We start from the raw sequence: 115,343 nt of genomic DNA, 5'->3' as shown, positions 1-115,343 counted from the left end.
ATTAGGGTACTGATCATAAAGGCTGTCTACAAATGGCGTATTGCCCTGGGCAATCGCGCTGACTTTCGGGTCCGGGCCATGGCCCCAACCATCAAGGATTACGAGTAATGCACGAGTTTTCTTCATGCTAACAAATGTAGCAAACCGAAAGCATTATGGCAAGCTTCGTGTGGATTAAACACTAATACAGCAGCGTATTTTTTGTAAATCTAAATTTACTTTTTGTAAAACAAACTTGACATTAAGTAAATCTTAGATTACATTTGAATAAAAAACTATGTGGACCAACAATTTTTTATTGCCCCACCGATTCAAGCGCATGGGTTGGGCGCTCCTAGTCCCTTCCCTTGCTTTGGGCATAGCGTATCTGATCTGGGAGCCGACTCCTGCATTTCTAGATTGGAATGTATTTTGCATTGCAACTGAAGAAGGGATCGGACTTTTTGACGATGAAAGGAAGTTTTTCTTCTGGATGGAGAACAACGTATATGATGAGCTGGTAAGCCTGTTAATCATTTTCAGTGCTGGTATAGTTGCTTTTTCCGGGTCTGCGCAGGAAGATGAGTTTGTGCAGCGGATCCGTTTAGAATCCCTGGTATGGGCGACGTATGCCAATTATGGTGTTCTTATTTTCGCAATTATTTTCATTTACGGCTTCCCGTTTTTCTGGGTCATCGTGGTCAACATGTTTACGTTGCTATTATTCTTTATAGTCCGTTTTCATTGGATGATGCACCGTGCCGAAAAAGAGATGAACTATGAAGAATAAGCTAAAAATAGAACGGGCCCGGCATAATCTCACACAGGCAGCCCTGGCTGAGAAGGCAAAAGTTAGCCGGCAAACGATCAATGCCATTGAATCCGGAAAGTATGTCCCTTCTACCGTTCTGGCACTGCGCCTGTCTGCAATCTTTGAATTACCGGTCAATGCCCTTTTCGAGCTGGAAGAGGAGGATTGGGAGTGAAGGAGGCACATTCAAAAAAAATGGTGGCACCTTGATCCATTTCAGGGCGCCACCATACTCTAGCTAAGTTTTAGAATAAACTAACTTAGGCCTTCTCCACCTGAATCTGCACTTTCACTTCTCCGGGAAGCTCAATTTCCTGCCCATTGGCCACATCAGCTGACAGTTGCAGGTCTGCCGTCAGGGTTTCGGCTTTGATGTAGTCGCCAAATTGCGCTACGGCGGAGGCTACGGCATCGGCTTGCTCCATGACGACCTTAATTTTATCGGTCACCTCGAAGCCGCTGTCTTTGCGGATATTCTGGATCCGGTTGACGATATCACGTGCCATGCCTTCTGCTTCCAGTTCAGGCGTCAGGGTGATGTCCAGGGCTACCGTGAGCGGACCGTCGTTGGCGACGAGGAGCCCGGGGATATCCTCGGCGGTGATTTCGAAATCCTCCAGCGTTAGCTCATAGGTATTGCCGTTCGCAGCCAGCGTGTACTTGCCGGTTTGCTCGATGTTGGCGATATCCTCCTGTGACATACTGTTGATCTCCTGCGCAGCCACTTTCATGTCTTTGCCCAGGCGACGGCCGAGGGTTTTGAAGTTCGGCTTGATGCGCTTTTTCAGGACACCCGACGTATCGTCCAGGTACTCGATATCTTTCACGTTGACCTCTCCGGCGATGAGCGGCTTGACTTTGTCCACTTGTTCCTGGAAAGACTTATCCAGCACCGGCAGCATGATTTTTTGCAGGGGCTGCCGTACCCGGAGGTCTTCTTTTTTACGCAAAGCGAAAGTCAGGGAGGAAATCCGCTGGGCGTAGTCCATGCGCTGCTCCAGGGGTTTGTCGATTTTGGACGTATCGGCAGTTGGGAAATCCGCCAAATGGACCGACTCATGGTTTTCCAGCTGAGTGGCCTGATTGAGGTTCCGGTAGAGCCAGTCGCCGAAGAAAGGGGAGATGGGCGATAGCAGTTTCGAGACGGTTACCAGACATTCGTAGAGGGTCTGATAAGCCGCGAGTTTATCAGCATCCATCTCTGCGGTTTTGCCGTTCTGCTGCTGAGACGGCTTCCAGAACCGGCGGCGGCACAGGCGGACGTACCAGTTGCTCAGATTGTCTACCACAAAGGTCTGAATCTTGCGGGCAGCCTGAGTTGGCTCGTAATTACTGTAGTCCTCATCCACCTCTTTCACCAGGCTGTTAAGCAGGCTGATGATCCAACGATCGATTTCCTGACGGTCAGCTAGTGGCAGCTGTGGCTTACTATTGTCAAACTGATCGATATTCGCGTAAAGCGAAAAGAAGGAATAGGTGTTGTATAGGGTGCCGAAGAACTTCCGCTGCACCTCCCCTACTCCATCGAGGGAAAACTTGAGGTTGTCCCAGGGGTTGGCATTCGCCATCATGTACCAGCGTACGGCATCCGCGCCGTACTCTTCAATCGCGCCGAAGGGGTCAACCACATTGCCCTTACTTTTGGACATTTTATTACCATCCGCATCGAGCACCAGACCATTAGATACGACATTCTGATATGCCACACTGTCAAAGACCATCGTGGCGATCGCGTGCAGGGTATAGAACCAGCCGCGGGTTTGGTCAACGCCCTCTGCAATGAAGTTAGCCGGGAACTTGCGCTCAAATACGTCTTTGTTCTCAAACGGATAGTGCCACTGCGCGTAGGGCATGGAGCCGGAGTCGAACCACACATCGATAAGGTCTGGCTCGCGGCGCATTTCCTGCCCGCTTTCGGATACCAGGACAACATCGTCGATGTAGGGACGGTGCAGGTCCTCCGGCACTTCCTGGCTTAGGCCGAGTGCCTGATTGGCTTTCTCAATTTCCCTGCGCAACTCTTCCACAGAACCGATGCACTTCTCCTCTTTCGCATCTTCAGTACGCCAGATGGGGAGCGGAATGCCCCAATAGCGGGAGCGGGAGAGGTTCCAGTCCTGCAGGTTCTCCAGCCATTTGCCAAAGCGGTTTTCACCGGTAGAGGCCGGCTTCCAGTTGATCGTTTTATTGAGTTCGTACATACGCTCCTTGGCTGCGGTGGCTTTCACAAACCAGCTGTCGAGTGGGTAGTAAAGCACAGGGCGGTCGGTACGCCAGCAGTGTGGGTAGGAGTGCAGGTATTTTTCAGAGTGGAACAATTTGTTCTCTTCCTTGAGCTTGATAACGATATCGGCATCGACCGGGCGTTCTTCCTTCTGCCCGTAGTCTTTGACGTAGCGGCCAGCGAAATCGGCCACTTCCTGTACAAAGCGCCCCTGCCGGTCCACGAGAGGCATATTATTGCCACCTTCGTCTTTGACCATCAGTGGTGGAATGCCGTACTTGGCCGCCACCTGAAAGTCATCCGCACCAAAAGTAGGCGCGATGTGGACGATACCGGTACCATCCTCTGTTGAGACGAAGTCGCCCAGCAGCACTTTAAAAGCCGGCTTGTCAGGCTGCACATAGGGCATCAGTTGCTCATACTCCATGCCTTCCAGCTCGCTGCCTTTAACCTCTCCAAGGATTTCCAGGTACGGGATGGGCTTATTGCCTGCCTTTACCTCCTCTGATTTCAGGCCAGGATTGGCTTCCGTGAAGTAGTTATTCAGGCGGTCTTTGGCGAGGATAACCGTACCCGGCTGACCGGTGTAGCGGTTGTAGGCGCGCACCTTGACATAGGTGATGTTTTTACCTACCGCCAGAGCGGTGTTTGAAGGCAGCGTCCAGGGCGTGGTGGTCCAGGCCAGGAAATATTCGTCTTCCGTGCCCTTGATTTTGAATTGGGCGATGGCGGAGATATCCTTGATATCCTGATAGGTGCCGGGCATATTCAGCTCATGGGAGCTCAGACCAGTACCGGCAGCAGGTGAGAAAGGCTGAATGGTAAAGCCTTTGTAAAGCAGGCCTTTGTTGTACAGCTGCTGCAGCAACCACCAAACCGTTTCGATATAGTCATTTTCGAAGGTGATGTAGGGATCATCAAGGTCTACCCAATAGCCCATTTTGCGGGTGATGTTGTCCCACATATCTTTGTAGCGCATCACCGTTTCCCGGCACTTGGCGTTGTACTCCTCGACTGTGATTTTGGTGCCGATGTCCTCTTTGGTGATGCCGAGCTCTTTCTCCACATTCAGTTCGATAGGCAGGCCGTGGGTGTCCCATCCGCCTTTACGCTCCACGCGCTGCCCCTTCATGCTATGGTAGCGGCAGAAGAGGTCCTTAACGGTACGGGCCATCACGTGGTGGATACCGGGCTTCCCGTTGGCTGAAGGAGGCCCCTCGTAGAAAACGAAGTTGTTTTCAGCCGGGCGCTGTTCCACACTTTTATTAAAGATATCATGGTCCTCCCAGAATTTGAGGATATCCTGATCGATTTCCGGGAGGTTGAGCTTTTTGTATTCTTTATACATGTTTCCTGTTTATCCGATTTTGTGTCTGCTAACTCGTTCGACTTATAAACCTGCTTTTGATGCCAAATCAAGTCTGATAATGCCTAGCACTTCTTTACCTTACAGCAGTTGAAGCCCCAGTTTTTCGAGAGGTATAAAATCCTTGTCTTTCTGCAACAGCCTGAAGCCGCTTTCGATACAAAACGTACCGATTATCATATCGGTGGTTTTCCTCACCGTTATCCCTTGTTTTCTAAGCCTTCTAAAGTTAACAGCAGACTGAAGTGCTATCGGTTTAGTCGACATATTGAAAATGACTAGCTTATCCAGGGCATCTTTTGCCTTTAAAAAATCATCATCTGATCTGAACCCCTGCAGGACTTCAGCATAAATGATATTCCCGATCCCAACAGGTTCTGCCCCAAGCAGATCGTGTAGTTTATCCGTTTGAGTATTGCTTTGACCATTAAAGTAATCGACCCAAACAGAACTGTCCACTATAATCATGGGTCAGTCCTCATTGCATCCAAGTCTCCCTCCCAATTGAGCTTACCCCGAAGTGATTTAATACTTTTTTGTTGCAGGAGTTGGACAAATGCTTTCAAAGCTTCTTCCACCACTTCTTTTTGTGTCCCTAAGCCACTTAATTGCAGGGCAGACTGCACAAGCTGATCATCAACCTTAACCTTGACTTCCATAATTTTGAGTTTATATGTTCCGGTTAAGATAAACCGGCGCAAAAATAAAAAAAAAGCGCTGCCGAACCTTATCCGACAGCGCTTTCCTGATGTATCAGGCGTTACAAAAACATCAGCAGCCTGGCGGATGAGCCGGAGCGGTAATAATGCTGATAATTATGGTAGCGGCTTGATACATACGTCGTAAACGATTATTTTACAATTTTAAGATTTTTCACTCACAAAAGCAAGCAGATTTTGTACCGGCTTGACCGAACCGCATTCAAACAGCAAACTGCAGCGGAGGCTGATGACCAACTTGCCTATTGGCTTGCTAAAGCCCCTAAGGAGCGGTTGCGCGCCTTGCTGTACCTAAATGCACAGGTATATGGCCTTGCACAAAGTGGCCCACCGAAAATGGATAAATCTGCCTTTAAAGCCCGGCGTCGGATGAAGAGCAATTACCTCTATCAGGATTTTCTGGAATTTATTCAAGCCCTGAACCAAAATAAAGTTGAATACATACTTGCCGGGGGCTATGCAGTGGTACTGCATGGTTATCAAAGGAGCACTGGCGATTTAGATATTTGGGTAAACCCAACACTAGAAAATTACAATCACCTGCTTGGTGCTTTCGATGATTTCCGGATGCCCATTTTTGATATGAGTGAAGAGAATTTCCTGCAAACCGGAGAAATGGATGTCTTTACCTTCGGGGTTCCACCCATAGCTATCGATATTATGACTCAAGTGAAAGGACTGGAGTTCAGCAAAGCTTTTGCTCAGGCAGACGTCTTCAACCTGGGGGATGACCTTTCTGTCAAAATGCTCTGCCTGGAGGATTTAATTGCTGCTAAAAAAGCAGCCGGCAGGGCTAAAGACTTTAATGACATCCGGCACTTAACTTCTAATCCGGACGTTTAGCGCAAAACCCCAGCCATCGGAACCGGGTACTTCCTTACTCCACTACTGTCGCAATGGTAACACAGCTGCAACTGCCTGCTTAAGCGTATACCGTTCTTCTGCTTCCAGAGTCATATGCCCTAAGAGCTCTTTTTCCAGATATTGCATTACAGCTTCCGGATTACCGGATGATAGTTGTTGTTGAAACCCCTGAATCGCAGTTAGCGGCAAATCAGTAAACTCCGCCAGCTCCGGGGCTTCCATTTGCGGGAATTTAGCCGCCGTTTTTAATAAGTGAAGAACGCGCTCCCACTGACGACCCTCCTGACGGCCTTCCTGACGAACTTCTTCCTTTAGCATTTCTAAGGTACTCATTGCTTCTGGTTTTGTTGTAAAGGTTAAGTTTTCCAAGGCTTCCATGAACTGCGCAGGAGAACGCTCCATAACAGCAAGGGTGAACGTCATCACTGCTTCCATACGCTCTCCTTTTATTCCTTCTAAGATAGCAGTAATGTATTGTAAAATCAACTGTGGGCGGTGCCGCAACCCCATGGAAAGCATCGCACTTCGAAAGTAGCTTAGCTCAAGCTTCAATAATTCTTCGGGGGCTATCTTCGAAATATCAGTGAATAAGAAACGAAAATCAGGAAGATAGGGTTCTACTTGATCGAAATAGGGACTTTCAGCAAATATTTCTTTCCCATTGCTTGCTTAAAGAAACGGTCGTCAGGCTGGAAAACTTCCTTTTTCCGGTTCATAATTGAGGAGCTATCATTAGTGATTTTTAAAATTAGCTTTTATTGTTTTATTATCCAAAAATAAAACACAAAAAAACACAAAACCTGCGAAGGCAATGCTAAGTCCCGGCAGACACGCTGGCATTTCACAACATATCCCGAAAAATCCTGTCTCCCTTCCATCCTAATCCCCTTATCTTTGTTCCCTGTTTATAAACAATACCTCTATGCTCAAAACCGAAAACCTGGGCTACGCCTATGCCGGCAGCCCGCCGCTCCGATTTCCAAACATTGACTGCGCCAAAGGCGAGCACTGGCTGGTGCTGGGGGAGTCCGGCAGTGGGAAAACGACCCTGCTCCACCTTTTGGGCGGGCTGCTCTCTCCAAAGGAAGGCCGCATCGTACTGGGCGATACAGAGATGAACCAACTTTCCCGCAGTGCCCTCGATCAGTTCCGCGGACAGCATATCGGCATTATTTTCCAAACGGCGCACTTTGTGCAGAGCCTCAGCGTGGGCGACAACCTGGCACTCGCCCAGAGCCTGGCGGGCATGAAGGTAAACAGGGAGCGCATTCGCGAACTGCTTAGCCGGCTGGGGCTGGAGCACAAACTGCGGTCCAAGCCTTCCCAGTTGAGCGTAGGTGAAAAACAGCGGGCATCCATAGCCAGGGCCATCATCAATCAGCCGGCGGTCATCCTTGCCGATGAGCCAACCTCAGCCCTGGACGACAGCAACTGCAAACAGGTCATTGAGCTGCTGGAAGAACAGGCACAAGCCGTAGACGCCACCCTACTGGTCGTCACCCACGACGCCCGCCTCAAAGACCACATTTCCCACCAAATCTCAATCGACTAGCGCATGAACCTCTTAAAACTGAGCTGGAAAAACCTGACCAATAAACCGCTAAATATGCTCCTCAGCCTCGTCCTCTTCGGGCTGGGCGTGGGCCTTATCTCCCTTCTACTCGTGCTGAATGACCAACTGCAGGAAAAGTTTGAAAAAAATCTGGCCGGCGTCGACCTGGTCATCGGCGCCAAAGGCAGCCCCCTGCAGCTCATCCTCAGCAGCATGTACCATATTGATGCGCCTACCGGGAATATCCCTATTAAAGCGGCGACTCCTTTCCTGCGGGAAGGACATCCCATTATCGAAACCAGCATCCCTTTGTCATTGGGCGACAGCCACCGTGGCTTCCGGGTGGTGGGTACGGAACCGGAAATACTGGATCTGTACAATGCCCGGATAGCCGAAGGGCAAATGTGGAGCAAGACCCTGGAGGTGGTTGCCGGCGCTGCTGTAGCCGATGAACTGGGGCTTAAGATCGGGGATACTTTTAAGAGTTCCCATGGATTTGATCAAAATGAGGACCTCATTCACGAGGACGCAGAGTCGTTTATTATTGTGGGCATTCTTGCACCTACAGGTTCCGTGATTGACCAACTGCTGCTCACCCGATTCTCCAGCCCCTGGGCCGTGCACGAACATGGACACGAGGATGAAGAAGCGCTTAACCAAGAGGAAGACGATCCCGATCATGAAGGGCACAGCCACGAAGATCATGACCACGAGGGGCACGATCACGGCGATAGCGAACACCGTCACGACCACAGTTCCGGCAACGCCGAACCCTACCCTGAAGACCTGCTGGCCTACAAAGACAAGCAAATCACCTCCATCCTGGTGAAGTTTAAAGGGCACAACATACAGGCGCTCAATATGCAGCGCGCCATCAACGAAAACACCGAGATGCAGGCCGCCACACCTGCCATTGAAATCAACCGCCTCTATGCCCTAATGGGCACTGGTACGAAAGCCTTACGCTGGCTGGCTATAGTGATCATCATTGTCTCCGGGCTGAGTATTTTCATTTCGCTATACAGTTCCCTCAAGGAACGGCGCTACGAGCTGGCGCTGATGCGGGTAATGGGGGCTTCCCGGGGCAGGCTGCTGGCGCTGATCATACTGGAAGGGCTGCTGCTGGCGGTGCTGGGATACCTGCTGGGCATGGCGCTCAGTCATGGCGCTATGTACCTGCTGGCAGATCAGATGAAGGAAACATACCAATACACCTTCTCCTGGACCAACTTTTTGGTGGAGGAAGCCTACCTGCTGGGCGGCGCACTGCTAATCGGTTTGGTAGCCGCATTGATACCCGCTTTGCAGGTGCAGGGGATGGACATCTCGGATACGCTGGCGGATGGGTAAGCCTTGTTAAAAAGCACGCTGTTTGGGTTTGCTGAACCCAACTGTTCTGCTATCTTTATCCGCTCAACTTAAAAACCGCCTATGTCTGACGAAAAAATTATTTTTTCGATGGAAGGGGTCTCCAAGACCTTCCCTCCATCCAAAAAGGTTCTAAATAATATCTGGCTGAGCTTCTTCTACGGCGCCAAAATTGGCGTGCTTGGCCTCAACGGCTCCGGTAAGTCTACCCTGCTCAAGATCATTGCAGGCAAGGATGAGAACTACGAAGGCAAAATCAGCTTTGACGGCAGCTACAAGATCGGCATGCTGGAGCAGGAACCGGAGCTCGATCCGGATAAGACGGTGCGCGAAGTGGTGGAAGAAGGCGTGCAGGATATTGTCGACCTGCTCAAAGCCTACGAAGCCATCAACCTGAAATTCTCGGAGCCCATGAGCGACGATGAGATGAATAAACTCATTGAGCAGCAGGGCGATATGATGGAACAGCTCGAACACCAAAATGCCTGGGAGCTGGACAACCGCATCAACACCGCAATGGAAGCCCTGCGCTGCCCGCCCGATGATGCGCCCGTCAGCGTGCTCTCAGGTGGAGAACGCCGCCGGGTGGCCCTGGCGCGCCTGCTACTGAGCAACCCGGATATCCTGCTCCTCGATGAGCCCACCAACCACCTCGATGCTGAATCGGTGGACTGGCTGGAACAATACCTGCAAAACTTCCCCGGTACGGTCATCGCTGTGACCCACGACCGCTACTTCCTGGATAATGTGGCGGGCTGGATTCTGGAGCTCGACCGGGGTGAAGGCATTCCATGGAAAGGGAACTACTCTTCCTGGCTGGAGCAGAAAGCCAAGCGCCTGGAGCAGGAAGAAAAAGCCGAAAGCAAACGCCGCAAAACCCTCCAACGCGAACTGGACTGGATCAAAATGGCACCCAAGGCACGGCAAGCCAAAGGCAAAGCCCGTCTGAACGCTTATGAAAAACTCGCCAGTGAGAGCGGCAAAGAGCAGGAAGCTAAGCTTGAGCTCTACATCCCACCCGGACAACGACTGGGCGATAAAGTCATTGAGCTGAAAGGCGTAACTAAAAAATACGGTGACCGCACCATTTTCGAAAATTTAGACTTGGAAATTCCGCGCAATGCCGTAGTGGGCATCATTGGCCCCAATGGTGCCGGTAAGTCGACGCTCTTCCGGACCATCATGGGCAAGGAAGCACCGGATGCCGGCGAGGTCATTATCGGAGATACTGTGGATCTCTCCTATGTAGATCAAAGCCACGAAGATTTACAGGACGGAGACAAAACCGTTCATCAGGCCATCTCGGATGGGAATGAAATCCTGGAAATTGGCAACCACACCATGAATGCCCGGGCTTACATCAGCCGCTTCAACTTCACGGGCCAGGATCAGCAGAAAAAGCTGGGCGTGCTTTCCGGTGGAGAACGCAACCGGGTACACCTGGCCATGACTCTCAAGGAGGGTGGGAACGTCCTCCTGCTGGATGAGCCGACCAACGATATTGATGTAAACACACTCCGGGCGCTGGAGGATGCGCTGGATAATTTTGCCGGCTGTGTCCTGGTGATTTCACACGACCGCTGGTTTATCGACCGCCTGGCCACGCATATCCTTTCCTTTGACTACGACGAAGAGCCGGTCTTCTTTGAAGGCAATTATTCTCAATATGAAGCCAGGAAAAAAGAAGAGCAGGGCGATAACAAGCCTAAGCGCCCCCGGTTTAAGAATGTAATCAACCGGTAGATTTACCATTGTAAAGGTGCAAAGAAGACGCTTCGGAAAGATGACCGGAGCGTCTTTTGCTTTTTTAGGCTCCTTTGTAAAACTGAGCAGGGTCTACTTCTCCCTTGTCAGGCAGTATAATCTCGAAGTGCAGGTGCGGAGTGGTATACCGCGCATTGCCTGTATTTCCAACACTACCGATCGCCTGCCCTGCATTGACTTCTTCACCGGCTTCCACCCACTGCTCATCGAGGTGGGCGTAAAAAACCATCGTACTGTCCCGAAGCCGCAGCCACACCTGCCTGCCGCCATTGCCGCCATCCTTGACCCGCTCAACTGTTCCTTTTGCAATAGCTAATACCGGCGTGCCCCGGTCTGCCTTGATATCAATGCCTTGATGCTTACGGCCGCCACGGGCATCACCAAACCTGGAAATGATGTGGCGCGGGCTCTTACTGGCCACGGGGAAGAGAAAGGGGTGGTTGCCTGCAAGCACATTTTCAGGCTGATGGCTACTACCCTGAGCTACCTGCACTACGTACTCATGCACAGCTGTTTCAACCTGATGCTCATAACGGCTCCCGCTGCCCATGTAAATGAGTGGGCCAAAAGCCAGGAGCAACAGCAGGAAATAAGTCAGAAGCTTAAAGTTTTCCCAATTCATAGACCGACATAACTGTTTTCGGAGCTGGATTATTGCCAAAAAGGTGAACATGGTCTACTGCTTTAATCCTGAGTCACCTGGTATTTCAAAATGGAGACAAAAAACACCCCGCCGATAATATTACCAATCGTAGACCATAGCTGGGTCACAAAATAATCTGACAGGCTAATTTCATCGGAAGACAGCATACCGGCAAATACCTCTGTGGAGCCAACAATACTATGGTGCAGCCCTCCCAGCCCGATTACAGCAGTTACGATCACGACTACAAAGATGCGGGCGATGGTTTCCTTGGAAGATGTGGCCAGCCAGGACACCAGCCCCATAAGCCAGCCCGCGAGAATGGCGCTTACAAGTATTAAAGGTGCTGAAAAATCAATGAGATGCTTAGCAATATCTTCGAGCGCATCGTAGGTGACTAGCCCCAGCCTTGGCCCAATGTAAGCGATCGCCGCCCCAATAATGTAACCTCCTATGAGATTGCCCAGATAAATAATCCCCCAAATCCTGCTTAGGTCTTTGAGGGACTCCCGCCCGTTTAGAACGGGCAACACAGCTAAAGTGGTATGCTCCGTAAACAGAGCGGAGCGCCCAAGAATGACGAAGATGAAACCAATTGGGTATGCAAGGGCCAGCACAACCTGCATGACCTCCATGGACAACTGGTCATTGAACATGGTGTACAATACACCGATCACCAGCAAGCTAAACCCCAGGTCCAGCCCGGCAGTCAAAGCAGAGAGAAACAGCGCCTTGTTGCTTCGGCGGTACTCCTCCATGCTCTCCTCAATCTGTTCTTTGACGATCCGCTCCATCGACTTTGGCCGGGTCACTGTTTCCTGCGATTCCTTTTTGATTTTTTCTTTCCTTTTGTCCCTACGCAATAGTTTCCTGTTCACATTATTAGTGTTGGTGTACTACAATAGAGCGCAGAAAGCACAATTGATGTTCGAACTCAAAAATTAGCAGTAAACATAGCCCGGCACTTATCGTTGAAGAGTAAATTTTGAACCATGAACAACCGGAAACTAAACGACAACAAAGTTGCTATTCTGGCAACCGATGGATTTGAACAATCTGAGTTGCAGGAGCCCATGAAAGCTTTAATCTCGGAAGGGGCAACGGTACACATCATCAGCCTTTCAGAGGGACAAATCAGAGGCTGGGAAAAAGGCAACTGGGCGATCACCCCCGTTCATGTGGATATTGCTGTGGACCGCGCCAATCCGGCAGAATACACTGGTCTGGTTTTACCCGGTGGCGTGATAAATCCGGACAAGCTCCGCCGGTACCCGCACGTTACAGACTTCATTAGAGGCTTTGTGGAGCTAAACAAACCGATTGCAGCAATCTGCCATGCACCATGGCTGCTTATTGAAGCCGAATTGGTAAACGGCCGCACGGTGACTTCTTTCGAGTCCATACGCACCGACCTGGAAAACGCCGGGGCAAACTGGGTTAATGAAGAGGTTGTGACAGACGGTCTCATCACCACCAGCCGCAATCCAGGCGATCTTGACGCATTCAGCCATAGATTTATCGAGCAATTGCTTACCGAAACGCCGAGCAGTTCTTCCGTTTAGGGACTGACTTTTTGAAAAACAACCTAAATTTATCAGAAAGGGGCACTCCATGCGCATGGAGTGCCCCTTTCCTCTTTCAAGCCCAAATAGGCCTTCCTGACTCCGGGAAGGGAGCAATCCCATCAATACTGATAATGTATCCCCAGGCCAGGTTCGCCCGCACTAATGATCACTCTTCTTCCTCCGATGCCCGGTATTCCTCCACCCAAAAGTTATTGTAGCCCAGCCCTACCGTGATTCGGATTTCCTGTAAGTTAAGCAATTCCAGCAGCGCCAGAAAGGTGACAATAGCATGAATCCGATTGCGGCAGGCGCTGAAAACCTCAGTAAAAGTGGCACGACGCCCACCCTGAATCCGGGAGAAGATGTGTTCCTGCTGCCCTTCTATGGTGTAACTAAACTGCACAATCTGATGTACCGTTTTGGGGTTGGCATACTCAAAACGCTCCACGATACGCTCAAAGGCACGAAGCAGCTTGAAAAGGGTAACGGATTCCAGCTCCGCATCTACCAGTGCTTTAGTGGCGATACTGTGTAGTTCTTTGGTGACATTGCCACGGTAGGACTGCTTGGCGCGGCGGGCTTCCATCTGCCGCATTTCCTCCAGTACGCTTTTGACGCGTTTGTATTCGATCAGGCGCTGTACGAGCTCCTCCCGGGGGTCTATTTCGTTGCCTTCCTCGTCCACCGGCTTGCGGGGGATGAGCATTTTTGCTTTGATGCGGCAAAGCGTAGCTGCCACCAGGATAAATTCACTGGCCAGATCGATATTCATCTCCTCCATCTGCCGGATGTAAGCCAGGAAGTCGTCGGTGATTTTGGCGATCGGAATATCATTGATATCCAGCTCGTCCCGCTCAATGAAGAAGAGCAGCAGGTCAAAAGGGCCTTCGAACTGAGGCAGTTTTATGGTGTAAGATGCGTCGCTCATAAGTCGAATGGGATTTGAGGCTCCATTAAGCTATTTAGGCTGCGGCATTATCGCTACTTTTGAATTTCTACAAAAGTAACAACTTTAGCGTTGCCATGCCGAACAAAGGAAAACTCTATCTCATCCCCGCCCCGCTCGGAGAAGGCGCAGAACACACACTGCCGCAGCACGTCATTGACATCTTGCACCGGTTGGATATCTTCATTGCCGAGCGCGCCAAGACCGCCCGCCGCTTTATCAAGGCGACCGACCCCGTTAAGCCCTTCAGTGAGCTGACCTTTTACGAAATTACCAAGCATACGCCCCCGGAGGACCGGCAGCGCTTCCTGGCCGATGCCGAACAGGGCAAAGACATAGGTCTCCTCTCCGAAGCCGGCTGCCCGGGCGTCGCTGACCCCGGCGCTATTGTCGTACAAACGGCACATCAGCGGGGTATTGAGGTAGTGCCCCTCGTTGGGCCGTCGTCTATTTTGCTGGGGCTGATGGCCTCCGGCATGAACGGGCAAAACTTTTGCTTCCACGGCTACCTGCCGCCCAAAAAGCCAGAGCTGCAAAAAGAACTCAAATTTCTGGAGCAGCGGGTGTTCAAGCATACCCAGACGCAGATTTTCATAGAAACGCCCTACCGGAATATGAGCCTGATTGAAACGGCCATCAACACCCTTTCCCCCGATATGCTGTTTTGCATCGCGGCGGACCTTACCTTGCCCACCGAGTACGTGCGCACGCTCACCATCGCACAGTGGCGCAAGACAAAGATGCCGGATTTGCACAAGCGGCCGGCCATTTTTTTGGTAGGGAAGTAGGGAACTATGACTTTTCTGATTTTGTATTATTTTAGAGATCTTGCGAACCTGTTCAACATTAATACAATGAAAGTACTACTGGACATTGACGATGATAAAGCCATACACCTTTTAGAAGTGCTAAAGGGACTTAACTATGTGCGTACCGAGCCCCTCAGCGAAGAGAAAGCATCACTTATCAGTGAGCTGAAAGCGGCTGTTTCAGAATTGAAAGATATTAGAGCCGGGAAAAAATCTGCTAACGTCGCCCAATCTTCTATAAATGAGCTCCGATAAAGATTCGAGGATTTCTTGAGCTACCTCGAAGACTAGTCCTCCATCAATCCACCAGCAACCGCTGCTTTTTCGGGTAGCGTACCGCGTACTTCAGCGTGCGCTCAGCGGTAGCACCTGCCGGAAGGTTGAAAGACCAGGTGACCGTCCCGGTTGCCTCATTAAGCTTACCGCCTTCATGCCCCAATTGGACCACCTTAATATCGTCATCTTTGGGTAGGGGATACTGATCTTCTACCCGCAGTGACACCGGATAGCTATTGGTATTGCGGATGGTGGTTTTCCAGCTGCGCTCTACGGTTTTATTGCTGCCCAGAAAGCTGGTACGCGATTGATCCCGCACCCGCTCGCGTTTGACGATGATGTCTTCGTCGCGCCCGACAGACAGGGACAGGGTATCCTCGAAAGCGGCCATATCCAGATAAGTATCGCCCTGATAAGTACCTTTGAAAAACAGGTTGGCATCTCCATTGAGCAGGCTGTACTGCGACCAATCAGTGATTTCGGCAATCAGGTAGGCCTCTTTGGATAGTTTAGGTACAAGGGCATAATGGTAGTTGGCCGGCACTTCGTAAGTCGCCATGTGCACATCGTAGGGCTGATGGTCTGCCGGGATAGTATAAGGAAGTTCGATTTCGAATTCGGTGCTTGTCGCCCGTTGTTCGATAGCGATAGGGACGGGCGCAGGCTTTTCCGGTTTTGGGCGGGCTTTCTTACTCCTAACACCCGAAGCCATGCCCATAACCATCACCTCATCCAGCATCATGCCCTTCGAGCTTAGGCGCACGTTAACGGTGCTTCCCATTACCACCACCTGCTGATTAGCGTATCCGACATAGGAGACCAGCAGTGCCGGCTGTCCGGCGGGTATTTCCAGCTCAAAACGCCCTTCCATATCCGTCACTGCTCCGATAGTAGTCCCTTCAACCAGAACTGACGCCCCAATCAGGGGTTCCCCGGTTTCCTGGTCCAGAACTGTCCCGCTCACCCGCTGACTGCGGCCACGGTTCGCCACAGGCTGACGGGCAGGGGGTGCGTAGTAGTTGTTGAAGGTAAGGTAATAAGGGCTTAGCCCGGGTTTCACATTGCTCACCGTAGGATTGCCAGTGGACAGGGTCAGGCGGGTATTCAGCCAGTCCTCCCCGGCATCCTGATACACTTTGGCTTTGTAGTCCAGTGTCAGCGGTTGCTCCGTACCCTCCACCCGGATATTGTAAAAAGGGTCCCAGCCAGCCTTGGGCACCACATACTGAAGCTCCACTTCTGCCGGTATGGCTTTGGGGGTGTTCACCACGACTTTGACAATGACTTCGGGATCCGCCTCTGATTTGGCGTTTAGCTCCAGGAGTTGATTGCCCAGCCGGACCATCTGCTTTTTATACACGACCGATTGCTGCCGGATACGCTGCAGGTGCCCCTCAATATCCATTAACCGGGTACGGTACAATACGGCGGCCCGCTCCAGTTCATCCACCGCTACGCCATTATTGCCGCCCAGCGATTGGTTCGCCAGGAGCAGGTCACGCTCGCGTACATAAACCTGTGACCGGTTGGATAAAGCCTGTAAGCTGTCTCTTAATGTCAGTTGCTGCTCCTGCAGGACTGCGGTCAGGCTATCTGAATCCGCTTCATTCAGGTAGTTGACTTCCTGCGCAATTGAGACTACGGTGACGGACTGATCGATCTTCAGCTGCAAACTTTCTTCCTGCAATTGGAAGGGCAGTTTTTTGAACAGCAACTGCGTCTCCCCTGCCGTCAATTCGACCGTAGCAGTGCGGGTAACCTGCGCTCCCTGCCGGTAGACGGTAACATGCCCAATTTTGGAATCAACGGTGAGCCCGGACTGAGCGTAGAGGGTGCTCAGTGCACAAAGCAGGATCAGGGAGAGAAAAAGCGTTTTCATAGCGGTTAAAGTTTTAGGGGGTGAGTAAGCCTTTCACCCCCTAAAACTACGCTAATTATTTGGCGGTATCAACCTCATTCACGAAGTCAATCACGCCTTTGAAGTAGTTATCAGCATCATCGTACATGGCCCAGTGGGCGCCTTCCGGACAATAGTGGTAGGAGCCATTGGGCAACTTACCTGCCATCATCTCCATAAATTCAGGGTCCATGGTATCGTACTCCGCGCCTATAGAAAGTGTCGGCACGGTGATTTTAGCGAGGTCCTCTGTCCGATCCCATTCCTTCAGGGTGGCATCGCCCACTACGCCAAACTCACTTGGCCCCTGCATCATGAGGTAAATACCGTAGTTGATGTTGGTCAGGGCGCGGATGACCGGGTCCGGCCATTCCGCCAGGGGCATGCGCAGTACGTGCTTTGGGTAGTAATGCGTTTCCACCAATTCCAGATAGCGCTCATCGGTGTACTGACCAGCAGCCTCCAGCTCACGGATTTCTGCCAGGGCATCCGCAGGCAGGCCAGGTGCCAGTTCTTCCTCCGCGTACTTCACATATGCCGGGATCGAGGACATCATATTGGAAATGATCAGCCCCTTGAGGTTTTCCTGGTACTTCAGGGCATACTCAATGCCCAGGATACCGCCCCAGCTGTGCCCGAGGATGTAAAAGTTGTCTTTATTCAGCCCCAGCGCCTTGCGCACCTGCTCTACTTCCTCCACAAAGCGGGGGATATTCCAGAGCGAGGTGTCTTCCGGCTGATCGCTGAAATGAGAGCCCAGCTGATCATAATAATAATATTCGATGCCTTCTTTTGGGAAGTAGCTGTCAAAAACCTCAAAGTACTCGTGAGTAGCACCTGGCCCACCGTGCAGCAGGAGTACTTTCTTGGTGGGGTTATTACCTACCCGCTTGGTCCACACCTGGAAATCACCGGAGGGCGTATTGATGGTGATGCGCCTTACCCCACCGCTGTTTTTGTCTTCCATGCCTGAGTAGTCCAGGTATTCCTCATAGTTGATACCATCGGTTTCGGTGGATGCTTCAGCGGTTTCATTAGTGCTTGCCGGAGAGCAGCCAAATAGTAGGGCCAGCCCCAATAGCAGTGTTAAGTTTTTCATTTTGTCGTTTGTTTTGATTCGCAAATGATATAGGGAGTAAACAGGGAATAAAAGCGGATGTTTTACACCCCTTCGAATGGAAGGAACAAAAAAAACAACTCCACAGGGTATCCTTTTCCCATGCGCCTAAATAAAAGAGCTGTACACTTTAACCTAACAATCTTAAATTCTTTAGTCATGATGAATCACTTGATCACCTTCGCCCGTTTGTTTCCAGTCCTTGTTTTTTGCCTGGCTATTAGCCTTATGACCTCCTGCGAAAAGGAGTCTTTCGCTCCCGCACCAACTTCTAATCTTGTTGAATACTCCGATCTTGCTGAAGCGGAATATGCCCCGAAGGACAAGGCCTATATACAAGCTCCTGCCTTCACCTTTGAAATACAAAAGAACTACTGCACCCTTGAGGGCGTGAACCTCAATGTGATCATTGACCGGCCGGAAAATTACACGTTCAAGTGGGCTATCGACGGCAACCATGGTGGGCACAACAGTTATACTCCGGGCTGCGTATGCGGAAACACTGCCACCGTTTTTATCACCCGTTTATCAGACGGCATGTCCCTGCGCCAAGCCATTGACCTGCCTGCATGTGGACTTGACTTCGAATAGTACACTTCGCAACCCCAACAAAAATGCCCGAAAGCAGTGTCAACCACTACTTCCGGGCATTTTGTCTTTCAAGGTAGCAACCTACCGTCTTATTTGGCAGGCGTAGCCGGCAAGTCATTTTCAGCTACACGCTCTTCCTTGTGCACACTACCAAAACCATGAATGTTTTGGTGGATAAAGTCTTCAGGGAATTCCTCCACTCCAGGAAAGCCCAGGCGAATATCCCGCCCATTGAACGGGATGTAAGCAGTGCCAAAGATGTAATCCCAGCACGCCAGTGAAATACCAAAGTTCACACCATACCGGTGTTCTTCAGGAAGATCATAGGAGTGGTGCCAGATATGCATTTCCGGACTATTGAAGACTTTCTTCATAAATGGCCCAAGCGCAAATGCTCCCACGGCTATACTTGCAGCCACTGTACCCAACTGAGCAGCCAGGGATGGGTCCTGCAAGAGGTTGATATCAAATCCGCCGGTAGCAATAAGCAGTCCAATCAAAGCGCCCAATACACCACCAGTCACATAACCAGGAACCGTAATATTGGAGTGGTTATAGTGGCCAATAGCCAGCGTAAAAATGTGGATGATAAAGAAATCATACAGACCAATTCCAAGCAGAGCCAGCGGGATGTACTCCAGTGACCGGTAGACCACATTTTCTACCCAGTGGTAACGCAGGTGTGCAGCAAAGCCCATCTGCTGAACCGAGTGGTGCACTTTGTGGAACTCCCACAGGAAATCACTGCGATGCAACAGCCGGTGTACCCACCACTGAACGAAATCACGGACCAGAAAGCCAACCAGTAAGATAAGCCACATGGGCGAAGCATTCAGTGGATTGGAGGCCTGCAGGTCGAAACCACCGGTAATGGCTTTGATGCCATCGTTAAACAGGTTGACCACCACGTCCGAAGCCGCATTATAGATAATGAGGGAAAACAGGAAGAAGTTGAAGAACATGTAAAAGAAGTCCAACCAGAAGTCTTTCCTGAATTTTGGCTGATCTTTGCGCCAGGGCGTCACCACTTCCAACAAGAAGAAGAAGCCTGAAACAATAAGCAGCCAGTAAAAATAATTCTGCCACCCCGGGTGGGTGATCTCATACCACAGATAGCTTGCATAGCCATTGTAGCCATCAACAAATATATCCCAATACTTCATGACGAATAGTTAAGTTTTTAGTTTACAGATTACATTACAATTCAAGGAGGTACCACTCGATCGCCTCCATGTCCAAGTTGGCACGGCGGCTGGATTCCTCGGGAGCATAATTGGCGGCCAGGTAATCAAGGATAGCATTTTCCTGGTCGCCCAGGTCCCAGAGTCCCTGCGTCTCCTGCATCCAGACAATCATATTCTTCCAGCCATCACGGGTAGCTTTATTCTGAGTGACCAACTTGGCAGAATGACAGGCCGTACAGGTAGCCCGAACGGTTTCCCAGCCTTCCGCAGCGATCAGCCCGGTCTCCATGTGTATACCATCTTCCACCCGGTCCATATCAGCCGCCTTTTCAGCCATACGCTGTTGCGAGATTTCTACAGGGACTGTTTGAGGGTCGTCAAACCACCCATTCAAAGCGGGCTGGAAGAGGGCAAACAGGAACAAACCGACGACCGCAAAGAAAATAGCGGACACCGTTTGGACAATAAGACCGATGGTACCCAGCCACCGCTTTCGGTAGGCTTGTTTTTGCTTTTCGGTCAAATGATCAGGTAGGTGTAACATAATATCAGATTACTTTTACAGCGATTCTATGACAAGCATTATTGAGGTAGCCTTTAGGGTTCCAGCCAGGCAGGATCATCGGCTGTGCCGTGCCCCGGCTGTCGGTAGCACGGGCCCATACCTCGTAATAGCCTTTTTCAGGAAAGCTGACTTCAGCATTGAAGTGCTGCCAGGCCAGACGGTTAGCGGCAGCCTCCAGTTTTGCAGGCTTCCAGGTGGCACCAAAGTCAATGGAGTATTCCATTTTTTCCACACTCAGCTCACCCGCCCAGGCATGCCCGCGGATCGGCAGCTTCTGTCCTGATTTGAGGGAAGCGCCAGTCTTTGGATAAGTGATGACGGATTTGACCGGCATGCTCTCAATGATGCACATGTCTTCGTCTTTCACTTTGGTACCCGGTGCTACCGGCTTACAGGGGACCCGGTAGGAAGGGGCTTCCATCTTTGGCCCATCGTGCACTTTATTGCGTACCAAGAGCTTGGTCAGCCATTTGCCGGAAGTAGAGGCTGGCCAGCCACCTGTGACCAGGCGAAGCGGGTGCCCGTTTTGGTAAGGAATATCCTGCCCGTTCATTGCCCAGGCGATAATGGTCTCATCCTGCATCGCTTTTTCCATGGGTACACCACGGGAGATCGGCTTCTTCTCCGGGTTGCCGCTTACGTGGCGGTCCATACCTTCATAGCCTACATAAACGGCATCTCCCTTAAGCCCAACATCATTGAGCACATCTTTCAGGCGCACACCCGTCCAGGAAGCACAGGCTACTGCGCCTATCCCCCACTGATTACCCTTGGCAGGCGGGTTGAATTCGGCCCGGCCGTTGCCGCCACACTCCAGCGTGAGGGCATAGGTGTGGTGTTGGAATTTATCTTTAAGTTCCTGAATCGTGTAGGATTTCTTTTGGCGCACAGACTCGCCCTCTATGGAAAGCGTCCAGGTATTCACATTGATTTCATCCTCCTCTGGCGGGATGCCGTTGTTGCGGATGAAGAACTTATCTGCCGGTGTGAGTTTGTCGTCCAGCAAATGAGCCGGCGTCTCCACATTGAGCGGCCGGTCATTCAGTACAATCAGGTCCGGGTGCTTACCCGGTATCTGAAACGGGGCGTCTTCCTGTGCCAGTCCGGCAGGGATCATTCCGGCCGGGAAGTGCTTGCCGTAAACCATAGGTGCTCCCAGTGCAGCTCCGATGGCAAGCAGGGCTCCTTTACGCAGGAAACCACGCCGTGTTTCCGGGTCAGATTCACGCCCCCAGAGCAGGCGGTCCGCTTCGATAGGGTCTTTGGCATAAAGCTCGTGCAAGCCTACTTTTTTCTTGCGATTCTTCATTGTAAAACTGTATTAGTAATGCAGATTTTTTGGCTTTTGTACCTGGGAAAACCTCTGGTACAACACGTTTTGAAAGTGATATACCGGAGGTTTTAATTTTATTCCGCAGCCTTGCTGAGCTCAGCTTCAAGCTCGGCAAACCGCTTTTTGTGTTCCGCATCGTCAATATCCCGCTCAATAGCCACGCCACCTTTGTTAATATAATTGTGGCTCCACTCTATCCAGGATCCGTCGTAGTTTTTCACATCCTCAAACCCCAGTATTTCAGTGAGCACATAAGTGGTGTGAGCGGAACGCACACCAGACTGACAATACGCAATAACTTTCTTGTCAGGCGTAATGCCTGCTTTCTCAAAGTTGTATTTCAGGTCTTTTAGTGATTTGAACCTGTGGTCTCCGTTGAGGTCCACCGCATCTGACCAGTTCAGGTGTATGGAACCAGGAATACGTCCGTAAGTGAAAGCCCCCTTTTTGTATGGGTAGCAAACTCCTTTGCTAACGTAAGGCACGCCCTGATACTCTTCAGGTTCGCGGGTATCCAGCAGAATATAGTTCGTATCGGCCATAGCAGCCAGTACATCTTCCATACTGGCCAGCCGGGTATAATCCGGGGCATTGCTGAAGGTGTACAGTACTGGATCAGCTTTGGTCACTTCGGTAGTCAGTTCAAAACCATCAGCTTTCCATGCAGCTTTGCCACCATTCATCACAGCCATGTTTTCATGGCCATACATATCGAGCATCCACATGAAGCGGATGGCATCTACGCTGCCTTTGGTATCATAGATAACCAGGAAGTCATCTGCACTGATACCATTGCTGCCCAGGAGCGCAGCCATTTCTTCAGGTGATGCCCGCATGCCTCCGTAATCGTAACTTCCGCCTTCGTAATCCGGGCGCCAGAAATTAACCGCGCCGGGCAGGTGCCCCTTTTCGAAGGCGTCCTTTTTGCTGATTTCGATGACTTTGAAGGCTTTTCCTTCATCGTACATCGCCTTTACATCGGCGGTTTCAACTAGGTGATTGGCTTTGACAGAAGACTTAAGCGATTCATCTACCTTCTCTTCGACCTTGGTAGTTTCTGCTTCTTTCTCAGAATTAACTTCTGACTGGCAGGAAAATACGAAAAAACTTAGGAAAAAGCCTAGCAGTAGCAGGCTCGAATGGTGTAAACGTGACAATTTCATGATAATCATTGGTTAAGGTTTAGAATATGGCGTGCAAGCCAAGGCCCAGCCAGTTGCCACGGCGGATTGCGCCGACACCACTCTGACTGAAGAATTGATTGACGCGGGCACCATCACCTGCAGCGCCGGGGTCACCATCGCGCCAGGTGTAGTGTAGCATCAGCTTAAGATTGCGGCGGTCCAGGTACAGGTTTACACCGGCATCGTAGGTCTGCTCTGAACCGGAGAAGGAGCCAACTGCAGAAGCATCTGCCTGTTCTTCCGCTGTTTCGCCACCATTGAACTGCATCACCATGAATACCGGCTCCAGCATGTACTTGCCTACCGTAATGTTGTAGCCTACGCGTACGTGGCCGGTATTAGAGGTGTAGTCAAAAGCACGGGAGGTCCCATCACTGCTTGTACGGGTGCTGGAGCGGGTCATAAATATCCACTCTCCATCAAGGTTGAGCGGCCCCCAGTTAAGCAGCATGCCAGGGCCAAAAGCCAGGGATTCTTCGAACAAGTCCGTCTGCCCCTGATAGGAAGCGTTGAAGTCAAGGGAAACCCCTTTGCGCTTGTTGTAAAAGTTGGTTTCGTACCCAATTTTGTACTTCGTCAGTTCCGGGTCGCCGAGGTAAAGTACCGCCCGCCCTGCAATCAATGGAGCAAACTCCCGCCCCACAGTTTGCCCCAGCGGGCTTGTCGTCAAAGGGTTGAAAACACCAAGGTTGTAATTGAGCCCGACCTTCTCTCCCTGAAACAACCCGCCAATATTGAGGCCTGCAGCCCGGCCAGGCCCAGTGCCTACCAGATGACGGCGTACATAATTCTGAGACATAGACTTTTCGAAGGAGTTGACCGACCAGCCGGAAGTAATGCTTTCCCGCTGCATTTGCGGACGGAACCAGCCGCCCGTCAGCCACGCAGCCTGACTGCCCTTGGTGAGCTGATACTGGAAAAAGCCATCCCATACTCCAAAGTTTGGTTGTGCAGGGTTAGTACCACCAATGCTTGAGCTGAGCAGGTCTCGTCCGGCAAGATCGTAAAACATCGCCAGAGAGTACTTCAGTCGTGGATAAGGCTCGCCTCCGATGAGCAGGCGCGCCCGGCGGAGATTGGTATTCAGGCGGTTGTCTACGCCTTCATATTCGCCAGTTTCTGCATTATATACTTCCTGATCCATAGAGTACAGCGACCATAGCTGTACCATCATCCGGATATTGAATTTGAAGTCTTCCTTTTTTTTGAGCCACATTTCCTGAACAGGAACCTTCTCATCTGTAGCTGTCTTTTCCTGTGCCTGCAAAGATATAGCCGCCATAAGTACAAGCACTAATGCTAACCCAAAAGTTAAGCCTTTCATTTACTGAATTTGGTTTTGGTTAATGTTTTGATTTACAAATATCTGCGCATTGCAACGAATAGTTTGTGCGTTTGCGCACACAAGGAAGCAACACGGGCAAAATGTAATAGGCTTACGAGTTAGTGCAGTAGGCGGAACAGAGCATGAATTGCGATTGCATCAGATCAATACACAAGGGCTCTATTCCATGACCGGTCAGAATTTAATGCCAAACTTACAGCATTTCACCCAAACATGTTCAATACAAAACGCAAATTTTCAATTTTTATATTAAAAAAAACACGCTTTACCAAAAAACCTACCAAACCAATATGAAAAACCGGAATAATCTACTTTAGACAGCGAAGCCCCGCCAAGTTAGACCTCGACGGGGCTTCGCCCGTTAACCCTATTTCCCTATAGGATTTACGCTTTATGCAATGTCGCTAGTCTTTAATTTGTAGTCTGACGTAATAATCCCGCTGCACTTTTAGGTCATCCGTTCGCTTAAGGTTGATTCGTTGCCATTCCGTATCTGGTTTTAGTACGACCGGCTCTCCTTTGTGCAATAAAGTTACGGGCATATCAAATCCGGATATGGTTTGCTCCCAGCGGTAGGACAGCTTGCCCTTTTCCCATTTACACGCCAGTACAGGTATACGCGTATCGCGCAGGTACTGATCAAAAACAGGCTGCAAGTCCAGTCCTGATTTTTCAATGAGGTACTCCTCAATTTGTTTCGTGGTCACCGTTTGGTGGTAAAAGTCTTTGTTCAGCCCCCGGAGTATGCTGCGCCATTTTTCATCATCGCCCAGAAGGGTGCGAATAGTATGAAGCATATTCGCTCCCTTGTAGTACATATCCGAAGAGCCTGCATGATTGACATCGTAATCGCCGATTACAGGCCGGTCATTCATAATCGCCTTGCGGGTACCAATTACATAATCTGCACTGGCTTCGCTGCCATAATGATAATCGAGGTAGAGGTTTTCAGAGTAAGCGGTAAACCCTTCGTGTACCCACATGTCGGCAATATCTTTGTAGGTGATGTTGTTGGCAAACCATTCGTGTCCGGCTTCGTGTATGATAATAAAGTCGAACTTTTGGCCCCAGCCCGTACCACTCAGGTCCATGCCCAGGTAGCCATTCTGATATTTATTGCCGTAAGTCACAGAGCTTTGGTGCTCCATGCCCAAATAGGGTACCTCCACCAGTTTAAAGCCATCCTCGTAGAAAGGGTAAGGTCCAAACCAGTGCTCGAAGGCCTCCAGCATCATCGGCACCTGCCTGAACTGTGATTTGGCTTTGTCCAGGTTGCCGCGCAGCACATAATAATTGCAGTCCAATGCCCCTTTTTCCCCCGCGTACGTTTCTGACCAGTGTACGTAATCTCCGATATTGACGTTCACGCCGTAGTTATTGATGGGGTTGTCAACATACCAGTGGAAAGTGTGGGTCCCGTCCTCATTTTTTTCTACACTGAGGAGTTTGCCGTTAGACACCTCCACCAGCGTATCCGGCACCCGGACGCTGATCAGCATACTGTCTGGCTCATCGTACATATGGTCTTTGCAGGGCCACCACAGGCTCGCCCCTTCTCCCTGACAGGAGGTCGCTACGAAAGGATTGCCGTTTTCGTCTTCGTCCCAGCTCAGCCCGCCGTCCCATGGCGCACGGACTGCCACCCGGGGCTTTCCACCGTACTCCAGTACCAGTTCGTATACCTGCCCCGCCTTAAGGCTTTGGGGCATTTGTATGTAGTAAACATTGCCATCACGGCTGTATTCCAATGGCTGCCCATTTTGCACCGCGCCCCGAAGTGCCATTGGCGGCTGCAGGTCAACTTGCATGCGCTTGCCAGGCTCCAGCACTCTATACTGGACTGTGTTCCGCCCTTCGATAGTCCGCTTGGCCGGGTCAACTTCTATATCCAGGTGATAATACGTCAGGTCCCACCATGCACGTTCGGGCGTTACGGACCCACGGAGGGTATCCTGACGGTCAAACTGGGCTGCCAGGAACACAGGTAGCAGCAGAAAAAGAAAAATCAGGGCCGTAGAAGCGGAAAGTTTTAAGCAGTTCATAAATCACTAAAATTGTTGAGGATCAGCAATAAAACGTTGCTAACAAAACAAAAATTGGGGTTACAGGAAGGGATTATGTTGCTTTTCGTACCCGATATTGGTTTCGGGCCCATGCCCGGGGTAGACGGTCACATCGTCCCCGAGTGGGAACAGCTCGTTCTGAATGCTCCGGATTAAGGTATCAAAATCGCCCCCCGGCAGGTCGGTACGGCCTATACTGCCCATGAAGAGTACATCCCCGGCAATCAGAAAACGATCGTTTTCGCAAAAGAACGAGAGGCTTGCCGGAGAGTGGCCAGGCGTGAACAACGCTTTAAGGGAAGTATTGCCAAAGGTGATTACCGCCCCTGCATCAATGAACCGGCCGGGTTCCCCTGCAAAGTTACCGGAAGGCAAAGGAAGACCAAACATGGAAGCAGACTGAGGCGCTGCTTTCAAAACGGGCACCTCACCTTCGTGCATTTCCAGCTCCAGCCCGTAGGTATCCATAACAAACTGGTTGCCAAAGACATGATCAATATGACAGTGGGTATTGATCAGGCGAACCGGCGTCAGCTCCTGTTTTTCGATGGTGGCTTTAAAGGCAGCCCTTTCCTCAGCTGAATAACAACCGGGGTCAAAAATGATGCATTCCCCCGTCTCATCATAGACGATGTAGGTATTTTCCTGGAAAGGGTTAAAAGTCTGTTTGAGTACTTGCGCCATTTTTCGGGGCAAGTTAAATAAAAAAGCCCGGCTGTGGCACAAACGCCTGCATTACCAACAATTCTCTAATCCGGCGGCTCAATCGCAAAAGAAAGTTCGCTGTTTTCCGTTCAAGTTAAATGATAAAGTAGCCTGCGCGGCAAAATTACCCCCCCTTAAAATAAACCGATGGCCCCGTGCGACTGTCTTTATAATGCGTACTATAACATGAAACTACTGCTCCGGCACTGCCCGATGCGCCCAAATCGAATTTTCCATATGCGTACATACCTACTTTCACTGCTTTGTCTCCTGCTATCAGCCACTGTTGTTAACGCTCAGGGCATACAGGTGGAGTTCGGGAAAAACCGCGTGCAGTACCACGATGATTTTGCAGAATGGTCACAGTACGAAAGTGACAACTTTGTAACCTACTGGTACGGTGAAGGGCGCTATATCGGACAGGCTGTAGTACAACTGGCGGAATACGACTTCCAGGAAATCCAAAATGTCCTGGAGCACCGGATCAACGAAAAAATCCAGATTATCGTTTATACAGACCTGACCGATGTCAAGCAGAGCAATATTGGCAGTGAGGATACTTTCGTTAATAATGCAGGGCAGACGAAAATTGTGGGCAACAAAGTTTTTGTCTATTTTGATGGCAACCACCGCAATTTACGCAAACAGGTCCGTGAGGGCATCGCAAGCGTATACCTGAATGCGATGCTGTTTGGTTCCAACATACAAGAGATTGTTCAGAATGCGGTAATGATGAACCTGCCGGTCTGGTTTAAGGAAGGATTGGTGGGTTATGTAGGCGAGCGCTGGAATACAGACCTGGACAACCAACTGCGCGACTATATCCTCTCGGATGAATTCGAGGGCTTTGAGCTGCTTGCTGAGCGGGACCCGAAGCTTGCCGGGCATTCTCTCTGGCACTTTATCGGCCAGCAATACGGAAAATCCCAGGTTTCCAACCTCCTGTACCTTACCCGGATCAACCGGAGCATTGAGAATGGCTTTCTTTATGTCCTGGGTATGCCGTACGAGCGTGTAGGGCTGGACTGGGCTGTTTTCTATAAAGACCGGTACTCGGTGGAAGAACAGCGCCGCGATACGCTTTCCTCCGCCCCTTTGGCTATTAAAAATAAGCGCAACTTACCCGTTACGCGGGCTAAAATAAGCCCGGACGGCAGACAGGTGGCCTACATCATTAATGAGATTGGGAAGCATCAGATATACCTGTATGATATAGCCAAAGGGACTTCAGACCGCATTTTCAAAGGCGGGTTCCGCAATGCCTTTCAGGCTACTGACTACAACTACCCTATCATTGACTGGAACCCCAACGGGCAGGAAATCGCCATTCTCTATGAGAAAAGGGATGTAGCTTACCTCCGCATCCATAATGTTCGTACCGGTAAGCATACCGAAGAGCCATTGTCTTCCGAATATCAGCGGGTATACAGCATGTCCTACGTTAATCCCATCACTATGGTCTTCTCGGCTACCGTCAGAGGGCATTCTGATATCTTCCTTTACTACACCAATACCCGGCAGACTCAACGCATCACGAATGACTTTTGGGATGATCTCGACGCCACTTACGTAGAAATCGACAACCGCCGCGGCATTCTTTTCGCGTCCAATCGTCAGGACACCTTGCTGAAGCAGGAAAAACTGGACAGTATACTGCCCATTGATGATTTTGACCTGTTCTACTACGATTTGGAAGACCGCTCGGAAGAACTGGTCCGGATTACCAATACGCCCTACGCCAATGAGCGGGAGCCGATGGCAGTGGACACCTCCTGGTTTTCCTACCTTAGCGACGCATCAGGTATCTACAACCGGGCTTCAGGTTATCTTGAGGAATACATCCACCACTATGATCAGTTGATTCAACTGGAGGATGGCTCTGAAATAAGGCTGCATGTCGATTCTGCCATGACTAGCCTGGACAGCACGCTAATCGATACCATCATCATAGAGCCTGTGATCAAAAAGCGGGCCGTGACGCAGCCTAATACCAACTACCACCGTAATATCCTTCGGCAGGATAATGCCCGCAGAACCAATCGGGCCGTTCAGCTGGTTTTGGAAAACGGGCAACACCAGCTGCACCTCTTTCAGCCTGCCCCCTCAGATGCCATAAGCAGCGCTGCGGAAACCGGATTCCAGCAACAGCGGTCTGCTGAAGTCAAAAAAGCAACGGTCATTGAACCGAAGAAAAAGCAACAGGCGCCACCTTCCTCAAGGCAGAAACCTGTCATGTCCATTCTGACGGAGTCGGATAGGGTCAGTGTAGACACAGTTCGGGTGGACCAAAGCCGGAGAGATACAGGCAAGGTAGATATTGACAACTACCTCTTCCAAAGCGAGTTTGATGACGAAGAGAGTGAGCCCACCGTCATTATTGTTCAGGAGCCCGAAAACGAAAATGAGCCCGAGCAGGTCAGAATTATTACCAGCGACCGTCAGCTTTCTGATGTCATGAACCGCCCGGGGCTGCGCACTAAAAAGCCTTACGAGTTCCGGTCTTCAAAAATCATTCCTTACCGTTTGGAATTCAGGACCGATTTTGTGACCACACAGCTTGACAACAGCCTGCTTTTCGACGGGCTAAACAGTTTCGCTGCCAACCCCGATGGCTTCAACCTGCCCAATCCCGGCATTTTGCTCAAAGCCAACTTCAAGGACCTGTTCGAAGATTATGAATTTGAGGGGGGCGTGCGGGTACCGACTACCTTCAATGGTACTGAATACTTTGTCACCTTTAAAGACAAAAAACGCCGCCTTGACCGGCAGTACGCCATCTACCGGCGCAATCAGCAATTTTCATCGGAGAGCCTTTCCTTTGTGCCCAGCCGCCGGGAAGTCAACATCCTGCTTGGCCAGTATGGGGTACGCTATCCACTTGATATTTTCCGCAGCCTTCGGGCTACCGGGACCTTACGCCGCGACCGGGTCACTCAGCTTGCTACGGAGCGTAGTTCCCTCCAGGTGCCTACCACCAGTGAACAGCGGGCAGGGCTAAGGCTGGAGTATGTGTTTGACAATACGCTGGATGTGGCGCTCAATATCAAGAATGGCTCCCGTTATAAGATTTTCGTAGAGGGGGTTAAGAAATTCGACCTGGGCTTTACCGATGGAGTTTCTTTTGACTTAGCACGCGGAGCCATGGGTATTGTCGGCTTTGATGCCCGCCACTATCAACGCTTCCTGAAGCACTCTGTGATTGCCCTCCGGGCTGCAGGTGCCACTTCTTTCGGTTCAGAGCGCATGGTGTATTTCCTGGGTGGGGTGGACAACTGGCTGTTCAACAGCTTCAACAATGAAATTCCAATTCCGGCAGCCGGACAAGATATTGCCTTCCAGGCGCTGGCCACCAACATGCGGGGCTTTGACCTCAACATCCGGAACGGCAGCTCTTACCTGCTGTCTAATATCGAGCTGCGGATGCCCATCTTTAAGTATTTTTCGAAGCGGGTACGCTCCCAGTTCTTCCGCAACTTCCAACTGGTTGGCTTCTTTGATGTGGGTACTGCCTGGGAAGGCAATGACCCCTACAGCGAGGAAAATCCGCTGAATACCTCAGTGGTGGACAACAGCGGTCTCGTCTCTGTGAGAGTCAACTATTTCAGAGACCCTATCGTGGCAGGATATGGCGCAGGGGTGAGGGCAATGCTTTTTGGCTACTTCGTACGGGTGGATTATGCATGGGGCATTGAAACCCGTGTGGTTCAGGACCCGATGTTCTATCTTTCCATTGGCACAGACTTTTGATGGTTAATGGCTTATCACAAAAAGTGTTAATACCATGTGAGCATCTTATCTCTCGTGCTGCATTTGCCGGTTTTCGTTATCTGTAGTTCCGTTTATTAACTTGCAGGCTCAAAAGCAGTTGCTATGAAGTTTTTACGCGATTTACGGAGCATTTTGCAACAGAGAAAGAAAGATTCATTGAATCCCATAAACCCTGAGCTGCTGTCTATTCATATCCCAAAGACAGCAGGACGGACTTTCCGGGAAATCCTCAAATCTCAGTACGGGGTGAACGGCGTACTATCTCTTGACCATTATTACCTTACTAAGCAAAATGAACAGCTGGCAGACCATCCCACGGACCGGTACCCTGTGATACATGGCCATTTGCCCTATCGGCAGATTTCAAAGGTAGCACTTCCCTCTTCCAAATACATTACCTGGCTACGGCATCCGGTAGACCGGGTTATTTCAAACTATTATCACTACCGGGATTCGGTTTTTCCTGCTAAACAGAAAAGAAACCCCTCAGCTCAGCTCGTTAGTATAGAGGACTTTATTGAACGCCCTAAGCGCAGAAATAAAATGAGTCAGTACTTGGAGGGAATCGATCTTGAGGCGCTTTTTTTTGTTGGTTTTCAGGAGCAGTTTAAGGAGGACGTGGTCAGACTCGGCCGAAAACTACAGTGGCGCATAAGTGAATTGCCCTTGCAGATGCGCGTTAACGAGAATAAGCGAACCAAACAATCAGCGCCCTCCCTGCCAGAAGAGCTAATCATGAGAATCCGCAAATGCAACGAAAAAGATCTGGCACTATACGAAAAAGCAAAACAACTTTCAGAAAAAGGGTTCTGGAGCTAAAATTACTGCCTAAATGAAGCCATCTCTGATTTCCATACACATTCCCAAAACAGCTGGTCAGACCTTTCTGCAGCTACTCAAACTGGCTTACGGGGAGTAAGAAATACTTCACGTAAACAAAGGTTGGCTGAAGCGAAAGCAGCAAAACATTGAAAACCTTAACCCACACCACTACCAGGTCTTGCACGGGCACCTTCCCTACCGGTCCTTTCTTGCCCATTATCACCATCCTGAAGCTAAATTCATCACTTTCATGCACGATCCGGTAGAGCAGGTCTTGTCCAACTTTCGCTATTACCGAAAAATGAAAGCAGCGCGGCTAAAAACCGGCAAAACCATACGCCACCACTACGACCTGGAAACTTTTATTGAGCTGAAGAAACGGCAAAACGTAATGGCTCGTTTTCTTGATGGGCTGGAACTGACCGACCTCTTTTTTCTGGGGCTGCAGGAACAGTTCGGGCAGGATGTCAGGCTTCTAAGCAATAAGCTATCGTGGGAACTCCCGGAAGCCGCCTTCCAAATTAAAAAGAACCCGACGCCTCCAACGGATGAAACGGATAAGGCGATACGCCAACGCATTGCGGCGCTCAATCAGGCAGATATCCAACTTTACAACCGGGCAGTCGCTTTAAAAGCATCAGGATATTGGCAATAAAAAACAGCTGCTCTCCTATATCAGACAGCAGCTGTCGGGCCTTTGGCATACAAAAGCCTGGTATATTGAAAGTACAGCACGTTAAGCTGTAGCAACTCTAATCTTATCTTTGATGGACTGAATGAGCGCAGGGGAAGGTTTTCGGCGGTGGATCTTGCTCTTGATGAACTCCCGGAAGGATTTTTCCTGACTAAGGACTTTCAGGTAGGCGGGGTTGGATTTGATTTCAATCAGCAGTTCTCGTTCATCACTTTCACTAAGTTCGTTGTCGAGATACATCGTGACTTTTCTGACGAGTTCCTGGTAATTCTGATCTCTCATTGTGATACGTTTTTTACTGTTGGGTAGTCCGCCCGGTCAACGTAAAACAGAGGCTTTGCCAAGATGGCACCGTCACACCACCCGTGCTCACCGGATGCGGGCAGGGTAGCGTATCTGTAAATCGGTGTTCGTGGATAAGGCGTTGCATCTCTTTTCGTTTAAGGATAGCCGGCAATGAAGCCTGAGTGCCATACACAGCAGGCTCCACCAACGGACTACTTTGAGTAGTAGGTTAACGAATTATTTGCGCTTGTCTTTGTAGCCCAAAGACTCAGCGTATGTTTTCAATTGTTCTTTTAGCATATTTCTGGCCCGGTGCAGACGGGAGCGAACCGTACCGATAGGGATATCCACAATTTTGGAAATCTCTTCGTACGTGAACCCTTCCACATCGCAAAGCAGGATTACCACACGGAAATCGACCGGCAATGCATTAATCGCATTGGTCACCTCATCGCCCATCATACCCTGAAACATCTCCTCCCTAAGGTCGTGGTAGGACGTCAGGCTCGAGTCTTCCTCATCATGGTAGTTGATGATCTCCTCATAGTCGACCTGTGTAGGCTGCTTGCTCTTTTTCCGGTACTGATTAATGAAGGCGTTCTTGAGGATACGGAACAACCAGGCTTTGGCATTGGTTCCGGCGTTGTAGCTATCGATAAAACGATAAGCCTTGAGGTAAGTCTCCTGTACAAGATCATTAGCGTCCTCCTCATTATAGGTCAGGTGGTACGCGAAGGTGTACAGGGCATCAATCTGAGGCAGAAATTCTTCCTCGAAAACGTTGCTGTTCGAACTGCTCATCGTAGTTATTTCCTTCGTCTGTACCATAAAGATAGCATTTTTGGGCAACCAGCAAATTCCCGGGCGTTGTAAATCCGTACATTGCCGGCTGAAGCTAAGAAGCTGCAGCACCACTGTTTGTGCTGCATTTTACCCTTCACACGACCATCAACTGAGATCGGAAAAAAAAAGTTTCCGGGGCCGGAAGAAAAATGTCAGCTCCTGCCCTGAGCACCTACAAACCAAGTGCTTGCGGGAACCATTTAAGGGGGCTGTTGTTTCATCGTTCCGAAGCCCGCACCGACATGCCGGCAAACCTAAACCTGATTTTTGCTGGACAAAACCACGATTTTTATGACCTTTACGAGCAAACCATTAAATGTGGACACATTATCTCCCAAGGAAGATCCCACGGCTTCATCCAGAAAGCGTGACCATATTGAACTGGCGTTCCGCTCCCAGGTGGAAAGCGGCACCCTCGACCAGCGTTTCTACTACGAGCCGCTTCTGTCGGGTCACCCGGCAAAAGGCAGCCTCAAGAACTTCCTGTTCCTGGGCAAAACCATGCGCGCGCCGGTATGGGTATCCAGTATGACTGGAGGAACCGACTGGGCCAATACCATCAACCACAATCTGGCCCGGGCTTGTAAAGAGTTCGGAATGGGCATGGGGCTGGGCTCCTGCCGACCTTTGCTTTACAGCAACGAAAGCCTTCCCGATTTTGATGTCCGAAAGGAAATCGGGGATGACCTTCCCCTTTTTGCCAATCTGGGTATTGCCCAACTGGAAGAGCTCATCGACCGCGGAGAATTGTACCGGGTCCGGGAACTGACTGATAAGCTGCAGGCAGATGGCCTCATTATCCACGTCAACCCACTACAGGAATGGCTGCAGCCGGAGGGTGACCGTTTTGTGCGCAGCTCCCTTCAGGTCATAGAAATGGTACTGGAAAAAGTAAACCTTCCCATCATTGTAAAAGAAGTAGGGCAGGGCATGGGCATGGAGAGCCTGCGGGCGCTTATGCAGCTCCCCCTTGCAGCCATCGACTTTGCTGCAAATGGAGGCACTAACTTTGCACGCCTGGAAATGCTCAGGGGCGATGAAGCCAAAGCTGCCATTTACGAACAACTGGCACATGTGGGGCACAGCGCTGCCGAAATGACCCTTATGGCTAATCAGTTACTTGAAGAACTCGGCGACAAAGCCGTCTGCCGGCAGTTCATCATTTCCGGTGGCGTAAGGACTTTTCTCGACGGTTACTATTTGACCCAAAAACTGAATGCACCTGCTATATACGGGCAGGCTTCGAGTTTCCTGCGGCACGCCCGCGGCAGCTACGAAGAACTTCAGGCCTACGTGGCGGCTCAAATAGAAGGTCTTGAATTAGCCAACGCCTTTCTCCGGGTACGATAAAACAACGAATAAGCGGTGCCCGCACCGCTACTTTAACCTACAAACATGCAGGATAAGACGATTTCAGGTTTTTCACGCCTGTCCAAAGAAGAAAAACTGAACTGGATTGCGGAACAGTTTTTCGAAAAACCACAGGAAACCATCAAAGAGCTCAAAAGCTTTTGGCATGAGGATGCTGAGCAGCAGCGTGTTTTTGATGGCTTTAGTGAAAATACCGTCAGCAATCACTTCCTCCCCTTTGGTATAGCCCCCAACTTTGTCATCAATGGAGATGTTTACGCCGTGCCGATGGCGATTGAGGAAAGCTCGGTGGTCGCTGCCGCATCAAGTGCTGCCAAGTTCTGGTCCAAAAGAGGTGGCTTCCATGCCAAAGTATTGTCCACCCGTAAAGTCGGGCAGGTGCATTTCAGTTGGACCGGCAATAGTGCCGCCCTCAAAGCAGCTATGCCCGACATCGAGCAACAGCTCCGGGAGGACACCCGCCACATTACCACCAACATGGAAAAACGGGGGGGTGGTATTCAGGATATAGAGCTGGTGGACCTCACTGCCGAAGAACCCGGTTATTACCAACTGCGTGTGACTTTTGAAACCTGTGACTCCATGGGTGCCAACTTCATCAATTCCGTACTGGAAGAATTCGGCGTGAGCCTGCAGCAAATGGCTGCAACCCATGATCTACTCCGCAGGGAAGAAGCCTCCCTCGACATCATCATGGCTATTCTCTCTAACTACACCCCTGAATGCGTGGTCCGTACCTGGGTGGAATGCCCTGTGGAAGCCCTTGATGCCGCTGGCCAAAATATGGACGCAGCAACCTTTGCAGAGAAGTTTGCCAAAGCCATACGCATTGCTCAGATCGACCCTTACCGGGCCACAACACATAATAAGGGGATTTTCAACGGCATTGATGCGGTGGTACTGGCTACAGCCAATGACTTCCGGGCCATCGAAGCCTGCGGCCATGCCTATGCTGCACGGGACGGCCGCTACCGCAGCCTCAGCAGCTGCACCGTAAAGGATGGGGTATTCAAATTCTGGATGGACCTGCCCCTTGCGGTGGGTACTGTAGGTGGGCTGACCCGCCTCCACCCTATTGCCCGCCTGTCTTTGGAAATGCTGGGCCATCCGAATGCGGAAACCCTGATGATGATCATTGCCACGACCGGGCTCGCACAAAACTTCGCAGCCGTGCGTTCACTCGTCACCACGGGCATTCAAAAGGGGCATATGAAGATGCACCTGCTTAATATTCTCAACCACCTAAAAGCTACGCCGGCGGAGCAGGAGCAGGCTGCGGCATTTTTCGCCGACAAGGTAGTGTCCTTTACCGCGGTGCGCGACTACATCAAGCAAAGCCGCAATAACCGGCTGGTGCCCGAACACTTTTTGAAGAAATAGCAAAACCTAAAAACCATCGAACAAGCGATTCACACTAACGGCAAAGTTCTCCTGACCAGTGAATATGCCGTACTCGACGGCGCACTGGCGCTAGGTCTGCCACTCCGTCGCGGGCAGTGGCTCCGCGTAAGAACCGCACCACAGGCCGCACATCACAGCTGGCAAAGCCGGTTAGCGGATGGCACAACCTGGTTTGAAGGCAAATTCGCTGCCGGAGGAATGCTCTTGCAAGCTAATGACTTGCAGACCGGCAAGCGCCTGGAAACCCTTTTCCAGGGCATCGAAAAACAACGCCCCGGATTTTGGAGCAATCAGCCCTACCTGAACTTCGAAACCCAACTGGAATTCCCCCGGGAATGGGGGCTGGGCAGCAGCTCCACCCTTATTGCCGGTATTGCCCGCTGGGCCGGCATCGACCCTTTTCAACTACTGGAAGATACCTTCGGCGGATCGGGCTACGATATCGCCTGCGCCAACAGTCAGTACCCGGTACTATTTCAGCGCCGGCAGGGACAGCCTTCTTATGTTGAGGTCCCCTACGCACCCGTCTTTGCGGACCACATCTGCTTTGCTTTCCTGGGCCATAAACAGGACAGCAGGGCGGGCATTGCCAGGTACCGCAGCCGGGGCAGTGGCACTGAGAAGCTACGTGACCGTCTTTCGGAACTGACACTGCTTTTCTTACAGGCACGCACTGCTACCGAAGCCACCCTGGTACTCGAAGAACACGAAGCGTTACTTTCCAAAACTTTAGGCTTACCCACTGTAAAGGAAAAGCACTTCCCTAATTTCCCAGGCGTCGTCAAATCGCTTGGGGCCTGGGGAGGCGACTTCGTGATGGCCATTAGCGGGAAGCCCGCGCAGGCAGTGCAGCAGTACTTTAAGGTCAAAGGCTTTGAAACCGTTTTCGGCTATCGGGAGTTTGTTTAGCTTCTAATCTAGTTGTGGCGAGCGCTGAGGCAGGATCACTTTATGGTCTTGATTTGGAATGCAGGTATTGAGCTTTTGCAGTACCTGCTGCAGTGCCGGTACAAATGGCTTATCGTAAGAATAGCAGACTTTGGTCTCACCTTTGTACTGAATTTTCAATTCTGTTTTGAGGGAAGGCCGGGCAACAGGCGTATACGCCACGCAGTCTGTGCCCACAGCCATCAGGCGGTTGCGCTCCGCTTCCTGTACAATCCCGTTGTAGCATGTTTTGGACAGCACCCGATTGACAGACACCTCCGCTTCCGGGTCGTCAAATCCTTCGATGAGAATGGTCAGGGCTTCTCCCTGTAAGCGATATACCCGCAACTGCCTCTGAGGGAATTCCTCCGGCTCCACCGTCTGCCGGATTTCCAGGTAGAAAACGCCCGGCAATGGTGGTTCTCCCTGACCGAACAGTACAGAGCAGGCAAAAAAGAACGCGATCAAAACGGTGCAACAGTATTTCATTCTTCGGTTTTCTGTCAAAACGTTCCGGTCAGAGCGCATGTTCGGATACAGGATTTGCCTGATACCTTGGGCAATTTGGGAATACTTCTTATTTTTGGCTCCGAACAGGATGGCACCGGCCATCTAACGGCAATCAATAACAGAATCAATAATCGAGATATGGAAGCGAATGCAGAAAATAAATCAACAGCGATGGATTGGATCCTTTTCCTGGTATCCACAGCCGTCGTGATCTTGATGCTGATCTTTATGAACGAGTGGTTTTGGGTCGCACTGCCCTTCTCCCTCACCTACCTGGTGAAGGCCCTGCGTGCGATGTAAGAACAGCTTCAGCATTGAAGAGACTGGAACAGCCGGCTTTCCTGTGGGGGAGGTCGGCTGTTTTGGTTTGGGGGGGAGGAGGAGTATGGGTTAAAAAAGCCAGAACATGGCTAAAAAGCAGTCAAACAACAAAGAAGATGCGCCTCCTACAGGGTCGGGCATACCACTTCATTGCCCGTTCAACTGATATTTGACGCCTACAGCGTCAGGTGCCTACCTACGGAAGCACCAGGGCGTGATACGGGGATTCTACAAGTTGACGAATGAGATACAGCTTATGTGGCAGGCCAATGGACCGCTGACGGCTTCAAGTTTGGATTGTTTGATGATAAGATAACCTACTAACAGAAGAGCCGATAGCTGATAAACTGACAACGGCGCAGGAATGTAAAGCACTATTCCCTAAATCAGTGAAACGGCACATTTACTGGTTTTCCCGCCTAGCAAAAACGTATCCCCTCCTCTATAGCTCCGCAACCCCTGGTATAGCAGGAAAACCTGCCGGATCCTGATAAAAAAGGGAAGGCTCCCCTACAGGACTGCTGGCGTAGAGCTTAAACCAAGACCTTGACAGGTGCTCTGCCCCAGCTTTTCCTGGGAACACCTCTTGTATCCCGGCGGAATGACGTAAGGGAAGCCCATGGAGAACCTGCCGGACCCCGGTAAAGACTGGGGGAAAGCGCCCCGACAAGGCTTGCACCCTCCTTGCTTTATTGCCCCAAAAGATTTAATATTGCTATACCCCTGTGGTCAATGCATTCATCGACCACTTCCCCAACTTACAAAATAGACTCATGCTCCTTTGTGGACTCGCAAAGGGTTAATTCTTATTTTGTATGGTTGTTAATAAGAAATCACCGCAGTTGGTTCCGCCAGAGCGGAATGACAGGAAGCGTTATATTGTATTGTTAATGCTGTTGATTGGTAGCGCTGCACTACTTTTTTATAGCAAGGATATTACTAAGCTTTCGCCTGAAAGAAGGCAAAAGCTGGAAAAGGAGCTGGAAGAGCTTGAGAATGCTGAACAGTATGCCTTGGTTGCCGCAAAGGATGGATGGTATAGCTGCTTCAATTGCCCGGGGGAAGTCAAAATTTTTCTTCACCGAGGAGAAGTTTGGAAATATGGCGTGACTAAAAAAGGAGAAAGAGGCAGATACGGAAACTGGCACGTTAATCAAGGTCTTACCTATTTTGTACAATTCCAGGGTTCCTATCAAGAGTGTCTTAAGCAGGAAAAGATTAAAATCTATACTTATGCTCAACTTCCAGAAAATCTAAGACGACAGTATCCATTAATTCGCCCACCAGGCAACAAACGAGATACCTAATGAATACCACTACCACCCGCACTTTCCGCCTCGGCCTGATGGCCGAAGAAGCTGATTTGAAATTTGTCCTTGATGCCCTGACGGAGCTGGAAGATGATTTCAATACCGCAGCACAAGGATTGACCCTGCCTGTTTTATACGTGGTTATTGACCTTCGTATCAATAAAGACAGAGACACCTTTGACTGGGATGAAACCCAAATTGCATGGTATATACCTGTCGAACGGGAGAATGCTTCTGCTGAAAGATTCCGGCAGGCGGTGATCAGGCAGGTGCTGAAGCAATTACAGGAGTGGGAGGAGGTGCCTGCTGCGCTGACCGAAAGGATAAAAAAGCTCAAAGGCGCGTAAGCGGACCGAACGTATTACCAAAAGTTGTGCCTGGTTATATCAGTGTTTTTCCTTCTACAACGACGCCATCTTCCGCGAAAGCAGCACCGAAGCAAAATCACATTCCGGATCCTCCGGTACAAAGTCAAGGACCGTCATGCCCAGGCTATGGAGTACTTCCTGATACGCTGCCGGCGAAAGACTGCTGTGGTAGACCGGTTGCCCGCCCACGTGGCCGGTGACTTCTCCGGCATCAGGGCCTACGGTCAGCAAGAGCAGGCCTTTGGGCTGCAAATGTTGGGCAAACCGAGCCAGGGTTGCGCGTTGCTCAGTGGGCGTCAGGTGGAAAAAGCTGTGCCAGCTGATGATGCCCTGAAAGGACTCTTGTAAATCCAACACCCGCATGTCCATCCGGTACCATGTGCTGTCGGGAAAGCGCGCTTTCGCCAGCTCAACCATGGGCGCTGCGAAATCTATACCAGTGACTGCATAGCCCTGCTCTATGAAATAACGCCCGATCGGTTCCCCTCCCCCGCAACCGACATCAAGAATAGCCGCTGATGCAGGCAATAAATTCTCAAACCGGCGAAGCCATTTCTTTTCGAACAGCAACCGGCTGCGCTCGGCATCGTACTGCAAACCGTGCTGCTCGTATACGCTTCTTGTTTTTGCTGCCAGTGCCCTGATATTTGCGTTTTTTTCCATACTTTTTTGTGCTTAAAGGCCCGCCCGGGAGCAATCCTGACGGCCTACACCTTTTGCCCAATGTAGAACACGTAGCTATAGTACTGCTTAAAACGCTCATACAAATCAGCTTCTGCCCGGTCATTTTCAATAAAGGCCTTCACAGCAGGATTGCCGGGATACTTTTCCAGGAAGGCTTCCCGTAACGCAATCTGCGGACTGTAGTAATGGTCGGTCCAGCAATTCTCCGGGATAATGAAAGCAGCCCTGGGCGTATAACCTGCGGCTTCCATCTGCGCCATTTTGGCGGAAGCGGTGTTGATCTCCGGGTAAGCAGCGGCCCAATAATCCTGTAGCTCTGAGGGGCGCTCTTGCGTGAGCCAGCTAATCTCTGAAACCGCCAGGTAGCCCCCTGTTTTGAGAAATGCCCGCCATTCCCGGATACCACGCTCAAAGCCAATGTTATAAATGGCACCTTCGGACCAGATCAGGTCCAGGCTGTCAGGCTCAAAGGGCAAGGCCTCCATATTGCCGGTGATGCCCTTCACCCGGTCTTGCAGCCCAGCTTGTGCAGCATTAGCGTTGAGTTGTTCAATGAAGACCGGGAAAAGGTCCAGCGCAGTGACCTGACTGCCAGGCAGATGCTCTGCCAGCAGCAAAGTGTGAGCTCCGGTGCCGCACCCAATATCGGCTATCCGGACAATTGGGCGTTGAACCTCAACAAAGCTGAGCGCCTTCAGGGTCGTTTCCGGGCTGCCGGGGCCCTGTCGTTCCAGCATGGAATAGTATTCGCCTAATAATTCAAAGTCGGATTCTTCCATAGGGTAGTGTTGTATTTTTTTGCCGAAGAAGGCTCTGATCGCCAGTCAGCCCCCAAATAGGCTTTATAAGCTACACAGATGCCGACAGCCTGACCGAACTTCCGGCGGCGGCACCAGTTCAAGCGGTCAGACCTTCTCATCCACGCCCTTTGCCGCTTTCTGGTCCATAAACCAGTGCAGCTGCCCGTGGGCAGGCTGTACATGAGCTGCAGGGTATTCAGATGCCCCAGGCTCACCATTAAGGATAGCAGAAACTTTTTCCGCTTTGCTTTGCCCGGTGACCAGAAAGGCGACTTCCCGGGCATTATTAAGCACTTTGCCCGTAAGGGTCACCCGTTCCTGACCACTTACAGGGTGTTGCGCCAAAGCACAAACATCTTCGGCCTCCAGTAAATTCATTTGATGAGGGAATATAGAGGCGGTATGTCCGTCTCCGCCCATACCCAGCATAATGAGGTCAAATACCGGCCATCCCTCTTGCATGGGCAGGCACTCCTTGATCTCCTCCCCGTAACGTCCCGCTTCGGCCTCAGCTGGCAACTCCCCGCGCAAACGGTGAACGTTGCAGGAAGGTACGCCCGCCGGCGTCAGGAAAAGATCATCTGCCATTTTGAAATTGCTTTCGGCATCATCCGGAGGTACACATCGTTCATCGCCCCAAAAAAAGTGGACTTTCTCCCAATCTATCCGGTCCTGGTATTCCTCCGTCCAGAGCCGGAACAACACAGCGGGAGTGCTCCCCCCCGAAAGGGCGATATTCACCGGCTCTTTTTTTTCAGCCAGCCATTTCTCAAAAAACTCAGCGAAGTTACGGGCCACCTGCCCGGGAGTATCTGCAATGTGGATGTGCATACGGCTTTAGGTTTTTGTGTGTGCTGTTAAAGTTCGCAAAAATTCCGGGAGTCTGTCAAGTTTCGGCAGGGATTTCGCCAGCTTACCCGGTCACCTTCAATTAGATTGTCTGCCACATCGGGGCCCCATGTGCCGGCCGGATATCCGAATAACTTGATGTCCGGATTGTTCTTCCATGCGTTCAGGATCGGGTCCACAAAGCGCCAGGCTTCTTCCACACTGTCGCCCCGGGCATAGAGGGTCGCGTCTCCCTTCACAGCATCAAGGATCAGGCGCTCATAGGCTTCGGGCACGTGGGCATCGGTCAGGTCTGAATAGTGAAAGTCCATCTCTACGTTCTTCACGTTGAAGCCGGCACCGGGCACTTTCATACCAAATTGCAGCAGCAGCCCCTCGTCGGGCTGAATACGCATGATCAGCTGATTGTTCATATTCATCATTTCTTCATTGCTGCGGAACAAATGATGAGGAGGCGACTTAAAATAGACCACCACCTCGGTGGCTTTGGTAGGCAGGTGCTTGCCGGTTCGGATGTAGAAAGGCACGCCTGCCCAGCGCCAGTTGTCAATAAAGAACTTCAGGGCCACGTAGGTCTCAGTCATAGAGTCGTCCCCCACGCCTTTTTCTTCCCGGTAGCCTTTGATGTGCTTACCGCCAATATCCGCACCGATGTATTGCCCCCGAATGGCGTACTTGCCTACCTCCGACTCTGCGATAGGGCGCAAGGCTTTGAAAAGCTTGAGCTTCTCACTGCGGATGGACCCGGCATCTGCATTAATGGGCGGCTCCATAGCCACGTGCGCCACGATTTGCAGCAGGTGATTTTGGACCATATCCCGCAGTGCACCGGAGGAGTCGTAGTAGCCGCCCCGGTCGCCCACACCAATTTTTTCAGCGGAGGTGATTTCGATATGGTGTATGTAATTGCGGTTCCACAGTGGTTCAAAGATGCCATTGGCAAAGCGGGTCACCAGCAGGTTTTGCACGGTCTCTTTGCCCAGATAGTGGTCAATACGGTAAATCTGATCTTCGTCGAAGTGCTGCTGCAGGCTTTTGTTCAGGCTTTGGGCAGATTCCATATCGTAACCAAAAGGTTTCTCAATGATTAGCCTCCGGAAACTACCCTCCTTCTTGTTCAGGTCTTCCTGGGCCAGGTACTTCGGGATTTCGGTATACAGGCGGGGTGGTACCGACAAATAGAAGACATAGTTGCCCGATGTACCCATTTGTTCGTCGATCTTCTCCAGGCGTTGGCGCACCTTGGGATAATCTTTAGCTTCGAGGGTATCAATGGGTTCGTAAAACAATTTTTGGGCAAAGTCTTGCTTCTTGCTGTCCTCAATGAACTCATTATCTGTAAAAACCTCCTGCCTAAATGCATCATCGCTGTAGTCCGTACGGCTGACGCCCAGCACGGCGAAAGACTCAGGCAGCAAATTACTGCAGTAGAGTTCATAAATTGCCGGGAGCAGTTTGCGCTTGGCCAGGTCGCCGGAAGCACCGAAAATCACAAAAACCTGTGGATCCATAGGGTTGTTTTTTGATGAAATCGAGCAGGGGCATGCAACCAGGATTGCACAGCCCTGTTTAAACAAAAGGCTGGACTACCAGTAAAGTTCTAATACTGATATGAATTACCTATGAAGATTGGACTCGCTGCCGACCACGGTGGCTTCGACCTTAAAAATCAAATTACTGAATGGCTCCGCGGGGCGGGCTTCGAGACGACGGACCTTGGGGCACAAGCCTACGATGCCCGGGACGACTATCCGGATTTGGTGTACCCACTGGCTAAAGCCGTAGCTATCGGCAAAGTCGACCGGGGTATTGCTGTGTGTGGCAGCGGAGTGGGCGCGGCGATCGTGGCCAATAAGGTAAAAGGGATCCGCGCAGCCCTCATCACTGAAACCTACTCTGCCCGGCAGGGGGTGGAGCACGATGATATGAACCTGCTTTGTCTTGGTGGACGGGTCATAGGCCCTGAACTGGCCCGGGAACTGGTCTTTGCTTTCGCAAAAGCGCAGTACAGCGGTGAAGAACGCCATAACCGCAGGCTGCAAAAACTTCAACAAATCGAAAATGCCAACAATGGATAATAAAGGATACGACTTCGGTATGATTGGCCTGGGTGTAATGGGCCGCAATTTCATCCTCAATGTGCTTGATCATGGCTTTTCAGCTGCCGGGCTGGACCTGGATGCTGAAAAAGCAGCAGCACTGAAAAAAGAAGGAGAAGGCAAGCCCGTGATGAGCACAACGGACACCGCCACGTTCGTAAAGGCACTCGCCCAACCTCGCAAAATCATGCTGCTGGTTCCGGCTGGCAAAGCTGTGGACAGTGTCATTGAATCCCTCCTCCCCCACCTCGATAATAAGGACCTGATCATTGACGGAGGGAATTCCTACTTCCCGGATACCGATCGCCGCTTTGAACAGCTCAAGGCCAAAGGCATCCGCTTCATGGGCATGGGGGTTTCCGGTGGTGCAGAGGGCGCAAGGCGGGGGCCAAGTATCATGCCGGGGGGAGCCCCGGAAGCCTATCAGTTGGTGGCGCCTATTCTGGAGGCGGTGGCGGCCAAAGCTAAAGGCGAGCCCTGCGTGGCGCACCTGGGCAATGGCGCTGCCGGGCACTACGTCAAAATGGTACACAATGGCATAGAGTATGGGCTGATGCAACTGCTGGCAGAAGCCTATGACATCCTCAAAAATGCAGGTAAGCTGGACAACCCCGCTCTACATGAAGCTTTCAAAAAGTGGAATGAGGGTGCCCTTGAGTCCTACCTCGTTGAAATCACCAGCAAGATTTTTGCTCAACCGGATGATCAGGGCGAGGGATGGCTGGTGGATAAAATCCTGGACAAAGCCAAGCAGAAAGGGACAGGCAAATGGACTTCCCAAAACGCAATGGACCTTGGCATCCCGGTACCTACCATTGATGCGGCAGTGACTATGCGTGGCTTATCCGCCTTAAAGGCAGAACGCACGGCCACCGCCCCGCGCTATAGCCGGTCTATTGAAAGCTACCCGGCTGTAGATCAGGGGCAACTCGTTAGTCAGGTGGGGGAAGCTCTTCACTTTGCCTTTATGATCACCTATGCACAGGGCATGCACCTGCTGGCAGAAGCCTCCCGGGAGTATAATTTCAACCTAAACCTGCAAACGGTAGCCAAGATCTGGCGGGGCGGGTGTATCATCCGGGCAGAGATACTGGAGGATATGCGTCAGGCCTATCAGCAGGAACCGGAACTGAACAACCTGGTGCGGTCGCCACTCTTCCAAAGTTCTTTGCTCTACGGGCAGCGTGGTGCGAGGAGCGTTATTCAGACTGCTACACAGTTTGGTATCCCCACTCTTGCCCTATCTTCCACTCTGAATTATTTTGATGCTTACCGGGATGAGCGCCTGCCGCTTAACCTGGTACAGGCACAACGCGACTTTTTTGGATCGCACACTTACGAGCGGACGGACCGGGAAGGTGTTTTTCATACAGCATGGGAGTAGGCAAGCGGTAGGAGCGCAAAAAACGAACCCCTTCGATCAGGCATTTACTGCGATCAAAGGGGTTTATTATAAGGTTGATGTGGGAAAGGACTTATCCGCCGAAACGATAGCCAATCGCCAACTTACCCGTGAACATGATTTCCGGCCAATCGACAACGTTGGTTTCATCGTCAATACTCACGTTATCAATAAAGGCTCGCCCTATACCAAATCCTAGGTCAAAAACGATCCCGCTATTGCCTACGACTTTATAACCAACGCCGAAACCTAAACCAACACGAGTTTGGGAATATTCCGAGACAAAAGCATTATCGTTACCGTCCCAACTGCGGTTTATGAAACGTAGAAATGCACTGGCATAGAACTTATCTGCACCGTCATCCGGATTAAAATAATACTTGCCATAAGCTGTGATCGGTAGGTTGAAATAGTCAAATGCTCCATCGTCTCCGAAGCCTACCCCGATCTGACCCTCCACACTGAAGTTGTCTTTCAACATGAAATCAGCACTTGCGCTAAGGTTACCAAACAGAAGACCGATCGGGTTAACCATTACATCGACCTGCGCCTGAGCTTTGGTAAGACCTGCGAGTGCAAAAACACCTACCAGCAATAGTAGTTTTACAGATTGTTTCATAAGGTTTTAGTTTTAGATTAAAACAATGGCATAAAATTAAGAATTGGACTGAGAAAACCAGAGGAGGCCTAATAAAAAGTCTAAACTTGAGTGAACCTTAACACATCTTTAGCAATTGTATTTGGTTAAGGTTTGCCCGGATCACCATATTACAATAACATTTCATGCATCAATTAGACCAGTTTTTTAAGTCCAGCCGCGATTTCCCTAAGATAGAAGTAGAGGAAGGGTTCCGGTTTATTGAGTACCGGTCCTATGAACAGATGAACCGAATACGCACCTGGTCCTCTCAGCACTTTATCGTTTTCGTATTGCAGGGAGAGAAGGTTGTCGAAGCTGGAGGCGCCAAATTTCCTGTAACGGCGGACAAAGCCCTATTCCTGCGCAAGGGCAGCTATCTGATGTCTGAAAAACCTATTGATCAGGGGGTATTCCAGAGTGTCCTGTTTTTTCTGGACGAACCTTTTTTGGAGCAGTTTGCCCGTCGGCATGCGGATTTGCTACCCAGCCCCAACCGGGCCAGTCAGGCACCGGCGATCCGGTTGCACATCACGGAACCCGTAAGCCAGTTTTACCATGCGGTACTGCCTTATTTCAACACGCCCCTCAACGAAGCCCGCCGCCGGGGCCTTACCCTCAAACTGGAAGAACTACTGCTCAACCTGATTGCTGAGCCTGAAAACGCAAGCTTTGCTTTATTTCTGAATGGACTGCTACAGAGCAAGCCTACTATTGCCTCTGTAATGGAGCAGAATTTCATGCTCAATTTACCGATGTCTGCATTTGCCCAACTGGCCCAGCGCAGTCTTTCCGCGTTTAAGCGAGACTTCAAAGAAGCCTATGCCCAACCGCCCGGCCGGTGGCTGCACGAACGCCGGCTTGAACACGGTGCGCACCTGTTGGAACATACCGGGCTGCCAGTCACTCAAATTGCTTTTGAATGTGGCTTCCAGGATTTATCCCACTTTAGTGCAGCTTTCAAAAAGGCTCACCGGTTAAGCCCCTCCGATTACCGGAAAAGGGCTGCTGCCCACAGCTTTTGAGCTCGGCACCAAAAAAGGTTCTACGAATAAGAAAAAAGTTTCATATCTAGCCAGGTTCTATGCATGACTCTTAAAAAAATAGACGATAAGACCTTATTACACATTTCATTTATGTGAATATTTTTTTACTTTTGTAAAGACACTACATTAATAAGTCGATTTAACGGCTTGTGAGCTTAATCTTTAGCGACTACCAACGCGAAGCCTGCTGAACCTAAAGCTCCGAGAGGCAATCAACATCAAACAAAAGCACAGTTGCGACCAACCCTGCCTTTCCCCGATCGATCTGAAAACTAAATCATTTTACAGTAAAAGAAACGTCTTCATTTTTGGCATAGTAATTGCATTTGACTTGAAGAGTTTCTTTAATATGTAAAATAGCTTGATATGAGAAAACAGAAGAACGAAACCGTAACACTAAATCAGGGCGATAGCGATATCACACTGGATTATGCCGAGCTGCGAAAAGCTGTATTGGTTTTGCGCGCCATCAACCATAAGCTGCGTCAGCGGATTATCGGGCTGTTGGAAGAAAGCGAAAGCATGACTGTAACCGATATTTACATCAAACTGCGACTTGAACAGTCTGTCGCTTCACAGCATTTAGCTATTCTGCGGCGTGCAGGAGTGGTTGATACGGAGCGACAGGGCAAGTTCATCAACTATTCGCTAAACCGGGACCGCATTGCGCAAATTTCCCGCCTGGTGGATGAGCTGGCTTCTTAATCAGGCTAGCCTTCTTTTCCTTCAATAAGCGCATACTTTTTTCATGACTTCTTTGGGAAGTTCATTTCTGTTTGTCAATGCCCCCAGCTTGACCCTGTGTGTTTATGCCACGATCTGATTGTAGCTGTTACAGTTCAAAGCAATAAAAAAGCGGTGCCGGACCTGAATCCGAAACCGCTTTTTCATTTTACAAACCTAGCTTCAGCAGCAATAGCGGAATAATTTCTCCAGCCTTTTGCTGCCTACACTAAAGCAAATTATTTCCTTAATAAGACCACAGATCGTGCTCAAAGTTGAAGATCTCCTGACGGATCCGTTCTGACTCCATAAGTAAGTCTGTACCGGAGAGGTAATCTTCAAGACGGCGGTCAAATACATTAGACTCTTTATAGATATAGCTTGAGAAGAACCGCATCTCAAACAGGTCCTCGTAGCTCATAGGGCTGGAGTCATTGGCAATATTGAACACGCGCTCCCTTGCCAGTACTTCGCGAGCTTCAGGGTAGTAAACCCAGAACATAGGGCGCTCATATCTGAAATTGCCATTATCATCAAACTCCTCGATAAGCGGTGCAATACCGAGGATGCGTACCTGCATGGTAGAGGTTTCCTCATCGAAGAACCAAATCTCCTTCAGGCGATAACGCTTGACGTCAGTAGGGTCAACTTCGTTGCGAACAACCTGGAAAGTCTCTTCGTACGTTTCCGGGTCTACGGTGGCGATGGTATCCACACTGGCACCCATTGAAGCTACCTCATCGGGCGTAAGGGGAATAGAGAACTTATCGTCCTCAGTGCTGTAAACAGTAATTTCACCAGCTTCAGCAGCTTCCATCAAAATGGTGAAAAACGGGCGCTCAGGATAAGCGAAAGCAAGGTTCATCTTCTCACGTACGTCAATGACCCGCCAGATGCGCTTTTCCCAGAAAATGTCTGCCTCACGGATATGGTCGTAAGGTAAAACGCGCTTCTCGAAGGTCAGGCGCTTTTCTACGATATCATCGAGGGGCTTGTCCGCATTCATCTCCCCTGACTCAGTCATGATGATGTTATCGGGGGTCTGTGCATTAAGCGGACCAGCGAGGAAGAACATCAACAATCCTAAGCTGAAAAATTTCAGAGCGATCTTCATGGCTGATTTTTTAATTTAATTTGTTTGAACGAGAATTTGACCACGGCCAAAAGCCTTAGGATGCGAAAAATACTGCTTTTCCTATGAAGGAAGAAAGTATAGCAGCGGATTAACACCACGTTTTTCCTTTTCGCGCCACCAGATGACCGCAAAAATAAACTAATCTGTTACAGTGGTGCGTTCTTGGGAATTATTCCGGCTAGATTGGATGTATAGTTTTCTGCTACGCACCAGCTTCCATGGTAAACCATCAAAGCTTTCCTGTATTAGAACTAACGGCGATTTTATAGCTGCTATTTTACAACCTGTGCAAAATAACAGAAATTCTTACCGTTCGGATTTTCAATATATTATAGCCCTTTCAGGCTGAGCTGACTACAGCCAGCTCTCCCGTTTGAAGAGCTGGCTGAAGCAGCTAAATTCGATAAGGTAAAAATACCTTACTTAATTTTAAATACCATTGAGTTGATCGGGCGGCCCACTTTATCACCAGGGCAACGAGCCTTCACATCATCATAGTAGTAGATATCGCCCGGCTTAGCCTGATTAACCAAACGGCGGGACTGATCATTGTATCGTGCGCCGGCGTTGATTACTTCAACAGGGTCCTGACGGGAAGCCACATAAACCAGGGTGAAGCCCTGAATCTGACAAGTGGCATCAAAGTCAAAGTTATCCAGGAATGCTCCTACACCGCCTTGCGCTTTGAAGGTACCGTTACCCATGGTTCCACCGCTAGACTGAGAAAGGCGGGCAACCGGGTCAGGAATTTTCTTGACGCGGAAGTCAAATGTAGTACTAGGCAGACCACCACCAGAAAGGATGATTTTTGCGTCACCTGGCTTATCTGCAGTGACCACATACTTACCACTGGCTTTATTTGTTGCCCGGATAGAACAACCGGAAGCCCGAACATCAAGATCGTTGGAAGACACACCGGAAGCAGAAACAGATACCGGGTTATCCACACCAATATAGAATACGTTCATCTTATCCGCAGAGACGGTTGCAGAGCGGGTACCTACTTCATATTCGTAGATGCTTTCCCCTTCTGATACTTCGCCGGTCAGCGGGTTACGGACTTCTACTTTCAGCTTCAGCTGCTTGTTACCTGTAGAGGTGGTGCGGGTGGTGTACTCCGCTTTTCCGCCTTCGCCTACAGAAACAGCACTGCCGTTAACGTAGATATTGATGTCATCCGGGTTGATCTGAGAGCTGTAGGTACCTACAGAAATCTCTGCCTTGAATGGATCACCCTTAATAACGTAGGCTTTCTCAGCCTGAACGACCGGGAAGAAAGAGTCAAACTCAACCACACGTCCACCGGCCAGCTCAGCCATACTGTTGATCAGTGCAGCTTCGGAGCTCTTTGCATCGGACTGCATCTGGCTCATAAGCGGGAGTACAGCAGCAAGGGGCATCTGACGGAATTTAAAGTCCGCCCAGCTGTTCTTGTCTTTGCTTGCCTTCCAGGTTTCGTCATCGATACCGAATGGCAGGTTGTTACCGATGTTTTCAATACGGTTGTTGATTTCTGCTTCTTTCAGACCGAAGGCTTTGCCATGGTTGCGGAGCAATTCCGTATAGATCTTAACAAGCTGATCCTTTGTCTTAATGATTTCAGCCTTGAGTTCTTCCCCACGGCCTTCATCGACAAGCATACGGGTAGTGATATCTTTGTTTTTCTTACCCTTTGGGACCACCTTACCATAGCTTTCGGTGTAGTCATCATCATCCACTTCACCGTTTTGGTTACCTGCGGAGTCAATCAGATTATCCCGAAGATCATTGACGTAGCTGTTGAAGCTGGAAATGGTTTCACGAACCTGATCCACGGCAGGTTCGATTGGGCGGTACTTGGCTTTGGACTCGTCGCTAAGCAGGCTTTTCAGCCCGCCTACTGTTTGCTCCAACTGAGACTCTACAGTTGCGATACTTTCTTTGTTACCGTCATCCAGTGTAAAGAAAGCATTCATTACCTCGGCCGATACGTTAAGGGCAAGTAGCGCGGTCAGCACCAGATACATGAGGTTAATCATGAGCTGCCGCGGTTCCTTAGGTATTGACATGCTATATAGCTTTTAGAAAATTCAAAAATAGGGATGCGTCAACTCAGATTATTTGCCAACGTTTGACATGGCAGAGATTACGTTGCCATACACGTTGTTCAGCTGTGCGTAAGTGCCGTTCAGCTGTCCGATGTTCTGGTTGAGTGCGTTGAGCTGCTCCTTGTATTGCTTGGTGTCTTCCAGTGAGTCAGACAGGTCAGCCATTGCTTCATTCAGTTTAGAGTAGAAGTTGCTCATGGCTTTGATCTGATCGCTCGTACCGGAAAAGTCCACCTCCTGTAAAGCTTTTAATGAAGATAAGCTTTTGGACATGGTTTGCAATTCAGAGAGCATGCCTCCAAGCTGCTGCTCCACAACTTCTCCGTTCAGAGGAGCTGCTGCAGGAGTATTAGGAGTGCCGCCGGCCGTCAGTGGTGCAATATTTGAGCTGTAATCGCTCAGGCCTGGGTACAACTTGTCCCAGTAGTAGTCAGGCTCAGGGCCGATAAGACCGAGGAAAAGGAAAATAAATGCCTCAACGGACAGACCGATGATCAACATTTCGGAAGCGCCTTCCCAGCTTTCCAGCTTAAAAAGTGCACCCATCAATACCACTGATGCACCGAGACCGATGATCAGGTTTTTAATGTACTTAAACCCTTTTGACTTCAAGAAACTCATCTTAGTTCTCTTTTAATAGTTTTGATGATCTAAATTCTTAGCAATTTGGGAGATTGATTCCTCCAAACTCTACCACATAATGCACTGCTCCTGATTGGTTACAGGCTTCAATAATTTTTTTCGCTTTTTCCCAGCAATCAAACCGGACATTTAAAGAAATGCCCCTCAAAACAGCGTCAATTACAGACTTGTCTGAGGCGTGAGAAAAGCTTTGATGAAATGATGAGGTGAGCTTATAGATAGAGGAGATAACCAAAAACATATTGGATGCATGCCTCTTATTCAAAGCATGCATCCAATAATAATTATGGTGTTATCATTAGAAATCGTTCAGTGAACGACCCAGGAAAGTCAGTGCACAACGGAACCCGATGTAGGACTTCGTTGTATCCTGATACTCCCAATGGCGTGTGCCAGTCTGAAGGAAATGCGCAACATCCTTCCATGAACCACCGCGAATCACTTTGCGCTTATACGCTTCAGGATCATCATCCTTTGCATCATAGCGGATATCGGGGTTGAGGTCATGCAGGAAAGAATATGCGTTGTCGTAGTAAGCGGTTACTGTCCACTCCGCAACATTACCGCTCATGTTGTACAGGCCGAAATCGTTAGGGAAGTAAGCATCTGCACGCACTGTGTAATAGCCACCGTCCTCAGGGTAGTTACCACGGCCAGGCTTGAAGTTGGCAAGCAGACATCCCTTAGCGTTACGAGTGTAGTACAAACCCCATGGGTACATCGCTACATCGTGGCCACCGCGTGCTGCATATTCCCACTCGTGCTCGGTTGGCAGGCGGAAGTCCTCAGAGTTGATACCATCGCCCCGTGTCAGCGCGTAAGTATTCCACAGCTTGGTACGCCAGTAAGCGAAAGCATTCGCCATATGCCAGTCCACACCCACTACCGGGTAGTCGTCAAAGGCAGGGTGCCAGAAATAGTTCCGCGTCATTGGCTCGTTGTAAGAGTAGGCGAAATCACGAACCCATACCAGCGTGTCCGGATAGACATTCACCTTGCGGCGCTGAATGAAGGCATTGCGCGGAGAACGCCCCTGATCATGTGCGGCCTTCTGCCAGTCGAACCACTCGTATTCGAATACCAGCTTACTGGCATCGAGTTCTTTCTTACCAGCAAAACGGTCATCGCCCTGATAGTACAAATCTTCCAGGGTTTCGTCTTCCCAGTCGATTTCATACTCCCAGTCGATCCGCTCTTCACCGTCTTCGGTTTCGACGTAGTGGTCGAGGTAAGAGTGAGCTAATGAATCCCGGACCCAGTTTACATACTGGCGGTATTCGTTATTGGTGATTTCGGTATCATCCATATAGAATCCCTGAATAGAGATGGCTTTCTGACGCTGCACGAACGTATTACTAACGTCCTGGTCAGATGGGCCGATGTGTAACGTACCGGAGGGTACGTAAACCATTCCATATGGATTAATTCCTTTCCAGTCCGGGCGGTCTAATACACCTACCAGCTGGCCGTTTTCACTGCTGCCACAGGACGCGGCAACAAACACTAGCAAGACTAGTGAAAGCTTGATTAATTGTTTCATGTTAACACCCTTGTTTTCCTTCAGAATATATAATGCGGTCTAATAAACGCAGTCGTAAATATAGGCTGTTTGCCTATCTTATCAAAAATTAATTTTTTTCTTTTCTGTTTCTGCCCACGAAAAGCCGGGCAGCTTACATTTTGAAAAGGGCTGGTACAGCAGGCTCCCGCTGTTTAACAGACTCGAATCAATGCAACCACTTTTGTGGTTAAAATAATTCTGCCCTGCCAATTTCCTTTTAGAAAAGAACCGGACCACCGAGCCACATCTGTCATTTCACGCCTTCCCACTCAAAATCAGAGGGAACGTGGGTTATAAATGATCTTGGGTGGACGGCCGGTACCCAGCGATTTATTCAGATTATAGCTGACCATAACTTCGTGCGAGCCATTGCTCACCTGATTCAAAGTAGACAGCGTAAAGTCATAGGCATAACCTACTGTGATATTATCACTCAGCTTGAAGCCAACGATTGCCGCTACAGCATCAATCGAATTGCTGTCGTAACCTCTAAACGAAGCCCCTGCTATTATATTGTCGTTGTAATGAAAAAGGGCAGCAATATCAGTTTGGGTCTGTATCAGGTCTGAACGCACCAACAACGCCGGATGGAAGCTGACCATAGAGCTGAGGTCGAAGTGGCCTTCCGCATTAAAGAAGAAAGCCCGGGAAAGGCGGATACTTAGTGCGTCCCCAACCGGCGTAACCGGCTCAGTAAGGTTACGGACGGCTAAACCGGCTTCAAACCGCTCCGTCAGCAGATAAAGGCCTGCTCCGTAAGTGAGCGCACTGCCTGAGACTGCAGTGACCGGCAGAAGATCATCGTTATGAATTAGGATTCCATCCGAAGGGGAATAGTCGCCATCCGGTGTGCGGAGTGCGGCACCATCGAGGGTGCGCTGGGCATACCCCACGCTGCCGCCTGCAGCAAGGATGCCCCAGCGGCCAAGCTCCACCTGATAGTTGTAGGATAGGGATCCGGTAGTGCGCTGCCGGGCCCCCAGTTCGTCATTCTCCAGGTTCAACCCAAAGCCGCTTCTAATCACGCTTACCGGCAGGTGCACGCCGATATTTTGAGTAACCGGATTGCCGGGAAGGCCCTGCCACTGCGACCGGTAGATGCCTGTAGCGACCAGAGAGTTCTCCATCCCTGCATAGGCGGGGTTCCAGTTAAATTTGTTCATCATGAACATGCTGTACTGAGCAGCCTGCTGAGACCAGCCTATACCGGTAATCAGCGTAACCAGAAATATTGTCAATAAATGCTTCATGCTTGCCGGGTTTGAAATTTTGATGATCATCCGTTGTTGTTTAGCAACTCAAGCGCTGCTGCTACCGTATCAACGGGGCGTTTACAGGCATATTCTTGGCACACATATATATTGGTGTCACCACCAGTACCCCTGCCAGCCAGCAAAGGCCAGTCTTCATTTGCTGTTACGGATGCCATCACAACAGCATTCGGGATAAAAGATTGTTGCAGATGTATGGCTTTAGCAGCAGCCTGTTGCCCTACTAAAGCTATTTCGTAATAGGGATAGCTTTGGTATAATAACGCGTTCGCCCAGCGCCCGAAAGAATTGGGGTACTGCTCTACAGAAGTTTTCACGCCCCGCAACATATCCACGGCTAATTGACTGAAGACCGGTTTGCCCAACAGCAGCCCGAGCTTTTGCAGGTTGTGAGCCATTGTAGAGTTGCCGGAAGGCGTCGCGCTATCGTAAAGCTCCCTTCGTCTAAGCGGGATATCTTCCTGGGACTGACCAGTAAAATAAAACAAATTATGCCCGGAATCAAGGAAGTGGTCCATCAGATACCCACATAAGTCTCCGGCTTGACGCAAAAGTGCTGTATCGAGATTGATTTGATAAACCTCGATGAGGGCTTCAATAAGAAGGGCGTAGTCGTCGAGAAAGGCATCATATTGTGCCATCCCTTCCTTGTAAGTGTGGAAAAAGGAAACACCATCGGGCTGCCTGAACTTGTCCAGCAGGAACTGAATATTGGCTACTGCTGTATCCAGATAGTCCTGCTCGCCAATTGCTGCATAGGCTTTGGCATAAGCCGTAGTCATCATGGCATTCCAGCCCAACAGAATTTTGTCGTCAAGCCCCGGGCGCACCCGCTGCTCCCTGGAATTGAACAGCTTCATGCGGCCGGCGGCGAGGGTAGCCTGTAATGCTTGCGGATCTTGTCCGCGAGCGGTGCAAAAATCATCATTAGAAACCGGCCGGTGCAAAATATTGGTGCCTTCCCAATTGCCGCCCGGGGTGATGTCATAAAACGAACAAAACACCTCAGCATCATCGCCCAGCAATTCTTGCACCTCCTCATAAGACCAAACATAAAACCTCCCCTCCTCCCCTTCTGAGTCTGCATCAAGTGCAGCGTAGAAGCCACCTTCCGGACTGGTCATTTCTCGTTTGACCCAGCCCAACGTTTCCCGTAAGGTGGTTTCATAAAGTGGATTGGGCGTGTGCCTATGGGCATCCGCCAGCAACCCTGCGAGAAGGGCATTATCGTACAGCATCTTTTCGAAATGAGGCACCAGCCATTTCCGGTCAGTGGCGTAGCGGGCAAAACCGCCGCCAAGCTGATCATAAATACCGCCTCGTATCATTTGACTCAGTGAAAAATGAAAGTGCTGCAGCGGCGCTTCATCACCTGACAGGTAAGCGTATTCCAGTAAGAACCGCAGCCCCATCGTACCGGGAAACTTCGGTGCACTGCCAAAGCCGCCGTGTTTGCGATCAAACGATTGTGCCAGGTTTTCGTAAATGGCTTTGGGGCCACCCGTGGAGAAAAGTTCCTCCGAAGGAACATTCAAAAGGTCCTCTTTAAGAAATATGGTGTCGCTTCCAGCCACAGAGTCCATTAGCCGGCCAGCCTGCTTTTCCGCTTCCTCATACCGGTCATGAAAAGCATCTTTCATATACTGTAGTACCTGAATCCAGGAGGGGCGGTTATGCATTGGCCGGGGCGGGTAATAAGTGCCTGCGAAATAAGCTCTGCGGTCAGGCAGCAGGAAACAATTTAAGGGCCAGCCACCGCTTCCGTTTATCACCTGGCAAACTTCCATATAAATCTGATCGACATCAGGCCGTTCCTCACGATCCACTTTAATGTTGACAAAATGCTCGTTCATAAAAGCGGCAACTTTGTCATCTTCGAAACTCTCCCGCTCCATTACGTGGCACCAATGGCAAGTGCTGTAGCCTATGCTAACCAGAATTGGCTTATTTTCCGCTTTGGCCTTTTCGAAAGCCTCTGGTTTCCAGGCATACCAATGGACAGGATTGTTAGCGTGTTGCAGAAGGTATGGGCTCGTTTCTTGCCGTAGTCGATTCATATATAAAGCAGTGCTTTATGGAAGAACGGGAAGGCAGCAGCTGTAGTTCACGGACAATCCAATTCCAGTGAAGCCTGAATCAGGCAGACAAAATTTGGATGAGGTTGTCATTACCCTGCATACGGGCATGATCGATGGGGGAATGCCCTTTATGGTCTTTCACTACCGTATTCGCACCGTGGGCCAGCAAGATGCGGGCGATGTCGGCCTGCCCAAATGTTGCAGCGAATGTTAATGCTGTGGCACCGGTGTGATTTTGAATATTCACGTTGGCACCTTTGGACAGCAGCATCTTTACAATATCATTGTGCCCTTTGTAGACCACTCCCATCAGCGCGGTGTTCCCGGAAGCATCCTGTGCATTAATATTGGCACCTTTTTCCAGGAGGAACTCCGCTATAGCCTGACTACCGGTATAGGTGGAAAGCACCAAAGGCGGGAAACCACGCTGATCAGGAATATTAATGGATTCGGGGTTAGACTCAATTGCTGCAGCTACGCCTTCCAGGTCATTGGACCGGATAGCATCGAACAGTTTTTCGTTCATAGAGCGTCATGTGTAGTTGGTTTCTAAATCTCAGATATCGCCAAGATAACGCCCGTTTCACCCTGTAAGTTCTTCTGTCGATACAGGAAGCAGTAACGCTTTGCAGTCTATAACCCGAATTCAGGCAATCGCATAGGAAGTCAACCGGCATTTGACCTTAAGGATCTGGCGGATTTCCTCCAGCTCCACCGTGTAAGGCTTGTATACGTGGTCATTATCAGAAATCAACCGAAGGCTGGTGACCCGGTCTCCTTCGCGGACCTGCTGAATCCGCTTGGCCACAACAGAGTCCGTAACCACAACATAAACATGGTTATCCCGCAAAGGCTCCCCTCTTTCGATAGGGTCGCATACGACGAGGTCTCCGTTAGTGATGGTCGGCATCATGCTGTCCCCCTGAATCTCAAAAGCGATCAGTTCTCCATCGAGGTTAGGGATGGAAAACTTGGTAAGATTTTTCAGGTAGGAGCTATCCTGATGCTCAAGTGCGTAGCCAGCCATGGCCTGGTCAGAAACCAGAGTGATATTGCTCCGGCTGCCCATTTGTCGCTCATTAATGGAGCGCACCGGGATTTCTCCCGGCTTGGTTGCGCCATCGGCAAAAATATCATCCGCAATCCCAAAAAGGTAGTTCGCATCGACACCGTAAGTTTCAAACAGCCGGTGCAACTGATCAACTGTTATATTCCGTTGCCCTTTCAGGATACTATTGATGACGTGATTATAAGTCCCTAAATGCTTGGCAATATCAGACTTACCTTTGATTAGGTTCAGGCGCTCCAGCTCATAGTAAACATCCTTAAAGCGCTGATTTACAATGTGGTCGGAAAAATCTGCCATTTTAAATGAAAATGTTTTAAAATAAACTTGCTTTTTAAAAACTTATTGTTTTATATTTGTAGCAAGAGATGAAACAATAACTCAATTTGTTGCGAAAGATACAAAACGTTTTGCAAAAAACCTAATTCATATGCCTACCTACCAACAACATAAGTATGCCGTGCGGGAGAAGGAGCAGACTGCCGCCCGCCAGTCCAGTGAGGAAAAGGTGCTTAGCCGTTCTTCCCGCCCTGCCCTTCATTTGCCGACTCTGCAAGAGCTCTTGCATAAGCTTGGCGTTGGCCTCCAAAAGCTATTTACCGCACTGCGGTTCCGTTTTCACCAGGCCACCGGTGGTACGTTGAGCGAGGTCCGCCTGCCATGGTTCAAAATTGCGCTGGCCGCAATCGCCTTCTTTATCCTGACTCAGAAAAACATACAGTTTTCGATCAATATGAAGTCGCCGGTGTCCCGTTTTTCTGATGACCGTGAAGCGGACGGGCAGGCCGAACAGATGTCGCTGGCTCAGCCCATATCCCTGAAAACGAGCGCTGCCCAACTGCCTTCCGTGTCCCAAAACCAGGTAGTGGCCTATGTGGAGCGCTTCGGCAAAGTTGCACAGGCAGAGCAAGATAAATACGGTATACCTGCCAGCTTTAAAATGGCACAAGCCATATTGGAAAGCCATGCAGGGCTGAGCGAAGCAGCAAAATCCCGGCACAACCACTTTGGTGCTCCATTGGCCAACCGTATTTTCGACAGCGCCTGGGAGAACTGGCGTGCTCACAGCCTGATGCTGGTCAGGTATTTCCCTGAATTAGCCGGTCGGCAAGCGCCGGCAACGGACTGGGCTGCTGCCTTGCAGCAATCGGACCTGGTCAGTGATAAAAGCTATGCAGAAAAATTAATGGCGGTCATTCATCAGTACCAACTGGACAAACTGGATTAGCCTAAGAATTTCTCATTAAGTGGTTTTCTCATGATTGAAGCAGGCCGCCCCATATGCGGGGCGGCCTTTTTTTTTGCCAGGAGCCCAAAAGCGTGTTACCACCTTCTTAATGCGCCCCTATCCAAAAACATGTTTTCCCAGACAGTGTTATTGCAAATAAATCCCGTTGCTCATGTCCACTTATTCCAGCTTCAATCTGAATTACGCGCCCGGCGTTCAATCGCTTGTACCTATTTTGTATACCGCCTGGGCGGACCATATCCTTACACCTACTGAAATAAAAATGCTGCGCCGGCTGGCAGAGGAAGCGCCTTTCCTAACCGCTGAAGATAAAACGACGCTACTTCAGTGGGGACAGCCTACCCGCCCTCCTTCTCCTCATCTTTTTCGCTATTGGGAAGTCGAATTGCAACGGGCAGCCGGGCAACTGCCTGCCGACAAACCACAAACCCTTGCAGAGCTGGGCCTTTATATGGCTCAACAGGCAAGCGAGCAGCCGGAGCAATGGGATTCACCAGAAATTTTACAATACCTCACAGCATTTGAAGCCGCTCTTGGGCAGGTCAGCCTGGATACGCACCGGTTCATTTTCAATCTGCCAGAGCCCGACCCGGAAGGGCAGGCACCGGGCACGCCATCCCATCAAGACCTGAAAGCGGTGCTCGATGGAGACTTCGGCGATATTAGAGACCGGATGCGCACCTTCCTTTCCGACCCTGTTTTCCGATATAAGGAATACAGCGGCAGGAACGCCCACCGGGAGCAGGTACTGCAGTGGCTCAACCTGCTCTCTGAGCAAGGTTTTGGCGCACTCGCCTACCCATTTGCCCAGGGCGGGCAACAGGATATGGGCACCTACGCCACAGTCTTTGAAATGCTGGGCTACCACGACCTCAGCCTGGCTATCAAATTTGGCGTACAATTTGGATTATTTGGCGGTAGCGTACAGCAACTGGGCACCGCCCCCCATCACAAAAAATACCTTGAAGCCATCGGTAAAGGGGAACTACTGGGATGCTTTGCCATGACTGAAACCGGTCATGGCTCAAACGTACGCGGATTGGAGACCACCATCACCTATGATGTTAAAAAAGAAGAATTTGTAGTACACTCTCCAAAGGAAGAATCTGGCAAAGAGTACATAGGCAATGCTCTTCATGGGGAATTAGCCACCGTATTTGGGCAATTGATTGTAAAGGGGGAAAGCCATGGCATCCACGCTATTTTGGTCCCATTACGGGACAAATCCGGAGCCACCCTTCCCGGTATACGGGTGGAGGATTGCGGTACCAAACTGGGGCTCAATGGCGTAGACAACGGGCGCATCTGGTTCGATGCAGTTCGAGTGCCCCGGGCCAATCTGCTTAACCGGTTCGGTGATGTTTCCAAAGAAGGTCAGTACAGCAGCCCTATCGAAAGCCCGGCCCGCCGGTTTTTCACCATGCTGGGCACACTCGTAGGCGGGCGGGTATGCGTACCCCGGGCTGGCTTAAGCGCTGCCAAATCGGGACTAACCATAGCCATTAAATACGCACTCAAACGGCGGCAGTTTGCGCCCCGTCAGAACGAACCGGAAACCTTATTGCTTGACTACCCGAGCCATCAGCGCCGCCTGATGCCAAAGCTGGCTAAAGCCTATGCTCTGCATTTTGCCTTAATGGAACTGAGCAGGCGTTTTGTAGCTCACGAAGAAGAGGACATGCGGGAAATAGAAAGCCTGGCCGCCGGGCTGAAGTCCGCCGCCACCTGGTTTACTACCGAAACCTTACAGGAATGCCGGGAAGCCTGCGGGGGCAAAGGCTACCTTTGGGAGAACCGCATTGCCGACCTGAAAGCCGACACCGATATCTTCACTACCTTTGAAGGGGATAACACGGTACTGGCGCAGCTCGTGGCCAAGGGCCTGTTATCGAAATTCAAAAAAGCCTTTAATGAAGAAGGCAACCTGGCATTACTCCGTTATGTTTCCAACCGGGTAACCACAGCGGTCACGGAGCAGAACCCCTTCGCCGTGCGCAACACCAGCCGAGGGCATCTGCTCAGCGAAGAATTTCACAGTAGTGCCTTTGATTTCAGAGAGAACCGGCTTACGGCTTCCTTAGGGCAACGCTTACGGGGGCACATCAAAGCAGGTATGCCTTCTCATGAAGCCGCCATGAAGTGCCAGCCTCATATGATTGCCCTTGCCGAGGCTTACGTGGACCGGGTGACCCTGGCTGCTTTTCAAAAAGCACTCCGGCAGGATATGCCGGCAACGGCTCAGACCGCTCTTCGTACATTATATCAGCTTTATGCTTTGCACACCATAGAGTCCCACAAAGGCTGGTACCTGGAAAGCGACTACATGCTTGGCGTCAAAACCAAGGCTATCCGCAGTGAAGTGGACCGGCTGTGCGCAGAAGCCCGAACGTGGGCTAATGTGTACGTAGAGGCATTCGCAATTCCCAATCCACTACTCGGGGCCGCAATCGTACAATCCAAAGATAAATCATGAAAACTCTTATCTTGCCCATTCCCTAAACAGGAGCGAAAAAGCAGTCCCGTATGAAATCAGTCATCCAAAATATTTTTATCGCAGTGGTTAGCGCTGCCTGTACTTTCCTGTTCATGCAGCGGTTCTACCAGCTGCCACAGACTGTGGCTCAGCCCGCTGCTACAGCTCAACCATTACTAACCGGACAGGAACCTTCCGGCCCAATGCCCAACAGTGAAGCGCCAATTAATCAGCGCCCCCGGGCATGGGCGGAAAGCCCTATTGAGGACTTCGTCAACACCTCCAAGCTGGTCACATCAGCAGTGGTGAACATCAACACGCTAAGTGCCAGCGGATACCGGGTCTCTTCCGGCTCCGGGGTGATCATAGCTACAGACGGCTACATCATCACCAACCACCATGTGATAGAGGATGGCGCCAAATACGAAATCACCATGTATGACAAGCGTAAGCTCGAAGCTGAGCTTATAGGTTCCGACCCCACTACCGACCTTGCGCTGCTCAAACTTGACGTCCGGGGGCTTAAACCAGTACTTTACGGTGATTCCGACAAAGTGGAGGTTGGACAGTGGGTCCTCGCTGTGGGCAATCCCTTCAACCTTTCTTCTACTGTGACTGCAGGTATTGTGAGTGCCAAAGCACGCAATATCAATATCTTGCGTGGATCGTACAGCATCGAGTCTTTCATACAAACGGATGCCGTAGTCAACCCCGGCAACAGCGGAGGCGCACTGGTGAATGAAAAAGGCGAACTAATCGGCATCAATACGGCCATCATCAGCGAGTCGGGTGGCTACGAGGGCTACTCCTTTGCTATTCCCGCTAATCTGGTCCGGAAAGTGGTACGCGATATCCGCGAATTCGGCACAGTGCAACGGGCTATCCTTGGCGTAGGCATCGCTGAAGTCACCGGCGAGATCGCCCAGCAGCAGGCATTGCCAGGCGTAGCGGGTGTCTATATCAACAGCGTCAGTCAGGGCAGTAGCGCAGCAGAAGCCGGTCTGCGGGAAGGCGACGTGATCATCAGTATCAATAATGCCAGTACCAACTCTGTGCCTGAACTGCAGGAGCAGATCGCCCTATTCCGCCCTGGCGACAAAATAAGCCTGGAGTTTTACCGGCAGGGGCAGAAATTCCGGCGGGACAACGTGGTGCTGCAAAGCTTATCGGAAGCCGGTAGCCGGTAAAAGATCAGCTACTGACCGGCACGAGTGCTTTGAATAATGTGGTGTGCTCCTCTACATCAAGCTCATAGCTTGTCCCGGCAGGTATAAAGAAGGCTTCTCCCTGCGCGAAGACCTGCTCGTCGTTACCGGAGACAACTGTTCCTTCGGTAACGAGTACAATCTCTGCTGTCTTAGGAGGCTCAGGCTTGTAGTATATCTTACGCTCCGGGAAGTATAGCCGGTTAAGCTGAAAGTCGGCTGCCGGTGTTTTATAGGCTGCTTCGAAGCTGTTAAGCGCTTCTCCTTCCAGAACTTCCGGTGTGACCGCATCAAACTTCAGGTGGCTTAGCAGCATAGGCACATCCACATGCTTGACCGTTAGGCCGCCCCGGAAGACGTTGTCTGAATTGGCCATGAGTTCCACGTTGACGCCTTCCAGGTAGGCGTGCGGTATGCCCGCGCCCTGAAAAATGCCTTTGCCCGGGGGGATGTGCACGAGGTTGAACAAGTAAATGGAAAAAATGCCCCGGTCATAATCGCCATCTTCACCCCCATACTGCTCGAATGCTCGTTTAGCCCAAAAATCAGGATGCGCCTTATCTGTCAGATGGGCCTGCGACAAACGGGACTGAAGGGGTTGCAACACCTCATCTACCTGCTCCTGTGGCCACTCCATGATGGTTTTGTACAAACCATAAATACCCGATTCCTTCAAGAGAGGATGCAATGATGAGAAGGCTGGCTCTGATTCAAGTGTAGCTGCAATCTCAGCCTCCGACCTGAACCCATGCAACAGCCAGAAATCCGTGAGGGCAACCATCACCTCTGGCTTGTGGTTGTCGTCTTTAAAGTTACGGTGATGCGCTGAAAGCGGGACCCCGGCTTCATTTTCTGCAGCAAAGCCCTTCTCCGCCTGCTCTTTGGTGGGGTGTGACTGAATAGACAGCATCTCCCGTACATCAAGGACTTTAAATAGAAATGGTAGCTGATCGCCAAACTGCGTCCGGGAAGCGCCCAGTGCCGAAGGATGGGCAAGCAGCCAGTCTCTTAGCAAAACTTCTTCACCACCATCGGTCAGCACTGCCGGGCCACGGTCGTGCACACCCATCCATAACTCTGCGAAGGGTTCCTGATCAGGATTGTTCTGCTGAATCAATTCAGGAATATATTCATATCCGCCCCATGCGTAATGTTGCACGACTCCTTTAAGCGGATATAGCGTTTCGTTTTTCTTCATTTCGATGCCTTTACTGTAATGGCTAAGATAAAAACTCCCTTCGGATAAACGCCCGAAAGCGCCCCGCTCTTAATGCAAAAACGAGGTAGTGGCTTATGCTGCATGCAAAAGAAGACCTGCCTGCACAGTCAACCCCCAAATCAGGCACCAAAAAACAACTCATTTGTGACAACCCAAAGCACCAAAAACAAAAACAAACCAAAAATAAAAACAAACTAAACAGCTGAAAAACAAAAAACTAAATAACAAAAACAAACTCCAGAGTGTAACACACTGGATTTAGCAAATAAATCCCCTGATCTTTGGTGGAAGCAAATAAAGAGCATTGGAAAGGCTTATCCTCCTCTAATCTCTCCACCTTAAACAAACCACAACAACTAAGGCCGCATGTTTTATACCAGGCATGATTTTATCAAGCCTTAAAATTATCTTCTCCGGGGGATAACGATTCACCCTTACTTTGAACAACCTCCTGACCAAACATTCTCTGACAACACAACTTCAGATAGCTCCTCCGGGAGCTTTCTGTGTTTTTGGCCCAGCCGTTGTGACCCAAATCACTGATTAACCACCCGCGTGCCTGCATCTTTGTAAAAAAACAACAAGACCATGTTTGGAATATTCAATCAAATATTTGGAGGCAGTGCAGATGCCGTTGACGTGAAAGCTTTAATCGATCAGGGTGCACTCCTTATTGATGTACGCACCACGGCAGAGTTCAACAGCGGTGCCGCACCTGGCGCTAAGAACATTCCATTGCAGGAGCTGCAGCACCATATTGGCAAACTGAAGCAGACAGGAAAACCGGTAGTAGCCTACTGCCGTTCCGGCAACCGCAGTGGCATGGCTGCCCAGATTCTGAATGAAAAAGGCATCGAGGCTTACAATGCAGGCAGCGTTGGGCAAGTACGCCAGATGCTGGCTAAGTAAAAGGAAAGAAAACGGTATGAATCAAAGAGCGGAGATGGGCATAGCCTTGATCCGCTTTTTTTGTTGCCGCCACTCCCATAGCGCATAACCTGCAACCACAACGTACTCCAATGCAACCAGCCATTGATGTTCCTGATATTCCAACCCGGCATAATTGGCATAGGTCAGCAGGATAAGACCTGACCAGAGTACCGGAAAGCGATAAGGCGTAAAGGTGCAAAGCATCAATGGCAGAGCAACGTACCAGGGATGTACGGTGGGGGTAAAAGCCAGGTATAGCAAAATTGCTGCCAGGCAATACTGCATGAGCCCGGGGAGGCGCAATGCTTCACCTTTCAGGGAACGGAAACCCGCACGTATGGCCATAAGAGTCACTCCGGTGAATGTGCCCAATGCCAGTGCCGGCCCGATTATGGCGATCTGATTATACCCTGTCAGCTGAATACCCAACCAGCGCAGCAGATAGTAAACGCTGGCATTGAACTCAAAACGCCGGAAGTACAGGTCGAGGCTGCTGCCAAATCCATTCAGGAAGGCTTCACCCAGCAGGGGCGCAAACAACAAAAGCAAAACTCCGCCCAAAAGGGCAAAATACTGCAGGCTGCGCTTCCAGCCCAAAACGGGGATCAGGAACATTAAGAATAACAGCGGCAACAACTTGGCAGCAACAGAAAGTGCCATCGCCACTGCGCTTGCCCACCACTTTTGCTGGTGTAGCCACCAGAAACTTAGTACCAGAAAACCAATCATGACGCCTTCGAAATGTAAGTTCCCAATCGTTTCTATCAGAATCAGGGGGTTGAGCAAATACCAAAGCGACCGTTTGGGCGAAAGCCCCATCACCTCCAGCAGTCGTGGCAGGAATACGATCGTGCCGATATCTGCCAGCAGCAAAAATGCTTTCATCAACAGCGTACTGCCATAAATGCTATCCGGAGCCAGCCAGCAGGATATACCAAATACGGCTTGCGCCACCGGCGGATAAATGGTGAAATATTCCGGGGAATTGAGTTGTCTGAACAGGTCTTCTGTAAGCCCTGCAGGCGGATTGGGCAATGCCTGATAGTACGCGGGCAGATGCTCAAAAGGGTTAATGCCGTTGAGCAACAGCCGGCCATCCCAAATAAAGCGATAGAGATCATCGGATAGCTGCGGCATAGCGGGCAGGATGATCAGACGGGCAGCCACCGCCAGACCAAGGTACCAGTCAAGTGGTATACCTTCAGAACGATAACACAGCCACAGGTAGCCCAGAAATGCAGGCAGGTAGAAAAGCAGGAGTTCAAAAAAATCAGACTGCCCCGGGCCATAAGCCAACCCGGTAACCGATAACAGCAACAGCCCGCTACCCAGCCCAAACCGCACCCGCTCAGACATAAAAACCTACTTGATGCTCAGGTGACGCAGGGTGTAGTAAAAAATAGCTCCATAGCCCAGCGCCAGCATAAAATGAAAGACCAGGAAAGTGGTATTCTGAATATAAAGCCCGCCCACTACTGCTCCGGCAAAGTACAGCGCCAGCAAACCTTCCATCACCGTGGTCCAGGTGATCTTTTTGCTAAGGTACTTATGCTTACGGAAGCTGTCGCGCATGGTTTTAATGTTGAACTTGGGCGTGCGCACAAATGGTGACTTTTTACCGCGGAACCCCTGTAGTACCGCCACGGTATTGTGCAGCGAGAGCCCCATCGACAAAGCCAGGAATAGAGGGAACAGGAAAATGAATTTAAACAGGGCTTTCCCGAACGAGTCCCTGTGCACGGGGGCCTGCACATTAGCGACATAGTAAATACCAATAACAGAAAGCAGCCCCACCAGGAAATAAGCAAAAAAGTTCTTGCTAAAGCCCAATTCAATCAGGTCGCCCAAAAGGAACAACAGCGGCACACTAGATACACCGGTGATAAACACAAACAGGAAAATGGAACTCGCCAGCAGGTGACTCGTCGCATGTATTTTCTGATTCAGGGTAAAGGTGGTGGACCGCCATACCGCAGGCAGCATTTTCTTAGCCGTTTCCGCACCGCCCTTCATCCAGCGGAATTGCTGGGACTTCAGGCTGTTCATTTCCACCGGCAGCTCCGCCGGCGAGCCAATATGCTCCAGGAAGTGGATGCGCCAGCCTTTCATTTGCGCCCGAATACTGAGGTCGAGATCTTCCGTCAGCGTGTCGGCCTCCCATCCACCAGCATGCTCGATCGTCTCCCGCCGCCAGACACCAGCCGTACCGTTGAACTGCAGCAGATAATCTCCTGACATGCGCCCCACCTGCTCTACGGTAAAGTGGACATTCAACTGCAGCGCCTGCAGGCGGGTAATCAGCGAATAATCCTGATTGATGTGTTCCCACCGGGTTTGCACCACACCTACTTCCGGATCCTGGAAATGAGGGATGGTTTGTTGCAGGAAATCTGGCCGGGGCAGAAAATCAGCGTCGAAAATGGCCACAAATTCGCCCCGAGCATACTCCATGCCATCACGTAAGGCCCCCGCCTTAAAGCCCTGCCGCTTTTCCCGGCGGATTTGCTCGATATTGAAGCCCTTCGCCCGAACGGCCTCCACTTTCTTACGCACCACCTCGATGGTCTCATCTGTGGAATCGTCCAGAATATGGATTTCAAAGCGGTCTGTAGGATAATCGAAAGCGGCCACGCTGTCGATCAGGCGCTCAATAACATACAGCTCGTTATAGATAGGCAACTGCACGGTCACGAACGGCCATTCTTCAGCAGCAGCATCAGCCAGTACCAGGGTCTCCCCCTTGTCTTCTCCGTAGCGGCTGGCCCTGGCGCGTTTTAATTCGCCGTGTTGGTTAACCGTAAGGGGTTCTTGTGCGGCAGTTTGCGGTGCGGCGCCTCCTTTTTGGTACTTCTTGTAGTGATAAAGGAGGTTGAATTGCATCACACAGTAAACCGTGATGTAAAACAGCGCAATCGTATAAATGGCTAAAACCGAATAGGCGAGTATGGATATCATGCCCGAAACTTTAAGTTCACAGTTGGTTAAATCAATTTGAAAATGGTCCAAAGGATTTTATGGCCCGCAAGGATACTCCCTTTGACGGTACCTGAAACCTTTGAGACACCGATGCGGCGACGGTATTGTACGGGTACTTCTGTGGACTTGAACTGTAGTTTTGCAGCTTTGACCTGCATCTCCACGGTCCAGCCAAAATTAGGGTCCCGCATATCCAGCTCCAGCAATCTGGCATATTTAATGGCTCGGAAAGGGCCTAAATCGGTAAATCGATAGTTGTAGATCAATCGGATGAGTGTGGTAGCCAGCCAGTTACCGAAAATCTGCTGGGGCTGCATGGACCCAGGCTCCAGGTCTCCGAGTGCCCGTGAGCCAATCACCAGATCGTAGTTTGATTCGATTATAGGCTGAACTACTTGTGGTAGTTCTTCAGGATGATCAGAGTAATCTGCATCGAGGAACACAACAATATCGGGCCGCTCTTGTTGAGGGCGGCGGGCAATATGTTCCATTCCTTTCAGGCAGGCATTGCCGTAGCCTTTTTGGGGCTGCAGCAAAACGGTAGCACCGCCGGCAGCAGCAACAGCCGCTGTATCGTCGGTACTGCCATTATTACATACAATCACTTCCCTGACCCACTCGTTGGGAATGTCTTGCAGTACTTTTCCTATAGAATCTTCCTCATTGAAAGCAGGAATGATGACGTCTATTACCGGTTTGCTCAATATTCACCCTGATTTGCGGCAAAGGTACAGCAAATATCATCAACTTAACTGTCCTCCCTGCAACATTTAATGGGTTGACACAGCCCTGGATTTCGGAATACCTGCACAAGCACAAAAAAGCACCAACATTTCTCTATTTTTGGGCCACTGTACAGAAATCATGGATTGCCCCGTTATTAGGAGGACAATCTTTAATGCATAATTTTGACCCATGAAGAACGTGCCCTACATCGTACTCGGGCTGTGCCTGAGCCTGGCTTTTTTCTCCTGCGACAACGAAGCGGATTTCCTGACTGGCGGCGAATTCGAACTGGAATTCTCTTTGGATACCCTGCGCTTTGATACCGTTTTCACGGAACTGGGCTCCGCTACGCGTTTCTTTAAGGTCTATAACCGCAGCAGCAATCCTGTGCTGATTGACGCAGTGGCTCTAACCGGTAACGAAGACGGCAAATTCCGTATGAACGTCAACGGCACCGCAGGCGACCGGGTGGAGCAGGTGGAAATCTGGGCCAATGACAGTATTTATGTCTTTGTGGAAGTGACCATCGATCCCGATGCCCCGCTCTCCATCAGCCCTTTTGTCATCGAAGACCAGGTGGTGTTTGAAACCGGCGAAAAACGCAGCAGCGTCCTCCTGGAAGCCTGGGGGCAAAACGCCAACTACTTCCCCAGCCGCTTCAACCGGGGTGTGCCAACGCTGCTCACCTGCAACAACCAAACCATCGTATGGGACGACCCTAAACCCTATGTCATTTACGGACAGATTCTGATTGACAGCTGTGCGCTGGAAGTAGCTGCCGGTACGCGGATTTATGTGCACGGCGGCATTGCTCAAAATGATCTCTTCGGCACCTTTAATGATGGCATTATCTATACCCTGGCCAATGGGCAGATTCATTTTAAAGGCACGGCGGAGGACTCCATCGTCGTGCAGGGCGACCGCCTGGAGGAAGGCTTTGCAGAAGAGCCCGGTCAGTGGCAGGGCATCATCATCGGGCGGGGCTCCAAGGGCAATACGATGAGCTATACAACGGTCAAGAATTCCATATTTGGCGTCTATGTGGATTCTGTAGGGCAGCTGACCGCCCGTAATTCCCGCTTTTACAATACCAACAGCAGCGGCATCATTGGCTTCCACAGCCGCATTGACCTTGAAAACTGCCTGGTGTACAACAACTTCGCCAATTCCGTGCAGCTGGTCAACGGGGGCGACTACAACTTCGACTACTGTACGGTAGCCAGCTACGGTGTGGACGCCTCCGCCATGTCCCTGTCCAACTTTTTCTGCTACGACAGCCCCTTCACCTGTCAGGTGCGGAACGACTACCGTATCCGGGCCAACTTCCGCAACTGTATCTTCTTCGGTACCAGCCGGGATGAGCTGCAGTTTGCAGATGTGAGCGGGGGCAGTGTGCCGCAGCTCTTTCAGGTACAATTTGAAAACTGCATCGTCAAAGTCGACCAACTGCTCGAACAGCAGGAGGGGCTGTATGCCAACTTCCTGGAATCTGATGCCTGTATCAACTGCATCAACGGGGAGCGGACAGACACCCTCTTTGCCGACCCTAATGGCGATGTTTACCTCCTGGATAGCCTGTCCATTGCGGAAGGCATGGCCCGCCCCCTGCCTGGCATTACTACCGATCTTGTAGGTAATGAACGGGACCCCGTTGCCCCGGATATTGGCTGTTTTGAGTACCAATACTAAAACCAAAATTTCAAGCCCAACCCATGTCACCATTTTTATACGGAAAGCATCATCTCACTGCCGGGCTGTCGCTCAGCATCAGCCGGCAGCATAAAACCGGGGAATTAGACCGTGCTCAGCGGGAAAAGGTAGCGGCTTCGGCTCAGATCGTCCGCAATTTTGCCAAAGGCAGGGATGCGGTCTATGGCATCAACACCGGCTTTGGCCCCCTGTGCAGCACCAAAATATCACCGGACGACACCGCACAACTACAGCACAATCTGCTCATGAGCCATAGCGTGGGCGTAGGCTCTCCCATTCCCCAACAGACGGCCAAGCTCATGCTCATCCTTAAGGTGCATGCACTGGCGCAGGGGTTTTCGGGTATTTCCCTGCCTACCCTCGATCGCATCCTCTGGCATATCGACCAGAATGTTATCCCGGTGGTGCCCAGGCAGGGCTCCGTGGGAGCTTCGGGCGACCTGGCACCGCTTTCCCACCTGTTTTTGCCGCTCATCGGTCTGGGGCAGGTGCACTACAAAGGACAGGTGGTGCCTACGCCAGAGATGCTGCAAAAAGAAGGACTTGCCCCATTGCAACTGCAGCCCAAGGAAGGCCTCGCCCTGATCAACGGTACACAGTTCATCACCGCTTTTGGAGTGGAGGTAACCGACCGCCTGCAAGCCTGCCTGAGTCAGGCGGACCTGATCGGGGGAATGATGATTGAAGGGCTGTTGGGTTCCGTTGCGCCTTTCCACCCGGAACTGCACAACATGCGCCCTTACAAAGGCAACCAACATGTGGCTGCGCGCATACGCGCATTGCTGCAAGGCTCCGAAATCCTCAACTCCCACAGCCATTGCGACCGGGTGCAGGACCCTTACTCCCTGCGCTGCATCCCTCAGGTGCATGGGGCTTCCCGCAATGCCTGGCTGCACCTCCGGGAAACCCTGGAAATTGAGCTCAACTCCGTCACAGACAATCCGATCATCGTGAATGAAGAGCTCTCGATCAGCGGGGGCAATTTCCACGGGCAACCGATGGCCCTGCCGCTGGACTATGCCTGCCTGGCAGCCTCGGAAGTTGGCAATGTTTCCGACCGGCGCTGCTATCTCTCGCTTACAGGCATAGATGGTGCCGTCCCCAAATTGCTGATGCAAGAGACCGGGACGAATTCCGGGTTTATGATCCTGCAATATACGGCGGCTGCCCTGGCGAGCGAGAACAAGAGCCTGTGCTTCCCGGCCAGTGCTGACAGTATTTCGACTTCACTGGGGCAGGAAGACCACGTAAGTATGGGCTCCATTTCCGGCCGCAAAGCCCTGCAGGTCGTAGGCAATCTGGAGCGGATACTGGGGATCGAACTCGTATGCGCAGCTCAGGCATTCGACTTCCGCCGGCCACTAAAGTCGAGCCCGCTGATGGAAAACCTGCACGCCCGGGTACGGGAAGAGATTGCATTTGCGGACAAGGACCGGGTATTCGCTACCGATCTGGATAAAGGGGCGGAGCTGGTTCGGGAGCGCGCGCTGATTGAGGTGGTGAAGCAGAGCAGTCAGGATATTGGTACTGAATTTGAGGGATTGTTTGAAAAATTTTAACGAGGCTTACCATTAATCCACAATTACTTTCCCTACTTGCAACGCGGCCCCGGACTGGCTTATTTTATACAAGTAAAAGCCTGAAGGGAGCAGGTCCGTGTCCCAAACATACTGCCCGTTTATTTCTGCCTGATGCACCAATGCACCGCTTTCATTATAAATGTCCAGGCGGGCCGATCCTGAAGGTGCCTCGCTTTCAAAAGACAAGGGCCCACGTACAGGATTGGGATAGACCCGATAGGCGTTTTGTGGCTTGGCCCATGCTGAAGCACTCACTACCTCTCCAATCGGGTTGGTTCTGACCAGCCATGTTGTTGATGTAGCGCTTGGCCCAGAGAAAGGTGTGTATTGCCCGAGCAGCAGGAATGAGGCATCTGGCAGTTGTTTGATGTCTTCAGGGTAACAATACCCCAGCAAGTCGCTGTAGATTTCTACTGTAGTTGCCTGCCCTAAAGAGTCGGTAACGATGAGCACAGGATGGTCATAGTAGAACGCAGTCAGCATAGCAAAGCCCCCTTCCATAGTACGTACCAGGGGACCAGCCCAGGTGCCTATGCCTCCCAGCTCATCATAGTACTCTTCTTCCCAAAGTATTGTTCCGGAAGTATCTATTTTCACTAACGCTGGCACAATGCTATTGTACGCTTCGTAGGAGATCCCCACCGATACCATCAGGTTGCCATCTGCCGTAATAACCATATCTTCAGGCTGCGCATTGCCGCCCATATCATAGACCTTTGACCACAACAAATCGCCCGCTGCCGAGAACTTGGTCACCATCAAATCAAAAACATATAAATGATAACGGGCCTGGCTCAGCACGTAAATATTGCCTGAATCATCGTGAACAACGGAAAGGGGAAAAAGCTGGTCCTCATCTTCACCTTCAATAAGCTTGATATCGCGCTCCCACAACAGCTCACCGTCACTTGCTATACGCCATACGCCACCGTACCAGGGGTAATTTGACGAATTCACATCTATTTTCCTCCCGCACAGTGTGTAGCCCCCCAGGGGCGAAGGGGCAATTGAAATACCAGCTTCATGGGCCCAGTGATAATCAAGGTTGCCGTAGGTCTTTATCCAGTTTAGCTCGCCGGATTTCGAATGGCTTGCAATAAAAGCATCCTTGTAATCAGTACTTATAGAAGAAGGGTGCTCCCTAAACAGTACCCCCGTAGATAGTATCTCATCGTTATGTACTATACCCCCTAATACGTTTATAGAGCTCGTATCAGAAAGGTTAAAATTATACCGCTCTATCAGTTGACCACTACCCATGTCAATGCGCCGATTAAAAAGCGACCATTTGGCGCTCAGGGTATCAACCAGCTTGCCTGATGTTAAAATAACTGCTTCTTCACTGCTGATGGGTAAGATAACGCCCGGCCCTTCCACTTCTATTCCATTGTTGTCATACTCCATCGCGTAATTGATCTGCCCGGTAAGGTTCATACAGGAAACCAGCACGCTGAAAAAGCTTAGGAAAATATGTTTCATGGTTGGTGCAATATTGAAAACATGGCAAGCGCGTGGTGCTGCGCTTGCCATGAGGTAATTTTAATTTTAAAACTTAGAGATCACTCTGGTGTAAAGCTCTCCGTCCAGAAAAAACTGAATAGCATGGTTTCCAGTGCTCCAGCCAGAGGTACTAACCGTCAGTTGCACCGTTTGACCGCCAGCCAGCGTGCCCGGTGACCATAATACAGTGGTCGTATTTTTAGCTAAATCTACATGTCGTATTTCCAGCGTCTTCCCTGTACCGCTATCACTTTGTATTTCTATTTCCACAGGGCTGAAACCACCAACCGGATTAGGCCATACTTCGATATCATAGTCACAGAGTATTCGATATCCCAATGCGGGGTCTGTATAATAGGCAGGAATGAAAAGGCTTATTTGCTTAGCATCAAAACTACATTCATTTTCAGCACTAACCAATAGCGTAAAAATATCTCCTCCTTCCAGGTTATTGAGCCGCCAGGTTTCATCAATACACCCATTGGCATCAAATGGAAGGCTGACGGTATTGCCCAATTGGTCTTCTACATTGATCACATTAAGATTACTGAAGTCGCCTGTACCACTAAAATCAAGACAAGCTGTACATTCGCTTTGCTGAGCCTCTTCAGCAACCGAAATATGGTCACAGCCCTCACACAGGTCTTGATAACAATAATACAGCTCATCTACGTAAGCATGGAATAGCCAGAAAATAGCAGCAGCGGAAGCTGTTTGACTATGAACCATAGCACCTCCCAGCGCTCCATGCACTGTATTGTGACTTGCATAATCATCATTATTCGCACGAATATACCCGGCAAAGGCGTCAATATCGCTGAACTGCGAGCAGGTCATGTCATCCACCTGGTACATACCATAGGTATTAGCCGGGATTTGGTTAATGGGCATCCCAAATTGTGTACCTCCGGCAGCGTACTGATAAGGCGTATTATAGACTTCCGAAACCATAGCCGACCCAGCCAGAAACTCATCGGGTACTGATGTATTGGGATTCCAACTGGGTAGCGGGACGTAGTCATGGTAGCCTTGTTCAAGCAGGTAACCTTCGAGCCCACGGATATAGTCCCGGTGCCAGCTTAGGAAAAGCTCTGTATCGCTATGCCAGGTAATGGAGACTGAGGGGTCGCCATAAGCAGAATGCGCAGCTACAACATCATACTTTAAGGAAGGGTGCCTCAGAGTAACATCAGGGTGATTGGGGTCATACCCGGACCACTCTTCCGATGTAAGGTAATCAATGATAAGACCGGCTAATTCTGCTCTTTCTTCAGGAAATAATTCATAGATATCTTTACGATAGCCATCACAAACACTATTCGTGTTTAATGACTGTACCACCGTTGTTGAGTAGCTGAAATAATCAGAATAATCTATAAAGGAAGGAGAACTTTGGGCACTAGCATTCGTAAAAACAAAGCTGGCCAGAATGACGGCCATTAACTGAGGCTTAAGCCATTGTGTGTGGGTGGGTGTGGGTGTGGGTGTGTGTGTGTAAACAACACTTTTACACCACTGCTGTAATGTGATTTTCATTACCTGTAGAATTTGAAAAGTTAAAGGAGATTAAGAGCGCTTACAGAGATGCTCTCAATTTATCGAGCCTAAGATAAGCAATGTTATCAGAAAACACAGCGGGAAGGTGATAAATTCTCCTGAACCAGCACACCGGGTACTTACTCAAAGTAGTGTTTCAACCAAACGCATGGAAAAATATTATATTTATCGCAGTGACTACTAACAGGCCTCAGGCAGCGGCTTCCCATCTACCGAAACCAACCGATCGAGGCGGATTTCCAGGCCAGTGCTGAGGAGCATGTACTCCACCTTGCTGCGGATGTAGAGGTCTTTGATGACAGCCTCTGTGGTTTGAACCTGGCCGGAAGCATCCCGAAATTCAATAGGGCAGGAACGCCGAAGCGTGGCACGGGCTTCCAGTTCGTCGTAAAAATCACAATTGATGGGTTGATAATTGTCCATTTTCGTCAAGTTTCGACTACTTCAATAAGCTTTTCGGAAGCTAAATTGTTGCATACCCAAAACGATAAAACTTTGATTCAAACGATATCCATACTAGGCTGCGGCTGGCTGGGGCTTCCGCTCGCTCAAACCCTGGCGCAGGCGGGCTACACCGTAAAAGGCTCCACCACCACGCCTGACAAGCTACTCACGCTCACCGAAGCTGGCATTTCCCCCTTTCTGATCAAAGCCGGCGACCAACTGGAAGGCGACAACCTGCGCGACTTCTTCCAAACCGATCTGCTTTTTGTGAATATCCCGCCCGGTGGGCGGCGCGACCCTGATGTGGAAGAAACGTACCCCCGCAAGGTCAAAGCTATTGTGGAAATGGCGATGCGGATGGAAGTGCCCGAGCTGGTTTTTGTCAGTTCCACGGGCGTGTATGGCAATGACAATACCACCCTGGACGAAAGCGCCGCCCTGAACCCTTCCACCGCCTCGGGCCGGGCCCTGGTGGTGATCGAACGGTATTTACAATTGCTGCGCGCGCCCCGGTCTACCGTTTTACGCATGGCCGGGTTGGTGGGCGGCAGCCGCAAGCCCGGCCGTTTCCTGGCAGGCAAAAAAGACATCCCCAACGGAGAAGCTCCCGTCAACCTGGTGCACCTGGACGACTGCATTGGGCTCATACAGTCGCTGATTAAGCAGGAAGCCTTTGGGCACACCCTCAACGTAGTGGCCGACGGGCATCCAACAAGAGCCGCCTTTTACACCGCTCAGGCGGAAAAAGAAGGGCTGGAGCCGCCCACCTTCAAAGGGAATAAGGAGCTGGCGTACAAAATCATCAGCAATGAGCAGGCTAAAGCGCTGTTGGCGTACACTTTCCGGCACCCGGACCCGATGAAGTTTTAGTGGATGACAATTCGCTCCGTACCTGACAACCCTTTCGTTGTCCATATCCGGAGGAAGTAGATGCCGGGCACAAGACCGGCTACGTCCATGCGCTGATCCGCTACGTTGCGGACCACTACCCCACTGCTGTTCAATAGCTCTAAATGAGCAATATCCGCTTTGCCCATCACCCTAATTTCATCCGTCGTTGGGTTGGGAGCAATGGTCCAGTCGGGCCGGGGCTCAACTTCAGCGGCAGCAGTCAGGCACTCCATTTCCGACAACCGGGCCCAAAGCTGATTGTCGAAGGAGGAAGCCGCGGCAACTACCGGGCCTGCGTTATTGCCCTGCCGCACGACGACCAGCCTTTCACTGGGGATAACATAGATTTTCTGGTCGTTTTTGCCCAATGCGGCGTACATGTCGGCTGGTGCTTCGGGTACCATTGGACCATTCAGCACCAGTTGAGTAGCCGGCAGCATAAATGAAGGCTGCCCGTTTAGCCACCACAGGTACCCGTAGCTTTGGTTAAGGTCCTGAGAAGGGGTAATCATGGCGTTGAAATAGGCCGTATCAATCATGACCGGTGTGCCGCCCCATTGCCCCTCTGCCAACATCAACAAGCCAAAGCGCGCCATATCCCGCGCCTTGCTGTAGTAGACATTGCCAAACCAGCCCCCCTTCATACCGATCGCATTGCCCAGACGCAGGCGGGTATACAGGGTGAGGTTCACTCCGGTGGCGGCTTCTACCAGTTCCTGGGTATAGCGGTAGGGGGAGTTGTGGTAGGCCCAGCGCGTGCCTGCATCCACCAGATACTGAAAGCAGGCAGGCTCGAAGCAGCTGTTGGTGGCGTCATCCTCCACGGCATCGTCCAGCCCGGTCGTCATCGTGATTTGGTTGCGGATGGTGATAAGGGCTTCCTTCTCCGGCGGGCATTCCGTCCAGCCTGCTCCCATATAGTCCGAAACCGGGTCATTGATGTCCAGATAGCCATCTTCCTGAGCCAGTCCTATGACGGCTGCCATCAGGCTTTTGCCGGCAGAGGCCCAATACCATATAGAGTCCTGCTGAAAAGTACCAAAATACCGTTCCAGCACGATTTTTCCGTCCTTGAGGATGATGAAGGCTTTCGTATCCCGGCTTTCCACGAAGGCCAGCAGGCTGTCGACTTTCTCCGGGCACCAGTTGAGGCTATCGGGTTGGAGGGTTGCCCAGTCATCGCCCTCAGCAGGTGGGAAATAGAGCGATTGAGCAAAAGCTGCATTTAGCAAGCTGAGCAGGAAAAGGGTGTAAATCAGGCGCATAGGCTTTTTTTATGGCTTAGACGCTTGGGTATGGTCAGGGTTTAAATATGAAAGGCCCGGATGTGAGATTGTGAATTCTGGCCTGATACTCCTGCATCCTATCTTTAGTCTTTGTGTCTCTTGCGTAGCAGATACGCATAGGAAATACCAAACAAGGTGTTTTGTGCCTGGCTGGCAGCTCAGTGAGACAAGGGTCAGGGCCGTATATCATCTGGATTCTGGCGCGTATCAAAGATGTCCGTAATAAAAATGAAAGGTGCTGAAACCAGGTAAATTAATTTGTAAAGCTTTGCCACAATAATGTATCGATGTCCCTGCCCCAATTCCTTCAGGTAATCTTCTTCCTGACCAAGCTCAGGATTTTGGCTTAACAAAGCAGACTTCCGGCTAATTTCCTGCTTCAGCTTTGCGAAGTGAGACCGGTTGCCTTTCTTTTTGTAGTAATCGTCAATTTGGCTAAGCCGGCGCTGAGCTGGCTTTGTGATCCTTACTTTCATAATCAGTCTCCCAACTCCGCAAGCGCATCATCTATGTCGACATGCTCCCCCTTTGCAATAGCTTGATTAGACTCCTCTGCTCGTGCTACCAGTTCTTTTTTTGTCATTGGCTTGAGCGCAGCTTCATAAGCACTTGCTTCATTGTCTTCTTTTACCCGAAGTAAGTGCTGTACGACCTCAGCGTCTTGTAGTCGTGCCAACCATTCGATAAGCTGTAATTTTTCTGCCTGTAAATTCATTCTAAGCCATTTTTCAATTATCAAAGATAACGGATTTATGAGTTAATCCGTTCACGTAGCCACTTAGCCTCAATATACAAAAGCGGGGCGGCTCTCCCCAATGGAAAACCGCCCCGCTTAAGCTTAAAAAGGAGACAAAATTACTTGCTCCACTCTTCGATAGACGCTTTGTTCATGCGCACGTAGTCGTCGTTACCTGCCTGTTCAGCCAGCTTCATCGACATTTTAGCAGCTTCGATCGCATCTGCTTTCTTACCCATATCCGCCAGGATGAGTGCCTTGCGGCGTACCTGCCAGAAACGCGGGCTGTCTACATCAGTAGCGATGGTGATCCACTCCAGCGCTTTGTCCAGGTCTTTGCCCATATCGTGGTAGTAAGAAGCCGCAGCGTAGTAATCGTTAGGCGTAGGGCCTGCCATCACGCCATCAATTGAAGCCTGTACCTGCTTCTCCGTGTGCACTTCCACAGGGATTTTGACCATGGTTTTGTCCCATGCGAAAACGATATCTGCACCGGTCATCGTGATATTGTCCACTGTGAAACGCATTTGCTCGACCATTACCGGGCTTTTCTCCGGCTTCACAGAGACTGTTGCAGCAGGGTCTTTGTCTACATAGCTGCCCCAGCTTCCAGACTCGTATGGATAAAACATCAGCATCCACTCCTTAGCCATTGGCTTGCAGAGTACTGCGTATTCGCCCGCTTCCATTTCCTGGCCACCGACTACCACGTCCTTATCAAAAGCAAATTTAGTCGCTGCGTTTGCACCGAAGCGCCAGACTTTGCCGTAAGGTACCAGGCCGTCTCCCCCGAAAACAGTACGCCCCTTCACACCCGGACGGGAATAGTTGATCTGAATATCCGTCAATCCAACCATTTGCTCGATTTCTGCCGAAGGGCTGGGAGCAGGGGTTTGGATTTGTGCATTTGCCTGCGGCACCATCAGGGCAACGAGTGCCAAAGCGAAAAGTGAGCTTAACAGTTTCTTCATTTTACTTGGTTTTATGTTTAGAATTGTCAAAATTCGTGCACGAAAGTACGACTTTCACAACAACCAGAGAACAACGCGGATACAACTTAGTTGTTCTCCCGGAGACACATTCACTTTAAACGATTCAGAACGGCTTACTACCTGCCCGCTGAATTTCAATGTACACTTTTCGCACATGAGCATGACGATCGCCATTATAGCCCATGACGGCAAAAAAGCTGAAATGGTCGCCTTCATCAAAGACCACGCCCCGCTGTTCAAACAAAAGAGCATCGACCTCATCGCTACCGGCACCACCGGCTCTCACCTCGAACGCGCCGGGCTGGAAGTGATGCGTATGGAAAGCGGCCCCATGGGCGGTGATGCACAAATTGCCAGCCGCCTGGTGGAAGGCAACGTGGATATGGTCATCTTTTTCCGGGACCCCCTTGGTAAGCACCCGCATGAGGTGGATGTCAGTATGCTGATGCGCCTTTGTGATGTCCACAATATTCCGCTGGCGACCAATCATGCAGCCGCGATGCGCTTTGTGCAGACCTTGTAATTTAAACCTTTGCAGCGCCCAGCCCGTTTTAACACAAAACCCTGGCATGCAAAGACTTATATTTGCGACACTATTATCCTCTTTACTTTTCGCTGCCTGCTCACCCGAAGAGCAAGTGCAGGCAGTGAACCCCGACGCTGCATTTCCGATGGTAGACCGGGACCTGGAAAACATACAGGAGTCTGGCGTACTTAGAGCTATTACGGTCTACAGCGAAACCAGCTATTTCCTCTACCGGGGGCAGCCGATGGGTTTTGAATACGAGCTGCTGACCAGACTGGCTGACCACTTGGGCGTACGCCTGGAAATCGTGCCCGCCCACGACCTGGACGAGCTCATCAATATGCTCAACCGGGGGGAAGGGGACCTCATTGCTCACGGGCTAACCATCACCAAACCCCGAAAGCAGTACATTGACTTCACCAGATACCTTTACCTCACCAAACAAGTGCTGGTACAACGCAAACCCGAGGACTGGCGTAACTGGAAACTCCACGAAATCGAACGGACGCTGGTTTCTGACCCTATCGAACTGATTGAAGATACGGTTTCCGTCCGGCTGGCCTCTGCTTACCACGACCGGCTGAAAAACCTGGAGCAGGAGATTGGCGGTGATATCTATATCGATACCGTATCCGGGGATTTATCTACGGGCAGGATCATCAAGAAAGTCGTGGAAGGCGAGTTGGATTACACCGTTGCCGATGACAATATTGCGGAGATCAACAGTGCCTACTATCCTATTCTGGATGTTTCCACGCCGATCAGCTTCTCGCAACGTGCCGCCTGGGCGGTGCGCAAAAATGCGCCCAACTTACTACAGACCCTCAATACCTGGGTTGAAGAAATGCGGCAGAAGACCGATTACTACGTCATTTACAATAAGTACTTTGAGAACAAGCGGGCCTTCCGAGCCCGCATTGAAAGCGAGTTCTTTAGCGAAGCGGGCGGAAAAATCAGCCGGTACGACAGCGTTGTTAAACAGTTTTCAGACTCCCTGAACTGGGACTGGCGCTTTCTAAGCGCCCTGATTTATCAGGAATCCCAGTTTAACCCATCGGCTACCTCCTGGGCCAAAGCCAAAGGATTGATGCAACTGATGCCTGCCACTGCGCGGGAGCTGGGCGTCTCAGACAGAACGAACCCTGAGGATAACCTTGAGGCGGGTACGGCCTACCTTGAGGAACTCTACAACCGCTGGAAGAGCATACCTGACAGCGTACAGCGGGTGAAGTTCGCCCTGGCCTCCTATAATTGTGGCTATCAGCATGTCGTGGACGCTCAGGATTTGGCGGAGAAGTACGGCAAAGACCCAGGCGTCTGGGATGAACAGGTCGAGGTGTTTGTCAAGCGCCTGTCCTATCCCAAGTATTACAATGACCCGGTGGTGGACTATGGCTACGTCCGGGGCATTGAGCCGGTCACCTATGTCGATCAGATTTTCGAGCGTTTTGAGCACTATCAGCAGCTGATCCCGGAAGAATCCTAGTGCTCTGTCAATGATTAAATGACGGATAAGGTGTCTGCGAATTTTTGTTCAGACCAAGAAGCCCCCGGAGCCTGATAGCCAAAGCTATCAAGGCGAGGAGGCGACGCAGAGCTGGACAAAAAGGCGCCACAGATTACCCGTTAATTTGATATTGACAGAGCACTAACGCAACAAAGTCACATCACCGTTGAGCTCTACCACTTCACCATTGGGCGTTTCCACAAAACACTGGTAGAAGTACACTTCCATAGGTGCATCCTGCCCGTTGAAGCGGCCATCCCAGCCTGTTTCCGGGTCGTCCGTTTCGAAAACAATACCGCCCCAGCGGTTGAATACCCGGAGTTCAAAGCTGGCAACCGGGCAATTGCGGAGCAGCTCAAAGGTATCGTTGGTGCCGTCTCCATTTGGTGAGAAGGCATTGGGCAAGGCATAGGCACAACCACCATCCGGCTCACAAAAGCGCACCTCAAAGCTGAAGTTGTCGCTGTACGTGCAGCCTGCTTCATCCACAGCCAGCAGCACCACACTATAAATACCATTCTCTTCGAAGGTCGCCGAGGGCATGGGCTCATCAGCGCTTCCACCCACATCCAGATTCCAGTCGTAAATGACGATACTGTCCGGTCCGGAAGCAGAAAAGGCTGCGGCATCCCCCAGACAAACCACGCTGTCTCCTTCAATGACGAGTTCCGGATTATCCAGGCAGGGGTCAACCTCTTCGCATATTTCGATTTCAAAAGAGAGGCTCCCGGTTCGGGTACAGCCATTGGCATCCACGGCAGTTAGTGCCGCCGTGAACAGCCCGGTTTCCTGAAAGACGTTTTCCGGACTAGCTGCTGTGCTGGAGGTCAGATTGGAAAAAGCCCAGTCGTAGGTGACCAAATTGGCGCCACTGGCACTAAACATCAGGGTGGAATCCAGGCATAGCGGACCGGTCACATTCAATTGCAATTCCGGGAGCCCCTCGCAGGGATCATCTCCACAATCCACCAGGTCATCCTCAATGGCAGTGGAGTAGATGCAGCCATTCACATCTGTTGCTTCCAGGAAAATTGTGCCTACGCCTGCTTCATCAAAAGTCACGGTGAAGGCGGGTTGCTCACTTGTCGCGCCGTTGTTCGCACTCCAGGAGTAAGTGACCAAATCAGCAGAAGTCTGAGCCGTGAAGGTCAGTGGCTGCTGCAAACAGTACTGGTCCGGCGCAATAATGGCAACGGGAGGCTGCCCAATGCAGGGGTTATCACTGCAATCTTGAATCTGCACCTCATTTTGCCCGATGTAAGAGCAGCCCTGCAGGCTGATAGCTTGAAAGGTTACCGTATAGTTACCGGGAGCCGGAAAGGCGTACTCCAATGCACTTAGGTTTTCAAAGGTCTGCCCGTCTACCGTCCAGGTGATCTCCAGGGGTGGGTCATTGATTAAGAATTCTGTGAGTGGAAAGACCAGGACGGAATCCACACAGGCAAAGCCTTCAAATTCCAAATCAACCAGCTCAGGCCCGCAGCCACCGCAATCGAGCACCTCGAGTGTAGCGGTAGCCGTATATTCGCAATTGAGCTCGTCCCGCACGGTGACTGTGATGGTGTACGTTCCGGATTCATTGAAGTTCACTTGCGGATTCAGCCCGCTGGTCTGCCCGATCCCGCCTAAATTCCAGGTTGCACTCACCGCCTGCCCTTCAAAATCGATACCCAACTGCGTCGGGCTGTTGGCACAAATCTCAACAGGAGCCTGTATGCTTAGGCTGAGATCATCCGGACAGGGGTCCTCTTCACAAAGCTGAATGGCCACCTCCAGCGTATCCGTGAAAGTGCCGGTGCTGGTTGTCAGTGTGAGCACAACCGTAGAATTGCCAATATCTCCGTAACTCATAGCAGGGTTATTCTCAGCTGAGATTTGCCCGTCTCCAAAATCCCAGTTGACCTCAGTGACATTCAGGCTGGTTTGATAACTCCACTGTAAGGTAGAGTCTACACAGAATACCCCGTCCACCTGAATCTCCAGACAAGCATATTCCTCTTCCTCCACCTCGGTGTACCCGGCAAAGTAGGTATAGGCATCGGCAAAACCTCTGCCATACACATAGGCCTGAAAAAGCTCAGGACTACTAAGTGTATGTTCCCCCGGGCCTAAACTAATTTTGCGGTAAACCTTGTTGGGGTCGCCAAGATAGCCCATCCACACCCCAGCAGGCAGTGGAGCGCCATCCAGCAGAATATTATCCACCTCGTCCGCATTGGCCACAATATTCACGCTATGCTGAGTGAAGGGTACATCACCGATTAAGTCATTAAACCGGTCCAGGCTCTTAAAGCGGACTTCACGGGTTTTGTAATCAGCGGGCCAAAGCCAGAGCATATTAGGGTCGCCCAGCCCCGACCCCGGTGATGAACAGCCTCCGTTCGTATTAAATTGGGCTACAGCTATCGGGCGGCTGGCAGAAATGACCCGCCCGCTCAGATAGGATTCATCATAAACTGTGTAGTACTCGCCCTGATTGAGCATAGCTACCTGATTGCAGTCCACAAACACCTCTGTATTATCTTCGGAAGCAAGGACCCGGATGACTTGTACGCCCTGGTTTTGAAACGGAGTATGATAGTACAGCGTCCCCCATTTGTCTACCGGTACAGCCTGATCATACACGTGGCTGTCAGCCGGTTGCCCGCAATCAATGATGTCTGCCTGTTTGGCACCGGAAAAGACCGCTATTGGCTGACCAGAGACACTTTGCACTCTGCTACCAGTCAGGTCTCCCACCGCCTGCACCTGATAGATCTGCCCGGCATTGAGCGTAATCGTGAAGGGCACACCGGGTGGGCGGAGCCCCAGGGTTAGGACAGCGGGGATAATTTCGACCTCCGTTCCATCTTCAGTGCTGAGCACCACAAATGAGGAGGGATCATTGCCTACATCATCGGCATAACAGATGGGAAAATACTCGGTGCCCAATTCCGGTTCCGGCAGCAGGTGCGTGGCTTCTGAAAAGTAGGCCCGGTAGTGTACGCCCGTAGCCCGTACTGGCACATCTGAGACAATACGAATACCGGTATTGCCCGTGATATCCGAGCCCTGAATGTAGTAGAGGGCAGGCGGCAGTTCCACTTCTTCGGTTCCTCCCGCGCTAACTGAAAAAGGGATGGAAAAGCCCGTTGCCGGAATTTGTATTTCGCCGGTAGCGTCCTGATCTGCATGCAAAACGACGGCGAAGACAGGGTCATCGTTGAAGATCAGGTCAAGGTTCTCCATGTAAGCCAGCCAGAACGTGGTACCGGTACTGGTTTGGGCTGCGAGAGAATAAATAGTCAGTGCAAGAACTGAGTATAGTACGAGCAGTTGTTTCATAAGTCGGGTCAATCTTGGTGGCAATAATCCAACGGTAAATAGCTGGTTTAGGTGCAAAAAACCTAACATGGCGCTTAAAAATAGCAGGATATGGCAAGATTACGGCAATTCGGTCAAAAGCCTTATTTTGATTCCAAAATTGCCCCTATGCCTCAGCCCGCACCGGAAAGGATCACCATCCGCCACCTGATCAACGACTTGCTCCTTATTGCCAACCTGGAGAAAGGCTTTGGCTACACCGTTAAGCAATTGTTCCGGTGACCAACTTTTTAATACTCATCGCGTTTTTTGGGTATTGGGTTTACCAATCTATTTTCTCATAAAAATCCAGGTATGAAATCAGCACTCGTTTTTTGCGGTGCAAACACAGGCAACCACCCGCTTTACGCAGAGACCGCCCGGGAGGTGGGGCAACAGCTGGCACAGCGCGACATCCGCCTGATTTACGGTGCGGGCAAAGTTGGCCTTATGGGCGAAGTTGCAGAAGGTGCTTTGCAGGCCGGCGGTGAGGTCATTGGCGTTATCCCCTTCTTTTTGCGCAAAGCAGAAGTCTGCCATGAGGGGCTCAGCCATTTGTACGTTGTTGACAGCATGCACGAGCGTAAGATCAAAATGGCACAATTGTCAGATGCGGTCATCGTCTTGCCAGGCGGCTACGGCACCATGGATGAGGTATTTGAAATGCTCACCCTCGCGCAGGTCGGACAGGGGCAGCACCCGGTTTGTTTCCTCAATGTCAATGGCTACTTCGATTTGCTCCTGAAGCAACTGGACCACATGGAGGCAGAGGGCTTTCTAAAACCGGTGCACCGGAAGCTGACTATGACGGCCTCGAGCCTGCCGGAGTTGTTTGAAAAACTCGAGCAATACGAAGCCCCGCCCAAAGAAGGCAAATGGATAAAGCTTTAGTACCCGGGGCCCGGTAAAGCATCAGTTTCTACAAATGCCTGACGCTCAAAATTGAATAAGGCCGGGAAATACTGTATTTTTGCGGCAAAATAGCAGCGGAAGTTACTTCCCTGCGTGCATTTATTTTCACTTTAAAAACCAATTCTTTAATGCAATCAGTAGATCAAAAGCTGAAATACAAAGTTAAGGATATCAACCTGGCGGACTGGGGCCGTAAGGAGATTGAACTGGCGGAAGCAGAAATGCCGGGCCTGATCGCCCTGCGCGAAAAGTACGGCGAATCCAAGCCACTCAAAGGCGCTCGTATTGCGGGCTGCCTTCACATGACGATTCAGACGGCCGTGCTAATCGAAACATTGGTCGAGCTGGGTGCAGATGTCACCTGGTCTTCCTGCAATATTTTCTCCACTCAAGACCACGCTGCTGCTGCTATTGCGGCTGCCGGCATTCCGGTATACGCCTGGAAAGGCCAAACGGATGAAGAGTTCTGGTGGTGCATTGAGCAGACACTGTTTGCATTTGAAGACGGGCAGCCCCTGAATATGATCCTCGACGATGGTGGCGACCTGACCAACACCGTTCTGGACAAGCATCCTGAGTTGATTCAAGGCGTTCAGGGCCTGAGCGAAGAAACCACTACCGGCGTACACCGCCTGTATGAGCGTATGCGCAAAGGTACCCTGCCTATGCCGGCGATCAATGTCAACGACTCCGTAACGAAGTCCAAGTTTGACAACAAGTACGGCTGTAAGGAATCTGCAGTGGATGCGATCCGCCGTGCCACCGACGTGATGATGGCGGGCAAAGTAGCTGCTGTTGCCGGTTACGGTGATGTGGGCAAAGGTACCGCCGCCTCTCTCCGTGGCGCTGGCTGCCGGGTGATCGTTAGCGAAATCGACCCGATCTGTGCCCTGCAGGCGGCTATGGACGGCTTCGAAGTGAAGCGCATGGAGAATGCCATTCCGCGTGCCGATATCATTGTGACGGCAACAGGCAACAAAGACATCATCAGCGAGAAGCACTTCAAGATGATGAAGGACAAGGCCATCGTTTGTAATATCGGCCACTTTGATAACGAGATTGATGTTGCCTACCTCAACCGCGAGCACGGCCACACCAAGACCGAGATCAAGCCACAAGTAGACAAGTACACCATCGACGGTAAGGATATCATCCTGCTGGCAGAAGGCCGCCTGGTCAACCTGGGCTGCGCTACCGGCCACCCTTCATTCGTGATGTCCAACTCCTTCACCAATCAGGTACTGGCCCAAATCGAGCTGTGGACCAACGGCGATCAGTACGGAAACGAAGTGTACACCCTGCCTAAGCACCTCGACGAGGAGGTAGCCCGCCTGCACCTGGAAAAAATTGGTGCGGAGCTGGAAACCCTGCGCGAAGACCAGGCAGAGTATATTGGCGTGCAAGTGGAAGGCCCATACAAGCCGGAATACTACCGCTACTAAACCGATATCGCCAAGGGGCTTTACCCAAAGTTAATATCATAAAGCGCGCCGTTTCGGGGAATAACCCGGAGCGGCGCTTTATTTTTGCCCCGGACTAACCACACTAACCTATGCAATCCGTTTTTCAGACTTATCTCCAACTGGGTTTTAGCCATATTTCTGACCTTGAAGGCTATGACCACATCCTGTTTATCGTAGCCCTTTGTGCCATTTACCAGCTCCGGGAATGGAAAAGTGTGGCCCTGCTGGCTACGGCATTCACCATTGGGCATGCCATCACCCTGGCCCTTGCGGTACTGGGGGTTATACCGGTCAATGCCGCCTGGATAGAATTCCTGATTCCGGTAACCATCGCGCTGACGGCCATCTACAACGTTGTTGCCCACCGCAAAGCCGGCAGCAACCGGGTGTGGGACCGGACTATGAAAGTGAATTACGGTTTTGCCGCCCTCTTTGGGCTCATCCACGGCATGGGCTTTTCCAATTTTTTGCGGTCCAGCCTGATGCCCGGGCAGGAAGATCAGCTCGTGACCCAGCTACTGGCTTTTAATATAGGCGTTGAACTGGGCCAGCTGGCGATTGTGGCGGTGGTACTGATGCTTTCCGCTGTAGCCCTGCAACTCATGCGGGTCCGGCAACGGGAGTGGAACCTCTTCATTTCCGGAGGCGCCTTTGGTTTGGCGCTGGTCATGGCGCTGGAGCGGGTGGGCGCGGTGCTTTAAGACTAAGATCGGCCCCTTACGCTTATTCCAAAACCGTTCCAAACATAGCCTAAGACTTGTGCAGAGCCTCCACTACCCGCTCCGCCAACTGGTGTTTGGTGCTCTGGGAAAGCTGCACCCGCCTCAGGGGTGCATTCCACGCATCAGCGAGCGCTGCCCATACATGGTAGTTCCCGGCCGGGTCCTTCTCACAATAGGCCCCCAGTGGCATCTGACAGCCCCCGTCGAGCAGATTTAAAATCTTACGCTCAATATTGGTCAGCTCAGCAGTTTCCTTTTCGTGTATGTGTTTGAGCAGGCGGCGGGTGGGCTTATCCTCCTCCCGGGTTTGCCAGGCCAGTACGCCCTGTGCAGGCGCTGGAATGAATTCCTTAGGGTTGAACTTCAGGATTTCCAGGTCTTCTGCTTCAATTTTAAGGCGGGTCATGCCGGCAGCAGCCAGTAGAATGGCGTCAAACTGCCCTTCCCGCAGCTTGTTGAGCCGGGTGGGAACGTTACCGCGGATGTCTTTGATCTCCACATCGGGCCGGAAATCCAAAATCTGCGCCTTGCGCCGGGCAGAGGAAGTACCGACCACTGCTTTCTCCGGCAGCCATAAGTCCTGAGCTTTATCCAGCTTTTCCTTGCGGATGACCAGCCAGTCTGCCGGGTTTTCCCGGTAAGAAACGGCTGTGATGCAGAGGCCTTCCGGCGAGTTGGTCGGGAGGTCCTTCATGGAGTGTACTGCCACGTCAATTTCATTGCGCAACAGCGCGTCCTCAATCTCCTTGGTGAAGAAGCCTTTGCCCTCCATTTTATCAAAGCTCAGGTGCTGAATGCGGTCGCCCTGCGTCTTTATGATGATCAGCTCAGATTCAATGCCTGCTTCTGAGAGGCGGTCTTGTGTATGGTGGGCCTGCCAAAGGGCCAGCTTACTGCCCCGGGTGCCTATTCGTATCTTATCGCTCAAGGTGTCTTGTGTTTTCTGCTTTTTGAAAGCCCCAAAGGTAAGCATTTTCACCCTTCCTGCCCACCGGCTGGCGTTTCACAAGCTCAGCCTTCCACTATTTACGCCTTCTCTGTCACAAATACTTGCAGTCCTTTCACTTTCCATTTGGGCTTCCGGGTACTTTTACAATACAGAATGACCCGAATAAGCTATGCACAAAGTACTCATACTCTTAGGCATAATTACATTTTCTGTTCCCATTTTGGGACAACAGAGCAATTGTTATATTGATGCAGAAGCCCCTGTTTACTACACACCGGGCTCATTTGATACGCCTCCCAGCCCCGGCGACACCATCTTTATTGCAAGCGACCGTACGAAAGCGCTGATCTTTAAGGATATTGAAGGCAGCTTTGAGCATCCCATTGTTGTCATCAACAACGGCGGGCAGGTGCAAATCAACACGACTTACGGCAGCGCTATTGATTTCCGGGACTGCAAGCATATTAAGCTTAGCGGACGGGGTACTGCTACAGACCACTATGGTTTCAAGCTGATCGCCTCCAACTGCGGTGTTGCATTTTCGGGACTGTCTTCCAATTGTGAGATCGAATTTGTGGAAATTGACCACGATGGCTTCTTTGGCATCATGGCAAAAAAGGACTTTGGCGGCAATCCTCCCTACCCAATCCCCGTTTTTGAGCACCTGGTGATCCATGATAACCTTATAAAAAATGTCACAGAGGGGATGTATATCGGCGAGACCAAATCGCCAGGCATGGAGTTTAAGCACCTTCGGATATTCAACAATATCACACAGAACACTGGCCGGGAAGGTATTCAGATCGCTAATGCCGTAGAGGATGTGGCGGTTTACAACAACTTCATCTGGAATGCTGGTGTAGACCACAAAAAATACCATGGCAAAAGCCTGCAGATCGGGGACAACAGCGTAGGGCGCTTTTACAATAACGTAATGATTGGAGCCTATGAGCACAGCTTCATTGCCCTGGGTTCCGGTGACATTGAGATCACCAACAACTACTGCGCGGACAGCGAAGGTGGCTACATTGACAACCGGACAATCTCCACTGAAGAAGCACCCATCCTTCTTGAAGGCAACTATTTCTACAATATGCAGCTCGATTATGTGATCCGTAACCTTAACGAGATCAACTCTATCGAGCTCACAGACAACCAATGGTACGGCGGTGCCTCCACCGTGTTCTACAGGAACAATTCCGGAGCCTCTGCCAATTCCACGGAGACAGGCACGACTCAGGCGCCATTTACGGTCATTAGCAACCCGAACTTGTCTGTCCCCTACCCTCAGTTCCCGGCTCCGTATCAAAACATGGGCCCTCAGCCTGGCCTTTCCTTCACGATGAATTACCTGCCTAAGCTGGACCTCCCTGAAGAGTATATGGCAGACTGGAATAAAGCCGATACACTTGAGCTAAACGCTTACACCGCAGATGGCGATGGTATTCAGTACGACCTTTCCGGACTCCCTGCGTTCATACAGGTACAGGTATTAGTCAATGGCAGCACCCGCCTGCTTTCCAACCCTACACCGGCCGACAAAGGCGTTTACCCTATCAAGGTGGTGCTTTCTGATAACTCACATGGCGATAAAACCCGCCTCGCGTTTGAGTATATCGTACGCAACCCCAACAACACCGCGCCCCGGATTGACTTCAGTGGCAATATTCAGTTGCTCACATTAACTCAGGACCGGATTGACGTGCCCATTACCGATGCGGAGGGCGATGAGATTATCGTTTCGGTCCTCAACATTCCGGCATTTATGGTCCTTGACGAGCATAACGGCCAGCATTATCTGGCAACCGATGTGCGCTACCGGCACGCAGGGAGTATCCACACGATCAAAATCATAGCGGATGACCAATTTGGCGGCGTAGATTCTGTGGAGGTAGATATTCACGTTTTCCACAAGCAAATCGCTACCGGCACTCCGGTTATTCGGGTGAACTGTGGTGGGCCTGAACTTATAGACTTCGATTTAACCTGGGAAGACGGGTATCATCAAATCACGCCATTTGAGATTACCACCACCCACCGTACAGGCAGCCACGGCTGGTCTGGCACCAATACCACCGGTGCACCGGATAACCTGTTTGGCCCGTTTGCCACACAAGGCTTCTCAGGCGATCAAATGTACTGGTCTATGCCGGTGGACGAGGGCACCTACGAGGTAAACCTGTTCTTCGCAGAACGCTCGCACGACATTAATGATGAAGGCCCCATTGTCTTCGATATGCTTTTGAACGGCAACCTGGCACTCGATAATTTCAGTATTTACGCTGAAGCTGGGCTCGCTGCCTTAAAGAAAACCTTCACTGTTTCTATCTTACAAGGTGAAACGATTGACCTTGAGTTCATCGGTATTCAAAACAAGCCTAAGATCAACGGGATAGAGATCGTTTATCTTTCCGGTGGCAATCAGGCTCCGGTTCTCCCACCACTTAGCAATCTCGATATCTGCACAGGGCTTGGGCAACAGCTGAGCATTCAGGCAACTGACCCGGACGCGGAGTCTGTCAAGTACCTGGTTTCCGGGCTGCCTTCCTACGCAACGGCTACCTATCATGCGGATTCAGTGGTGATCGATTTTGCGCCGGCACCTGAGCATGCCGGAGAGGCGCACCTGATTACCCTATTTGCAATTGATGCCCGCAACACAGCAGCAGAAGGCGAACTTTTTGCCATCATCATCGACTGCAATGGCAATGCGCTGATCGAAGCTGGCCGGGACGAAGCCGTTGCTCAGCAGGATCGGGAGCGCACGGCTTCTACGCCCCGCAGCAACTTTGCGGTCCCTGCTTCTGCCACTGCAGGCGTTCAGGCTTATCCTAACCCGGCAGCAGGATGGCTCGCCGTTAACGTGGACAGCCCGGCGGAAGGAAACTACGCCATCGAGCTGATCGATGTGCAGGGCCGGGTATACAGCATTGCCCACACCAAAACAGAAGGTGGCCGGCATAAAATCACGATTACCCTTGACCGGGGCAACCTGCCAGCAGGCTTCTACTCCCTGCGTGCCGTATCTGACGAAGGCTGGGCATCTGCACCACAGGCTTTGATTTTGCAGTAGTAGTAAAGTAGTAAAAGAAAGATTCCCCTTAAATACAAGAGCGATATGGAAAGCCTCCATATCGCTCATTCTTTTGGCAGGCCTTACCTGAAGCTACCCCTGTGTTTCCGGAAAATCGAAATCTACACCACCCTCCGGGTCATCGGTTTTGGAGTGGCGTCCACTTTCTTAGGAGGAGCATAGCTGCGCCCCAGGAAGAGCATACGGGTCCAGCCCCAGCGGTCCAGAATTTTTTCAGCCAGGATCGGCGCAAACATACCTACTGCCAGAGAAAACAAAAAGATAGGGATGTCCTGAGAGATGCCCATACTCTTCAATACAATACGCCCGGCAGCCGTGCCAAAGGAGTGGAATAAGTAGATGGAGTAGGCAAAGCTGCCAAAGTAGATCAGCCAATCTATCTTCCACCTGAGGCGGAAAAACAGTATCGTGCCCGTCACACCGATCAGCAGTCCCATACCGCTTTTCTTATCCAGGTTGTACTGAATGATGTCGAACCATCCCAATTGCTGAATGGCCAGCCCAGCGATAAAGACTACGGCCAACGCGCGGTTGAGCCATACATTGCCAAAGAACCCCTTAAAACGCTGTATGCCTACCCCAATCATGAAGAAAGGGAACAGGTATATCCCGCCTTTATAGCTCAGATAATTGGGGGACGCTTCCGGGATCACCATATCCCTTACCAACAGCAAAGCAAAGGCTACTGCTGTCCAGATTGCCCAATGCCCAAACTTGCCCAACTGCTTAAACGCATCCAGCAGGCCTACCGCCAGAAATACCCAGAAAAGCGAGGGCAAATACCAGTAGAGCGTGTAGGGGAACACGTATATTTTCCAGATTTCAGCGAGGTTCCCGGTTTTATTGGTGCCCGGTACGATGTACTGTAACAGAAAGTAAGCCGTGCCCACAAAAACCATGGGGTACAAAATCCGCCTTACTTTTTTTGTGGTAAAGGCTTTGTATTTTTCCAGGGAGACCGGGCGCAGTGCGTATACCCAGCCGGAAATCACCGTGAACAAGGGCATCCTCAGGTACTCGAACGTAAAGTAAAGGTGCCTCCAGCCTGAATCATCGGCTACTTTCATGCCCCCATCGGAGCCGGAACCGATCACATGCCCCATTACCACCAGAATGATTGCGAAACCGCGAAGGGTTTCTACGGAGTAGTCTTTTTTTGTGCTCACTTTGTTTAATGTTTTGTGCCTCCTGGATTTAAGGATATGCGGTTAGCATTTCTCAGGCCTTGGGCAAGGTAAATGCAAAAGTGGTGCCTTCACCGACGGTGCTTTCAACACTTATTTTTCCATTGTTTTTCTGAACAAAGTCCTGAACCAGCAGCAAGCCTAAGCCGCTGCCTCCTTCCTTGTTCGTGCCTTCCGTAGTGGTCTGCACATTGGGGTTGAAGATCTTGTCCAGGTTTTCCGGTGGTATGCCCACGCCGGTGTCTGCCACTTTTATGACCACCTCATCACCGTCTTCCTCTGCGGTGACGGTGATCGCGCCACCGGTGGGCGTGAATTTTGTAGCGTTGGAGATCAGGTTGCGGACAATGGCGTTGAGCATATGCAGATCGGCCATGACCCGCACATCTTCCGGGATGTTGAGGTCAAGCTGAATCTTTTTGTTATCCAGGTTGAGTTTCACCAGGCGGGCAATGCTTTCGATAGCGTCCCGCAACTCTATTTCCTCGGGAGTGACGATCAGGGCATCGCTCTGCGACTTGGCCCAGCCCAGCAGGTTTTCGAGCAGGTTGAGCCCCTCATCCGTTGACTGCAGTAGCTTAATGACAGTGTCTTTAAAATCCTCTTTCCGGGGGTCAATCAGCCCCCGGTTGATAAAGTCGAGGCTCAGCTTAAGGGAACCAAGAGGCGAGCGTAAATCGTGCCCGATGATGGAAAACATGCGTGACTTCAGCCGGTTAGCGGCAGCCAGGTCGGTAGCCTGCCGTTCTACCTTACGGCGGCTCGTCAGGAGATCAATATGGTTTTTGATACGGACCAGCAGTACCTTTTTATTGAAAGGCTTGGTCACATAATCCACTCCTCCCAGTTCGAAACCTTTGACAATATCCTCCGTCTGATCTAAAGCTGTGATGAAAATAATGGGCAGATTTTCATTAGCCGGGTCCTTTTTGATGCGCCGACAGACTTCAAAACCGTCGATGTCCGGCATCATGACATCGAGCAGCAGCAGGTCGGGCTGTTCGGCTTCCAGCGCCGCGATGCCGTCCTCCCCGTTAGAAGCGACAACGGTTTCATACCCGGCTTCATCGAGTATGAATTTCAGCAATTTTGTATTGAGGGGGCTATCGTCAACGATCAGTATCTTGGGCGCAAGATCGGTTTGCGCTTCGGTTGCCTTCATGGGGTGTCTAGTTAAGCAAGTTTTTGTGCATAAGGACCTTCTTTAAGCAGGTGGCTTAAATTTGTTACAAATTACATAAATTCGTATGATCTTCAAAGTCTGGCTTAAATTTGCCTGCTCAACACTAAGCAACCTGCTCTTTTTATGAGATTCCTAATCGTAGAAGACGAATACCCCGCCGCCAAACGGCTCAGCCAGCTGATCCTGAAGATGAGGCCGGGCACTGAAATATGCGGTACTTTGGACAGCGTGGAAAGCACCCTGCAATGGCTGAAGGATAACCCTGCTCCGGATCTGGCTTTTTTCGACATACAGCTGGGGGATGGGCTGAGCTTTGACATTTTCCAGCATTCGCCCTTTATGGGGCCGGTGGTTTTCACTACTGCCTATGACCAGTATACCCTGAAGGCTTTTAAGCAGGATAGCGTAGACTACCTGCTCAAGCCAATTGAAGAGGAAGAGCTGGCGGCAGCCCTTCAAAAATTTGACCGCCGGCAGCAGTCGCCCAATATACTGTCTCCGGAAATTTTGCAGTCCCTGGTCAATAGCCTGTCTCAACCTCAGTATCAGTCCCGGTTTATCATCAAGATCGGGCAACAGCTGAGCTACATTGCCACCGATGAAATCCAGTACTTTTATTCTGAAGACGGCATCGTTTTTGCGCAACTGGAAGGCAAAAAAAGGCACGCGCTGGACTACACCCTCGATGCGCTGGAACCATTGCTGCAGCCGGCTTCTTTTTTCCGCTTGAACCGTAAAGTCATTGCCAATATCCAATCGGTGCAGAAAGTAGCGCCTTTTTTCAATGGCCGGCTGCTGGTCACCCTTAGGCCCGCTGCTGATTTTGAGGTGACGGTCAGCCGGGACCGGGCTTCCGACTTTAAACGGTGGCTGGGGGCATAGCGAAACAGCCAGGCAATGTTACCTGGCTGTTCCAAACGATCTAACTATGCGCCAATTTCTTCTTTAGGGCTTCTTATTGATCTCTACCTCATCCCCTTGCCCCAGGCGGGAACCGGTAGACCGCTCGTACAGATTCTTATACCGTTCAAAGACGCCATCCGGCATGCGCTTGCCATTGATGCGCAGTTTGCCCTTGCCGCTGAGCTGGAATTTGTATTCCTCTGTACTTTCTATAAATCCGTCACGGAGCATTTGCTGCTCAATGGTTTGCTTCATGCTGCCTCCTCCGGGCCGGGGAAAACGATAGTCTGCTCCACGAAGCTCCGGTGTGGTAAATACCTTGACCTCAGGGTGAGTCCCCCCAAGCCCAAAGCCGTCCATCTCTATTTCGACATCATCGAAGTCATAGGTTGTAAGCCCTTTTTTACGCAGTTCCTCAAATGCTCTCTGAGTAGATTCATGGGCTTCCTCCAGGATGATCTCCATTTCTTCTGTTGACCGGAGGCCTTTCAGCATCTCCTTGTCGCCCGTCCAATTGAAGTCAAAGTCAATATCCTTGTCTTTGCCGTTTAGGAAGAATACATTCCGGTCTCCGTCCTCGATAACCAGGCTGTCCCCTACTTCGATAACTTTCTCATCAATGCGGATGACCTGCCTGCCGTCTTTTTGTTCAACGATCACTTCCATTGGCGCGCCATTACGCTCATCCTGGATTTCAATAATTACACTGCCATCATCGCGCTTTTCCGTGCGGACTTTTTTATCTGTGCTGCGCTCCAGGCGCAACAGGCGGGGTGCTTCCGGTGCGGCAGGGGGGCTTGGAGGTGTGGGGGGTGTTGGCGGTGCAGGGGGCGCTGGCGCATTGGGTACTCCCGGTGGTGCAGGGGGTGCCGGAGGAGGCGGCATGTCTGCAAGCATTTCCTCCACCAAACCTTCGTATTTTGGGAATTCAGCTTCCGGGATTTCCTTTCCGTCGATACTTAGTTTTGTGATTTTGCCATCTTGCAATTCCGCATCGACCGTGCGCCCGTTGTCCTCGGTTTGTAGCTGAATGATCTGACGAGGGAGGGTATCGGGTGCGGCCCAACGGGAGGCCAGTGTTGTCAACGGTAGCGGTGGCAATTCATCTAAAGCTTCCATTACTGCACGCTCAGCAGTTTCAGCGCTGTTGTGTGCGTAAGAGAAAGAGAAGAACAACAGGGCAGCCAGCAATAAGCCGGTAGCGGTCATTTTTTCCATGGTGTACATTTTTTGTGGTGGTTGATTGAGGATGCGCCGTACGCGCTGCAGCAGAAAAGGGCGCCCTTTCGAAGCCATGGCCATCGCCATTCTCGGATGCCGCTGGGTGGCTTCTTCAATTTTGACGAGGGCTCTTGCGTAGCCCAGGGCGTCATCACTAAGGCCTACTGCGATGTCGTCACAGCAGTTTTCCCTTTCCATGCGTACGTAGGCGGAAATCCACCAAACAGCCGGGTTGAAATAATACAGTGCCTCAATTATCGATTGCATGATATTGAGTAAATAGTCTTGCCGGTAAATATGCGCCAGCTCGTGGGCCAGTACCGCCTCCACCTGCGCCGGCGTCAGGGCATTGATCGTGCCTACCGGAATCAGAATTACGGGTTTCAGCCAGCCGATCACTACCGGAGATTGCACCAGTGCAGATTCAAGCAACTGCACCCTGCGGCGCAACCGGAGACGGCGCGAAAGCGCATGCAGCTTGCCCTGCCAGGGCTCCCCCATCGGCCGGACAGAGCGGTGCCGAAGGTGCTGCACATAACCCAGCCCGGCCAGCATGCGCAGCAAAAAGAACGCTACGCCTAATAACCAGGCAGCCACGATCAGCGGTAAATGCTGCTCGAAATACGCCCGTGCCTGTGCCCGCCAGAAAGCAAGGCCTTGCAATGGGGCTGCTTCGGTAGTCATTGACGGGGCAACGCCTTCAGCCATTGGAGCCGGAGCCGCGGCCAGACCATTCCCAGCGCCATCCGGCACCTCAAAATACAGGTAAAAGGTAGCAGCAGATGCGGCGGCCAGCAGCAACAGTGCTCCAACAGCCAGCCCGTACCGGAAACGCGCGGTCCGGCGCTGCGCCAAAATCATCCCACCGGCTAAGCCCAAAGCGATGAGCATGCCCTGCCAAAGAGAGTGGACGACGGTCCAGCCGAGGGCGTAAACCAGAGGATCCGCAAGAAAGTCAAGTGTGGTAGACATAGTCGGGTGATTACTTTTTCTGCTTAGTTTCGATTTCCTCTATCAGGGCTTTGATTTCGTCCAGCTCCGCTTCGGAGGCATTGTGGTTGCCCAAAGCCTGCATAACCAGTTTCATAGCCGAGCCTTTGAAGGTGCGGTCTACAAATTGGGTGAGCAGGTTTTGTTGCGTTTCCGCTTCCGTTACCGCCGGGCTGTAGATGTGCGTGCGCTGCGAAGTATCACGGTCAGCCAGCCCCTTTTCTGCCATAATCTGCATGAGCTTAAGGGTGGTGGTATACCCTACTTCCCGGTCCTCATTCAATTGGTCATTGACAAAGCGCACGGTGGAGGGGCCGTGCTCCCACAGCACCTGCAGGATTTCCAGCTCGGATTCGGTGGGCCGTATTTTCTTGGATTTACTCATAATCGACAATTGAGCAGCTTTTTACGAAATAATTCGTAGGCAAAGTTATACGAAGAGATTCGTAATTGCAAGTTTTAATACGAAAAACTTCGTAAATGCACCAGGCTGCTTTTTGGATTCTTACTAAACCCGTTTGAATTCAATAGCTTGCCAACTTATTACCCTACCTTTCGTTTTATAAAGAGCGCTTGCCGGAAGGTGAGGTTGCGTCCATCCAAATACAAATTCATGCGAATATTCAGATACTTGCTGCCCGTCTTACTACTTTGGGGCTGTGCCGATCCCTACTCCACTGACACGGAAGCAGCCGCCACGGAGCCAACCGATACGATTGCCCCGGCTATTGTCCGTCAGGCACCACGCCCGGATTGCCCGGTTCCGGGAAAAGTGCTGTCCGGCAACACCTACAACAGCCCTGCTCAGGAGCTCTACCTCGCCATTGTGGCAGACAGTACCACCTATGATGAAAAATTAGGCGACAGCCACCGCAAGCTGATCGTTTTCAATAGCAGCAATTGTGAGCGCCTTTTGGAACAAACCCTGCCCGTAGACCGCTCTGCTGATTTTCATTATCAGATCGCAGACATCAATTACAACAGCGCTGTGCAGCAACTCGCCATAAGGGGCACCACCCATTTTTTCCTGTTTGACCTGGAAGGGCGGCAGCTTAGTGGCCCTTTTCAGCCTCAGTTTAAGAGCGAGCGCTATGGGGTGGATGCCCAATCCGGCAACATTCAGCACCTGGAGATGTGGGAGTCTTACCTCATTGGGTATGTGCAGGATTATGGGTCCTTTGTTTTCCGCCTGGATGATGGGGAGTCTCCCGAGCCGGTTTTCCCGGCTTCTGAGTATCAGGATGAAATAGAAGCTTACCATCAGGCCTTTCTCCTGCCTTCTGACCGGGGCGCCCAGGTACTCATGCCTTCCTATGACCGGGGCGACCGTTTATTCCGCATCAATCCGGTCTTTGAGCGCCCCATAGCGTTGCAGCCCCGAGAAGGGCTGACCGCGCAGGAGAACCGGTTTTTACTTCTGCGTGAAGACAGCAGCAACGAACGCGCCATCGTCATCGACCTTAAAAACCGGGAGCAGGCGGAGTTGCCCTCCGACATTCAGTGGAAAAGCGATGAAGATGTGCTCGACTGGATGAAGGTGATGCAGTAGCTCCCTGTTTCGTCTTGGAGTAGCGAAATGCCTGCTGTAGCTATTTTGTGAGCCCTGGCTTATGTTGTACATTAAAGTTTGCACCAAAAATACTTCGCGTATGCGACTGCTGCTGATTCTTTGCTTTTTCACGAGTGCCCTTTCCCTGCCAGCTCAGGGCAAGATGAATTTGCGAAAGATGGAAAAAGCATTCCGCAAAGCAGATATCAGCTACGAAGGCGACCCCGGTGCATGGCTGCTGTACACGCAGGACCATGTTCTGCTCGTCCTCTCAGATCAGGACAACAACCGCATGCGCATCTTCACGCCTATACTCGAGGCTGCCGATGCCTCACCAAAACAACTCGAGAAAATGCTGCGCGCCAACTTCCACTCTGCCCTTGATGCCAAATACAGCATTCACGATGGTTTTGTGGTAAGTGTCTTTACCCACCCGCTAAAGGAGCTTAGCCGGGAACAGTTGCTTGATGCGATCGATCAGGTGATCACTTTGTCTAAAACCTTTGGCACGACTTACTCGAGTACGGACCTCAAATTCGGGCACCCGAAAGAAGAAAAACCCATCCAGGAGAAATCCAAACCCAATAAACGCACTTAGTTGTGGGGCAAAAATAAGTTCTCCAATTGCTCTGGTAGCTTTTGCCTTGATAAGCCCCAAAACCGGCCCGATGGTTGGTTTTGTGCCTCCTCAAAGCAAAACCCAATTGGAAAACTTATTTTTCGGGAAGCCCTTAACCGCGCATCGCCTGATCTACCAATTGATGGAAATGGTGCACGCAGCGTTCCATTTTCGGTGAAAACCGCCCGCGCTTGTACAGGCGGGACTGAATCCCCTTCTGAACACTTTCCACGACCGCTTCGTCTTCCAGTTCGGTTTGGTCGATATTGTTGGCGGCACGGCTGAAGGCAGTGCCGGGGAAGGCATAAGAGCGGAACCGCACCCGGGTCTCGCCAATGGACAAAGGCTCCACCACATTGAGCGACAAGCCCCAGGGATAGAAATTAAACATCAGGTTGGGGAAGAGGAAAAAGTAGTAGGCATAGACCCGCCGGCCGTAGTCGGGGTGGCCTTCCGGCAAATCGAAAGCAGGCTCTTCCGGCTTAGCAATGCCGATCTGCAGGTTACACCAGTCAAAAGTTTCGTAATCATAGGCTCCGAAGTCCAGTGCGGTATTCAAAGCCGGGTGCACAAAAGGCACATGAAAACCCTCCAGGTAATTATCGCAGTAAAGCGCCCAATGTGCCTTCACCAGGTGGTCCTGACTCCCCTCTTCCATGAACTGCAGCTCATCCAGCGGCAAAAACCCTACCCGCTCCTGAATTGGAGCCACCGCCTCCCGGAAGTCTGCGTAAGGCTCCAGGCTCGTAAACAGCAGCCCCAGCCACTCTTCCAGCGGCAACGCCGGCAGGTGGTCTGCCTCCGATGGGAAATCAGCGGCCTCTTCAAACGCAGGCATACTTTTAAAAGTCCCGTCGAGACGGAAGCAGCGCCCGTGGTAGCCACAGCTCAGCTGACGCACCGGCCCGGGCGCTTCCACAATGATTTTCCCACGGTGGGTACACACATTGGACAGGCAGCGCCGCTGCCCTTCGGCATCATTTGCGATGAGCAGTGGTTCATCCAATACCCCGGGCAGCAGGGTAAAGGGGTGCGCGTAGCCCGCCACAGACAGGTCCGCTGCGTCCTCCACATAGTGCCAGGCTTTCGCCCAAATGCGGTCTGCCGCCGCCTCAAATAATGCCGGGTCCCGGTAAAACCTGCCCTCCAGCGTATGGGCTTTCCGGATATCAGAGTCGATCATGTTATTTAGATTTATCGGACCAGCATAATGCCGCCCTTTAGCGTTACCGCTTCCCCTTCGCTGTCGAGTACCTCAATGTAGTAAGTATACAGCCCGGTATTCAGCGGTTCTCCCGCAGCGGTACCATCCCAGTATGCGGCCCTGTCCTCCGATCCAAAACCGGAGACTTCGTAGAGCAGCCCGCCCCAACGGTCAAAAATCTGGTACTGCGCTACAAAGAAAGGCAGTCCGGAGAAGAGTTCAAAGCGGTCATTGCGGCCATCGCCGTTGGGAGAAAATGCCGAGGGGGCGTAGATGGGGCAATCAGTAGCCACCGCCACGCTATCCATGCGGGTACAGCCTTCGGCATCAGTCAGCAGCAGCGGTAGTGTGCCTGCGCCCAGGTTGTCAAATACAGGCTCGTTCTGCTCCTGCTCATCCACCGTATAGAAATAGGGCGGCGTGCCCCCGCTTCCGGCGAGGGTAAGCCGGGCATTAGGAGCTGCACACAGGGCTGGTTGGATATCCTGAACACTCAGCCGCAAAGGCTCTGCGCCGGGCACCTCCACCGGTAGTATTTCTGAAATACAACCCGCCGAGTCCGCCACCGTCAGTTGATAGCGGCCAGCGGACAAACTGGTAAAAAGACCGCTGCTCTGGGGCAATCCGCTGTTGAGCTGAAATTGCAGTCCGCCGTTCCCGCCGCTGGCCCTAACCTGCAGGGCACTCTCGCCCGGCCCACAGCCACGCACGAAATCCAGGGCGATTGACAAAGCCGGTACTTCGGCTATCGTGATCTCCTGTTCCGCTGTACAGCCTTCGCCATCCCGGGCTTCTACGGTGAATATTCCTGGGCTTAGCCCTTCAAAAACAGGGGCAGACTGCCAGGGCTCCTGATCGACCCGAAATTCCAGTCCTGTCCCGCTCCCTCCGCTGGCAGACACCGTGAGCGTACTGCTCCCCTCTCCGCAGGAAGCCGTGGAAATACTGATGCTTAGGGGGGCGCTTTCACCTATCGCCGCTGCTGCCTCCAGGGTACAGCCCTGGGCATCCTCCACATTCAGAACGTAAGTACCGGCAGGCAGGCCTTCAAAAAAACCATTATCCTGTGGGGTGCCGGCGTCCAGTTGATAGGTAAAGGGAGGAGTACCACTTGTCAATGCCCATTCCAAAGACCCGTTATCTTCTCCGCAGGTGGTATTCTGAACCAGCACCTCCTGCAACTGCGGGCCGTCTTCCAGGTCCTCTACCTCCACTTCAAAGTTTTCGGTACAGCCCACCTCGTTTCTTACCGTTACCGTGTAGGCTCCGGCAGGCAGGGCACCAAAGACCGGGTTTTCGCCAAACGGGCCGCCATCAAGGCTGAAGGTAAGCCCACTGAAAGGGCCCGGCCCGATGCTGACCGTACCTCCGTCATTGGTACAGCTGACCGGAGTGGTGCTGGCAAACAACGCAGGCAGAGGGGTGGCTTCCGGTACATCAACCGCTTCAGCGGCTTCACAACCGGCGGCATCCACCACCGTAACGGTGAGCAGGCCACTGGGAATATTTGGAAAAAATGCATCAGACTGGAAAGCCACTCCGTCAATGCTGTAGGTATAGGGCGGAGTGCCGTTGAGTGCCATAACCGTCAGGTTGACGCCAGATGCCTCACAGGGATCCACATCAAGCCCGGAAACCAGGGGCGCAGTACTGCTATCTATTTCCACTTCCACCGCATCCGCACAGCCCTGTGCATCAAGGATTGTGGCAAGGTAAATACCAGCGGGCAGGTTTTCGAACGTGGGCTCATCTTGAAAATCCTCCCCATTGATGCTGAACGTGTAGGGCATTAGCCCGCCTTCTGCCACAATAGTCAGGCTGCCGTTGTCGGCTCCACAGGCTGTTCCTTCCGGGAGGATTTCCTGAATAACCGGTGCCTCCCCTTCTGTTTCCACTTCTGCTTCCACTTCCAGCGTGCAGCCAAAGCTGTCTTCCACCAAAATCGTATAAATGCCAGGCAGCAAACCACTAAACACATTGGAGGATTGAAAAGCCTGGCCGTCGAGACTGTACATCAGCCCGCCGTTGCCTCCGGAGACCTCGACGGAAATACTGCCTACAGGATCCGCGCAATCGGCAGATACGGTTTGTACTTCCTCCAGTTCAAGAGGTGCAGCCGCCAGAAACTCCAGTTCGCTGGCTGCCCCGTAAATGACCACGCCTGCGTTACAGACCGGCGTCAGTTGCCCGTTATCAAAATCGATAGCAAAAATAGTGCCCTGTCCACTGTCATTGCTGGCATAGGTCACCGTGTTTTCACAGTCTTCCACGAAAGTGACCACCCCGAAAATGGAGCCGCCTACGTTGAAATTGAGAATGGGTGAGCTGTTTTCAGGATTGTCAAGGTCAATCTCAATCATCTGATTGGAGGTCCCGGCCATCACCAACTGCCCGTTCACGAAAGTGAGGTCCCCTGCCGATCCATATTCAGATTGCCCAAGAAAAGTGGCGGTATCAGTTGCCGGATTGTAGGTATAGACATTCCCATTTGAACCCACCGTATAGATCAGTCCATTTTGGTCAGCTACCAGACTGGTGTAGAAAGAGAAGCCCCCCTGTGGGATGATGGTCATCAGGATAGTGGTGCCGGTATTCGGATTGACCCGGTATAAGCGCCCATCCGTAGAGATGCCCCAGAGCTGCCCGTCTGGCGTATAGGTAATATCCGCAAAACTAACAGAAGGTGGAGAAATGGCAGCCAGGAAGTTCACCTCACAGGCACCGATGTCTACCGAATACAGATTCTGGTTTTCGGCGATGATGGTAAAGTCCTGCGTGCGGGCTATGACAGGTTGCAGGAATACGCACAGCCCTATCAGGAAAGCGCGGAATTGGTTTGGGGTCGAGTTAGAGTTCATAATTTAAAACATCAGGGTAGTTGAAGGTATGGTATTCAGCATTGCGCAGGCAACCCAATCAAAATATCGGACAACAGTATAACGCAGCAAACTCAAAGTTCAGAGCCCTGGCCACTGATTTAACGCTTTTTTATTGGTCAGTATCACGCCCTCGGGGAATCGTACTGGCCTGCCTTTAAACCGATGGCCCAATTATTGCGTTCTTCATCTGTTTTGAGCAATTATTTTTGGTATTTTCGCCAACTGCCTCAGAAAGACCTCACTAACAAACTAAAAGCAGCGCATGTACTTCAACAGCAAGGGCAAAACCGACAACACCTATGATGCCATCGTCGTAGGCTCGGGCATCAGTGGTGGCTGGGCCGCCAAGGAACTTTGCGAGAAAGGCCTGAAAACCATCGTTCTGGAACGTGGGCGTATGGTACGTCACGGCGACTACCCCACTGCCATGAAGGAAATCTGGGAGTTGCCCAACCGCAACAAGCTCACACAGGAGGAACTCAAAGATTACCCCAAACAGCAGCGTACGGGTTATACCATGGCACCTTCCACCAAGCACTGGTGGGTGAAGGACACGGAGCACCCTTACACTGAAGAGAAGCGTTTTGACTGGATACGGGGGTACCACGTAGGTGGCCGCTCCATCATGTGGGGCCGGCATTCTTACCGGCTGAGCGATCTGGATTTCGAGGCCAACGCCAAAGATGGCTACGGCGTAGACTGGCCCATCCGCTACAAAGACCTGGCGCCCTGGTATGACCACGTGGAGCGCTTTGCAGGTATTCAGGGCACTGCCGAAGGGCTACCCCATCTACCGGACGGGCAATTTCAGCCCGGCATCCCCCTCAACTGTATTGAGGAACACCTCAAAGACAGCATGAAGACCAACTTCGGCAGAACTTTGACCATCGGCCGTACGGCCAACCTCACGCAGGCCATCCATGGGCGGGGTGCCTGTCAGTTCCGCAACCGCTGTATCCGGGGCTGTCCGTACGGTGCCTACTTCAGCAGCAATGCCGCTACCCTGCCGGCTGCAGAAGCCACCGGCAATATGACGCTGCGCCCAAATTCAGTGGTGCACTCCATTATTTACGATCCGGAAACGCAGAAAGCCAAAGGCGTGCGGGTGCTCGATGCAGAGACCGGAGAGGCGATGGAGTTCTATGCGAAGATCGTCTTCCTTTGTGCTTCTGCCCTGGGCTCCACGTTCATCCTGATGAACTCCGCCGACGAGTATAACCCTAACGGACTGGGCAACAGCTCCGGACAGCTCGGGCATAATCTGATGGACCACCACTTCAGAGCCGGTGCACGGGGCATACACGATGACTATGGCGACCGGTACGATGAAGGGCGGCGGCCAACCGGCTTTTACATCCCCCGTTTCCGCAACCTCGACAAGCGTACCGAGCGCAAGGATTATATCCGGGGCTTCGGTTATCAGGGAGGTGGCAGCCGCCAAAACTGGGTACGGGGCATTAAGGAAATGGAAAAGGGGCTGGGCGCGGAGTACAAAGCGCAGCTCATTACACCAGGCCCCTGGCAGGTAGGCATGGGCGCATTTGGAGAGTGCCTGCCGTATTATGAAAACCATGTGAGGCTAAACAAGGAAGTGACCGACAAGCATGGGCTGCCTACTCTTACTATCGACTGTGAGTTTAAGGAAAACGAGCGCATCATGCGGCAGGATATGATGGACTCGGCAGCTGAAATGCTGGAGGCTGCGGGTTTCCGGAATGTCGAAACCTTCGATGCCGGTTCTTATCCGGGCCTGGGCATACACGAAATGGGCACTGCAAGAATGGGCCGCAGCGCGAAAACCTCCGTGCTCAATAGCACCAATCAGGTGTGGGACTGCCCCAATGTATTTGTAACCGATGGGGCCTGTATGACCTCAGCCGGTTGCCAGAACCCATCCCTGACCTACATGGCACTTACGGCACGGGCTGCCGATCATGCGGTGCAGGAACTCAAAAAAATGAACCTCTGATCATGGACAGAAGAGAAGCTATAAAAAGAACCGTTTTGCTGACCGGTGCGGCCCTGTCTGCTTCCACCATAACCGCTGTGCTTAATGGCTGTCAGGCAGAAGCCTCCACCGCAACTGCCTGGGCACCGAAGTTTTTTGATGCCCAACAGGCCGCCGCCCTTTCGGAAATTGCAGAGACCATACTGCCCGCCACAGAAACACCGGGCGCGAAAGATGTGGGCGTACCGGAATTCATCGACCAGCTTGCCGCTACCTGTCTGCCGGAAGAAGAGCAAATGTCCCTGCGCGATAGTATAGAGCAGATTGAAGCCCAAGCCCAGTCGAAACATAACAAAACCTTCACGGGCCTTGACTCCGAAGAGCGGCTCGCCTTGCTCAATACCATAGATGCAGAAGCCCGCAGTATAGAGACGGTGCCGGATGATATGGGCGAGACGGCATGGTCCGGCTTCCTTAAGCTCAAGCAACTCGTGCTGCTTGGATATTTCACTTCGGAAAAGGTAGGTACGGAAGTGACCGCTTTCCTGCCTATACCCGGGCAATATAAGCCGTGCATACCTTACGAAGAGGGGCAGCCGGCGTGGACGTATTAGTGAGTGTATAGCCGGAGCGGCACTTCAAACCTGCCGCTCCGGCTAAGGTCACTTTTTCAGCAGCCCTGCAACAAACAGCACAACCACCGAGCCTGCAGTGGCAGTGATAATGGTGTTGATGGTACCGGAGCCTGTGCCAATACTGATATCCAGCACACCAAACAGCCAGTTGCCTACATAAGCGCCGATTATACCCAGCACAATATTGACGAGCAGGCCAAATCCGGCTCCTTTCATAATTTTCCCGGCCAGCCAGCCGGCAATGGCACCTACGATAAGCGTGTACAGTAATCCCATGGTTTTTCGTCGTTTTGGTTAATCAATTGAGTTGCCCTGCGATATAGGCTGTCGTCCAGGCAGCCTGAAAGTTATAACCTCCCGTGATTCCGTCAATATCCAGGACTTCACCCGCAAAATAAAGATTTTTGCAGGCTTTGCTTTGCATGGTCTCAAAATCGATGCTTTGAAGGCTCACGCCACCGCAGGTGACAAACTCTTCCTTAAAGGTAGTTTTGCCCCTCACCTGGTACACATCATTGGTGAGGAGATGGGTAAGCTTATGCAAGCCTTTTTTGCCGATTTCGCCCCATTTTTTGTCTTCCGGCAGCTCTGCTTTGGCTAGCAGGTAACTCCACAGGCGTTTGGGCAAAGCGTAGGGGCGCTCATTGTTCAGGTCTTTTTTGGGATTCGCGGCCATGATACCGCGTAAGTCGTCCGACACCTGTTCGGCATTCTGCTCGTTCGCCCAGTTGAGCTGCACCTTAAACACATAGCCTAACTCGCTCAGCGCACGTGCTCCAAAGGCCGAGAGTTTGAGAATAGCCGGCCCACTCATCCCCCAGTGGGTGATCAGCAGGGGGCCATCCGATTTCAGCTTGGTGCCCTGAATGCTGGCCTGCACTTCTTCAACCACTACGCCCATCAGCTCGGTGACCGGTTCTTCGGGCATATTGAAGGTGAAGAGGGAAGGTACCGGGTCTTCAATTTGGTGCCCCAGAGCTTCCAGCCACTCCAGACCCTGCCGTTTTGGAGAACCACCGGTTGCAACAATGACCTTATCGAAAAAGGCAGGCGGATGTGTCCCCTTAAGAAAATGCAGCTTCAGCCCCTCTCCCACCGGCTGCAGCTTTGCCACGCCAACGCCCGTCTCAATTTGCACCCCGAGCTGCCGGGCCTCCTTCAGGAAGCAGTCGATGATGCTCTGGGAGTCCTGGGAAACCGGGAACACACAATTATCTGGCTGTGTCATAAGCGCCACACCCCGGCTCTCAAACCAGTCCATGGTATGCACAGTATTGAAGATCCGGAAGGCTTTCTTCAGCTGTTTGCTGCCCCGGGGATAAGCCCTCGACAGCTCGGCTATGGAGGTACAGCCATTGGTTACATTGCAACGCCCGCCCCCCGAGATTTTCACCTTGGACAGCAGCTTACGCGACTTTTCAAAAAGGACAACGGCGGCTTGCGGATGATTGCGCTTGGCCTCAATGGCTGCGAAAAAACCAGCGGCACCGCCTCCGATAACGGCTACTTTCATGGCATACGGTTGTAAATGCGATCAGCGCGAAGGTAGGCAATTGCAAAGATAATGTTACTTTTGCCACCGCTCTACACTAAAGCCAACCGGATTGCGTTTTAACTTGTCTATTAAGCGGGCTGACTATGCAGCTGCTTCTTGTTAATTAATTGTTCCAATGCAGTACACTAAGTATTTTTTTATTCTCCTGACCGCCTTACTACTACACAATTGCAACAGCACCGATAGTGGCAGGCTGCAGTCGGAGCTTCAGCGCATCTACTCTGGCATTTCCGATGGCAACCTCGAAAAGGTCAATGAAAAGCTGGTCGCTGAGAATGCCCTCACGGACTATCCTCTGGCGAACAATGGCTCCGCACGGGCTATTTACGGACAGGTACGGGTGATTGAAAGTACGCCAATTGGCAGTAAAGCGGAGCTGGTGGTGTATCAGGTAGAAGTGCACGAAAAGAACCGCCGGATCATCAACCGCATTAACTCTGAAGGATATAAAGCGATGGAAAAAGCCGGTCAAATCCGCTCCGTTGACAAGGAATCCGGTGTGGTGGTCTATGTGGAACGCAAGGTTGCCATCCGTATGAAAGGCAAAGAACCGCAGTACATCATTGATCCCAGGCCTGAGGTCATTAGCCGCCACTTCGATACCAGGGAGCAGGAAGTGAAACAGCTACTCGCCCAGTACAGCTAAGACGGTCTTAAGATCAGCTCTCGTCATCAAGGGCTTCGATTTCGGGCTGCGCGAAGGTATCGGGCACTATGTGTTCCCGTGCAAAATTACACCACGGGCAGTCGGTTTCGCCACACCCGGTAAAGAAGTCATGGCTCTGAATGGCCGCATAGACTTCCTGGACTAACTTGCGCACGGTTGCAGTGTCCCGGGGCTGATAACTGATGCTTGCTTCCGGCATAGCGCCTGTTTTGTCGGGTTCCAGATAGGAAATGGTGCCGGAGATTACCGTGCGGGTATTGCCGGGATAGTTTTCGTAGAGCAATTTATAAAAGACCAACTGCCGCCAGTAGCTCCCGCCATTGGGGTTTTTCTCAGTCGGACGGCGGAGCTTGCTCTTTTGCTGGCTGCCCGTTTTGAAGTCCACCACCCGTGCCTGATCTGCGTTGAGCTGAATAAGCTGATCAATGCTGCCCGTGACCGGCACACCATCAACTTCCACATTTCGGGGCCGGTATTCCATCTGGATATTTTTGGACCAACTGCTGCGGTGTGCCTCAAAGTACTGCTGCAGGTTGTACCGTCCGGCTTCCAGCCTGCGCTCAAATTCCCGGCGGGCAAAAAAGCCACGGCGGCGTTCCATTTCCTGCTCAAAGCCCTCGATTAGGACCTCTGCCGGTGGGAATTCCTGTTCCCGGTGGGTACGCATGCGTTCGAAATAGCGTTCCAGCGCATAGTGCATGGCGGTGCCATAGTGGGCCGCTTCGCGCATCAGGACCGGAGCGCGGAGGACATTCTCATAGTAGAATCCCAAGGGACACCGGAGATAGCGGTTGAGGGCAGAAACACTGAGCTGGAAACCTTCCAGTAAAGCTTCGATGGTATCCCGGTCAGGGGCAGGTACTGCGGGTGCCCGCTGCTCCATCAACCGCAGGACCTCGGCTTCCAGCAGCATATCTTTAGGCAGTTCGCGTTCGGTTACAGCTACGGCTCCCTGCTCCAGCAACTCATCCACGAAGCGGGCCCGTGGTGTCGCTTTTCCATCCATACCCTGGGTGGCATAAGACAAATGCAGGCGTTCCTGCGCCCGGGTGATGGCCACGTAAAAGAGCCGGCGGCGGGCTTCGAGCGGGTCCTCTTCTCCGGAGTAAGTGAGTGTATCTGGCAGTTTGAACCGGAAATTACCGCCCCTTGAGCTGGGCTCCCAGGGCTTTTGGGTCACATCCAGCAAAAAGACCTGCCGGAATTCCAGCCCCTTGGCACTGTGGGCGGTCAGCAATTGTACCCCATCCTGCGCGTAGATAGATTCACTGGCTTCCACGGGCAGGCGGTTGGCATCCATACTGCGCAACAGGTCCAACAGCCCTCCCACTGTCAAACGCGGATTGCGGGCTGCTTCTCTGCGCACGAAGTCCAGGAAAGACCGGAGTACCTGAAGGAGCCAGGCTTTATTCTGCTGACCTATAGCATAAGCCAGCAGCCCGCTTCGGTTAAGGAGCTGTTCCACAAAAGCCGGCGCACTCAGGTTGGTGTATTGCCGGATCATATGGTGATGAAAATCGGTAAACCGCTGCAGTGCGGGCTGATCTTTCAACCCCAGCCCGGCCCAGTCTTCAGAATGGGCAAGGAAATCGCGCCAGGCCTTGCGTTTGCTCCCGTTCTGCCGGGCCTGCCACTGACTTATAGCAGAAAGATCGTCAGGGTGCAGCCCGATAAAAACAAAATGCATGATCTGGAACAACAGGTGTTCACCGCTTGTGGGGCGTTGAAACTCGGCCGCGAAGTACTCCAGCATCAGTCTCAGGTTACGGATGAGCGGGAGGTGGAGCACATTCACACGCCGCCGCGTTTGATAGGGAACACCCTGCTTTTCCAGTAGTTCCATCAGGCTTTCCACCTGCCGGTGCTTGGCATAGATGACCGCCACTTCATTGAGGGGCACACCTGCTCCCTGTAGCCGCTGTAATTCACCAGCAAGCCATACTTCTTCCTGCAGGGGGTTGGGGAATACACTAACCTCCGGCACAGCAGGCAAATCCTTTACGCCCGGATGGCTCGCCTTTAGCACCTTTTCGACACCCAGCTCCTGAAGCCGGTTGACGATCCGGATATCATTTTGCCCGATCACATGCCGGGCCGCATCGAGTATAGGCTGCGTGGAGCGATAGTTATCCTCCAATACGACCAGCCTTATCCCCTTGCGGTATGTCTCGTAGAGGTCTGTCAGGTTTTTCAGGCGGGCGCCCTGAAATTCGTAGATCGACTGATCGTCATCGCCCACAATAAACAGGTTGGGCATCTCCCAGTAGGCTACGAGCTTGCGGATGATCTCATTTTGCGCCCCGTTGGTATCCTGGTATTCATCTACCAGAATGTAGAGAAAACGCTCCTGATACGACCGCAGCAGATTGGGGAAACGCTCAAAGGCATCGAGCACCCAGAGGATCATATCGTCGTAATCGTAGCGATTGGCGCGCTGCATGGCTTTTTGGTAGTCCGGATATAGCCGGGCAGCAGCCCGCAAGCGTTCCATACGCTCCACTTCTTCCTCGATCTGACTGGTTTTGAGGTCCCCTTTTTGGTATTGCCCATTCCGGCTGACTTTATAGATGTATTCCTCCCGGTTGGGCAGGTCTTCCAGGTAAGCATCGATAGCCTCTTCCATCAGGGGTACCGTCCAACGCTCGGCTTTCATTTGCTGGAAGAGGTTTTGCAACTGTGTCTCGTAAGCGTAGGCATCACTGCGGCCCCTGCGCAGGGGGTGTTCCGGCGGCAGGGTATCCAGCACTTTGCGGAGCAGCTCCACCCGCTCCAGGTCGCTCAGGGGTTCCAGCTCCTGCCGCCCAAAGCGTTCCAGGTTGTCCTGTATGATGCTATTGCAAAAGGAGTGAAAGGTGTAGATAGGGATCCGGTGCGCTTCCGGGCCAATAAACCGCAGCAGGCGTTCGCGCATCGCATTCACCCCTGCATCAGTAAAGGTCAGGCAAAGAATGTTGTGCGCCTGTGCGTCCGTCTCCATAAGAATACGGCCAATACGGGAAGATAGAATATGGGTTTTGCCTGTCCCCGGCCCCGCAATGACCATCACCGGCCCTTCGATCTGATCCACCGCCTGCCGCTGCTGGGGATTCAGCTGTTCCAGGACTTCCTGAAATGCTTCGTTGTATGCTTGCCGCTGCTTTTGGGTACCTGACATTTATCTTTCCTGTGGTTTGGAGAAAGGTAAGGCTTTTTGTGCATTCTCTGCTTGCAAAATGGATCAGCCTTGCAAGCTGCCCAAAACACATGTGGCTGCTCTACACTCAGGCAGGGCAGCCACACTATGCTGAAAGTTATCCTTTCAATTGTCTATTGCACAATCACCTTACGGGTAGTTACGCCGTCTTTGGTGCGCAAACGGACCAGGTAAACCCCGGCGCTGTACCCTGAGAAATCAAGGGTATGATTCTCCAGGCTATCGAATTGCTCCGAACGCAACTGACGGCCATCGGCGGAGAGCACTTCCAGGTCGACTCTTGTCGTAAGAGGCTCGTCCAGCGCGAGCACCACTTTGCCCTTGGTCGGGTTGGGTGACAGCGTCAGAGCGACTTGCAATGCAGGTTCGCGCGTGGCGACCGGATTCTCGATGTTGACGATCGTCGTTGTTTCATCGCAGAGGGCTTCCTCACCTTCCCCGGCGCAGGCTACGTTGGTAATGCTGTAGAGTTCGCCAAGTACCCGGACATCATCTACGTACCAGCCGTTGCCTCCGGTTTGATCGTCAGAAGCAAAACGGAAGCGTACCATGATGTTGCTCCATGAGATAGACTCCAGGTCGATGGTCGTTTGTATCCAACCGTCGCTATCGCCGGTAAAGGCGAGTTGCCCTGCCAAATCATGGCCTGCAGATGGGTTGAGTGTGCCGTTGTAGTTATTTTCCAAAATATAGCCGCTGGCGTTGAGCCAGAAAATCCCATTTGGAGAAATCTCGACGATACCGCCGTCCCAGCCATTTTCGGTATCAAAACGGTGCCAGAAGGAAATACCCCGACGTTGCCCGTTGTTGGGCATAGGCACTTCAATGGTCATTCTTTGTTCTGATGCCGTGGCCAGGTTGCGGGCAAAGAAGGAGGTGTTGCCTGAATAGGCATCCACGTTGGTCACCTGCCAGTTATTGGTACCCACCGGTGCTTCCAGTGTCCAGTTGTCCAGCCCTTCTTCCGCACCATCTTCAAAGACTGCGTAGGTTCCTTTGTCGTCATCCAGTGCCACCTGATAGCTACAATTGATGGTCGCACCGCTTTCCACTGCACCGAGGTCGAAGGTTAGCACGCCATCCTCCACAGTAGCCGGACAGCTGGAGCTGCCTTCCACAAAAGTGGTGCCTTCCGGCAAAAGGTCGGTAACGATACCGTCCTCCACAGCTACGGTACGGCCATTGATAATTTCGAGATTGTAAGTAATGACATCACCGGCATCGGCTTCTGTTACTCCGGTTTTGTTCACCCGGAAAGTGAAGTTGCAGGCATCCGGAATATCAAAGGCTTCCACCCCACCAGCTATTGCACTCGCGCCCAGCCCACGGCGGGCGAAGGTCTCCCAGATTAGGCATTGATTAGCCCCGTCGTAGTTGAGCATGTCTGCCTCCAGAATAGCATCGCGGGCATCCAGGAAGGTAGGGCCACAGGGCTGCAGTTTCAGACCATCAGTGACCAGCTGCATCGCTATATTGTTGCCACCGGTGCCGGTGTAAAGGTTGTCATCAAAGCCGTATTCATCAACCAGATTCCAGTACATATCCCAAATCATAGCACACCATACCGAACCTACGCCGTGCGGAACAGACTCCCCATTGATGTCTGAGTAGGTATGAGGGTTGACGTTCATATTACGAGTATAGGGATAGGTTCTGATACCGCCGCCGTTAGTGGGTTCATTGACGACGTAGGTGCCAATGCCCCGTACCTGGTCTGCCGTGTTTTCGGAAGTCGTTGTCATCGCCAGAGCATACCAGTCGCTCCAGCCTTCGCCGGCCTGTTCGAAATTGCCCAGACAGCCGCTGTTGCCCGCGCCACCGGTAAGGCGGATGGAAATACCGTGGGTATACTCGTGCACAATCACGCCGTTATCCAGGTCGCTGCTCAGGCCGGAAGGGCCAGGGTTGGGGACCTGGAGTTCAGGAGCAGAAAGGGTGATCGTAGCGCCAGGCAGCAGTGTTTTCAGAATTGCACAGTCGCCCTGAGTAATCATTACAGAGGGTATTGTGACCTGATCGCCTACAGCACCCGCACCCATGATGATAGGGTCGCCGGCTACGTTATTGCAGATGATTGCACCAATTGCGCCCGCATTCTCCGCGCTGAGCACTTTGAATCCGAACTCACAGTTGCCACGGTCAATAATGGCAATTTTGCCTTCCAGTGCCGCCGCATTCACCAGGTCTTCGCAGGCATCAGTGACAGGCGCTGCCTCATCTTCCACCAGGACCAGCTCGCCGCTTAGCGGTGCACTGGCTTCCGGAAGGGCTCCTCCGAAACCCGCCTGCACAAAAGTGTAATCTGTAGCGTTGCCGGCGGTGTCTGTCACTGTCAGCCGGGCATCGGTATCGAGGTTGGGCAGTGCTCCGCCCCAAAGGTACATTTGCATGCGTGGGCGGTTGCCATCGGTAGGCGTTGCAAAGTTGGCGTTGTTGGTTCCGCTGCCGTCCAGGGCTTCTGCACGCACATAGTCCCCGCCTTCACCAAATCCGGTGTAATTCGTTGTTTGGAAATTGCCGGCTGCCTCGTCAAATCCATAGTAGTACCAGACATCGTGCATGATGTTGTTCCAGTAAAACAGGTTGGTAACCAGTGGGTCGATCTGAGTGAAGGGCCGGTTGGTGGACAAGTCGAGCGGGAAATCAAAATTGAGGGAATCCCCTCCATCCGGCTCATCACCAACGGAGGCGTTCAGGTCAAAAATGTCGTGGTAAGCGTGTACGTTATTCCCCCTGGTAATGGTGTATTCCGGACCGGGCATACCGTCCTCATCATGCCAGCCAAAAGGTGATGCCATAGAATCAGCAGGACTGGTTTTCAGAATGCGGTCGCCATGGTTAGGGCTTTCTACCGTGAGCGGAAAGACGCGGTAGCGGCTGCCATCTTCAGGTGAGGAAGGCGGCAGAGGCGGTTGCAAACTGAACGTTTCAGCATGCTGGTGCTCCTGATGCAATGCCTGGTGCTCTTCTGAGGCAACATGTGGCCCAAACTGACAGTGCAGGACCTGATCGAAGGCATCGAGGACTTCACCGGTAATGGCATCGATGCGGGCATCCCACCAATGCTGTCCGCTTAGTTCGTAAAAAGTGACATTCCAGGCCAGGCGGACGGCGCCCCGCACAGGCTGATACGCCAAATGCACTTCAATAGGCTCCAACGCCAGACCGGCAGGATTGAAGATGGCATGATGCTCGCCGGGTTGCCGGTCGATGCTCAGTGGTGCGCTGCTATTCACGTTGGCATGTGCCATCAGTTTTCTTACCGCAGTCTCCATACTGATCTGCGGCTGGGTGGTATTCACCTGGCTGGACAAATCGGAAATGAAGCGGTTGCCCATACTGAACACCTCGCCATTTTCCGTAATATTCATATTCAGAATAGCATTACGGACCGGAATGCCGGCATGCTGCTGCTGCAGGTAAACGTGGGTCACTTTGTTGTGGCGGGTCACCACGGTATTCGTGATCTCGTAGTCTGCAATATCTGCTTGAGTCAGTTTCAGGTCTGCCCGCGACTCCATAAGGTAGCGCGCAGCAATTTGGTCAGGCTCTGCCACCTGGGCAGTCAGTGTGGTGCCCAATAAGCAAGCCCACATGAGTATAGGCCAATATGTGTTTTTCATACAATCACAAGGTTAAAATGTAAAAGGTTGGAAATGCCGAAAAGATACATCAGGTATTGTAGTAGCAGGACAATAGAAACGAAAATTTGTTGAAAGCGGGCTGACACTTTAGGCTTATTTTACAATTCCCTTTCTTTACTCGAACTACCAATATACCGTATCTTTGCGGCTATGCCTAATCTCACTCAAAAGCCCCTGCGGGCGCTCGCTATCCTCTGGCTGTTGGCTGTACTTATGGCATGGCCCGTTGGCGACTTCCCACTTGATGACGACTGGTCTTACGCTGAAGCGGTAAAGCACTGGGTAGATACCGGCGAATACTGGGTCAGCGACTGGCCGGCTATGACGTTATTCACGCAGGTGATATGGGGCGGGTTGTTTGCCAAAGTATTTGGTTTCTCTTTTTACACCCTGCGCTTGTCCACGCTGGT

General features: G+C 51.4%; 100 protein-coding genes (2 of these 100 only partly in view). 44 read left to right on the top strand and 56 right to left on the bottom strand.

What is annotated here, in order from left to right; translation table 11 throughout:
- Positions 1-126 carry the 5' portion of a 2,3-bisphosphoglycerate-independent phosphoglycerate mutase gene (gene gpmI / locus ACO08I_RS22710; protein WP_282776200.1) on the bottom strand. Its footprint begins 1,404 nt before the window's first position, so the window shows 126 of its 1,530 coding nt (coding positions 1-126); it begins with the start codon at positions 124-126; its stop codon lies off the left edge, out of view.
- A 151-nt stretch (positions 127-277) separates the two neighbouring features.
- Between gpmI and ACO08I_RS22705 the strand changes: the two genes are divergently transcribed.
- Positions 278-769 carry a hypothetical protein gene (locus ACO08I_RS22705; protein WP_282776201.1) on the top strand — a complete coding sequence of 164 codons (492 nt, stop codon included), beginning with the start codon at positions 278-280 and terminating at the stop codon, positions 767-769.
- Positions 759-965: a helix-turn-helix transcriptional regulator gene (locus ACO08I_RS22700; protein WP_282776203.1), complete on the top strand. Its 207-nt coding sequence runs from the start codon at positions 759-761 to the stop codon at positions 963-965. Before ACO08I_RS22705 ends, ACO08I_RS22700 begins: the two co-directional genes overlap by 11 nt.
- Before the next feature lie 85 nt (positions 966-1,050).
- Here the strand turns inward: ACO08I_RS22700 and ileS are convergent, their stop codons facing one another.
- The 3 genes from ileS to ACO08I_RS22685 form a co-directional block, all read right to left on the bottom strand.
- Positions 1,051-4,362 carry an isoleucine--tRNA ligase gene (ileS, locus tag ACO08I_RS22695; RefSeq protein WP_421947188.1) on the bottom strand — a complete coding sequence of 1,104 codons (3,312 nt, stop codon included), beginning with the start codon at positions 4,360-4,362 and terminating at the stop codon, positions 1,051-1,053.
- A gap of 99 nt (positions 4,363-4,461) precedes the next feature.
- Positions 4,462-4,848: a type II toxin-antitoxin system VapC family toxin gene (gene vapC / locus ACO08I_RS22690; protein ID WP_282776205.1), complete on the bottom strand. Its 387-nt coding sequence runs from the start codon at positions 4,846-4,848 to the stop codon at positions 4,462-4,464.
- A complete protein-coding gene (locus ACO08I_RS22685) occupies positions 4,845-5,039 on the bottom strand; it encodes a type II toxin-antitoxin system VapB family antitoxin (protein WP_282776207.1) in 195 nt (64 codons plus the stop codon). The genes vapC and ACO08I_RS22685 overlap by 4 nt, the downstream gene beginning before the upstream one ends.
- Before the next feature lie 237 nt (positions 5,040-5,276).
- Between ACO08I_RS22685 and ACO08I_RS22680 the strand changes: the two genes are divergently transcribed.
- Positions 5,277-5,942 (top strand): DUF6036 family nucleotidyltransferase, encoded by a 666-nt coding sequence (locus tag ACO08I_RS22680; protein ID WP_282776208.1) that lies wholly within the window; start codon positions 5,277-5,279, stop codon positions 5,940-5,942.
- Between the two features lie 42 nt (positions 5,943-5,984).
- Here ACO08I_RS22680 and ACO08I_RS22675 read toward each other — a convergent pair whose 3' ends face one another.
- The gene (locus ACO08I_RS22675; protein WP_282776209.1) at positions 5,985-6,398 is read right to left on the bottom strand and encodes a hypothetical protein; all 414 of its coding nucleotides are present in this window, start codon (positions 6,396-6,398) and stop codon (positions 5,985-5,987) included.
- A gap of 487 nt (positions 6,399-6,885) precedes the next feature.
- On the opposite strand from ACO08I_RS22675, the gene ACO08I_RS22670 reads away from it, so the two are divergent.
- The 3 genes from ACO08I_RS22670 to ettA all read left to right on the top strand — a co-directional run bounded on the left by ACO08I_RS22670 (position 6,886) and on the right by ettA (position 10,626).
- Positions 6,886-7,515 carry an ABC transporter ATP-binding protein gene (locus ACO08I_RS22670; protein ID WP_282776211.1) on the top strand — a complete coding sequence of 210 codons (630 nt, stop codon included), beginning with the start codon at positions 6,886-6,888 and terminating at the stop codon, positions 7,513-7,515.
- 3 nt (positions 7,516-7,518) lie between these two features.
- The gene (locus tag ACO08I_RS22665) at positions 7,519-8,865 is read left to right on the top strand and encodes an FtsX-like permease family protein (protein ID WP_421947187.1); all 1,347 of its coding nucleotides are present in this window, start codon (positions 7,519-7,521) and stop codon (positions 8,863-8,865) included.
- Positions 8,866-8,946: 81 nt separating this feature from the next.
- On the top strand, positions 8,947-10,626 hold the full coding sequence (gene ettA, locus ACO08I_RS22660) for an energy-dependent translational throttle protein EttA (RefSeq protein WP_282776215.1): 1,680 nt from the start codon (positions 8,947-8,949) through the stop codon (positions 10,624-10,626).
- A gap of 64 nt (positions 10,627-10,690) precedes the next feature.
- On the opposite strand, the gene ACO08I_RS22655 is transcribed toward ettA, so the two are convergent.
- Complete coding sequence (locus tag ACO08I_RS22655; RefSeq protein ID WP_421947186.1) at positions 10,691-11,269, bottom strand: M23 family metallopeptidase; 579 nt, start codon at positions 11,267-11,269, stop codon at positions 10,691-10,693.
- Positions 11,270-11,331: 62 nt separating this feature from the next.
- Positions 11,332-12,168 carry a formate/nitrite transporter family protein gene (locus ACO08I_RS22650; protein WP_282776219.1) on the bottom strand — a complete coding sequence of 279 codons (837 nt, stop codon included), beginning with the start codon at positions 12,166-12,168 and terminating at the stop codon, positions 11,332-11,334.
- 114 nt (positions 12,169-12,282) lie between these two features.
- On the opposite strand from ACO08I_RS22650, the gene ACO08I_RS22645 reads away from it, so the two are divergent.
- The gene (locus ACO08I_RS22645; protein WP_421947185.1) at positions 12,283-12,852 is read left to right on the top strand and encodes a type 1 glutamine amidotransferase domain-containing protein; all 570 of its coding nucleotides are present in this window, start codon (positions 12,283-12,285) and stop codon (positions 12,850-12,852) included.
- 169 nt (positions 12,853-13,021) lie between these two features.
- On the opposite strand, the gene ACO08I_RS22640 is transcribed toward ACO08I_RS22645, so the two are convergent.
- Positions 13,022-13,783, bottom strand: coding sequence for a segregation and condensation protein A (locus ACO08I_RS22640; protein ID WP_282776224.1), 762 nt, complete (start codon positions 13,781-13,783; stop codon positions 13,022-13,024).
- Positions 13,784-13,878: 95 nt separating this feature from the next.
- On the opposite strand from ACO08I_RS22640, the gene ACO08I_RS22635 reads away from it, so the two are divergent.
- Positions 13,879-14,589, top strand: coding sequence for an SAM-dependent methyltransferase (locus ACO08I_RS22635; RefSeq protein WP_282776225.1), 711 nt, complete (start codon positions 13,879-13,881; stop codon positions 14,587-14,589).
- A 66-nt stretch (positions 14,590-14,655) separates the two neighbouring features.
- Entirely contained in the window at positions 14,656-14,865 is a 210-nt protein-coding gene (locus tag ACO08I_RS22630; protein WP_282776227.1) for a hypothetical protein, read from the top strand.
- A 43-nt stretch (positions 14,866-14,908) separates the two neighbouring features.
- Here ACO08I_RS22630 and ACO08I_RS22625 read toward each other — a convergent pair whose 3' ends face one another.
- Both ACO08I_RS22625 and ACO08I_RS22620 read right to left on the bottom strand, forming a co-directional pair.
- The gene (locus ACO08I_RS22625) at positions 14,909-16,765 is read right to left on the bottom strand and encodes a mucoidy inhibitor MuiA family protein (RefSeq protein ID WP_421947184.1); all 1,857 of its coding nucleotides are present in this window, start codon (positions 16,763-16,765) and stop codon (positions 14,909-14,911) included.
- Between the two features lie 55 nt (positions 16,766-16,820).
- A complete protein-coding gene (locus ACO08I_RS22620; protein ID WP_421947183.1) occupies positions 16,821-17,882 on the bottom strand; it encodes a proline iminopeptidase-family hydrolase in 1,062 nt (353 codons plus the stop codon).
- A 177-nt stretch (positions 17,883-18,059) separates the two neighbouring features.
- On the opposite strand from ACO08I_RS22620, the gene ACO08I_RS22615 reads away from it, so the two are divergent.
- Positions 18,060-18,491 carry a hypothetical protein gene (locus tag ACO08I_RS22615; RefSeq protein ID WP_421947182.1) on the top strand — a complete coding sequence of 144 codons (432 nt, stop codon included), beginning with the start codon at positions 18,060-18,062 and terminating at the stop codon, positions 18,489-18,491.
- A gap of 89 nt (positions 18,492-18,580) precedes the next feature.
- Here the strand turns inward: ACO08I_RS22615 and ACO08I_RS22610 are convergent, their stop codons facing one another.
- The 7 genes from ACO08I_RS22610 to ACO08I_RS22580 all read right to left on the bottom strand — a co-directional run bounded on the left by ACO08I_RS22610 (position 18,581) and on the right by ACO08I_RS22580 (position 26,849).
- Entirely contained in the window at positions 18,581-19,654 is a 1,074-nt protein-coding gene (locus ACO08I_RS22610) for a sterol desaturase family protein (protein WP_282776235.1), read from the bottom strand.
- Positions 19,655-19,688: 34 nt separating this feature from the next.
- Complete coding sequence (locus tag ACO08I_RS22605; RefSeq protein ID WP_421947181.1) at positions 19,689-20,219, bottom strand: hypothetical protein; 531 nt, start codon at positions 20,217-20,219, stop codon at positions 19,689-19,691.
- Between the two features lie 4 nt (positions 20,220-20,223).
- Positions 20,224-21,549: a sulfite oxidase gene (locus tag ACO08I_RS22600; RefSeq protein WP_282776239.1), complete on the bottom strand. Its 1,326-nt coding sequence runs from the start codon at positions 21,547-21,549 to the stop codon at positions 20,224-20,226.
- Positions 21,550-21,647: 98 nt separating this feature from the next.
- Complete coding sequence (locus ACO08I_RS22595) at positions 21,648-22,736, bottom strand: sulfurtransferase (RefSeq protein ID WP_282776240.1); 1,089 nt, start codon at positions 22,734-22,736, stop codon at positions 21,648-21,650.
- A 19-nt stretch (positions 22,737-22,755) separates the two neighbouring features.
- A complete protein-coding gene (locus tag ACO08I_RS22590) occupies positions 22,756-24,081 on the bottom strand; it encodes a porin (protein ID WP_282776242.1) in 1,326 nt (441 codons plus the stop codon).
- Between the two features lie 425 nt (positions 24,082-24,506).
- Positions 24,507-26,144, bottom strand: a complete 1,638-nt coding sequence (locus ACO08I_RS22585; RefSeq protein WP_282776243.1) for a M1 family metallopeptidase — start codon at positions 26,142-26,144, stop codon at positions 24,507-24,509.
- 60 nt (positions 26,145-26,204) lie between these two features.
- Positions 26,205-26,849 (bottom strand): MBL fold metallo-hydrolase, encoded by a 645-nt coding sequence (locus tag ACO08I_RS22580; protein WP_421947180.1) that lies wholly within the window; start codon positions 26,847-26,849, stop codon positions 26,205-26,207.
- A gap of 258 nt (positions 26,850-27,107) precedes the next feature.
- Between ACO08I_RS22580 and ACO08I_RS22575 the strand changes: the two genes are divergently transcribed.
- The 3 genes from ACO08I_RS22575 to ACO08I_RS22565 all read left to right on the top strand — a co-directional run bounded on the left by ACO08I_RS22575 (position 27,108) and on the right by ACO08I_RS22565 (position 32,115).
- Positions 27,108-30,617, top strand: coding sequence for a hypothetical protein (locus ACO08I_RS22575; RefSeq protein WP_282776247.1), 3,510 nt, complete (start codon positions 27,108-27,110; stop codon positions 30,615-30,617).
- A gap of 177 nt (positions 30,618-30,794) precedes the next feature.
- A complete protein-coding gene (locus tag ACO08I_RS22570) occupies positions 30,795-31,457 on the top strand; it encodes a sulfotransferase family 2 domain-containing protein (RefSeq protein ID WP_421947179.1) in 663 nt (220 codons plus the stop codon).
- Between the two features lie 253 nt (positions 31,458-31,710).
- A complete protein-coding gene (locus ACO08I_RS22565; RefSeq protein WP_421947178.1) occupies positions 31,711-32,115 on the top strand; it encodes a hypothetical protein in 405 nt (134 codons plus the stop codon).
- Between the two features lie 81 nt (positions 32,116-32,196).
- Here ACO08I_RS22565 and ACO08I_RS22560 read toward each other — a convergent pair whose 3' ends face one another.
- Positions 32,197-32,436, bottom strand: coding sequence for a hypothetical protein (locus ACO08I_RS22560; protein ID WP_044216043.1), 240 nt, complete (start codon positions 32,434-32,436; stop codon positions 32,197-32,199).
- 240 nt (positions 32,437-32,676) lie between these two features.
- Entirely contained in the window at positions 32,677-33,267 is a 591-nt protein-coding gene (locus ACO08I_RS22555; protein ID WP_044216045.1) for a sigma-70 family RNA polymerase sigma factor, read from the bottom strand.
- Positions 33,268-33,573: 306 nt separating this feature from the next.
- On the opposite strand from ACO08I_RS22555, the gene ACO08I_RS22550 reads away from it, so the two are divergent.
- The 3 genes from ACO08I_RS22550 to ACO08I_RS22540 are packed head-to-tail and all read left to right on the top strand — an operon-like array spanning position 33,574 to position 36,963.
- Positions 33,574-34,632, top strand: a complete 1,059-nt coding sequence (locus ACO08I_RS22550; RefSeq protein ID WP_282776252.1) for an isopentenyl-diphosphate delta-isomerase — start codon at positions 33,574-33,576, stop codon at positions 34,630-34,632.
- A gap of 45 nt (positions 34,633-34,677) precedes the next feature.
- Positions 34,678-36,033 carry a hydroxymethylglutaryl-CoA reductase, degradative gene (locus tag ACO08I_RS22545; protein WP_044216048.1) on the top strand — a complete coding sequence of 452 codons (1,356 nt, stop codon included), beginning with the start codon at positions 34,678-34,680 and terminating at the stop codon, positions 36,031-36,033.
- Between the two features lie 15 nt (positions 36,034-36,048).
- On the top strand, positions 36,049-36,963 hold the full coding sequence (locus ACO08I_RS22540) for a GYDIA family GHMP kinase (protein ID WP_421949730.1): 915 nt from the start codon (positions 36,049-36,051) through the stop codon (positions 36,961-36,963).
- A gap of 3 nt (positions 36,964-36,966) precedes the next feature.
- Here the strand turns inward: ACO08I_RS22540 and ACO08I_RS22535 are convergent, their stop codons facing one another.
- Positions 36,967-37,470, bottom strand: a complete 504-nt coding sequence (locus ACO08I_RS22535; RefSeq protein ID WP_282776339.1) for a hypothetical protein — start codon at positions 37,468-37,470, stop codon at positions 36,967-36,969.
- 192 nt (positions 37,471-37,662) lie between these two features.
- Between ACO08I_RS22535 and ACO08I_RS22530 the strand changes: the two genes are divergently transcribed.
- The 3 genes from ACO08I_RS22530 (at position 37,663) to ACO08I_RS22520 (ending at position 39,469) form a co-directional block, all read left to right on the top strand.
- Positions 37,663-37,791, top strand: a complete 129-nt coding sequence (locus tag ACO08I_RS22530; protein WP_262501593.1) for a hypothetical protein — start codon at positions 37,663-37,665, stop codon at positions 37,789-37,791.
- 836 nt (positions 37,792-38,627) lie between these two features.
- Positions 38,628-39,119, top strand: a complete 492-nt coding sequence (locus ACO08I_RS22525; RefSeq protein WP_044216056.1) for a hypothetical protein — start codon at positions 38,628-38,630, stop codon at positions 39,117-39,119.
- Complete coding sequence (locus ACO08I_RS22520) at positions 39,119-39,469, top strand: hypothetical protein (RefSeq protein ID WP_282776341.1); 351 nt, start codon at positions 39,119-39,121, stop codon at positions 39,467-39,469. Before ACO08I_RS22525 ends, ACO08I_RS22520 begins: the two co-directional genes overlap by 1 nt.
- A 54-nt stretch (positions 39,470-39,523) precedes the next feature.
- On the opposite strand, the gene ACO08I_RS22515 is transcribed toward ACO08I_RS22520, so the two are convergent.
- The 4 genes from ACO08I_RS22515 to zwf all read right to left on the bottom strand — a co-directional run bounded on the left by ACO08I_RS22515 (position 39,524) and on the right by zwf (position 43,334).
- Entirely contained in the window at positions 39,524-40,153 is a 630-nt protein-coding gene (locus ACO08I_RS22515; RefSeq protein WP_421947177.1) for a class I SAM-dependent DNA methyltransferase, read from the bottom strand.
- 44 nt (positions 40,154-40,197) lie between these two features.
- Entirely contained in the window at positions 40,198-40,953 is a 756-nt protein-coding gene (locus ACO08I_RS22510; protein WP_282779419.1) for a class I SAM-dependent methyltransferase, read from the bottom strand.
- Between the two features lie 126 nt (positions 40,954-41,079).
- Positions 41,080-41,805 (bottom strand): 6-phosphogluconolactonase, encoded by a 726-nt coding sequence (gene pgl / locus ACO08I_RS22505; RefSeq protein ID WP_282779421.1) that lies wholly within the window; start codon positions 41,803-41,805, stop codon positions 41,080-41,082.
- Positions 41,806-41,831: 26 nt separating this feature from the next.
- Positions 41,832-43,334 carry a glucose-6-phosphate dehydrogenase gene (gene zwf, locus ACO08I_RS22500; protein WP_282779423.1) on the bottom strand — a complete coding sequence of 501 codons (1,503 nt, stop codon included), beginning with the start codon at positions 43,332-43,334 and terminating at the stop codon, positions 41,832-41,834.
- 111 nt (positions 43,335-43,445) lie between these two features.
- Between zwf and ACO08I_RS22495 the strand changes: the two genes are divergently transcribed.
- Positions 43,446-43,901 (top strand): RpiB/LacA/LacB family sugar-phosphate isomerase, encoded by a 456-nt coding sequence (locus ACO08I_RS22495; protein WP_421947176.1) that lies wholly within the window; start codon positions 43,446-43,448, stop codon positions 43,899-43,901.
- Positions 43,894-45,306 (top strand): NADP-dependent phosphogluconate dehydrogenase, encoded by a 1,413-nt coding sequence (gene gndA, locus ACO08I_RS22490; protein WP_282779426.1) that lies wholly within the window; start codon positions 43,894-43,896, stop codon positions 45,304-45,306. Before ACO08I_RS22495 ends, gndA begins: the two co-directional genes overlap by 8 nt.
- A gap of 91 nt (positions 45,307-45,397) precedes the next feature.
- Here gndA and ACO08I_RS22485 read toward each other — a convergent pair whose 3' ends face one another.
- The gene (locus tag ACO08I_RS22485) at positions 45,398-45,943 is read right to left on the bottom strand and encodes a hypothetical protein (RefSeq protein ID WP_282779427.1); all 546 of its coding nucleotides are present in this window, start codon (positions 45,941-45,943) and stop codon (positions 45,398-45,400) included.
- Between the two features lie 164 nt (positions 45,944-46,107).
- Here ACO08I_RS22485 and ACO08I_RS22480 point away from each other — a divergent pair, with 164 nt between their 5' ends.
- Positions 46,108-46,986: an AraC family transcriptional regulator gene (locus ACO08I_RS22480; protein WP_282779429.1), complete on the top strand. Its 879-nt coding sequence runs from the start codon at positions 46,108-46,110 to the stop codon at positions 46,984-46,986.
- Between the two features lie 387 nt (positions 46,987-47,373).
- Positions 47,374-47,712, top strand: coding sequence for an ArsR/SmtB family transcription factor (locus ACO08I_RS22475; RefSeq protein ID WP_044216082.1), 339 nt, complete (start codon positions 47,374-47,376; stop codon positions 47,710-47,712).
- A 265-nt stretch (positions 47,713-47,977) separates the two neighbouring features.
- On the opposite strand, the gene gldN is transcribed toward ACO08I_RS22475, so the two are convergent.
- The 8 genes from gldN to ACO08I_RS22435 form a co-directional block, all read right to left on the bottom strand.
- Positions 47,978-48,844: a gliding motility protein GldN gene (gene gldN, locus ACO08I_RS22470; protein WP_044216084.1), complete on the bottom strand. Its 867-nt coding sequence runs from the start codon at positions 48,842-48,844 to the stop codon at positions 47,978-47,980.
- Between the two features lie 440 nt (positions 48,845-49,284).
- Positions 49,285-50,913: a GldM family protein gene (locus tag ACO08I_RS22465; protein ID WP_282779434.1), complete on the bottom strand. Its 1,629-nt coding sequence runs from the start codon at positions 50,911-50,913 to the stop codon at positions 49,285-49,287.
- 48 nt (positions 50,914-50,961) lie between these two features.
- Positions 50,962-51,573 carry a GldL-related protein gene (locus ACO08I_RS22460; protein ID WP_044216088.1) on the bottom strand — a complete coding sequence of 204 codons (612 nt, stop codon included), beginning with the start codon at positions 51,571-51,573 and terminating at the stop codon, positions 50,962-50,964.
- Positions 51,574-51,892: 319 nt separating this feature from the next.
- Complete coding sequence (locus tag ACO08I_RS22455; protein WP_421947175.1) at positions 51,893-53,134, bottom strand: SUMF1/EgtB/PvdO family nonheme iron enzyme; 1,242 nt, start codon at positions 53,132-53,134, stop codon at positions 51,893-51,895.
- A gap of 296 nt (positions 53,135-53,430) precedes the next feature.
- Positions 53,431-54,405, bottom strand: a complete 975-nt coding sequence (locus ACO08I_RS22450; RefSeq protein ID WP_160213617.1) for a PorP/SprF family type IX secretion system membrane protein — start codon at positions 54,403-54,405, stop codon at positions 53,431-53,433.
- 26 nt (positions 54,406-54,431) lie between these two features.
- Positions 54,432-56,483, bottom strand: a complete 2,052-nt coding sequence (locus tag ACO08I_RS22445; protein ID WP_421947174.1) for a thioredoxin domain-containing protein — start codon at positions 56,481-56,483, stop codon at positions 54,432-54,434.
- Between the two features lie 79 nt (positions 56,484-56,562).
- A complete protein-coding gene (locus ACO08I_RS22440) occupies positions 56,563-57,030 on the bottom strand; it encodes an ankyrin repeat domain-containing protein (RefSeq protein WP_421947173.1) in 468 nt (155 codons plus the stop codon).
- A 120-nt stretch (positions 57,031-57,150) separates the two neighbouring features.
- The gene (locus tag ACO08I_RS22435) at positions 57,151-57,870 is read right to left on the bottom strand and encodes a LexA family transcriptional regulator (protein ID WP_282779441.1); all 720 of its coding nucleotides are present in this window, start codon (positions 57,868-57,870) and stop codon (positions 57,151-57,153) included.
- A 130-nt stretch (positions 57,871-58,000) separates the two neighbouring features.
- Between ACO08I_RS22435 and ACO08I_RS22430 the strand changes: the two genes are divergently transcribed.
- From ACO08I_RS22430 to ACO08I_RS22420, 3 genes are all read left to right on the top strand, one after another.
- Positions 58,001-58,798, top strand: a complete 798-nt coding sequence (locus ACO08I_RS22430; RefSeq protein WP_421947172.1) for a glucosaminidase domain-containing protein — start codon at positions 58,001-58,003, stop codon at positions 58,796-58,798.
- Positions 58,799-58,970: 172 nt separating this feature from the next.
- Positions 58,971-61,292, top strand: a complete 2,322-nt coding sequence (locus ACO08I_RS22425) for an acyl-CoA dehydrogenase (RefSeq protein ID WP_421947171.1) — start codon at positions 58,971-58,973, stop codon at positions 61,290-61,292.
- Between the two features lie 50 nt (positions 61,293-61,342).
- Entirely contained in the window at positions 61,343-62,479 is a 1,137-nt protein-coding gene (locus ACO08I_RS22420; RefSeq protein ID WP_421947170.1) for a S1C family serine protease, read from the top strand.
- 4 nt (positions 62,480-62,483) lie between these two features.
- Here the strand turns inward: ACO08I_RS22420 and manA are convergent, their stop codons facing one another.
- Positions 62,484-63,695, bottom strand: coding sequence for a mannose-6-phosphate isomerase, class I (gene manA, locus ACO08I_RS22415; protein WP_421947169.1), 1,212 nt, complete (start codon positions 63,693-63,695; stop codon positions 62,484-62,486).
- A 609-nt stretch (positions 63,696-64,304) separates the two neighbouring features.
- Here manA and ACO08I_RS22410 point away from each other — a divergent pair.
- Positions 64,305-64,625 (top strand): rhodanese-like domain-containing protein, encoded by a 321-nt coding sequence (locus ACO08I_RS22410; protein WP_421947168.1) that lies wholly within the window; start codon positions 64,305-64,307, stop codon positions 64,623-64,625.
- 21 nt (positions 64,626-64,646) lie between these two features.
- Here the strand turns inward: ACO08I_RS22410 and ACO08I_RS22405 are convergent, their stop codons facing one another.
- The 3 genes from ACO08I_RS22405 to ACO08I_RS22395 are packed head-to-tail and all read right to left on the bottom strand — an operon-like array spanning position 64,647 to position 68,326.
- The gene (locus ACO08I_RS22405) at positions 64,647-66,002 is read right to left on the bottom strand and encodes a hypothetical protein (protein ID WP_421947167.1); all 1,356 of its coding nucleotides are present in this window, start codon (positions 66,000-66,002) and stop codon (positions 64,647-64,649) included.
- 6 nt (positions 66,003-66,008) lie between these two features.
- On the bottom strand, positions 66,009-67,601 hold the full coding sequence (locus tag ACO08I_RS22400; protein ID WP_421947166.1) for a cellulose synthase family protein: 1,593 nt from the start codon (positions 67,599-67,601) through the stop codon (positions 66,009-66,011).
- A 26-nt stretch (positions 67,602-67,627) separates the two neighbouring features.
- Positions 67,628-68,326 carry a glycosyltransferase family 2 protein gene (locus ACO08I_RS22395; protein ID WP_282779456.1) on the bottom strand — a complete coding sequence of 233 codons (699 nt, stop codon included), beginning with the start codon at positions 68,324-68,326 and terminating at the stop codon, positions 67,628-67,630.
- Between the two features lie 211 nt (positions 68,327-68,537).
- On the opposite strand from ACO08I_RS22395, the gene ACO08I_RS22390 reads away from it, so the two are divergent.
- Positions 68,538-70,037: a right-handed parallel beta-helix repeat-containing protein gene (locus ACO08I_RS22390; protein WP_044216111.1), complete on the top strand. Its 1,500-nt coding sequence runs from the start codon at positions 68,538-68,540 to the stop codon at positions 70,035-70,037.
- Positions 70,038-70,060: 23 nt separating this feature from the next.
- Entirely contained in the window at positions 70,061-71,617 is a 1,557-nt protein-coding gene (hutH, locus tag ACO08I_RS22385; RefSeq protein WP_421947165.1) for a histidine ammonia-lyase, read from the top strand.
- Between the two features lie 12 nt (positions 71,618-71,629).
- On the opposite strand, the gene ACO08I_RS22380 is transcribed toward hutH, so the two are convergent.
- From ACO08I_RS22380 to ACO08I_RS22370, 3 genes are all read right to left on the bottom strand, one after another.
- The gene (locus ACO08I_RS22380) at positions 71,630-73,117 is read right to left on the bottom strand and encodes a T9SS type A sorting domain-containing protein (protein ID WP_282778915.1); all 1,488 of its coding nucleotides are present in this window, start codon (positions 73,115-73,117) and stop codon (positions 71,630-71,632) included.
- A 66-nt stretch (positions 73,118-73,183) separates the two neighbouring features.
- Positions 73,184-74,674 carry a tyrosinase family protein gene (locus ACO08I_RS22375; protein WP_282778916.1) on the bottom strand — a complete coding sequence of 497 codons (1,491 nt, stop codon included), beginning with the start codon at positions 74,672-74,674 and terminating at the stop codon, positions 73,184-73,186.
- 201 nt (positions 74,675-74,875) lie between these two features.
- Positions 74,876-75,118 (bottom strand): hypothetical protein, encoded by a 243-nt coding sequence (locus ACO08I_RS22370; protein WP_282778917.1) that lies wholly within the window; start codon positions 75,116-75,118, stop codon positions 74,876-74,878.
- Positions 75,119-75,190: 72 nt separating this feature from the next.
- Here ACO08I_RS22370 and ACO08I_RS22365 point away from each other — a divergent pair, with 72 nt between their 5' ends.
- Positions 75,191-76,009: an SDR family oxidoreductase gene (locus tag ACO08I_RS22365; RefSeq protein ID WP_282778919.1), complete on the top strand. Its 819-nt coding sequence runs from the start codon at positions 75,191-75,193 to the stop codon at positions 76,007-76,009.
- Here ACO08I_RS22365 and ACO08I_RS22360 read toward each other — a convergent pair.
- The 4 genes from ACO08I_RS22360 to ACO08I_RS22345 all read right to left on the bottom strand — a co-directional run bounded on the left by ACO08I_RS22360 (position 76,006) and on the right by ACO08I_RS22345 (position 79,023).
- Positions 76,006-77,295 (bottom strand): serine hydrolase, encoded by a 1,290-nt coding sequence (locus tag ACO08I_RS22360; protein ID WP_421947164.1) that lies wholly within the window; start codon positions 77,293-77,295, stop codon positions 76,006-76,008. The genes ACO08I_RS22365 and ACO08I_RS22360 overlap by 4 nt on opposite strands.
- 194 nt (positions 77,296-77,489) lie before the next feature.
- Complete coding sequence (locus tag ACO08I_RS22355; RefSeq protein ID WP_421947163.1) at positions 77,490-77,792, bottom strand: type II toxin-antitoxin system RelE/ParE family toxin; 303 nt, start codon at positions 77,790-77,792, stop codon at positions 77,490-77,492.
- A 2-nt stretch (positions 77,793-77,794) separates the two neighbouring features.
- Positions 77,795-78,031, bottom strand: coding sequence for a hypothetical protein (locus ACO08I_RS22350; protein WP_044216120.1), 237 nt, complete (start codon positions 78,029-78,031; stop codon positions 77,795-77,797).
- Between the two features lie 140 nt (positions 78,032-78,171).
- A complete protein-coding gene (locus ACO08I_RS22345) occupies positions 78,172-79,023 on the bottom strand; it encodes a DUF2911 domain-containing protein (RefSeq protein ID WP_421947162.1) in 852 nt (283 codons plus the stop codon).
- A 181-nt stretch (positions 79,024-79,204) separates the two neighbouring features.
- Between ACO08I_RS22345 and ACO08I_RS22340 the strand changes: the two genes are divergently transcribed.
- Both ACO08I_RS22340 and ACO08I_RS22335 read left to right on the top strand, forming a co-directional pair.
- The gene (locus tag ACO08I_RS22340) at positions 79,205-79,567 is read left to right on the top strand and encodes a methylglyoxal synthase (protein ID WP_345894631.1); all 363 of its coding nucleotides are present in this window, start codon (positions 79,205-79,207) and stop codon (positions 79,565-79,567) included.
- Positions 79,568-79,613: 46 nt separating this feature from the next.
- The gene (locus ACO08I_RS22335) at positions 79,614-81,056 is read left to right on the top strand and encodes a transglycosylase SLT domain-containing protein (protein WP_421947161.1); all 1,443 of its coding nucleotides are present in this window, start codon (positions 79,614-79,616) and stop codon (positions 81,054-81,056) included.
- 162 nt (positions 81,057-81,218) lie between these two features.
- Here ACO08I_RS22335 and ACO08I_RS22330 read toward each other — a convergent pair whose 3' ends face one another.
- The gene (locus tag ACO08I_RS22330) at positions 81,219-84,401 is read right to left on the bottom strand and encodes a PKD domain-containing protein (protein ID WP_421947160.1); all 3,183 of its coding nucleotides are present in this window, start codon (positions 84,399-84,401) and stop codon (positions 81,219-81,221) included.
- 90 nt (positions 84,402-84,491) lie between these two features.
- Here ACO08I_RS22330 and ACO08I_RS22325 point away from each other — a divergent pair, with 90 nt between their 5' ends.
- From ACO08I_RS22325 to ACO08I_RS22310, 4 genes are all read left to right on the top strand, one after another.
- Positions 84,492-84,662 (top strand): hypothetical protein, encoded by a 171-nt coding sequence (locus ACO08I_RS22325; RefSeq protein WP_282778932.1) that lies wholly within the window; start codon positions 84,492-84,494, stop codon positions 84,660-84,662.
- Positions 84,663-84,734: 72 nt separating this feature from the next.
- Positions 84,735-85,310, top strand: a complete 576-nt coding sequence (locus ACO08I_RS22320; protein ID WP_282778934.1) for a TIGR00730 family Rossman fold protein — start codon at positions 84,735-84,737, stop codon at positions 85,308-85,310.
- A 149-nt stretch (positions 85,311-85,459) separates the two neighbouring features.
- Entirely contained in the window at positions 85,460-86,773 is a 1,314-nt protein-coding gene (gene ahcY, locus ACO08I_RS22315) for an adenosylhomocysteinase (protein WP_282778936.1), read from the top strand.
- 110 nt (positions 86,774-86,883) lie between these two features.
- Positions 86,884-87,495 carry a HupE/UreJ family protein gene (locus ACO08I_RS22310; RefSeq protein ID WP_421947159.1) on the top strand — a complete coding sequence of 204 codons (612 nt, stop codon included), beginning with the start codon at positions 86,884-86,886 and terminating at the stop codon, positions 87,493-87,495.
- 49 nt (positions 87,496-87,544) lie between these two features.
- Here the strand turns inward: ACO08I_RS22310 and hemC are convergent, their stop codons facing one another.
- Entirely contained in the window at positions 87,545-88,444 is a 900-nt protein-coding gene (gene hemC / locus ACO08I_RS22305; RefSeq protein ID WP_282778941.1) for a hydroxymethylbilane synthase, read from the bottom strand.
- A gap of 190 nt (positions 88,445-88,634) precedes the next feature.
- On the opposite strand from hemC, the gene ACO08I_RS22300 reads away from it, so the two are divergent.
- Positions 88,635-91,538, top strand: coding sequence for a malectin domain-containing carbohydrate-binding protein (locus ACO08I_RS22300; protein WP_421947158.1), 2,904 nt, complete (start codon positions 88,635-88,637; stop codon positions 91,536-91,538).
- A 122-nt stretch (positions 91,539-91,660) separates the two neighbouring features.
- Here ACO08I_RS22300 and ACO08I_RS22295 read toward each other — a convergent pair whose 3' ends face one another.
- Both ACO08I_RS22295 and ACO08I_RS22290 read right to left on the bottom strand, forming a co-directional pair.
- Positions 91,661-92,725 (bottom strand): acyltransferase family protein, encoded by a 1,065-nt coding sequence (locus ACO08I_RS22295; RefSeq protein ID WP_421947157.1) that lies wholly within the window; start codon positions 92,723-92,725, stop codon positions 91,661-91,663.
- A 52-nt stretch (positions 92,726-92,777) separates the two neighbouring features.
- A complete protein-coding gene (locus tag ACO08I_RS22290; protein ID WP_421947156.1) occupies positions 92,778-93,905 on the bottom strand; it encodes a hybrid sensor histidine kinase/response regulator in 1,128 nt (375 codons plus the stop codon).
- Positions 93,906-94,049: 144 nt separating this feature from the next.
- Between ACO08I_RS22290 and ACO08I_RS22285 the strand changes: the two genes are divergently transcribed.
- The gene (locus ACO08I_RS22285) at positions 94,050-94,808 is read left to right on the top strand and encodes a LytR/AlgR family response regulator transcription factor (protein WP_421947155.1); all 759 of its coding nucleotides are present in this window, start codon (positions 94,050-94,052) and stop codon (positions 94,806-94,808) included.
- Positions 94,809-94,871: 63 nt separating this feature from the next.
- On the opposite strand, the gene ACO08I_RS22280 is transcribed toward ACO08I_RS22285, so the two are convergent.
- Together ACO08I_RS22280 and ACO08I_RS22275 are read right to left on the bottom strand one after the other, a co-directional pair.
- Positions 94,872-97,022 (bottom strand): M56 family metallopeptidase, encoded by a 2,151-nt coding sequence (locus tag ACO08I_RS22280; protein ID WP_421947154.1) that lies wholly within the window; start codon positions 97,020-97,022, stop codon positions 94,872-94,874.
- A gap of 10 nt (positions 97,023-97,032) precedes the next feature.
- Positions 97,033-97,425 (bottom strand): BlaI/MecI/CopY family transcriptional regulator, encoded by a 393-nt coding sequence (locus ACO08I_RS22275; protein WP_282778957.1) that lies wholly within the window; start codon positions 97,423-97,425, stop codon positions 97,033-97,035.
- 228 nt (positions 97,426-97,653) lie between these two features.
- Between ACO08I_RS22275 and ACO08I_RS22270 the strand changes: the two genes are divergently transcribed.
- Complete coding sequence (locus ACO08I_RS22270) at positions 97,654-98,589, top strand: hypothetical protein (RefSeq protein WP_421947153.1); 936 nt, start codon at positions 97,654-97,656, stop codon at positions 98,587-98,589.
- A 100-nt stretch (positions 98,590-98,689) separates the two neighbouring features.
- The gene (locus ACO08I_RS22265) at positions 98,690-99,187 is read left to right on the top strand and encodes a CesT family type III secretion system chaperone (RefSeq protein ID WP_282778961.1); all 498 of its coding nucleotides are present in this window, start codon (positions 98,690-98,692) and stop codon (positions 99,185-99,187) included.
- Between the two features lie 133 nt (positions 99,188-99,320).
- Here ACO08I_RS22265 and ACO08I_RS22260 read toward each other — a convergent pair whose 3' ends face one another.
- Together ACO08I_RS22260 and ACO08I_RS22255 are read right to left on the bottom strand one after the other, a co-directional pair.
- Positions 99,321-100,391, bottom strand: coding sequence for an aromatic ring-hydroxylating oxygenase subunit alpha (locus ACO08I_RS22260; protein WP_421947152.1), 1,071 nt, complete (start codon positions 100,389-100,391; stop codon positions 99,321-99,323).
- An 11-nt stretch (positions 100,392-100,402) separates the two neighbouring features.
- Entirely contained in the window at positions 100,403-103,270 is a 2,868-nt protein-coding gene (locus tag ACO08I_RS22255; RefSeq protein ID WP_421947151.1) for a gliding motility-associated C-terminal domain-containing protein, read from the bottom strand.
- A 283-nt stretch (positions 103,271-103,553) separates the two neighbouring features.
- Here ACO08I_RS22255 and ACO08I_RS22250 point away from each other — a divergent pair, with 283 nt between their 5' ends.
- Positions 103,554-105,260 (top strand): GMC oxidoreductase, encoded by a 1,707-nt coding sequence (locus tag ACO08I_RS22250; RefSeq protein ID WP_421947150.1) that lies wholly within the window; start codon positions 103,554-103,556, stop codon positions 105,258-105,260.
- Positions 105,261-105,262: 2 nt separating this feature from the next.
- A complete protein-coding gene (locus tag ACO08I_RS22245) occupies positions 105,263-105,853 on the top strand; it encodes a gluconate 2-dehydrogenase subunit 3 family protein (RefSeq protein ID WP_044216154.1) in 591 nt (196 codons plus the stop codon).
- A 48-nt stretch (positions 105,854-105,901) separates the two neighbouring features.
- Here ACO08I_RS22245 and ACO08I_RS22240 read toward each other — a convergent pair whose 3' ends face one another.
- Both ACO08I_RS22240 and ACO08I_RS22235 read right to left on the bottom strand, forming a co-directional pair.
- Positions 105,902-106,150, bottom strand: a complete 249-nt coding sequence (locus tag ACO08I_RS22240; protein ID WP_044216156.1) for a GlsB/YeaQ/YmgE family stress response membrane protein — start codon at positions 106,148-106,150, stop codon at positions 105,902-105,904.
- Between the two features lie 22 nt (positions 106,151-106,172).
- Positions 106,173-107,387 carry an NAD(P)/FAD-dependent oxidoreductase gene (locus tag ACO08I_RS22235; RefSeq protein WP_421947149.1) on the bottom strand — a complete coding sequence of 405 codons (1,215 nt, stop codon included), beginning with the start codon at positions 107,385-107,387 and terminating at the stop codon, positions 106,173-106,175.
- Between the two features lie 157 nt (positions 107,388-107,544).
- On the opposite strand from ACO08I_RS22235, the gene ACO08I_RS22230 reads away from it, so the two are divergent.
- Complete coding sequence (locus ACO08I_RS22230) at positions 107,545-108,075, top strand: hypothetical protein (RefSeq protein ID WP_044216161.1); 531 nt, start codon at positions 107,545-107,547, stop codon at positions 108,073-108,075.
- Between the two features lie 13 nt (positions 108,076-108,088).
- Here the strand turns inward: ACO08I_RS22230 and ACO08I_RS22225 are convergent, their stop codons facing one another.
- A complete protein-coding gene (locus ACO08I_RS22225) occupies positions 108,089-111,250 on the bottom strand; it encodes an ATP-dependent helicase (RefSeq protein ID WP_421947148.1) in 3,162 nt (1,053 codons plus the stop codon).
- Positions 111,251-111,402: 152 nt separating this feature from the next.
- A complete protein-coding gene (locus ACO08I_RS22220) occupies positions 111,403-114,912 on the bottom strand; it encodes a T9SS-dependent M36 family metallopeptidase (protein WP_421947147.1) in 3,510 nt (1,169 codons plus the stop codon).
- Between the two features lie 171 nt (positions 114,913-115,083).
- Between ACO08I_RS22220 and ACO08I_RS22215 the strand changes: the two genes are divergently transcribed.
- On the top strand, positions 115,084-115,343 hold the 5' end (the start) of the coding sequence (locus ACO08I_RS22215) for an ArnT family glycosyltransferase (protein ID WP_421947146.1). It continues 1,831 nt past the right edge of the window; the window shows 260 of its 2,091 coding nt (coding positions 1-260); the start codon lies at positions 115,084-115,086; its stop codon lies off the right edge, out of view.

This window comes from Phaeodactylibacter xiamenensis, from assembly GCF_965229835.1.
Classification (GTDB): domain Bacteria; phylum Bacteroidota; class Bacteroidia; order Chitinophagales; family Saprospiraceae; genus Phaeodactylibacter; species Phaeodactylibacter xiamenensis.
This window is presented reverse-complemented; position numbering and strand designations above follow the sequence as displayed.

Coding starts and splice junctions, on each gene's coding strand:
- ACO08I_RS22705 (WP_282776201.1), top strand. CDS start 278: ATGTGGACCAACAATTTTTTATTGCCCCACCGATTCAAGCGCATGGGT.
- ACO08I_RS22700 (WP_282776203.1), top strand. CDS start 759: ATGAAGAATAAGCTAAAAATAGAACGGGCCCGGCATAATCTCACACAG.
- ileS (WP_421947188.1), bottom strand. CDS start 4,362: ATGTATAAAGAATACAAAAAGCTCAACCTCCCGGAAATCGATCAGGAT.
- vapC (WP_282776205.1), bottom strand. CDS start 4,848: ATGATTATAGTGGACAGTTCTGTTTGGGTCGATTACTTTAATGGTCAA.
- ACO08I_RS22685 (WP_282776207.1), bottom strand. CDS start 5,039: ATGGAAGTCAAGGTTAAGGTTGATGATCAGCTTGTGCAGTCTGCCCTG.
- ACO08I_RS22675 (WP_282776209.1), bottom strand. CDS start 6,398: ATGGAAGCAGTGATGACGTTCACCCTTGCTGTTATGGAGCGTTCTCCT.
- ACO08I_RS22670 (WP_282776211.1), top strand. CDS start 6,886: ATGCTCAAAACCGAAAACCTGGGCTACGCCTATGCCGGCAGCCCGCCG.
- ACO08I_RS22665 (WP_421947187.1), top strand. CDS start 7,519: ATGAACCTCTTAAAACTGAGCTGGAAAAACCTGACCAATAAACCGCTA.
- ettA (WP_282776215.1), top strand. CDS start 8,947: ATGTCTGACGAAAAAATTATTTTTTCGATGGAAGGGGTCTCCAAGACC.
- ACO08I_RS22655 (WP_421947186.1), bottom strand. CDS start 11,269: ATGAATTGGGAAAACTTTAAGCTTCTGACTTATTTCCTGCTGTTGCTC.
- ACO08I_RS22645 (WP_421947185.1), top strand. CDS start 12,283: ATGAACAACCGGAAACTAAACGACAACAAAGTTGCTATTCTGGCAACC.
- ACO08I_RS22640 (WP_282776224.1), bottom strand. CDS start 13,783: ATGAGCGACGCATCTTACACCATAAAACTGCCTCAGTTCGAAGGCCCT.
- ACO08I_RS22635 (WP_282776225.1), top strand. CDS start 13,879: ATGCCGAACAAAGGAAAACTCTATCTCATCCCCGCCCCGCTCGGAGAA.
- ACO08I_RS22630 (WP_282776227.1), top strand. CDS start 14,656: ATGAAAGTACTACTGGACATTGACGATGATAAAGCCATACACCTTTTA.
- ACO08I_RS22625 (WP_421947184.1), bottom strand. CDS start 16,765: ATGAAAACGCTTTTTCTCTCCCTGATCCTGCTTTGTGCACTGAGCACC.
- ACO08I_RS22620 (WP_421947183.1), bottom strand. CDS start 17,882: ATGAAAAACTTAACACTGCTATTGGGGCTGGCCCTACTATTTGGCTGC.
- ACO08I_RS22615 (WP_421947182.1), top strand. CDS start 18,060: ATGATGAATCACTTGATCACCTTCGCCCGTTTGTTTCCAGTCCTTGTT.
- ACO08I_RS22610 (WP_282776235.1), bottom strand. CDS start 19,654: ATGAAGTATTGGGATATATTTGTTGATGGCTACAATGGCTATGCAAGC.
- ACO08I_RS22605 (WP_421947181.1), bottom strand. CDS start 20,219: ATGTTACACCTACCTGATCATTTGACCGAAAAGCAAAAACAAGCCTAC.
- ACO08I_RS22600 (WP_282776239.1), bottom strand. CDS start 21,549: ATGAAGAATCGCAAGAAAAAAGTAGGCTTGCACGAGCTTTATGCCAAA.
- ACO08I_RS22595 (WP_282776240.1), bottom strand. CDS start 22,736: ATGAAATTGTCACGTTTACACCATTCGAGCCTGCTACTGCTAGGCTTT.
- ACO08I_RS22590 (WP_282776242.1), bottom strand. CDS start 24,081: ATGAAAGGCTTAACTTTTGGGTTAGCATTAGTGCTTGTACTTATGGCG.
- ACO08I_RS22585 (WP_282776243.1), bottom strand. CDS start 26,144: ATGAACTGCTTAAAACTTTCCGCTTCTACGGCCCTGATTTTTCTTTTT.
- ACO08I_RS22580 (WP_421947180.1), bottom strand. CDS start 26,849: ATGGCGCAAGTACTCAAACAGACTTTTAACCCTTTCCAGGAAAATACC.
- ACO08I_RS22575 (WP_282776247.1), top strand. CDS start 27,108: ATGCGTACATACCTACTTTCACTGCTTTGTCTCCTGCTATCAGCCACT.
- ACO08I_RS22565 (WP_421947178.1), top strand. CDS start 31,711: ATGCACGATCCGGTAGAGCAGGTCTTGTCCAACTTTCGCTATTACCGA.
- ACO08I_RS22560 (WP_044216043.1), bottom strand. CDS start 32,436: ATGAGAGATCAGAATTACCAGGAACTCGTCAGAAAAGTCACGATGTAT.
- ACO08I_RS22555 (WP_044216045.1), bottom strand. CDS start 33,267: ATGGTACAGACGAAGGAAATAACTACGATGAGCAGTTCGAACAGCAAC.
- ACO08I_RS22550 (WP_282776252.1), top strand. CDS start 33,574: ATGACCTTTACGAGCAAACCATTAAATGTGGACACATTATCTCCCAAG.
- ACO08I_RS22545 (WP_044216048.1), top strand. CDS start 34,678: ATGCAGGATAAGACGATTTCAGGTTTTTCACGCCTGTCCAAAGAAGAA.
- ACO08I_RS22535 (WP_282776339.1), bottom strand. CDS start 37,470: ATGAAATACTGTTGCACCGTTTTGATCGCGTTCTTTTTTGCCTGCTCT.
- ACO08I_RS22530 (WP_262501593.1), top strand. CDS start 37,663: ATGGATTGGATCCTTTTCCTGGTATCCACAGCCGTCGTGATCTTGATG.
- ACO08I_RS22525 (WP_044216056.1), top strand. CDS start 38,628: ATGGTTGTTAATAAGAAATCACCGCAGTTGGTTCCGCCAGAGCGGAAT.
- ACO08I_RS22520 (WP_282776341.1), top strand. CDS start 39,119: ATGAATACCACTACCACCCGCACTTTCCGCCTCGGCCTGATGGCCGAA.
- ACO08I_RS22515 (WP_421947177.1), bottom strand. CDS start 40,153: ATGGAAAAAAACGCAAATATCAGGGCACTGGCAGCAAAAACAAGAAGC.
- ACO08I_RS22510 (WP_282779419.1), bottom strand. CDS start 40,953: ATGGAAGAATCCGACTTTGAATTATTAGGCGAATACTATTCCATGCTG.
- pgl (WP_282779421.1), bottom strand. CDS start 41,805: ATGCACATCCACATTGCAGATACTCCCGGGCAGGTGGCCCGTAACTTC.
- zwf (WP_282779423.1), bottom strand. CDS start 43,334: ATGGATCCACAGGTTTTTGTGATTTTCGGTGCTTCCGGCGACCTGGCC.
- ACO08I_RS22495 (WP_421947176.1), top strand. CDS start 43,446: ATGAAGATTGGACTCGCTGCCGACCACGGTGGCTTCGACCTTAAAAAT.
- gndA (WP_282779426.1), top strand. CDS start 43,894: ATGGATAATAAAGGATACGACTTCGGTATGATTGGCCTGGGTGTAATG.
- ACO08I_RS22485 (WP_282779427.1), bottom strand. CDS start 45,943: ATGAAACAATCTGTAAAACTACTATTGCTGGTAGGTGTTTTTGCACTC.
- ACO08I_RS22480 (WP_282779429.1), top strand. CDS start 46,108: ATGCATCAATTAGACCAGTTTTTTAAGTCCAGCCGCGATTTCCCTAAG.
- ACO08I_RS22475 (WP_044216082.1), top strand. CDS start 47,374: ATGAGAAAACAGAAGAACGAAACCGTAACACTAAATCAGGGCGATAGC.
- gldN (WP_044216084.1), bottom strand. CDS start 48,844: ATGAAGATCGCTCTGAAATTTTTCAGCTTAGGATTGTTGATGTTCTTC.
- ACO08I_RS22465 (WP_282779434.1), bottom strand. CDS start 50,913: ATGTCAATACCTAAGGAACCGCGGCAGCTCATGATTAACCTCATGTAT.
- ACO08I_RS22460 (WP_044216088.1), bottom strand. CDS start 51,573: ATGAGTTTCTTGAAGTCAAAAGGGTTTAAGTACATTAAAAACCTGATC.
- ACO08I_RS22455 (WP_421947175.1), bottom strand. CDS start 53,134: ATGAAACAATTAATCAAGCTTTCACTAGTCTTGCTAGTGTTTGTTGCC.
- ACO08I_RS22450 (WP_160213617.1), bottom strand. CDS start 54,405: ATGAAGCATTTATTGACAATATTTCTGGTTACGCTGATTACCGGTATA.
- ACO08I_RS22445 (WP_421947174.1), bottom strand. CDS start 56,483: ATGAATCGACTACGGCAAGAAACGAGCCCATACCTTCTGCAACACGCT.
- ACO08I_RS22440 (WP_421947173.1), bottom strand. CDS start 57,030: ATGAACGAAAAACTGTTCGATGCTATCCGGTCCAATGACCTGGAAGGC.
- ACO08I_RS22435 (WP_282779441.1), bottom strand. CDS start 57,870: ATGGCAGATTTTTCCGACCACATTGTAAATCAGCGCTTTAAGGATGTT.
- ACO08I_RS22430 (WP_421947172.1), top strand. CDS start 58,001: ATGCCTACCTACCAACAACATAAGTATGCCGTGCGGGAGAAGGAGCAG.
- ACO08I_RS22425 (WP_421947171.1), top strand. CDS start 58,971: ATGTCCACTTATTCCAGCTTCAATCTGAATTACGCGCCCGGCGTTCAA.
- ACO08I_RS22420 (WP_421947170.1), top strand. CDS start 61,343: ATGAAATCAGTCATCCAAAATATTTTTATCGCAGTGGTTAGCGCTGCC.
- manA (WP_421947169.1), bottom strand. CDS start 63,695: ATGAAGAAAAACGAAACGCTATATCCGCTTAAAGGAGTCGTGCAACAT.
- ACO08I_RS22410 (WP_421947168.1), top strand. CDS start 64,305: ATGTTTGGAATATTCAATCAAATATTTGGAGGCAGTGCAGATGCCGTT.
- ACO08I_RS22405 (WP_421947167.1), bottom strand. CDS start 66,002: ATGTCTGAGCGGGTGCGGTTTGGGCTGGGTAGCGGGCTGTTGCTGTTA.
- ACO08I_RS22400 (WP_421947166.1), bottom strand. CDS start 67,601: ATGATATCCATACTCGCCTATTCGGTTTTAGCCATTTATACGATTGCG.
- ACO08I_RS22390 (WP_044216111.1), top strand. CDS start 68,538: ATGAAGAACGTGCCCTACATCGTACTCGGGCTGTGCCTGAGCCTGGCT.
- hutH (WP_421947165.1), top strand. CDS start 70,061: ATGTCACCATTTTTATACGGAAAGCATCATCTCACTGCCGGGCTGTCG.
- ACO08I_RS22380 (WP_282778915.1), bottom strand. CDS start 73,117: ATGAAACATATTTTCCTAAGCTTTTTCAGCGTGCTGGTTTCCTGTATG.
- ACO08I_RS22375 (WP_282778916.1), bottom strand. CDS start 74,674: ATGAAAATCACATTACAGCAGTGGTGTAAAAGTGTTGTTTACACACAC.
- ACO08I_RS22370 (WP_282778917.1), bottom strand. CDS start 75,118: ATGGACAATTATCAACCCATCAATTGTGATTTTTACGACGAACTGGAA.
- ACO08I_RS22360 (WP_421947164.1), bottom strand. CDS start 77,295: ATGCGCCTGATTTACACCCTTTTCCTGCTCAGCTTGCTAAATGCAGCT.
- ACO08I_RS22355 (WP_421947163.1), bottom strand. CDS start 77,792: ATGAAAGTAAGGATCACAAAGCCAGCTCAGCGCCGGCTTAGCCAAATT.
- ACO08I_RS22350 (WP_044216120.1), bottom strand. CDS start 78,031: ATGAATTTACAGGCAGAAAAATTACAGCTTATCGAATGGTTGGCACGA.
- ACO08I_RS22345 (WP_421947162.1), bottom strand. CDS start 79,023: ATGAAGAAACTGTTAAGCTCACTTTTCGCTTTGGCACTCGTTGCCCTG.
- ACO08I_RS22340 (WP_345894631.1), top strand. CDS start 79,205: ATGACGATCGCCATTATAGCCCATGACGGCAAAAAAGCTGAAATGGTC.
- ACO08I_RS22335 (WP_421947161.1), top strand. CDS start 79,614: ATGCAAAGACTTATATTTGCGACACTATTATCCTCTTTACTTTTCGCT.
- ACO08I_RS22330 (WP_421947160.1), bottom strand. CDS start 84,401: ATGAAACAACTGCTCGTACTATACTCAGTTCTTGCACTGACTATTTAT.
- ACO08I_RS22325 (WP_282778932.1), top strand. CDS start 84,492: ATGGCAAGATTACGGCAATTCGGTCAAAAGCCTTATTTTGATTCCAAA.
- ACO08I_RS22320 (WP_282778934.1), top strand. CDS start 84,735: ATGAAATCAGCACTCGTTTTTTGCGGTGCAAACACAGGCAACCACCCG.
- ahcY (WP_282778936.1), top strand. CDS start 85,460: ATGCAATCAGTAGATCAAAAGCTGAAATACAAAGTTAAGGATATCAAC.
- ACO08I_RS22310 (WP_421947159.1), top strand. CDS start 86,884: ATGCAATCCGTTTTTCAGACTTATCTCCAACTGGGTTTTAGCCATATT.
- ACO08I_RS22300 (WP_421947158.1), top strand. CDS start 88,635: ATGCACAAAGTACTCATACTCTTAGGCATAATTACATTTTCTGTTCCC.
- ACO08I_RS22290 (WP_421947156.1), bottom strand. CDS start 93,905: ATGAAGGCAACCGAAGCGCAAACCGATCTTGCGCCCAAGATACTGATC.
- ACO08I_RS22285 (WP_421947155.1), top strand. CDS start 94,050: ATGAGATTCCTAATCGTAGAAGACGAATACCCCGCCGCCAAACGGCTC.
- ACO08I_RS22280 (WP_421947154.1), bottom strand. CDS start 97,022: ATGTCTACCACACTTGACTTTCTTGCGGATCCTCTGGTTTACGCCCTC.
- ACO08I_RS22275 (WP_282778957.1), bottom strand. CDS start 97,425: ATGAGTAAATCCAAGAAAATACGGCCCACCGAATCCGAGCTGGAAATC.
- ACO08I_RS22270 (WP_421947153.1), top strand. CDS start 97,654: ATGCGAATATTCAGATACTTGCTGCCCGTCTTACTACTTTGGGGCTGT.
- ACO08I_RS22265 (WP_282778961.1), top strand. CDS start 98,690: ATGCGACTGCTGCTGATTCTTTGCTTTTTCACGAGTGCCCTTTCCCTG.
- ACO08I_RS22260 (WP_421947152.1), bottom strand. CDS start 100,391: ATGATCGACTCTGATATCCGGAAAGCCCATACGCTGGAGGGCAGGTTT.
- ACO08I_RS22255 (WP_421947151.1), bottom strand. CDS start 103,270: ATGAACTCTAACTCGACCCCAAACCAATTCCGCGCTTTCCTGATAGGG.
- ACO08I_RS22250 (WP_421947150.1), top strand. CDS start 103,554: ATGTACTTCAACAGCAAGGGCAAAACCGACAACACCTATGATGCCATC.
- ACO08I_RS22245 (WP_044216154.1), top strand. CDS start 105,263: ATGGACAGAAGAGAAGCTATAAAAAGAACCGTTTTGCTGACCGGTGCG.
- ACO08I_RS22240 (WP_044216156.1), bottom strand. CDS start 106,150: ATGGGATTACTGTACACGCTTATCGTAGGTGCCATTGCCGGCTGGCTG.
- ACO08I_RS22235 (WP_421947149.1), bottom strand. CDS start 107,387: ATGAAAGTAGCCGTTATCGGAGGCGGTGCCGCTGGTTTTTTCGCAGCC.
- ACO08I_RS22230 (WP_044216161.1), top strand. CDS start 107,545: ATGCAGTACACTAAGTATTTTTTTATTCTCCTGACCGCCTTACTACTA.
- ACO08I_RS22225 (WP_421947148.1), bottom strand. CDS start 111,250: ATGTCAGGTACCCAAAAGCAGCGGCAAGCATACAACGAAGCATTTCAG.
- ACO08I_RS22220 (WP_421947147.1), bottom strand. CDS start 114,912: ATGAAAAACACATATTGGCCTATACTCATGTGGGCTTGCTTATTGGGC.